The following is a 93,439-nucleotide window of genomic DNA, read 5'->3' as shown; positions in this document are numbered from 1 at the left end:
CTGCGATTATATGTTTCCTACCTGTTTAACGAGGCCTGTAGGAACCTCGGCACGCTTCTACAACTTCAAATGTCCCCGTCGAAACCGTTACGCCCCCTTCGTTTTGTTTGACTGTAATATAGACAGCTATTGTCCGTTTGTCAAAGGAAAGAACGATCGCGTCAGCGATATCCGCCTTCTTCATGTTTTTTCTTTTCTTTTTTCTTTTCCGCAAGCCTCATCTGTCTTCTTTCCCCTGCTTCCACATTGCGATGCCTGTCTTCCTCCGTCTCTAAAATCAACGGAGGCAGTTGTATCGGACGCTTATTGGCATCGAGCGCCACAAAAGTCAGATAGGCGGAACCGGTATGGCGTTTCTCTCCGGTAATCAGATTTTCCGTTTCCACACGGACACCGACTTCCATCGAGGTCCTTCCTACAAAATTCACGGACGCCTTTAAAATCAGAAAGTCGCCGATATACACGGGATGATGAAAGTCCATCCGGTCGATAGACGCGGTGACGACATGGGCCCGCGCATGGCGCGTGGCCGCGACGCCGCAGGCGGTGTCAATTAACTTCATGATGTCACCGCCGTGAACGTTTCCTGCCGGGTTGGCATTTTCCGGATTCATCACCTGACCCATAAACACTCTGCTTTCACTGATTTTTTTTCCTTCCATGATTAACCTCCGGAGAAATGGCTTTTTCGGCCTTATCGGCATAGCGAGCTATGCCGGAATTGTCATTCCGAAAAACATATGGGTCGAGGAATCCTTCATAGCAAAGAATTTCTCCCTTCGGTCGAAATGACATGATGTCATGGTGTCAGCCGGACATGTCTGTTGAAAAAAATTAAATCTTGATTTGTTTGGATTTAAAATCCCGGGCCAGTGTGCGGCGTTCTTCGCGGTTCTTGATATCCTCACGGCGGTCATATAACTTTTTCCCCTTGCCGATGCCGATTTCCACTTTCACTCTGCCGTTTTTGAAATAGAGTTTAAGCGGAACCAGAGCTAATCCCTTTTCCCGCGATTTGCCGTAGAGTTTTTTTATCTCCCGTTTATGCAGGAGCAGCTTACGGGGCCGCAAAGGCTCGTGGTTGGAGCGATTACCGTGATCGTAGTGACTGATGTGCATCTCGCGCAGATAAACTTCATCGTCTTTCACGACCGCATAGCTGTCCTTGAGATTCGCTTTGCCCGCACGTAGGGCCTTAACTTCTGTTCCCGATAAAACCATACCGGCTTCGTACGTATCGCCGATGTCATAATTGAGGCGCGCCGTTTTGTTGGACGCGATCAGTTTTTGTGCTGTGTTTTCTTTTGCCATAATTTAATTTTACCTTAAAAAATCAGGATTGCTATCTTTATTTTATTTTCAACTTTAAACGCAAGCACCAGGTTCTTTGAACCAAATTAAGATTCCCGATTTCCGCTTTCGAGACTGTACCGTAACGGAAAAGATGTCATTTCTCATCCCGATGCGTCGGGATGAGAAATCTTAATATCTTGAAATTTTAAAAACAAAATTTCCCGCTTCGTTCGAAAGCTCATCGCGTGAGAGAGCATATTCGCAACACCGGAAATCCAAGCCCTCAGGTCGATGTGCCAAATGCCATCGTGTTATTTTTTCGGCCAGGCCGGCAAATAATCCGGTTTCACGTGGCTCATGGCTTTGAAAATATTGTGGCGAATGTCAGGATTATCAAGCTGCAGATCGTTTAAAAGCTTTTTTACAAAAATCCTTTTGGATTTTTCACTGCTCGGGCAGGCGTTTTTGACCGTAGGAAACTGACGCTCGCGGCTGTATTTTTTAACCAGATCCTCACGCAAATATGACAAAGGCCGTATGATATGGAGTTTGCCGCCAAAGATGCTTTGATTGGGCATCATGGTGCTGATTTCCCTGCCGTAAAACATATTGATCAGCAGCGTTTCGATAATGTCGTCGCGATGGTGGGCAAAAGCAATCTTGTTGCAGCCTTCTTGCTCCGCGATTTCAAAAATTCTTTTCCGCCGCAGACGCGAACATAAAAAACAGGGGTTTTTCCTGTTGAAATCCGAATGCGAAAGCACTCCGATGTCCGTCTTTTCCATCACATTGGGGTATTGATGTTCCTGAAAATATTTTTCCAACTCCTGGTAGGCAATATAGTCCGGATCAAAACCCATATCTATGTTGACGGCGATGAAGGAAAATCGCGGCACAAAAATCATCTGCGAATCAAGTAAATCCAGGAGCGCGTAGCTGTCCGCACCGCCTGAAACACCGATCAGCACACGATCTCCTTCTTCAATCATGGAATAATCCAGCACCGCCTTTTCCATCCATTTTTTCAGATGAAGAAACAATTTGGTATTTTTATCTTTTTTGACAATGTCCGTCTGCAAACATGGCTCCTTATGGTTAAAAACCGGTTTCTTTCTATCCGACTTGTTGAAAGTAATCAAGCAGGTTTGAATCCCGCCGCAAGAGCATCCCGGAAAATTATCACAGCGGTAAGCGATCGCGGCATTTTAATAATACTCTTCCACCCGGATGGATGGTTCACTGTAATTCGTCGTGGAGATTCTCAATATCGCCTTGAAATCAAGCTGTCTCTCTGTTATAGGTTGTGGCAAAGCAAAAAAGGAGGTTTTTATATGCCAGAAATCATTAATATTCATGCCAGGGAAATACTGGATTCCCGCGGAAATCCTACCGTCGAAGCGGAAGTGACCACGATATCAGGATTCACAACACGGGCAGCCGTGCCTTCAGGCGCTTCCACCGGCGAGCATGAAATGCTGGAATTACGTGACGGCAACAAAAAAAGATACAACGGAAAAGGCGTTGAAACTGCCGTTAAAAACATTCTTCACAAAATCGGACCTGAAATTATCGGCATGGATTGCCGCAGACAGCGCGATATCGACTTTGCCATGATCGAACTTGATGGTACCGCCAACAAGGGAAAACTCGGCGCCAACGCCATCCTGGCCGTATCCATGGCCTGTGCCAAGGCGGGTGCGGAAATATCCGGTCTGCCGCTCTACCGTTACCTGGGGGGCGTAAACGCCAATGTTCTGCCGGTGCCCATGTGCAACATTCTTAACGGCGGCCAGCATGCCGATAATAACGTGGATATTCAGGAATTCATGATCATGCCGGTAGGCGCTCCCAATTTCAAAGAAGGCATCCGCATGAGCGCTGAAGTTTTCCATGCCTTGAAAGCCGTACTGAAAGGCAAAGGCTACAATACGAGCGTAGGCGACGAAGGCGGCTTCGCCCCGAATCTGAAATCCAACGAAGAGGCTCTGACATGCATCATGACGGCCATTGAAAAAGCCGGCTATAAGCCCGGCAAAGACATTATGATTGCTCTGGATTCTGCAGCCAGTTCTTTCTATGAAAAAGGCAAATACATTCTGGCGGCGGAAGCCAAACCCCAGAAGTCCGCTGAAGATATGGTAAAGTTCTATGCCGATCTGGTATCTAAATATCCGATTATCTCGATTGAAGACGGCCTGGCGGAAGACGACTGGGCAGGCTGGAAACTGCTTACCGATGAACTGGGAAGCAAAGTTCAGATCGTCGGAGACGACCTTTTTGTCACCAACGTCAAACGTCTGGAAAAAGGCATCGAACTGAGCATTGCCAACTCCATCCTGATTAAGCTCAATCAGATCGGTTCGCTGACTGAAACCCTGGAAACGATGAGCCGCGCGAAAGAATCCAACTATACCTGTGTCGTCTCGCACCGCTCGGGCGAGACGGAAGACACCTTTATGGCGGATATCGCCGTTGCCACCAACTGCGGCCAGATCAAGAGCGGATCCCTTTCCCGCACAGACAGGCTGGCCAAATACAACCAGCTGATGCGCATTGAAGAAGAACTGGGTGATGCGGCCTGCTATCGCGCAAAAGACGCGTTCTACAGCATTAAGAAACCAGCTAAATCCGGAAAGAAAAAATAGTCGAACATCAGATTATAAAAAAGGCCATGTCCCTGCGATAAGGACATCGCCTTTTTTATAAGTCCCGCCGGTGTTTCAATCCGGGTGATGGGAAAGTTCATTCGCATGGTCGATATAACGAGATTTTACCGGCTATACAGCACTAGAGAAACTTAAACAGGCGGCGCCGCACCACTTCCAGTTGCGCACGATTATCAGTCAGCGTGTAGGTTAGTACGGTTTTGCCGCCTTTTTCTTCTCCGGCTGACGATACAATCAGTTCGGCATCTTCCAAAAATTTAATGGCATTTTGATAGTTGACCTGGGAAAGGGCTTCGGCGCGCAGGATTTCTCCCTTGCGGAACATCCGGTCGCCCAGAGGCCTGATCTTGGCCAGCCATTCTTTTTGCGTCAGAGGTTTTTTCTTGAGATAAACCATACCACGAATGACAATCCAGCAGGATTCAAGATAGTTATGAATGAGCCCGGCAAAAGGCTTGAGCTTGGCGCCGCCCTTGCTTTTGACTTCGATCCAGACCTCGCCCTCACGCTCGGCTGTGACGATCAAGGATCTCGTATGCAGATAAGCCAGGACATCATTCACTTCATCCACGTCATCCCGGGTTTCGTCAAAAATAAATTCATTCCATAAGAGCCATTTCAGAAACTTATAGTCTCCCATAATCTTGGCTAAGGACATGGCATCTTCAGGATTTTTCACCATGGACGTTGCCACAAAACAAATGGGTGTGAAGAAATGTAAAATATTATTTTTGTAGTACTCCAAATTCAGCCTTTTAGCATCCGCGAGAGAATAAACAACCTCCTGCATTTCCTCTTCTTCTTCATCAGCTTCAATTTTGGAAATGATATCGGTCGAATTAAAGATGTTCAAAGCGTCGTCAATTGCCTTTTCCCGATGCGCAAACGTCGCGGCAAATTTAACCTGCCTAGTGGACAAATACTCATAGAACTCGTTTAGAATGTTGCTCAACTCATCGTAAGAGATTCCCCGCCGGTCATGACTCAAAAGACCGGATGCCACCATTGAAAACGGCGTAACGACTGAAACCTTGTTAATTTCCAGAACGGTTTCATACCCGATTTTCCGGTAGAGGCTCTGCCGCTCGTCCAGCGTCATCTGATCCATGGGCTTATCCTGCGCCGCCAGATAGTCTTTCATGATGATCGGCTCGCCGATGTTGATGTAAACCCGGCCGTATCGCTTGCGCAGGATTTTGGTGTTTTTGATTATTTCAACGGTGTTTTCCTGAACCTTGGGCGCCCCGGACAGTTCCTGGAGATAGGAACGTTCTTCAATGACCCGGTCATATCCGATATAGACGGGGACACAAGCCAGATTCTCGCAATATTTGTCCTGGTAGGCCTGAATAATCATGGACAAGAGTCCGTATTTGGGCATGACCATCTTTCCGGTGCGGCTTCTGCCGCCTTCGATGAAAAATTCCAGGGGAAGGCCCTCGTGCAGAAGTGTGGCCATATACTTGGAAAAGACTTCTCCATAGAGGTCGTTGCCGCGGAAACTGCGTCTCAGGAAAAATGCGCCGGAATGCCGGAAAATGTAACCTAAAGGGAAAAAAGAAAGATTGTTGCCCGCCGCAATGAACGGCATCTGAATATTATTTTTGAAAAAGACGTAAGACAGCAGCAGATAATCAAAATGACTGCGGTGACAGGAAATGATGACAAAAGGCATTTTCTTGGACAAATTGCGAATTTTGGCCAGCCCCTCGGAGTCAACGGACAAACCGTCATAAACAGTATTCCATATCCAGGTAAGGACTTTCACCCAGATTTCAATGAACATTTCCTGGTAATCAGCGGCAATTTCATAAAGATAACGGCGGGCTTCTTTTGCGATGCTTGCCCTGTCTCTTTTTGTCTTCTGCGCGTAATCATCCATAAAACGGTTCAGGTTTGGATCATGCATCACCATGCCGATATGTTCCTCGCAGGATTTCAAGGCAGGTCCGACAATCGCTGTTTTCTCTTCTTCAATCCGGTCAATCAGTTCTCCGCGCAATGACAGGATCATTTCGTCTTCGGTAATGTTTCGGTTAACGGATAAATAATCGGTCAGGTTGATCGGCTTTACGGGAACCACAAAGGCTTGCCGGGAATAGCGTATAAACGTAATCAACCGTCGAATCGTGCCGATATGCTCTGTCTGTCCGAACAGGATGTTAATCAGGCTTTCGTCTTCCTTTTCCCGGCGGCGACCGTAAGCCACAAGGACGGGCACGATAAATATGGGAAAGGGTACGTTGTTTTGAAGATTGATCAGAGTGGCCAGGGCATCCTGAGCGGACGCACTGTCAATAAACTCCGACTCACCTAAATGGATGATGATGCTTTCTTTACCGGCAACTTTTCTTGCCAGAAAATCCAGTTTGCCCTGACGGATGACCTGATTTTTACGGAAGCGGCGCAAAAAGGATGACCAGAAAAACTTCATCATCTTGGACAGAGGCTGCCAGAAGGACATGTTCATGCCATGACAGTACACCGGCCTGGGCAGATCCTTACGGCCGGCCAGTTCGGCAATGATCAGGCTGTTGAGCTTGCTTCTTTGCTTAATGGCGTAAATGATAACGCCCTGACCGGCAAGCTCCTGGAGAGTCTTGACATCCTCATCGGAAATGGAAACACGTGAAAGATATGTTTCAGCCGGTCGAAAAAGCCAGAAATTCTGTCTGTCATAAATACAGCCGGCGTAATATTCATCTTCATGATGATCGGCAACTGCTGACCCTTTTTCACTCATAATTAATCCGGTTTCTTCCTGTGGAGTTATCTGCAAAAAATCGTCTGAAGCTTATGTTTCTTTCTTTTGAAATTCATCCGGAAAACGATCGCTCATATAATCCTGAACATAAGCCCGCACATCACCCGCGTTGTTATAAGTCATGGCCTGCTTCAGGAGTTTCCTGGCTTCCGCCAGCGTAGACTGTTGTACAATTCTTTTAATGCGGGGAATCGCCAGATGATTCATGCTTAATTCATCCAGCTGCATGCCTAAAAGGATCAGACAGCAAAGAGGATCGCCCGCCATCTCTCCGCACATGGCCACGCGAATTTTTGCTTCATGAGCCTGATCCGCGATTCTCTTGATCAACCTCAAAACAGCGGGATGCAGAGGTTCGTAAAGATAGGTGACCCTTTCGTTGGAACGGTCGATCGCCAGGGAATACTGAATTAAATCGTTGGTGCCAATGCTGAAGTAATCCACTTCCTGCGCCAGCTGATCAGCAATGATGGCGGCAGCGGGCACTTCAATCATCGCCCCGATTTCCATCCGGTCGGCAATCGGCACGCCCTGGGACAAAAGCTCCTGACGGGTTTCATCCAGCAAACGTTTTGCTTCGCGGATTTCTTCGATGCAGGAAATCATCGGAAACAGAATTTTAACCTTGCCCAGAGCGCTCACGCGCCAGATGGCGCGAAGCTGTGTTTTGAAAAGATCGACCTCTTTGAGACAAAAACGTATTGCTCTTAATCCCATCTGCGGGTTGAGTTCTTTAGCCTGCTTCTGGTAGTTGGGGAATTTATCACCGCCCAGATCAAACGTGCGGATGGTTGACCACGCCAGATTTTTCTCAGTCACCACCTGACGATAATTATTAAAATGGTCTTCTTCGGTCGGCAAATCATCCCGGTAGATGTACAAAAATTCCGTCCGGTAAAGCCCGATGTATTCTGCTCCGTGAGAAATCGCGGAAGGAATCTCTTCGATAAATTCTATATTGGAACCGATCTGAACATGATGACGATCCAGCGTAACGGCCGGCAGCTTCGCATATTTAAGATACTCGTCTTTGGCGTCGTCATAATGGCGCTTCTTTTCCTCATATCGTTTGAGCATGTCGGGATATGGATTGACCACCACAAGTCCCGACGTTCCATCAACGATGATATCATCCCCGGTCCGCACAAAACGGGTCACGTTGTCCAAACCGACCACAGCGGGCAATTCCATCGATCTGGCCACAATAGCGGTATGCGATGTGCGACCACCGCTGTCGGTGGCAAACCCGACGATTTTGTCCAGTTTCATCTGAGCCGTATCGGCCGGCGACAAATCGTGTGAAACGATTACGACCCCCTCCTGACCGACTTCCCAGACAATTTCATGCTTCTCACCGGACAGATTGCGCAGGATCCGCTGAACAATATACTGTACATCGCTGATGCGGCCGCTGATATAAACGTCTTCGACACCCTCGAATATCTGTTTATAATGATCCAGCGTCATACGCAACGCCCATTCGGCGTTGACACCCAAACGTCGGATATATTTGATGGTGCGATTGACAAATTTTTTGTCCGATAGGAGTAAAACATGAACATCAATAATATAAAGAGGTTCAGTTACATTTGTTTTTTTGAGGTTTTCCTGAATTTCCAAAAGCTGTTTTGAGGATTCTTTCAGAGCTTTCTTAAAACGTTCGATTTCATGCGGGATTAAATCTTCATTATTGAGTTTATAAAAGGATACCTGAGCATCGAGCGGATCAAAGCGGTAAGCTTTTCCGATCACAACACCCGGAGAAACGCCAATCCCTTTAAGAACAAATGTTTTTTTCCCTTGGTCAGCGGTCATGTTATGGTTTATTCTTCTCCAAATTTATTTTCAATCAACGCTTCAAGCTCGGCCAGAGCCCCGGCCGCGTCGGCGCCTTCGGCCGTTACTGTTATCATACTGCCCATCGGACAGGCAAGCGTCAATATTCCCAGGATGCTTTTCCCATTAACAGTTTGACCATTGCGCTCAATGAATATTTCCGCACGATATTTCTGTGCGATCCGGACAAATGACGCAGCCGCGCGCGCATGCAGTCCTAACTTATTTTTTAATTTAAATGTCTTCATTTCCAACACATTAATAATTCTTTCGCTGAAAAAATCAAAAAAAGAACAACTGCTCCATATAGAATATAAATTTGCGATACGCCTTTTTTAATCAAAAGCCAGCAAATCAGGATGACAGCCAGTGCGGCCGCCGCTACAACAAACCGCTGCATTCCGGCAAAAGCCGAATACCCACTCTGCAAAAGCAAGGCGCCAAAACCGGCCAGAACGATCAGGGACAACCATCGCACCCGACCCGCAATGCGCGGCAAATCGATTCTACGGACAAATTCAATCCCCTGCTTTCCCTGGCGGTAACCTTCCATGAAGCCCTTCAATCTCACCCAGATATGCATAGGTTCATAGATCACGATAAAGGCTAAAGGTGCCAGCATCCAACCCATCCAGGCCAGACCAGCCGCAAATATTCCGGCGCAGGGTCTGAGCGCTCCCCAGAAAAAAGTATCGCCAATCGCTGCGTAGGGCCCCATTAAACTTTGCTTGACCATCATGATGGAAGTGACATCCTGCCTTTGCTCCTCCATCCGGACGATCGAGCCGATCAGCGGCGCCGATAAATAGGGATGCGTATTAAACATTTGCAAATGCCGTGTCAGTATCTCTGTTTCATCCTTTCCGGACATTTTCTGCTCACGGAGAAGCGGAATCATCGCATACACGAAACCAAGATTTTGCATTCGTCGGAAGTTCAATGCAGCGTGGATGAAAAAAGACCTTATAAATATTTGAATTAAAGCCTCTCTTTTCATACCGACGGCCCCAGACGCATATATCTTGATTATTTTTCTACTTTTATGTGCCGAAGGAACTAACATAAATGATAAACTAAGTCAATTTAATCACATCAAATCGATAAGCTTTAATTTTTCTTGACAGGGGTTTTTTTTGCTGTTAAGGACACGCCGGTTTTAATATCAGCGGCGACTGTGGATGCTTCCTGACTAATGCTCCTTTCCGCAACGTCTCAGAAATCGTTTATTTATTATATAAGGGGGGTCGTGTAAAATGCTTTGCCAGACAGTAAAAAATGGGGTGGAATGCGCTTTCATGAGCAAAAAAGGCTGTGGCTTCTTCGGCGGCAGTTGTGTTGTGATAATCGACAAATGCGGGGATTGCAATAAGGTTTTCGAATACGAGACAGGGAAATACTGCAAGGTCTATCCGGATCCGAAAAGCAAGTGGATGACCGGTAACTGTCCGACCGCATCACATGTTAAAATTGAAATTAAGGAAACTCAGAAGATCAACCCGCTCAAAGCTTCTAAAAGAGCAAACAAGAAGAAATAACAATTCCTGCTGTTCAAAAGCTAAAAAGCCGGCAATGATCATTGCCGGCTTTTTAGCTCATTATCTTTCTGATTTGCTGTAATTCTTTTTTAATTAAAGTTAATTTTTCATGGTGACCGGATACACTCACCGGTTCTTCATCGCCGCGCATTTTCATCAGTTGCTTTTTTGCCCCGCTGATCGTGAAACGCTGCTGATAAAGCAACTCGCGGATGATTAATAATTCCTCTACATCTTTTTTCCGGTACAGGCGCTGAGCCGTCTTTGTCCGTACCGGTTTGACCGTTTTAAATTCCGTTTCCCAGTAACGAATAACATAGGGTTCGACACTGAGAATTTTGCTCACTTCTCCAATACGGAAATAAGCCTTTTCGGGAATGATGTTATCCATACAATTCTCGAATCCTTACGGAGAAAAACAGCTGCAACCTGATAAAATAAAAAAACTCCCCGTCCAAAAATGAACGGGAATAGTTTTTTAAAATTTCAGAATAAACGGTGCAGTTGAATAAAATTATTAACCGTTTAAAGATTTACGCAAAACCTGGGAGGATTTAAAAGTCAAAACCCGGCGCGCGGTAATGGATATTTCCTGTCCGGTCTGGGGATTACGGCCGCGTCTTGCGCGTTTCTCTTTCACCATAAAATTTCCAAATCCGGATATTTTTACTCTCTCGCCCTGCGCAAGGCTGTCTTTGATGATGTCAAACACGGATTCAACAATATCCGCTGATTCTTTTTTGGAAAAACCGAGTTTTTCATAAACATTCTGAATAATATCAATTTTCGTCATTTCTTTTCCTCCGTTTTAACGTCATGTAAACTGTTAGGCTCTTATTTTTGCACTCGTTAGTCGGACAGTGTTGTGCATAATTTTGTCGTGAATAGAATTGATTTCCGTATCCGTTAAAGTCCTGTCAAGAGCACGATAGGAAAATCTCAACCCCAAACTCTTTACCCCTTCTTCAAGACCTTTGCCAGCGTATATATCAAATATCCCCACATTTTCAAGCAAATCTTCACGTTGACTCAAAACAATTTCCAGCATCTGCTGGGCTTCCATCGACACAGGAATGACAAAAGCGACATCACGGGTAACAGCCGGGAATTTAGATATTTCCTTGAAACTGATTTGCTTATATATCTGTTTTTCTAATATATCAAGATTAATTTCAAACACATACGCAGTTCCCTTAATATCTGCTTTCTGCATTACTTCCGGATGCACCTGGCCCAGGTAACCTATTTGCGTCTCATTGACATACAGGCCGCATGATTGACCGGGATGAAGAAATTGTTCCGATACGCAAGCTCGATAATGGCACTGTTCCAGTTTCAAATCATAAAAGACATTTTCCAGACAGCCTTTGAGATCATAAAAATCAACGTTCACTTTTGATCCCCAGAGGTCTTCCGATACTTTCCCCGTTAAAAGGCCGGCCAGGATATTTTTTTCCTCCGGCAGTTCTCCCGCCTTGCGATGCAGGAATATCCGCCCTATTTCAAATATTTTTAAATTGAAGGATGCATTATTAATATTTTTTTTCAGTGTTTCCAGCAATCCGTAAGCCAGAGTTGTCCGCATCACCGATTGCTCTTCCGTCAGAGGATTCTTGATGACCACAAACTTGCGGCGTTCATCGGTTGGTGACAGGCACAGATAATCGACCGAGGCAGGCGATGTAAAACTGTAATTGATGATTTCTGAATAACCGCTGCCGATTAACAACTGACGGATTCTTGCCTCCAGATCGAGGCGCGGAATGACCGCCATCTCTGTCACCGAAACGGCCGGCAGAGTTACCGGCACGCGATCATAACCATAAAGACGCACAACTTCTTCAATCAGATCAATTTCTCTCTCAATATCCACACGATACGTTGGCGGCGTTACGCAGTATTTTCCCTTGCTTTCCTGCCGTACGGTCATACCGATGCTCTTTAGAATACGAACAACGTCTTTGGCCGCAATGTCGATGCCGATCATTTCACGGATTCTGTCCAGACGCAGGGGAATGTTTTCCACAACCGCTATTTTTTCCGGATATTCATCCAGATAATTTTTACAGATAGAACCGCCGGAAAGTTCAGCAATTAATTGAGCCGCGCGATTGAGTGCCCGAATTACGCCCTCCGGGTCAATGCCTCTCTCGAAACGAAAAGCGGCATCAGTCGGCATCGCCATACGGCGCGACGAACGGCGAATGGATGAAGGATTGAAATAAGCGCTCTCCAGGAAAATGACCTGCGTGTCTTCCTTCACTTCTGAATTGAGACCGCCCATAATTCCGCCAATCGCAACAGGTTTCCGGCCATCGCAGATCAACAGGGTGTCTTCCGGCAGGATACGGCTTTTTTCATCGAGCGAAACAAATTCTTCGCCCGTTCTTGATTTTCGCACAACGATGCGCCCCTCTTCCAGAAAACGGAAATCGAAAGCGTGCAGCGGTTGACCCATTTCCAGCATGACAAAGTTCGTCACATCAACAACATTGTTGATCGCGCGCAGCCCGGCGGCTTCCAGCCGAGTTTTTATCCATACCGGAGAATCGCCGACTTTAACGTTTTTAATCATCCGGGCGGAATAACGCGGGCAGAGATCCGCATCAACGATAGATACCGCTGAAAGCGAAGAAATATCTTCGTCTGATTCTTTGATTTTAACAGCCGGCATTTTTACTTTCTTACCGGTTAAGGCGGCAACTTCACGGGCCATACCGATCATGCTCAGGCAGTCGGACCGGTTCGGTGTAACACTGACATCCAGGACCGTATCACCCAGATTCAGGGCCGTCTCCAGTGGCGTCCCGAGTGCAAGGCCTGCCGGTAATTGCATGATACCGGACGCGTCATCACCGATTTCCAGTTCCGCCTCCGAACAGAGCATGCCGTCGGATTTCTCGCCGCGCAATACCGTTGATTTGATCGTGTATCCACCGGGAATAACCGCTCCGACTTTCGCCAGAGGCACCACATCCCCGGCTTTAATATTTTTAGCGCCGCAGACAATCGGGTACGTCCCGGTTCCATCCGTCACATCGCACAAAGACAGTTTATCCGCGTCAGGATGCGGTCTGACGGATAAAATCCTGGCGACCACGACACCTGCAAATTTATGCGCCAGCGTTTTGATTTCATCGACCTCCAGACCGGCCATTGTTAAGCGGTCAGCAAGTTCCTGCGCCGTTAATTCCAGATCAATATAATCATTAAGCCACTTGAGACTGACGAGCATGAGATAAAGCTCTCCTAGAATTGTTTAAGGAATCGAATATCGTTTTCAAACAAAAGACGGATATCGGTAATGCCGTATTTCAGCATGGCGATGCGTTCCAGCCCAAGTCCGAAGGCAAACCCGGAATAAACTTCGGCATCATAACCGACATTTTTAAAAACAGCAGGATCGACCATGCCGGACCCTAAAATCTCCAGCCAGCCGCTTTGTCCGCAGACACGGCATCCTTTGCCTTTACAAATAACACAACAAATATCGACTTCCGCAGACGGCTCAGTAAAGGGGAAAAAACTGGGACGAAAACGCAAAATCGTATCGTCACCGAATACTTTTTTGAGAAAAGCGGTCAGGATGCCTTTCAGATCGGCAAAACTTACTCCCCGATCAACCAGCAGCCCTTCAATTTGATGAAACATGGGTGTGTGGGAAACATCCGAATCCGGCCGGTAAACCCGTCCCGGCGACAGAATACGCACGGGAGGCTGCACCTTTTCCATAATCCTTACCTGAACCGGTGAGGTATGGGTGCGCAGGACCATATTATCCTCGATATAGAAGGTATCCTGCATATCCCTTGCGGGATGATCCTTGGGAATGTTGAGCGCTTCAAAATTGTAATAGTCCAACTCAACTTCCGGTCCTTCGACCACAGAAAAACCGAAAGAAGCGAAGATATCGCAAATTTCACGACGGATTTGGATGACAGGGTGAACTCTACCCGGACGAATGCCTCTGCCGGGCAACGTAACATCGATTTTTTCCCTGTTCAGAATTTCTTCTTTTTTGCCCTGCATCTGACATTCGAGAGCTTCAGTAATTTTTGTTTCCAGAATCTCTTTTACTTCATTGCAGCGTTTTCCGAACAGAGGTTTCTCCTCAACCGGAACCTGGGCAATATTTCTTAACAGACCGGTGAGCAGACCTTTACGGCCCAGATATTTTGTTCTTACAGCCAGAATCGAATCTTCCGTCCGGGCATCTATAAGCTCGGCCAAAGCGTCCTTTTCCAGTTGTTGAAGATCGCCAATCATGCAGCCTGCTCGCCTTTAGCTGTGGCCACGATCTTTGCGAAACCCTGCGGGTCATTAACAGCCAGTTCAGCCAGAATCTTACGATCCAGCATGATATCTGCTTTCTTCATGCTGTCCATCAGGCGACTGTATGAGATATTGTTCAGACGTGCGGCGGCGTTGATGCGCGCTATCCATAGTTGACGAAATTCTCTTTTACGACCCCTGCGGTCGCGATAGGCATAACTCAGGGCCTTGTTGACGGCCTCTGTGGCGGTCCGAAGCAGACGGCTGCGCGCGCCAAAGAAACCCTTAGCCCTTTTTAATATTGATCTTCTTTTCTTTCGGGCGGTGACGCCTCTTTTTATCCTAGCCATTTTCTTTTACTCTCCTCAATTAATACAGCTTCTGTATTGCTTTATCGACTATAAATAAGGAATAAGCCTCTTGATTGCGCTTTCATTGGTTGAATGCACTAACGTGGATTTCCTTAAAGTTCTTTTTCTTTTGGTGGTCTTTTTTGTAAGGATGTGGCTGGCAAAAGCCTTGCTGCGTTTCACCTTACCACTGGCGGTAACCGAAAAACGCTTGGCCGCGCCTCTGTGTGTTTTCATCTTTGGCATATTCTCACCTCTTTTTCATTCCTGTTAAATTATTTTTTTGGTGAAACAATCATGACCATGTTCCGGCCTTCCAGCCTGGGTTCCTGATCCATAATACATTCATCGGCCAACGCAATTTTAATCTTGTCCATCAATTTTCGGCCGATCTCTGTAAAAGCGATTTCGCGTCCACGGAACATCATCGAGATCTTCACTTTATCATGTTGTTCTAAAAACTTCTTAATATGGTTTATTTTCGTCTGCAAATCGTGCGCTTCCGTTTTGGGTCTTAAACGGATTTCCTTCACATGAATAACCGTCTGCGCCTTTCTGGCATCATGGATTTTTTTGCTTTGTTTATAACGGTACTTGCCGTAATCCATGATTTTGCAGACAGGGGGTTCGGTGTTGGCTGATACTTCCACCAGGTCCAGACCGACTCTCTCCGCATTGGCAATTGCTTCATCCAGCGAAATAACGCCCAGTGGCTGTCCTTCCTCATTAATAACTCTTACAGTCGCTGACTTTATTTCTCGGTTGATTCTTAAATCCTTAACTATACGGCACCTCCCCAGCAATTAGTACTTGAATAAAATTCTACTTCTTTTTTTCACACATTTCCCGCACTAAATCAATAAATTGTTCAACCGGCAACGCGCCCAGATTCTGTCCGTCACGAAGACGCGGCGCAACAGCCCCGGCCTCCATTTCCTTATCGCCGATAACCAGCATGTAAGGAATTTTCTGCATCTGCGCCTGGCGGATTTTATAGCCTAATTTTTCATTGTCAAAATATTTCTCACAGCGAATGCCGGCATCGATTAATCGGTTAAAAACCGTTTGGGCGTAAGGAATGTGCTTGTCCGTCACCGTCAACAAAACACATTGCGTCGGCGCCAGCCAGACCGGAAAGGCACCCGCATACTGTTCGATGAGAACGCCCATAAACCGTTCTATTGCACCCAGAATAACCCGATGCAGCATGACGGGACGATGCTTTTCGCCGTCGGCGCCAATATAACTCAGATCAAAACGCTCCGGAAGCGTAAAATCGCACTGGATCGTCGCACACTGCCATTTTCTTTTTAAAGCATCTTTGATTTTAAAATCAATTTTCGGCCCGTAGAAAGCACCGTCGCCTTCATTCACCTCATAGCTGATATGATTGTCCTTTAAAGCATTTTCCAGCGCATGAGTAGCCAGTTCCCAATCCGCATCGGACCCGATGGAATGCTGGGGCCGCGTGCTTAATTCCACTTCATATTCAAAACCGAAAATACCCATCGCATAATTGACAAAATCAGCAATAGCGCGGATTTCAGAATTAAGCTGTTCGGGCATGCAGAGAATATGAGCGTCATCCTGCGTAAATTGACGCACGCGCATCAACCCGTGCAACACGCCCGTTTTTTCGTGACGATGAACCGTACCCAATTCAAAATAGCGCAGCGGCAGGTCGCGGTAACTGCGGATTTTCGATTTATAAATCAGCATATGAGACAGACAGTTCATCGGCTTAATGCCGTAAATCTGCTCGTCAACTTCGGTAAAATACATATTATCGCGGTAGTGATCAAAATGGCCGGATTTCTTCCACAGATCGACCTTAAGAATCTGAGGCCCCATGACCATATCGTAACCGCGCTTTAAGTGCTCTTTTCTCTCCCACTCTTCAATGATATATCTCAGCAGCATGCCTTTGGGATGAAAAATTATCAGCCCCGCGCCTGCTTCGTCATTAACCTGAAACAAATCCAGTTCTCTGCCCAAACGCCTGTGATCTCTTTTTTTGGCCTCTTCCAGCAGATTCAGATAATCAGCAAGCGCCTGCTCATCGGCAAAACCTGTACCGTAAATGCGCTGCAGCATCTTGTTTTTTTCATCGCCACGCCAATAAGCCCCCGCTACACTCAGTAGTTTAAATGCTCTGATTTTCCCTGTTGACGGAACGTGCGGCCCGCGGCATAAATCGACATAATTCCCGTCTTTATAAAGACTGACGACAGAAACATCTGACGGCAGATCACGAATAAGTTCAACTTTGTAATCTTCACCCTTTTGCGCAAACAACTCTTGAGCCTTCTCGCGAGGCATTTCCTCCCGGATAAAAGGAACATCAAGAACGACAATTTCTTTCATCCTTTTTTCAATCTTTTCAAAATCATCGAGCGTAAAGGTTTCAGCATATTCAAAATCGTAGTAAAAACCATCCTCAATCGACGGGCCGATCGTAACTTTAGCTCCCTTAAACACATCCTGGACGGCCTGCGCCATGACATGAGACGTGCTGTGACGCAATATGGAAAGACCATCTTTCGATGAAATAGCGATCGGCTCGACTTTTGAATCTTCTTTCAGGACAAAACTCAAATCAACAGAGACGCCGTTCACCCTGGCAGCGACAGCGGAATCGAGAGCATCTTTTTTCCAGCCACCGATGGCCTGGCCAACAGTCACACCCGCAGAAATCGTCTGTTCATTTTTATCCGGGAAAACAACTTTCATAATCATCAATACTCAAAAGCCACTATTTACAATTCTATCTCATTTTAAAAGGGCATCACCATTTTTGCTGATGCCCTTTTCTTTATCGGCATTTACGGCACATGCACATTCATTTAAAAATGGTAGGCAAGCAGGGATTTGAACCCTGGACATCCACCGCGTCAGGATGGCGCTCTCCCCCTGAGCTACTTGCCTGTATTAAAGATTTCCGTCGGAAATCTTTGATTCTTAAGGAACATCCTAATTGTTTATTCGCCCGCATATTCCGAAGCCAATTTCTAGGGTATACGCTTGCTGACGAATTCAATTTTCAGAGTTTGGTCAACTAGCAGTAAAACGCTGCTGTGTCAAGTAAATATCTTATTTTTTAACCTCTTCGACTTCGGATTTATTCAATATCCGGATCCCGCGCATAATGTAAACCAAACCGGAAATAACGGTAAATAAAGCCGTAGTCCAGCAAAGGGCGGTAATCCAGTAATACGCGAAGTCATGGGTAACCGATTTGTAAAGCAAAGCGAGGAAAATGGTAGCCACCTGCAAAGCTGTTGTAATTTTACCGACAACAGCCGGTTTTATCTCGTAAGAAACTGACATTAAAGCCAAAATAGCTATGCCCAATAGAATAATAAAATCACGGCTGATGACAATAACGGCCAGCCATCCCGGGATAAGACCGAAGATTGCCAGCGTCACAAAACTGGTGACCAGCAGAAATTTATCCGCGATAGGATCAAGATATGCGCCCAAGGTTGTCTGACAGTTCAGCAAACGGGCCAGTGTCCCGTCCAGAGCGTCGGTAAGTCCCGCCACCACAAAAGTTACCAGTGCCTTATCATATTCCATCTGAATCAGAAAAATGACAAATACAGGAACCAGGATAATCCGCAGTAATGATAAAAAATTTGGTATATTCATCTATCGTTCAGCGCTGTTGCATGTCTTCGGTTTTTTTATCTCTGCTCTTATTCCAGTTTACCCAACTGTCCATCTGCTCAGACGCTTCCGTAAAATCTTCAGGTTTTTGGGGTTTACCATCAGAGGCAACACGAATCTGCTGCATCGACTTAACAATGTACACCCACTGCTCCATCGACACGGGTTTGGGACCTTCAATCACACTTGGCCCGGCAACGGGCTTGGGCGGTCCGACAGCGGAAACGGCCGAGGGCTGCTTCCTGGAAGCACCTGCCACACTGACCTCGCCATCATATACTTTTACCAGCGCAGACTGGTCGACTTCAACATCCATGCGGTAAATAGTTCCACGAACGCCGGCGACGGCATTTTGACAGGAAATCTCAAATTTATCCCCCCCGCCCGGCAGAGATTTACGCACGTTCGTCCAGATTTTGCCGATTGTCACGGAAATTCCGACAGCGCGCCTGCCGTTATTTTTAATATCAGCCTGGACAAGTTTGAACTGCGTATTTTCTGAAAAACGAACAACACTTCTATCTGGAAGAACCATCTCTAACCGGCTTCCCGCACCTGTCGATACTTCGCACCCGGCAGCAACAGAATCATTGGTTTTAAGATAACGGACTGCTTTCTGCCCCGCACAAACAGCCTCTGCCTTTCCCGTCAACACAGTGATCTGCGCCTGTCCTTTTGCCATTTTGACGGTTACCGGCGGCTTAGCCTGAGCAGCGGTGAAAAAAACCAGCACCAGAATTGCTGAAGAGATAATTGTGATCAATTTTTTCATTGGGTTCTCCTTATGTATCTCCCTCATAAAGGCTTTCTTAAAGTTCCTTCGAAAATCAAGAAATTATCCTCTTAATTTCGGTCCATACGGCAATGTTTCCATGACTTTACCGACTACCTCTTCCAGTGAAGCTTCCAAATCCCCGCGGGCTTTCATTTCAAGTCTCGTACGAATCAAATCAAAACTTGTGTTTGTCGATTTGTATTGGGCGTTCCAAAGTGCCTCACCTGTCTTCGTGCTGCGTAATTCGCATCGGACAGAAACAGTTACCGGCGAATAGAAAAATCTTGTTGATATCTTACTCTGCTGCATCGAACAGTACATAGCGGCATCCGCACCCAGCAACTCGTCTATCATCTTCGGTGGGATAACATCATTATTTTTTAGTTCTTTGCCGCCAGTCAAAAGCATCAGCTTACTGTCAATCAAATCAGTTGCTATTTGAGGATAACCTTTAAAGCGGAGTTCATTCCATAATTTTGTCCGCAGCATTTTTGAAGCCCTCGTGTCTGCATCATGGTTCTCCACAGGCAACAGAGCGATAATGTTCACTGCTTTCTGATCTTGATTGTTTTTCGACACAGCAGGCGCATGCGATGAACAAGCAAACAGGCATAAGCAAAATATTATCAACAAATTAAAAATAATGTTATGGACTTTCATGGTACCTCCTCTTTGACCTGTAAAATAATCTCAGCGCCACCCTGATTTTTCTCAGGCGCTGCCAGTGAATATCTTCCCGTTTTTTCAAGTTCGGATACCAGATTTTTGACAGATCCGACAACAGCAAGATCAAACTGAACCTGTTTCCATTCCAAATGACAAGGATAGATGCTTTTTACTATTTTCGGACGATTTTGTAAAAATGTTTTTATGCGGGCAAAATCCGAATATTTGTTAACACTCGTTAAAAATAAAGTGACGGAACGGCTTTCTTTTTCTCCTTGCCTCTGAAGCAGGCCCATTTGCATCAAATCATCCCTGACCGCCGCTAACGCCACTACAACATTCACCTTGACAGAATAATCATCATGCTGTCTGTTTTCCGAAATCATCCGATAGTTTTTTACATATCGATCGGTTTTATCGATCATAACGCTTTTCACGGCCTGGGATTTCTCATCTTCAAATTTATCCGGCAGGATTTTGGCTGCCGCCTGTATAATTGCTTTTTCCAGGGCGTTTTTAACAGCCTCTTCACGGGCAGAGGCGACATCATTTTTAATGACCGGAGCGGTCCCTTCAACCTGAATACTCCAATGGGTCAATATCTGGCCGGCATAAGCCGAATCAGGGAAAGGCACTATCAGTAAAAGAAATATCAGTAAAAGGTTTTTTCTCATAACCTAATCCTGTTTGGCAGAATGATCTTTACCCATTCCCTTTATTTTTTCTATTTCTTCTCTTATCACTCGTTCGGCAATATCGGGAACAATTTCCCGCGCAATTTTTTCGATGATTTCCGACGCCCGTCTCAGGACCGCTTCGTTTATCTGATCGACTGAAGGAACATCCTCGACAACATCCGTCAGATCATGGATATGATGGCCATTCGATTTAACACGTTCATATCCTCGGCCATCAACCACAATAACGGGTTGGGATTTTTTTCCATCCGGCAGATTACGATTTTGTCCATCCCGGTCATCGACTATTTCGGTCAGTTCGTAAATTTTCTTATCCTGAACTGTCCCGGTATCTTCAACCATTTTTTTGCTCTCCACTGACCCGCGCCACGCTAATAGAATTATTAGTTTTCTATTGATTTTGCCATGGAGTTACCATAGTGCAGGCAACTCTTCAAGCAATATATGCAGGGCGCCGGACGTCAATCCCGATGGGTGGACGGGCGAATTTTGACAGCTATATCGTAAATTTTTTTCCTGGATAATCCGGTTTGCCGCACGACTTCCGCAACGGCATCACGTAACGACATGGGGCTTTCCTCCCATAGCAGCAGGAGACTTTCCCGAATTTGATCATCCGTAAGCGAAACAGGCATCCGGGAAACTCCCTGCAGAATGACTGTAAATTCTCCTTTTGCCTTGCCAAGGGGCGCCTGTAATAAGATATCTGAAATCCGCCCCCGCTTAATCTCTTCAAACACCTTGGTCAATTCGCGTGCCACAACGATTGACCTGTCGCCCAATATGTCGTAAACATCTTTCAGCGTCTCCATGATTCTGGCTGGGGATTCATAGAATATAACCGTTTTCTCTTCGTCCCCGATAGCCTCCAAGAACCGGCGGCGCTTATTTTCTTTAGGCGGCAAAAATCCGTAAAACGAAAACTGATCTGCGGGAAAACCGCAGACGGACAAGGCCGTAATTAAAGCGGAAGATCCCGGAACCGGAACCACGCTGATTTTGCTGGTGAGCGCCAAATTAACCAGATGGTGTCCCGGATCGGAAATACACGGCGTGCCGGCATCAGAAATATAAGCGACACTCATCCCCTGTTCTATTCTGGAAACAACGAGTGCGCTTCTTTCCTTCTCATTATGCTCATGCAGGCTGATCAGAGGCGTCTTGATGTTATAGGCGGAAAGCAGAATTCTGGAATGACGCGTGTCTTCCGCGGCGATCAGGTCGACTTCTTTTAATATGCGAAGCGCCCGCAGGGTAATATCCTCCAGGTTGCCGATTGGAGTAGCCACCATGTAAAGGGTCCCCTGCTTTTCACCTGCGCTTTTGTTCATACAATTATCTTCAAGCACTTTTTGTTGTTGACATCCATGACTTGTTTCGGCTTTAATAGCAAAGAAAATAATAAAATACTACCATGAATGACAGTTGGAAGTAATGAAACGAATATTAATTACCGGCGGCGCGGGATTTTTAGGTTCCCATCTTTGTGAACGGCTTTTAAAAGAAGGAAACGACATCGTCTGTCTGGATAATTTTTTTACCGGCAGTAAGAATAATATCATCCAACTGATGGGTCATCCGCACTTCGAACTGATTCGCCACGATATCATCAATCCCATTTACCTGGAAGTGGACGAAATTTACAATCTGGCCTGTCCGGCCTCACCCGTCCATTATCAGTTCAATCCCATCAAAACCATCAAGACCAATGTCATGGGCGCAATCAATGTCCTGGGCATTGCCAAAAGAACCAAAGCGAAAATCCTTCAGGCATCAACGTCGGAAGTGTATGGTGATCCGGATGTCCATCCTCAAACGGAATCCTATTGGGGACGCGTCAATCCCATCGGGATCCGCAGCTGTTACGACGAAGGCAAAAGAGCCGCTGAATGCCTGATGATGGACTACCGCCGGCAAAATGCCGTCAACACCAAAATCGTCCGCATCTTCAATACCTATGGGCCGCGCATGGCCGTTAATGACGGACGCGTCGTCAGCAATTTTATTATTCAGGCGCTCCAAGGCAAAGATATCACCATTTACGGAAACGGAAATCATACCCGTTCATTCTGTTATTGCGATGATTTGATTGACGGGTTAATCAGGATGATGAACTCCGCCGATGATTTTTATGGACCGGTTAATATCGGCAACCCCGGTGAATTCACCATCCTGCAATTAGCCCGGACGATCATCGATTTAACGGGCAGCAGCTCAAAAATCGATTTTCAACCACTCCCCGCGGATGACCCGGCCCAGCGCAGGCCCGATATTGCGCTTGCGGAAACCAAATTGGGCTGGCAACCGAAGATCGCGCTCACGCAGGGTTTGGCCACGACCATTCAATATTTTCGCGACATCTTAAAATCTTCTTAAAAAAAGTGAAGGGATAATCTGGAAACATGAAATTCAAAAAGAAAATTCTTTGTATCGGGGCAGGTTATGTCGGCGCTCCTTCGATGGCCATGATTGCCTGCAAATGTCCTGACTACAAAATCACTGTCGTAGATATTAACCATCAGCGAATCGACGCCTGGAATTCCAGTCAGCTTCCCGTCTATGAACCGGGACTCGATGAAATCGTCCGGAAAACACGCGGCAAAAATTTATTTTTTACAAAAGACATCGAACATCAGATTAAAGAAAATGATATTATCTTTGTCAGCGTTAATACACCGACTAAAACGTTCGGAACGGGCGCAGGCATGGCCGCCGACCTGCAATACTGGGAAAAAACGGCCAGACTGATTCTGGAAAATTCCCAATCTTCAAAAATCGTCATTGAGAAAAGCACCCTGCCGGTAAAAACAGCCCTGGCCATGGAGCGGATACTGGCATCCGGGAAAGGTAAGATCACCTTCGAGGTGCTTTCCAATCCTGAATTCATGGCGGAAGGAACAGCCATTGGCGACCTGGAAAATCCCGACCGCGTCCTGATCGGGTCCCGGGAAACCAGAACAGGACTCAAAGCCCGCGCGGAACTGGTGGAAATATACGCGCGCTGGATTTCCCCGGAAAGAATTATCACATCCAATATCTGGAGTTCGGAATTATCCAAACTGGTTGCCAACGCTTTTCTGGCGCAGCGAGTCTCATCAATCAATTCCATATCCGCTCTCTGCGAGAAAGCGGATGCCGACATATCCGAAGTCGCGAGAGCTGTCGGCATGGACAGCCGCATTGGCGGTAAGTTTCTCAAAGCCGGCATCGGTTTTGGCGGTTCCTGCTTCAAAAAAGACATTTTAAATCTTGTCTATCTCTGCAGTTATTACGGTCTGCCGGAAGTTGCCGCTTATTGGGAAAGCGTCGTCAAGATCAATGAATATCAGCAGGAACGGTTTATTCAGACTATCCTGAATGCCATGTTTAACACGCTGGCCGGAAAGAAAATCTGTATATTGGGTTTTGCCTTCAAGGCGGATACCGGGGACACGCGTGAAAGCCCGGCGATCAATATTGCATGCAAGCTGCTGGCGGAACATGCCGAAGTGGTTATTTCCGATCCCAAAGCGCTCACCAATGCCGCCATTGACATGGCACAGGTTGACGGGAAAATCAGCTATATTGAAGATCCCTACCGCGCAGCCGCGGGCTGTCATGCACTGGCCATCATGACCGATTGGGATCTATATCGCAAACTGGATTACCGTAAAATATACAAATCGATGATCAAACCGGCGTTTATCTTTGACGGCCGCAATATCATCGATCAGCAAAAGTGTTTTGAAATAGGTTTTAATGTGTTTCCTATCGGGAAGCCGGCCTTGAGCCGTCTTTAATCCCGATTCTAAATCAAAGCGCTATCTTTGTTGGCGTTGTCGTCGGCTTCCTCAACGTATAGCTAATACGCCTCGTCGCCTCCTCCTAGCCGCCGCGATATCATCTTTGATTTAGAACCGGGGTAATATTTTAAAATGAGATAAAATCGAAAGCGTTCCTGATCAGACGAATGTCGTTGCCGGAAGGCAGCATCAGGATGGCCACTACATCAAAACGGGCATCGGTGTCGTTTATTTTTTTTTCCTGAAGATACCAACGGGCCAGTTGTGACATTTTTTTCTGTTTTTTGATACCCACCGCCTCCTCGGGATAACCCAGCGCACTGGATTTTCTGGCTTTGACTTCCACAAAAACCATCTCTTTCTGATCCCGGGCCACAATATCGATTTCACCGATCGGGCAACGATAATTGACTTCAACGATCTTATAGCCGCTTTTTTTCAAAAAATCAGCGGCAAGGTTTTCTCCCTTTTTTCCTGTGGCTATTTTCCCTCTGTCTTTTTCTTCGTTCATCAGGACCAGTCCAGGATGGTTTGATGAATATCTTCATTTTTAAGATGAAACGACCGGCGATGGATTTTACACATACCGATTTCTCGAAGAATTTTTCGATGCTCGGCGGTGCCGTATCCCTTGTTTTGCAGAAAATTGTATTGAGGAAACTGGCGGTGATAGATCTCCATAATTCTGTCCCGCGACACCTTTGCAATGATGGACGCCGCGGCAATGGACATGCTCAGCGAATCACCTTTCACCAGCGCCTTCTGCGGCGCGTTGACTGCAATGGTGTATAAACCGTCGACCAGGAGAAAATCGGGAGAAACCGAAAGCTCGAGAACCGCTTCATACATCGCCTGAAGCGACGCCTGGAGAATATTGATCCGGTCTATCACATCGGCTTCAGCGACCCCCACCCCGACGCCGACGGCCTCACTCAGGATGACCTTGTAGAGTTCATCCCTTTTGCGGGAGGTTAGTTTTTTAGAATCATTAATTTCGGAGTTTTGATAATGGGGAGGAAAGATGACTGCCGCGGCGACAACAGGTCCGGCCAGCGGTCCTCGACCTGCTTCGTCAACGCCCGCGATGCATCGGTAGCCTTCATCATAAGCAAGCTTTTCGAATGTATTCATCGCAAAAAGATGAAGGAGCCTTTCTGCCTGATTAAGACCTGTGCGATATCATCCGCCGGGCTTCATCCATACCTGAACGAATGACCCGGCGCATAACGATCCTCAAATCAAGGCGCCCTCATGGCAAGCCACGCATGTTTGCAGCAAAGATGGAGCAGTCTTAGTTGTTGGCCGCTTCCTTGATTCTTGCTTTTTTGCCTCTGAGGTTTCTCAAATAATACAGACGTGAACGGCGCACCAAGCCCCTGGTCACGACTTCAACACGGTCAATAACCGGCGAATGCATGGGAAATGTTCTTTCTACACCAATACCATAGGAAACTTTTCTGACGGTGAAATTCGCCCGGCTGTTGCCGCGGCGTTTGCGGATCACAACACCTTCAAAAGCCTGAATTCTCTGTTTCTGACCTTCGATGATGCGCACATATACTTTAACGGTATCACCCGTTTTAAAAGCGGGAATATCCCCTCTCATCTGTTCTTTTTCAATCATTTCCAAAACATTCATTTTATATTTCCTCCCGCGACACTCGCAATATTTTTTTATGATATTTCTACAACCCTGTCCAGAATAACGGCAACGGCGGACCTTACCGCCAGATGATTATAACCGTCCTTCCCTCTGATCGGCTCAAGGCGATAATCCGCCAGATCAATTACTTCCTGTGCAATGCCGGACCCTGTACCAAAAATTAAAAGATAAGGCAATCGATTACTTTCAAGGGCTTCTTTCAGTTTAACACATGTTAAGACCTCTCCCTGAAAGTTAGCCCCCGTGACAATAATTTGCGGTTTGCATCCATTCTCTGCAGAAATTTCGGCAAGCACTTCATTCAAATCAGATTTGATGCTCACCTTTTCAAAAGCGTCTTTTCTGGACGGATTGAATCCTGCGCCATAACCTTCCCGCCAGTGGCTTGTGATGTGGCCTGCCAAGAGGCGCTGAGCCGCTATCGGATTAATCACATAAAATCTCTCCACCCCGAATGTTTTCGCCGTTCGGGCGATGTCGTGAATATCCATATTGGCAATGGCTGTGGCAACCACTTTGCCTTCTTTATTAATCACCGGATAATGTAAAAGAGCGATATAAAGCATATTCACTTTGGGGACTGATCTTTCATTAGAAACCATTTACCCCGATAAAAAAAGTTGACCTAAATACCGCAAACCCGTCTGAAAATCAAGACTTTATATCTGATCCAGCTTAATTTTTTCCAATTTCTTTTCATCCTCTCCGGATAATTCTATTTTTTCAAGTAAATCCGGCCTTCTGCGCCAGGTCCTTTTAAGCGCTTCGATCCTTCGCCACTGTTCAATCTGCGCGTGATTTCCGGAAACCAGCACATCGGGAACACACCATCCTTTATATTCGGCAGGCCTCGTATATTGCGGATATTCCAGAAGTCCTCCTGAAAAAGATTCCGTCGTTGCGGATTCATCGTTTCCCAGGACGCCGGGAATCAAGCGGGAGACCGCATCGACGACTACCAGTGAGGAAAGTTCCCCTCCCGTTAAAATATAATCACCGATGGATATTTCCCGGTCTGCCAGATGTTGTCTGATTCTCTCATCAAATCCTTCGTAACGTCCGCAAATTAAAATGAGGTGTTTTTTTTCCGAAAGCTCGGAGGCGATTTTCTGACTGAACTTTTCACCCTGAGGGGTCATCAAAATCACCAGCGACTGAACATCCGTGCGCTTCACCGCCGCCAACGCCCGCTCCACCGGTTCAACTTTCATCACCATCCCGCATCCGCCGCCATAGGGAGCATCATCGGTCATGTGATGCTTGTCTTCCGCCCAATCGCGAATATCATGCAGACCGATTTCGATCAGCCCCTTTTCCTGGGCTTTTTTCAAAAGACTGAATTGGAGGGGGGAATGCAACATTTCCGGGAAAACAGACAAAATATCAAATCGGATCACGGTTAAAGGCCTTCCAGCAGTTTTACGGTTATTCTGCGTCCTTCAAGGTCTATCCGCATGATGGCATCGGCAATTGCCGGAATGAGAATTTCTCCATCATCTCCCCGGCAAACATAAACATCATTACTCCCTGTTGGGAATATTGACTCGATCCGGCCCAGATGGCGACCTTCCATTGTATAGGCGTCAAGTCCGATGATGTCCTGCCAGTAATATTCATCATCCGGCAGAACTTCAAGCAAATCCCGTGGAAATGACAACGACGCCCCCACAAACTCCTGCGCTTTGTCCACATCCACAACATCTTTCAATTCAAGAAAGAGAAATTTCCCGGAAGGATTTATCTTTTTAACTTCATGACGGCTTTTTCGGCCGGACTTTGATTCCAGATAAATAAAATCAAGTCCGTCCAAAATATTTTGTGATTCCAGAAAAGACAGAACTTTAAGACAGCCGCGAAGACCATGCGTTTTGACGATCTTCCCAAATACAAAAAGATCCATCGCTATTCAATAATTTCCAGAACCGCCCGTTTATGCACCTTGGCAGACGTCGCACTCAAAATCGTGCGGATAGCCTTAGCGGTTCTTCCCTGCTTTCCGATAACTTTTCCTAAATCTTCCTTTGCCACACGCAACTCAATGACGGACGTTTGCTCACCGATGACTTCAGTTACTTCCACTTTGTCGGGATTATCAACTAAAGATTGAGAGATATACTTGATCAATTCCTTCATCGTCAGCACCTCCACTGGTTTTGGTTAACGCATCTGGAAAATTCGCTTCAATATTCGCACTGCCTGAATAAATTTAAACGATGTGAGGCTTTAAAACGCGTCGTCTCATACCTTTACTAATAACGCAACAGTTTGGCTATTTAACGCTGGCTTCAATGCCTTTAGTTTTCAATAAATGAGAAACGGTCAGCGTCGGTTTAGCTCCCTTGGACAACCAATCGCGAACGCGATCTTCTTTTAAAGTTATTTCTGCGGGATTTTTTTTGGGATCATAATTCCCTAATATTTCTAAAAATCTTCCATCGCGGGGATATTCCTTATCCGCTGCTACAATACGGTAAAATGGTTTGCCTTTAGCGCCCATACGAGTTAGTCTTATTTTAACTGCCATTTAGTTTTACTTAAAACCTCCTTCATAAAAAATAGTGATATGGTTTTTTTCTATCATAGTTTATTTGATTTTAAAAGGGAAAATTCCTCATCAAAGATTTTATCCCGCCTTTTTGATTTATTTTTTTCATCATTTTACGAATCTCTATGTAATTTTTCAAGAGCCGATTGACGTCCTGAACCATGGTGCCGCTGCCCAAAGCGATTCTTTTGCGCCTGCGCCCATCAATGATCAGATAGTTGCTACGTTCTTTTTTGGTCATGGAATCGATAATCGCCATCGTTTTAACCAGTTCCCTTTCATCCGGTTCAACGCCCTTGAGCGCTTTGATTTTGCTCATGCCCGGAATCATCCCCACCATATCCTTTACTGAACCCATTTTTTTGATTTGCCGGAGCTGATTGCGAAAATCCTCCAGCGTAAAATCACCTTTGCGCAGGCTTTGTTCCATCTCCCGGGCGGATTTCTCATCAATGGTGGCCTGGGCTTTTTCCACCAGTGACAGAATGTCCCCCATGCCCAGAATCCGGGAAGCCATCCTCTCCGGATGAAACACCTCCAGCGCGTCAATTTTTTCACCGATCCCGACAAATTTCAGGGGTTTGCCGACAACAGCTTTCAATGAAAGGGCTGCTCCGCCGCGTGCGTCGCCGTCCATTTTGGTCATGATCACGCCGTCAATCCCGATCAGCTCATTAAATTTTAAGCCGACATTAACCGCATCCTGGCCGGTCATGGCGTCCGCCACATAAAGAATTTCCGCCGGATTGACCTCGTTCTTAATCCGCATGAGCTCTTCCATCAACAGATCATCAATATGCAATCGCCCGGCGGTATCAATGATAACCACCTCGTAACCTTCTTTTTTGGCCTGTTCAACCGCTTCAACACATATCTTGACAGGATCGCGGAGATCACCTGCATCGAATACTCCCGCTTTAATCTGCCGTCCCAAAACAGCCAGCTGCTCTATCGCCGCCGGACGATAGACGTCAGCGGATACCAGATAGACCTTTTTTTCTCTGGACAGAAGCCGCGCCAGTTTAGCGGCCGTTGTCGTTTTTCCGCACCCCTGCAAACCGACCAGCATGATCGGAGCGGGAATCCGTGATCCGAATTTGATATTGGCGCTTGTGCTCCCCATCAGTTCGACCAGACGGTCATGGACGATCTTGACCACCTGCTGTCCCGGTGTAATGCTCTCGAGCACGTCCCTGCCGACGGCGCGCAACCGCACATCTTCTATAAAATCCTTGACGACCTTGAAGTTTACATCGGCTTCCAGAAGCGCCATCCGGATTTCCTTGAGCGCGGCATTGACATTTTCCTCATTGAGGACGCCACGACCCTTGAGTTTCTTAAAAATACCTTCGAGTTTTTCCGCTAAACTTTCAAACATAGTCCAAACCTTTTATTCATTCTTATCCGTATTCGAACCGACAGTCCGAACAATACACTTTACCTTAACTTTTTTAGAAATCCTGTCTGCGGCGGTCTGCGCCTGTGTCTTCGTTTCAAAGCCCGTGGCAAGCACGCGATACCATATTCCCTTCTCTTTAATGTCCATTTTCAAAACTTTTGATGGATAACCCATCGCGGCAACTGTTTTATGAATCTGATTGGCTTTGACCTTATCCTTGAGAGACGCCACCTGGATGAAAAATAAAGCCCGTACCGGAGGCGCAACAGCTGAAACCTCTTTATTCCTTGATTTGTTTTCTTCCAGCGATTTTTCTCTGTCCAGAATTTTTTGTCCTATAACATCTTCTTCTGATGAAACCGCTTTTTTATTTTTGGGTAATGGCACCGGTATTGTTTGCGGCGTTACTTTTTGATCCGCTACGACAGCCTGCTTGCCTGCAGGCGGCATCGACGGCGTCTTCGGACTGGTCAGGGCATTATGAAATGTCAGATCCATGCTGCTTTTATCAGGCTGAGCGTCCTTGCTCTCCACAACTTTTTGTCCGCTGGAAACTTTGGCCGGCCGCCAGAACAAAGCCAGAACCTGTTGCGGCATGGAAGAAATCTTTTCGGGATAGGTATCGATGTTTTTACCGACCCCGACGCCCAGGACAAATGAAAGGCACAACAGAGCGGTCATCCCGCCGATAACAATAATCAAACCCGTCTTTCCAAGTTTCAATTCAAATTTTTTAATATTACCGGTACCCATTTCCTGCCTCTCACATCTTCTCCGGCGCATTGACACCTAATATTTTCAGTGCGTTCGCCAGCACAATACGCACCGCATCGACCAGAACCAGCCGCGCGGCTGAAAGCGCCGCATCTTCCGTCACAACTTTATTCTTATTGTAGTAGCTGTGAAAAACACCGGCCAGTTCATTCAGATAGAAAGTAACGCGGTGAACCTCCAGCGACTTTGCCGCGCCTTCCAGCATTTCAGGATAGCACGCCATCATTTTAATCAAAGATCTTTCTTCCGGTTCGATCAGAAGCGATGGATTAATATTTTCATAAGCGGGTAATGCCATACCCCGCTCAACGGCCATCCGGATAATACTGCAGATTCGGGCATGCGCATACTGGACATAGAAGACCGGATTTTCATTGGATTGCTTTTTCGCGACTTCCAGGTCGAAATCCAGATGGCTGTCCGACCGGCGCATCAGAAAATTATAGCGGGCTGCGTCTTTTCCCACCTCGTCGAGTACTTCACGCAGCGTTACAAATTCACCGGACCTTGTGGACATTGCCACCGGCTCGCCCGCCCGCAGCAGATTCACCAGCTGCACCAGAATGATCTTCAGATCGTTTTTCTCATACCCCAGCGCCTGAATGGCGGCCCAGAGGCGGGGCATGTACCCGTGATGATCCGCGCCCCAGATATCAATCAGGATATCAAAGCCGCGGGCAAATTTATTTTGATGATAGGCGATATCAGCGGCAAAATAAGTCGGATCACCGTTTTTGCGGATAACGACGCGGTCTTTTTCATCGCCGTAGGCGGTTGTTTTAAACCATAATGTTTCGCCGTCCGAATAAATAACACCCTGTTGCTGTAAAGAGGACAAAAGATTACTCACGCCGTTATCTTTGTATAATTCCTTTTCACTGAAATAAAAATCGAAGGTCACGCCGAAATCCTTCAAATCCTGTTTGATTTCTTCCAGGATAACGCCGCCGGCAATACCGTTGAAATACGGAACCGTCTCTTCTTCGGGTCGGGTCAGATAGCGATTTCCTTCTTTTTTGATGATATCCGCCGAAACATCTTTAATATAATCGCCTCGATAGCAATTTTCGGGAAACTCGATTTTTTCTCCTAAAAGCTCCCGATATCGGTACAGCACCGATTTTCCCAGATTGTTCATCTGATTGCCGGCATCATTGATATAATATTCTTTGGTGACACAGTAACCGGAGGTTTGAAGAAGATTAGTCAGGACATCACCGACCACGGCACCGCGGGCATGGCCGATGTGCAAGGGGCCCGTGGGATTGGCGCTGACAAACTCCACCTGAACTCTCTTTCCCCGTCCGATATTCAGGCAGCCGTACCTTTCCTTCTGATCCAGAATATTTTGCAGAATTTTCCGCCACAAATCGTCTTTAATCATAAAATTCAAAAAGCCGGGACCGGCAATTTGTGCTTTTTCGATGATTCCTTCCGGATCGGTCAGGTTTTCCTGGATAGCCTGCGCAATCTTCCGGGGATTTTGTTTGGCCTGGGACGCCAGAATCATGGCTACATTGGAGGCATAGTCGCCATGCTCCGGATTGGCCGGCACTTCGATTTCAATTTGCGGCAGATTCACGTCCGGCAGCAGACCCTTTTGCGTGCAGGCTGCTACAGAATTGGCGATCAGGAGAGCAAGTTTGTTCTTCATGGACAGTGTAATAACCTTTCTTACAAAAAAAATGACAAGCGGCTTTTATCATTAGCCGCTTGTCATTGCAAACAGTATCCATCTACTGTTCTTATGTCGGTAATTTTTTTAACACATCTGTTTGCTTAGGGGCCTTTAAGAAATAACCACCCATGCGGGTGGCAAGACTGTTATATTTCTATCCATTTCGTTACGGCCCCTTATGCCGGTTATGATATCAAAATGTTACAGTTATTATTGAACAACGGCTTACTCGATACGCCTGTCCTTCCAGTAAATCATGTTCGTGCGGTTGGAGACCCCCGGCGGATCGAAATTTATTTTCTGGGTGCTGGACGAACTGGCCCCCCCGCCGCTGACCGTGACATAGAGGTCTGCGGCCGATCCGCTTACGCCGGTCGGTTTCAGAGAGAGAATGGGCGCCGAGGCGATTCCGGTACCGATATCCATCTGACGGGGATTCGTCGTGTTAAAGACTCCTGCGCCTGTCGTGAAATTGACCGCGTTGAGAGATGCGACGCCTGCCTGATTGCAGGGATCATTTGTCTGGCCGGGTGTAAAGCTCGTAAAATAGGCAACGCCGCCGAATACGGTCGGTTCCGCGAGAATCTTCTGGCCGCTCCCGGGCAAACTGATGCGGTACCCTGTAGGCTTGTTAGTTGCGTCGTACACCTGGCTGGCAGTGACGATTTGATCGATGCTGGAAACGCCGTTGATAGTCGATGTCCGATCGATATCCTTAACGGCATAAAAATACTCCTGGGCGTTGGAAGCCGTGGGATCAACTTTATCTCCCGTGCCATAGAAAACCCACATGTTTCCCAGTGCATCACGCGCAACGGCGGCGCCGGTATGGATCGGCCGGATGCTGCCGCTGGAGGAATCGACAAAGATCGTCCCTTGCCAATCGGAAGTGCCGCAGCTTCCGGCATCAAGCATCGCCCTCGTACAGAATTTAAAGCGCCACATATTGCCGCCCAGATCGCCGATATAGGCCGTATCGATAAACCCGTCATTATCCGAATCCACAATGGAAGGCGGCGCCGGAAAGCTGTATCTCATTGACGGGCTCCGGGTATTAGAAGCAGTGTCGCTTGTATGGGTAAAACTCCACAGGATCTGACCATTGCTCAAATCCACGACATAAAACCCCTTCCCCCTTTTGTCGTCACAGGTGCCGTTTGAAGGACAAGCGTTTGCATTGTAGCCGGCGCCCAGAAAGCCGACCCATTTTTCCGTCACGGTCGAGCCGGACTTCGTCAGGATGCGTCCCATGAACATCTTGCTCCAGGATTCCCCCATATAGGGCGCCTGAGTCGTCGCGTCGAAGCCATTCAAACGCCACATATACCTCGGGTTCAGCGAATCGTTCAGGTCAAGGGCATAATAGCCGCAGTAATTGGGATAGGTAGCGCTGTAGGTCGGGGATAAACCGGAAGCGCAGTCTGCAGCGGAGCTCCAGAGGCGGTCCGTGCTGCCTCTGCCTTCGCCGAAAACTAGAAGGGTCTTCCAGTCCGCAGCAGATTTGGACGTGCCGGTACCACTGCCCAGCCAGACATCGGCGCCGGAAACGGGACCATCAACGAAGTACTGGTGGAGCAAAGCAGTGGGCTCCGCCGCATGCGTGATATTTTTTAATTTTGACAGGAGATTAGGGGGAACAAAGCTCCAGGCTTCCGTCATGTCACTGGTTTTGAAAGCGTGAAACTGTCCGTCGTTTGCCCCCGAGACGATGAGGCGGTTGCCGATAGCCGAAGTCCGGCAATGGGTGCAGCGATGGGCGCCGAAGGCGTTAACCGTTTTGGTGCTGTTGTCGGGACAACAGGTGACGGAACTGGAACTGGTATCCCGAAAGTCATCAAAAAAAGCCGACGGCGTTCCCACTGTGATGGGTGTGGATCGGAAAACATCGCCCAGCTTCCAGTTGTCCGGATTGTATGTCGCATTTCCCTGAATGTAACCGACAATGGCATCCCGTTGCGAAGTGAATGTGTCGTCGGTAAGGCCAAAATAGGTCGGGACAATACTGGTTGAAAAGCCGGTCAGTGTGTAGCTGTAAGAGGCAAGAGTGGTCGGCGATGTTGTGGTACAGCCCACACAGGTGTAAATATTTCTGCTGGTATAGGACGTTGACTGGAGGACCGTTCCCGCATCCAGAAGCATGGCGCCGACGGAACCGGCAGGTGAGATAACAACGCCTGCGGCATTTTTGACATCCTCCGTGGTAATTGCATATTTCCGCAGATGCCCGAACCAGAAGGGGTCGCCGTTAATGGGCTGGAAGGATCCTTCATAGACGAAGTTCTCATCTGCCGTCCGGGAGGACTGGATCGAGGCCTGTGAGAAGGAATAAGTGGCTTCCCTGATGATGTTGATGGCAGCCTGCAGAGACGTGGACACTTGATCGGCGTCTGCGGCTAAAAAAGCATAGCCGGATAGAGCTGCATAGCCCGGATCGTTGGTATTGGCTTTGAAATTGGGCTGATTACTTCCCTCGCAGGTGGCATCCGCAACATCGGTTGCCACCGTGCAGGCTCCAGCCGTATCCGGTGTAAAGCCGGTCACGCTCCCCGTATTGGCTTGGTTCGGATTGTCCGTCCCGCCATAATACGCCATCCAGTTGAGCGTTCTTTCCTGATAGTCAGGCATGGCAGCGCCGAAACCGATGACAAATACCTTGTAGCCCGCATCGGCTAGCGCCTTAGTCCGGGCAACGACTTCCCGACGCCTCTTATATTGGTTTTCCTGGCATTCCTGTCCGTTGCCGCCGCATACGTAAGTGTCGGCGCCGTCAGTAATAAAAATCACAAATTTTTTCCGGCAGGCGGCGGCGGCGTCGGCCGCCTTATGGACATCAAGATAGGTCTTGGCCTCATGCAAAGCAACAGCAGCCGGTGTGCCGCCGCTGGCCGCGGCCCCGCCCACTGAATAGGAACCAGTACTGGAAACAGTGCAACTCGTATTGCTGTTGCAATAAATCTGGCTGTATTTGGAACCAATATACCTTCTGCTATTGCTGCTGCCGGGGATTTGATTGCAACCGGTAGTATAGCTGTAAACCCCCCGGTGTTCCTCAGAATTAGCGTCTGTAGCACCGCAAACGGAGCTTCGGCAGCAGTCATATAACCGCATATAACCCATGCGGATACCCAAACTGCCCTCGTCCTGGCTGTCAATTGTGCCGTTGCCCGTGTCATCGAGAATTTTGAAGATGGCCCGTTTGGCGATAGCTAGGCGACTGCAATCAACATTATGTCCAACACCGGAACTGGAGTGAAAAGGCCCGGAACACGATGAATTTCCCCATATATCCGATCCACCCGCCGGATTATATGCCATGCTTCCCGAGAGATCCAATACAATCAGAGCGTCCGGCTGCGTGGACGAAACAAAAAGGGCCTCTTCTCCCGATACGGGCGCCGTGGCATTCCCGGTACCGGCGAAAAGCATTAAAAGGGCAATTCCCGATATCAGGGAAATGAATCTTCGCGGTTTCATAGAACCTCCTTAACGCATCATCGTTGAAATTTCTATGGGACCGTAACCGATGCCCACTCCTATGGTGACTCTTGTGCTATATTGCGTGTTAATGCCCGTGACATCGACATTATAGCGTCGCTGTCCCCATTGCTGGCCGCCGCCGATAGCGTAGCCGGTCAGGGGCAGAAATTCCGGGCCGCCCGTAGGCATGGTGGGCGTAGAGATGGTATAGACGGAATTGGGATCATTGGCTGAATCCACCTGAACCCCGGTGACGGCCGATGCCGCCATATTCTGGGGATCGAAACTCTGCATCATCCGGTGAATTCCCGTCTCCGCGGCGGTTAAGGCCTTCTTCTGGCCCACGTTCTGGATACTGACCTGCAGATCGCTGGTTGTAATATTGATAATCATTATGGTAATGGCCAAAAGGATCATGCAGGCTAAAACCGCCGTGACCAGGATAAACCCCTTTTCCGATGATAGCACTCGTTTACTGTATTGCATGATTCCTCGGTATGACGCTTGTGGAATAGATGAGTCTTTTGCTCTGACCGGTAGTGACATCAACGCCTTCTGTTTCTACCGCCAGCACAATCTCGATCCGGCGGATGTTCGGGATAAGCCCGCCGAGGTTGGTGCCGCTTACTGCAATTTCCGCCCCCGCGCCGTTAAAATACCGGAAAACGGGAATGCCCAGAGTGCCGTTAATAACCCGGATGGTTTTCCGGCCGGCAACCGTGTCGCCCAGGAAGGGCTGTCCGCCTCCGCAACTCGTCTCCCTGGTGATATATTGATTGCCCGTATCGTAGGCATAACGGATAACTTCATTGGCATCACCCAGCATGCCGTCACCATCACCGCCGCTGCCATCACTGATATCCATTTCAACAACAAGGGAGTTGGCTGTTGCCTCCTGAATACCGCGATAGGTCTGATTAGCCGCGGTGCCCAAACAGGTGCCGGAGGGAACAACCCAGAGACCAGTGGCGATTGTCGGATTATAGGAGGCCATTCCAATCTCCAGAGCCATGATGTCCAAAGCAGGTTTCACGTCCTGCTGGGCCGTCACTTTCCGTTCGATGTTGGTGGAATGACGCTGCGTGGAATTGACCGCTACGTAGACGGCCGCGAGAATAAACATGCTTACGGCCATGGCAATCATTAACTCCACCAGCGTGAATCCTTTGTCGTTTTTCATTGGCAGGCACTCCCCCCCGTGGCGCATCCGGCAGGGAAAGTGAAGCCATCCTGCCTCGTGACGACCAGGCTTTCCGAAATCCCTGTATGGCCTGTCCAGGCTACGCGCAAGGTAACTCTCCATACATTCGTTGCCAGGCTGGTGATCGAGCCGGTGACAGTAAACTGAGCGTCGCCGGACTGAGCAACCCCTTGGCCGCTGGCGTTAACCACGACCGGTGTTAAAGTGCCTGTCGTAACGCTGCAGCAGGGATTCATGAGCCTCGCTTCCTGCCTCACCAGCTGTTCATACAATATTCCCGATGCTCTGCCCATAAAGTCTGATTTCGCAGCATTCTTCCAGGCCGGAGAAACCAGTGAGAATACGGCCAGTACGGCTACAACCGTCAGAAACATGGCCATGACCACTTCCAGCATCCCCAGACCTTTTTTATTTTGTACCAACCGTACCATAAGTATTTCCCGCAGTATTTAAAATCGTCTCTTCTAATTCTCGATTATTTCATATCAAACGTAACATAGGCTTTACCTGTAACATTGGACTTAATGGTTGCCTTTGATGCGATTGAGTTGGTCAATACGACTGTCCCCGTGGAACTCGTTCCACGGGTTTCAAACTGGATCCAGTTTACCCATGGCCCTCCGGTAAAACTGGCTGACTGTATCTGAATGCTGCTGCCGTAGTCGCTCGATAACTTTTGCGTCAACACGAGGGGATGTGAAGCCGTTGCCAGTGAATAAATCCAATATCTGCTGCTGGTTCCGGCGGAAAAGACCATATAGTAAATCCTGCTCTCTGAAACTGCCTTCGCTTTACATTTCTGATAATCGGATGCGATATCTCTTGCCATATTTTTAAGGTTGGTGTTATTGGTGTAACGTTGCAAGTTAAAAACGGCTACTGACAACAGCACCCCGACGATGCCTATCACAACCATCAATTCAACTAAGCTGAAGCCTTTTTTAGTATTTAATTGCAAAATTAACCCCTAGACCAATTAACTTTCAAGGTTGTAGGTCCCGCAAGACACATGCCATTATGTAACGTCTCTATTAATCTATTATCACGAAACGATACATATTATTTTTCATAACAGCATATTACGCTTAATCATCTCTCCTGTCAATTTTCTCTGTGTTAAAACATTATTATCCAATTTGGTGATTTAAACATATTCGCCGGTTATTTTCACCGTCCATTTTAATATTGCGGCCACAAGAGGAATCTCATAAAAACATCGCCAAAAAACAGATAGGCGACTGCCGCCGCCGACAAAAACGGCCCGAAGGGAACAGCATATTTCATATCCTGTTTTTTTATCACCATAACGGCAATGCCTACCACTGCTCCCAGCAGAGAACTGACCAGCAAAATGAAAATCAACGATTTCCATCCTAAAAATCCGCCAATCATGCCCAGCAATTTAATGTCACCGCCGCCCATTCCTTCGCGCTTGGTTATCAACTCATAAACAAAGGCAATGGTAAAAAGGACACCACCGCCGACTAGCAGACCGATTGCCGCCTCCATCCAGGGCACTTTCACAACAAACACAGCTAAAATGAAAAAGACGGGGATGCCGGGTAAGGATAAGATATCAGGAATAATCTGATGATCCAGATCGATGAAGCTGATGATAATCAAAACTGCGGTAAAAATAAAGTAAACGAGGAAAATGAGCGTGAGGCCGTATTTCATGAACAGCAACAAGGCCAGAAGGCCGGTAATCAACTCCACCATCGGGTAGCGCCATGAAATCTTTTCACCGCAGTCCCGGCATCTGGCGCGGAGAAGGATAAAACTGATGATCGGGATATTGTCATAAAAGCGAATCGGGTGGTGACAGGCGGGGCACCGGGAAAGAGGTCTGACAATGGATTCCTCAGCCGGTATGCGAAAGATGCAGACATTGAGGAAACTGCCGATGACGGCGCCGAAAATGAAGATAAGACAATAAAGAAACAAAACCATGGCAAACCTTTTTTTAATTGTAATTTCTTTATATCAATGTGATTTGTTCAGGAATACCGGACTTTTTTCGAACAGCCCCGCAGCCCTGCCGCCTTATCCTTTCAAAGACTTAGGCCAGTAACTTTGCGTCCCGCCTTTTCAGATGGTTTGCCCTTTTCAGCTTGGATGCACATCATATTTTTTTTTCGGCAGAAGTCAATAGCAATATTGTGATTCTAATCACCAAAAATGATCATTTCTTGCGAAATTCGCGGCGCCGGTACTTTAGTGACGTCTTAACATAACAGTAAGGGCATCAACAATAAATTTCTTTGCATTGGTTTGGTCAATGAGGTAATAAAATCACCATGGATGATGAACACTATATGAAACTGGCCATAAAACTGGCCGCCAAGGGCAGTGGCTACGCCAGCCCCAATCCGATGGTCGGCGCCGTTCTGGTCAAGAATGAACGAATCGTCGGCCAGGGGTATCATCAATGCTGCGGTCAGAATCACGCGGAAGTCAATGCGATTCAAAGCGCAACGGAAGATGTCGCCGGTTCCACGCTCTATGTGACGCTGGAACCCTGCTGCCACCATGGCAAAACACCCCCTTGTACGGATCTCATTATCCGGCATAAAATCGCGCGGGTTGTAATCGGCACGACTGATTCCAACCCGCTGGTCTCCTGTCAGGGCGTGAACCGCCTGAAACGCGCAGGAATTGAAATTGCAACCGGTGTAATGGAAGATGAATGCCGCAATCTTAATGAAGTCTTCTTTCATTATATGGAGACCGGAATGCCTTTTGTGACCGTCAAATACGCACAAACGCTGGATGGGCGCATCGCCACGGCAACCGGACAATCGCAATGGATCAGTTCTCCCGCATCCCTGAAATTTGCTCATCAACTGCGGGCTCAACATGACGCGATACTGGTCGGAATCGGAACCGTTCTGAAAGATAACCCGACGCTGACGGTCAGGAGAGTTCACGGTCGCAATCCGCTGAGAGTTGTCGTGGATTCCGGTTTGACCATCACCACCTCAAGCAACATCATGCAAGATCTTTCCCGGACACCGACTCTGATCGTCACGACGAAGACTGCTTCCGATCCATATTTCCAGAAGCTGACGGCGGCAGGCGCGGAATTGGTCACAGTTGATTCTGATGACAATAATCGTATCCATCTGAAAAAACTCTTGAAGATTCTTGCCGCCAGAAATATCTCTTCCGTCTTGATCGAAGGCGGCGCGCAAATCATTACAACTGCCCTTCAAGACAATCTGGTTAATCGCCTGGTCACGATCATTGCTCCGAAAATCATCGGCAAAGGCATAGAAGCAATAGGCGATCTCAACATACGCGATCTTAAAGAAGCAAAATTATTATCCGTGAAACGCGTTGCAAGAAAAGGCGCGGATGTAATCATGGACAGCCGCGTATTGATGCCATCACGTTCTTTGCAGCCTTAACACCATCCAGCGCCGAACTGATAATTCCTCCGGCGTAACCGGCACCTTCCCCGCAGGGGTATAGTCCCCGGACATTCAGGCTCTGAGAATCGGATTCGCGGCAAATCCGCAAAGGCGACGACGTTCTGGTCTCCACACCGATTAAATGAGCATCAGGCGAAATAAAACCGGGCATTTTCTTATCGAACTGTTTTATCCCAACCCGCAAAGCATCGGCAACAAATTCCGGCAGCACGTCAGCAAGTTTTGCGGCCTTGACGCCGGGCAAAAAACTGGTCCGGCCGACAACCCCGGATGATTTATTTTCGACAAACTCGGAAAGCTGCTGAGCGGGAGCGCAATAGTTGCCACCGCCTGCCTCAAAAGCCCTGCTCTCCCACAAGCTGCGAAAGGCCAGACCGCTCAAAGGCTCGTTCTCCAAAGCAAAGTCTTCAACACGGACATTGGCAACGACGGCGCTGTTGGCAAATTCTCCGTTGCGCTCGCTGTTGCTCATGCCGTTGGTAATAATAAATCCTGGAAACGCGCTGCAGCCAATCACCTGCCCTCCCGGGCACATGCAAAATGTATAAACGGAGCGATTCAATTTACTGATGGCGGCGGTGACAAAATATTCCGCCGGCGGCAAATGAGGATGCTTCGACCACCGGCCGTATTGCATGGAATTAATCAGGCTCTGCGGATGTTCGACGCGCAACCCCATCGCAAACGGTTTGGCCTCCATTTTTACGCCGCGTTCATGCAGCATCCGGTAGGTGTCATCGGCGCTCTGGCCGATCGCCAGAATCGCTTTATCCGTTTTTATTTCCTGCCGGCCGTTGACAATAATTGCCGCGATTTCGTTATGCCGGATTATGATGTCGGTGACCAGGGCTTCAAATTGAACGACACAACCCAGTTCTCTTAACTTATTTCTCAAGTGAATGATGACTTCACGGAGTTTATCCGTTCCGATATGCGCCTTGGCGTCCGTCAGAATGGCTTCGGGCGAGCCCATTTCCACCAGTACTTTCTTCACCCAGCCCGCATAAGGATTCTTCGTCCGGCTGGTTAGTTTTCCGTCGGAAAAAGTCCCGGCGCCTCCTTCACCGAAAAGAACGTTGCTTTGCGGATCAAGCACACCTTCTTTCCAGAATGCCCGCACATCCGCTACGCGTTTTTCAACAGGCCGCCCCCTCTCCAGAAGCAGAACGGATAGTCCGCTTACGGCAAGCGTGTAGGCAGCAAAAAGACCGGCGGGGCCGCTCCCGATGACCACAACGGGAAGTCTCCCTGACAATCTGCGTGGTGGACCGGCCAAGGGCGTCTCAAGGTCCGGTTCATCATTAAAAGGCTGGATCTGTATTCCGTCCGGCATCTTTTCCCGCAGAATCACCGTGTCAGCCAAACTGATTTTAACGGCGTAAACAAAATGCGGAGGCTTGTTGCGCCTGGCATCCAGCGCTTTTTTGATCACTGTCAATGAAGCAATATCGGCCGTCTGAATGCCCAACGCGTCAGCTGCTTTTCGGGCGAGGCATTCCCCGGTATCATCTAAATTCAGTTGCAAACCATTCAGACGGATTACTCGCATTTTTTCTCCATTGCAAAAACTTAATAGCTATTGTAAATGTCCTCAAACTTTACGAAACGGATTCTCAACATATTAAAGGTTGGTGCTTGGCCATGCCATGGTATGCAATTTCCACTAAAAGCCGTCACGAATATAAAGCCCTCACCGGACTCTCCCAAAAAAATCTGACAACGTTTTTACCGGAGATGGAAGTATGGAGCAAGCGAAAAGACCGAAAAAAGAAGATTAGTGTGCCGCTCTTCCCCGGCTATCTGTTTGTTGAAGCCTCTTTGGATAACGAAACCAAACTGGTCATCCTGAAAACAACCGGTGTTGTTCGAATTCTGGGAAAAAAGGAAAATGCGGAACCTCTGCCGATACCGGAAGAAAAAATTATCGCTCTCCAACGCATCGTGGATAAAAAAGTGGAAATGTTCGCCATCCAGTATCCTAAATTGGGCGAACCGGCGCGGATTATGGATGGACCCTTTGCCGGCATTGAGGGCACGGTCATTAAAAGCGATCCGGAAAAGGAACTCTTCGTTATTTCCATCGATCTGATGCAGCGCTCCGTGGCCATTAAGCTGGAAGGTTTTCAAATCGGTAAGATTTGACGATCTTTATATTAGTGACATGAATGTTAATCTAAAAATACTTGACATTCTGAACATTCTGAGCAAGATAGCTTCCGCCGAACGTGATTGAATCACAGGCAAAAACTGATTTGGGGACATGCTTTGAAAGGATATATCAAGATAAAGAAGGAACTTTGCAAGGAGTGTCACCTCTGCATTCATTTTTGTCCGAAAGGCCACATAATGGCATCCAATGAGTATAACGCTCAAGGATATCATCCTGTATGCGCCAATGAAGAAAAGGAATGCAACGGCTGCGCGATTTGCGCCACAATGTGTCCGGATGTGGCAATTGAGGTTTACCGTGAATAAAGTATTAATGTCAGGAAACAATGTTATCGCTGAAGCTGCAATTCGCGCGGGCTGCCGTTTTTATGCCGGTTACCCCATTACCCCGCAAAACGAAATCACCGAGTATATGGCTGAACATATGAGGAATGCCGAGGGGGGCGTGTTTATCCAATCGGAAAGCGAAGTCGCCGCCATCAATATGATCGCCGGGGCCGCCGCAACCGGTGCAAGAGTCATGACATCCTCCTCCAGCCCCGGCATTTCATTAAAACAGGAAGGCATTTCTTCCATGGCCGCCTGTGAACTTCCCGGGATCATCGTCAATATCATGCGCGGCGGCCCGGGATTAGGCAATATCCGCCCTTCACAGGGTGATTATTTTCAGGCCACCCGCGGCGGAGGCCACGGCGACTACCGCACCATCGTGATTGCTCCGGCAACCTGCCAGGAACTGGCGGATTTAACCATGGATGCTTTTGATCTGGCCGATAAGTATCGCACACCCGTGATGATCCTGGCGGACGGCATGATGGGACAAATGATGGAACCTGTTATTTTCAAGAAACCCAAGCCCCGTCAATACCCTGAAAAGTTCATGCTGCGCGGTGCGGGAACAGGTAAGAGCAAATTCATCCGGGGCCTTCTCCTTGATGCAATTGACAGTGAAGAACACAATTGGAAACTGGCTCGTAAATATGAAGTAATTACTAAAAATGAGCCCCTCTTTGAAGAACATAGAGTAGACGATGCGGAACTGGTCATCGTGGCTTATGGCACAGCCGCCCGTATTGCCAAGGGCGCCATTAAAAGATTACGCGAACACGGCATGAAAGTCGGCCTGTTTCGTCCGATCACCCTCTGGCCCTTCCCGGAATTGAAATTACGAACCCTGTCGTCAAAAATTAAAAATTATCTCGTTTTTGAAATGAGCACCGGCCAGATGTTGGAAGATGTTCGTCTGGCTTTGCAGGGTTATGCCAACATTGATTTTCATGGACGACCGGGCGGCGCTGTGCCGACGCCCGCGGAACTGGCCAATGTCGTCGCCAAAATTTACGACAAAAAAGATTAATAGACTATTGATCACGCTTAAGGATCACAAATATATGGCAAAGATAGTTTTTCAACACCCCAAAAGCTTAAAAGAAGCTATTTACCACTATTGCCCCGGTTGCGGTCACAGTATTGTCCATCGGTTGGTTGCCGAAGTAATTGATGAGATGGGCATAAGAGGCATTACCATCGGCGTTCCTCCCGCGGGATGCGCCGTTCTGGCTTACAACTACTTTGACGTAGATATGATCGAAGCGCCCCATGGACGCGGCCCGGCCATGGCCTCAGCCATCAAGCGTTCACTCCCCGATCGCGTCGTTTTTTCTTATCAGGGCGACGGAGACCTTGCCGCCATCGGAATTGCGGAGAGCTTTCACGCCGCCAATCGCGGCGAAAATATTACCGTCATTTTTATCAACAATGCTGTGTACGGCATGACTGGCGGGCAGATGGCCCCGACCACGTTGCTCACTCAAAAAACAACGACCAGCCCGACCGGCCGTAAAAAAGAATTGGACGGTCATCCTGTCAAAGTCAGTGAGATCTTTTCACAGCTGGGAGGATCAACCTATATTGAGAGATGTTCGGTTAGTTCTCCGGCCGGCGTTAACAAAACAAAAAAAGCCATCAAAAAAGCATTTCAGTGCCAGATCGACGGTCTTGGATTTTCAATGGTGGAAATTTTGTCTTTATGTCCGACCAACTGGAAAATGTCATCAATTGATTCCTGTAAATGGATTGATGATGTTCTGAGCAAAGAATTTCCCCCCGGTGTATTTAAAGACACCATCGCCGAAACAAAGAAAGACGCGGAGGCAGCGTCATGATCGTGAAAACCATTTTTTCCGGGTTCGGCGGCCAGGGCGTTTTAATGATGGGCATCAGTCTGGCCAACAGCGCAATGAACAAAGGCTATCACGTCACGTATCTTCCCGCCTATGGCGCGGAAATGAGAGGCGGCACGGCCAACTGCACCGTAGCGGTAGGCGACGAGGAGATTGCGTCACCTGTTGCTTCGGAACCGGATTATCTGATTGTGATGAACTCACCTTCCCTGTTTACATTTCAGAATAAAGTAAGTGCCGGCGGGAGTATTTTTATTAATTCATCCATCATTGACGCGCGTCCCAACCGCCAGGATGTCAAAACCATCTGTGTCCCTTGCGCCGACATGGCTCAGGAACTCGGCAACAGCCGCGTGGCCAACATCATCATGATGGGCGCCTTCATTAAAAAATCAGGTGTCGTTTCTTCTGAAATTTATCTTAAAAGTCTGGAAACAATTATGGGCAGCAGAAAGAAAGCCCTTGCGGAAGTAAACCGCAAAGCCTTTGCCGCCGGATTCGATTACGTTAAAGATTAAGGATACTTTATGGCTGTCAAACAAATATCTGTCTTATTAGGCAACATTCCCGGATCTTTCGCCAAACTCACCCATATTCTGGATACGGAAGATATCGGCACCATCGCCGTATCCGCCGCCAGTATCGAACATGACAGCCGCGTCCGCCTCGTCGTAAATGATCCCGACCGCGCCGCAGCGCTTTTAAGCAGTTTCAATTTTAACATTGAAGTAACACCCGTACTGGCGGCCGAAGTTCCCCTCCATGCAGGCCGGATCAACGCTATCCTGAAACCGCTGGCTAAAGCGGATATTAATATCCTTTACCTTTATACCACCATTAACCGTATCGGCAAGGAAACCATCGTCATTATCGGCGTCGATAAACTGGAAGAAGCCAGAGAAATTCTTACAGAAAACTGGATAAATCTGATAGGCGACGAGATTTATTCGATCCCTTGATTTTGAGGATCGACCATGCCGGTATCTTCAGATAAAGAAAAAGCACTTGCTGCCAGAATGCAGGAACTCGGCGTTTCAGAAAACGATTTTGAGGAATCCTTCGTCCGTTCTTCCGGCCCCGGTGGACAAAAAGTCAATAAGACATCTTCTTGTGTTCATCTTCTCCATATCCCGACAGGCCTTGCCGTCAAATGCCAGCGGGAAAGATCACAATCACTGAACCGCCATCTGGCGCGTCGTCTATTACTGGACAAAATTGAATTGCAGCAAAAGGGATTTATCGCTCAGGAACAGGATAAAATTGAAAAATTGCGCCGCCAGAAGAGAAAACGAAGCAAACGGGCAAAAGAAAAGATACTTACGGCCAAACATCAGCAAGCCCAGAAAAAAGAATTGCGCGGTAAAGTTGTAGTCGAGGAATAGTGAAGGTGTCGTTAACCCCGCCCGCTTCGCTCGGGGGTGATTGAAGCATTTGTCTGCAAGCAGACAAACCGCTTCGATACTTAGAGAAGGTTATTATTCTGATTTGCCCCTCTCACCTCCCCGCAAGCGGCTCGGTTCATGGTGGCATTGTATTCGACTTGCAAATTTCAGTGTGCTTCGCTTCGGGAATTTAAGGTGTCATTAACCCCGCTTCACTTCGTTGCGCGGGATAAGTTCACCTAAAATTTCCGCTTGTGACCTTTAGGTTATGCGCTTCACTTCGGGAATTTAAGGTGAACTAAAAAAGGGAGAAGAAGTCCTTTGTTATTTGCTTCTTCTCCCTTTATAAAATAGCTAATTATTTTTGACTAACCGATACCGGCCAACTTTACTAACGGGTTGGCGAACAGCATAACCAGAGAGATAACCAACGCGTAAATTGCGACGGATTCCGTCATAGCCATACCGACCATCATGGTTAACATAACTTTACCCTGAGCTTCGGGATTTCTACCCACTGCATTACTTGCACCGCTTGTTGCCTGCCCAAGACCAAGACCTGCGCCTACTGCGCCGAAACCAATTGCAAAACCAGCGCCAAGCAGAGCGCAACCGATAACAATGGCTTTTGTGTAATCAACACCTGCTGTGGCAGCCTGAGCCGCTTCGGGAGCTGCAAATACAAAGGGAGCGGAAACAATAACCAACGCGAACGCCAGCACGGAATAAATCAAACTCTTTTTCATTTAAAGCCTCCTGATTTTTTTGTTATGCCCGAAACCGTCAAGTATTTTATTTTTTATAACCTCCCTTCCTTAAATTTCGACGACTACCGGTCATTTGTATTCTTTTTTAACGATCAATAAAGAGATTGTCAAGAAATATTTGCAAAACAGGTGACTAAATATTTACCTGAACACCCGACTTGATTTTATAACGCAAGCAGGATAGAAACAACGGCTATGGAAACATTCAGCAAACAGAAATTAAGAGCGGCCCGAATCCTCCAATCTGACATTCCGCTTGTCATGAAACCTTTTACGCAAATTGCCGATACCTGCGGTCTCAAAAGCGATGCATTAATAGCCTGGCTTAAAGAGCTTTCCCAAAAAGGTGTTGTAAGAAAGTTCGGCGCAATTCTCAGGCATCAAAAAGCCGGATATCGCAAGAATGCCCTGGTGATGTGGTCAGTTCCGATTGATGCCGTCGAGAATGCCGGCAAGCTATTTGCCGGACTACCATTCATTTCACATTGCTACGAAAGAAAGCCGGCTTTTCAAAATAAATATAATCTCTTTACGATGCTGCATGCACAGGATGATGACATCTCGTCCATGCTCAGCACCATGTCCGAATTAATCAGCAGCAACGATTTTCTTATTCTGGAAAGCCTGCATGAATATAAAAAAACATCTCCGGAGTATTTTTAATGACCGCTAATATTGAAAATCCGTTTGCCGCAGCCAGTCAAGTGATCGCAGGCGGCGTGAATTCCCCCGTACGCGCCTGGAAATCGGTTGGCGGTGATCCGGTTTTTGTGAGCCGCGCTCAAGGCAGTAAAATTTATGATTCCACGGGCAGGGAGTATATCGATTATGTTCTCTCCTGGGGGCCGATGATTTTGGGACACGCTCATCCGGAGGTCATTGCCGCTATCTGTCAGGCAGCGCAAAAAGGAACCAGTTTCGGAGCTCCCACCGATGCTGAAACAAACATGGCCCGGCTGATCAGTGAAGCGATTCCATCCATTGAACGGGTGCGAATGACCAGTTCCGGCACAGAGGCCACCATGACGGCTATTCGCCTGGCCAGAGGCTATACAGGCAGAAACATGATCATTAAATTTGACGGCTGCTACCACGGTCATTCCGACTCTCTTTTAATTAAAGCCGGCTCCGGTGTAACAACACTCGGCATTCCGGGCTCGCCGGGGATTCCCGAAGAGCTGGCCAGGCTTACTTTGAGCCTTCCATACAATGATATTAATGCCCTGGAGAACGCGATTGAGCGTTACGCATCGCAACTGGCCGCTGTGATCATTGAACCGATCGTGGGCAACATGGGCGTTGTTCTCCCACAGGATGGTTTCTTAAATAAATTGCGGGATCTGACAGCCCGAAACGGCATCGTGCTGATTTTCGACGAAGTCATTACGGGTTTCCGATTTCACTTCGGCGGATACCAGAACCTGATCGGCATTAAACCTGATCTGACCTGTCTGGGAAAAATCATCGGTGGCGGCATGCCGGTAGGCGCATTAGGAGGCAAACAAGAAATCATGGAAAGACTCGCCCCCATCGGTGATATTTACCAGGCGGGAACCCTTTCCGGAAATCCGCTCGCCATGAGCGCCGGTATCGCTACGCTCAACATTCTCAAATCCCAAACAACTTCTTTTGCATCATTAACGTACCGGGCGGATGATCTTTGCCAGGAAGCGGAAAAAATATTCGCGAAGCAGGGCATTGCCGTCTGCATCAACAAGTTCTGTTCAATGTTCACCATTTTTTTTCAGGAAGGACCGGTGTACGATCTGAACACGGCGTTGAAATCAAAAACCAACCTCTATGCCCGTTTTTTTCACGGTATGGTCAAACACAATGTCTGGCTGGCCCCATCGCAATTTGAAGCAGGGTTCTTATCCTTTGCGCATACGGATAAAGACATCGACCAGACCCTTTCCGCTTTAGCGGAAACATTAAAAACCCTGTAACCGGTTTATTGACAATTAACAATCGATACGGTAAGACATTTCATCCGTTTGTCTTAAAATATTAGACTAATCGGGAATCCTGAACATGAAGATAATTCTGATCCTTCTCAATATGAAAACCATCTTTGAACCGGATCAGACACGGTCTCCGTGCACAAACTCTTGGAGCGATTTAAAGCTAACTCAACATTAAGGAGATTTATGAAAAAAGCATTTATTACAGGAATTACCGGACAGGATGGATCATATCTGGCTGAGTTTCTATTAAACAAAGGATATGAAGTTCACGGTTTGATTCGCCGTTCCAGCACATTTAACACGGATCGTATCGATCATCTTTACCACGATTCCCATGAACCGGATACAAAATTATTCCTGCATTATGGTGATTTGAGCGTTTCCGGTCAGCTCATGGATTTGCTCGCCTCCATCAACCCCGACGAAATTTATCATTTGGGCGCGCAAAGTCATGTACGCGTCAGTTTTGACATGCCCGAATACACCGGTGACATTACCGGATTGGGAACCTTGAGAATTCTGGAATCAATCAGAAAGACCGGCATCAAAACAAAATTTTATCAGGCTTCCTCCAGCGAAATGTTCGGCGCGGCGCCACCACCACAAAACGAGAATACTTTATTTCAGCCTCGCAGCCCCTATGCCGCAGCCAAAGTGTATGCCTATTACATTGTGCGAAACTACCGTGATGCTTACGGCATCTTTGCGACCAACGGTATCCTTTTCAATCACGAATCGCCGCGGCGCGGTGAAACATTCGTCACCCGTAAAATTACCCGCGCGGCAACACAAATCAAGCTGGGGCTTAGAGACAAGCTTTACCTGGGCAATCTGGAAGCCAAAAGAGACTGGGGCTTTGCCGGCGACTTTGTGGAAGCAATGTGGCTGATGCTCCAGCAGGATAAACCCGATGATTATGCAATCGCTACCGGTGAAACTCACTCGGTGCGCGAGTTTGCTGAAAAAGTATTCAGCAAACTCGGGTTGGATTATCATCAGCATGTGGCAGTTGATCCCCGTTATTTCCGTCCCACGGAGGTTGACGTTTTACTGGGAGACGCATCCAAAGCGAAAAAAGCTCTGAACTGGCAGCCCAAAACTTCCTTTGACGAGCTCGTAGATATGATGATCGCAACCGATCTGGAATTAGCTAAAAAGGAAAAAACTCTGATGGATGCGGGTTTTACCTGTGCAAACTCTGAAAGAATAAGTTAACATCAAATGTTAAAGGTGAAATACGTGCTTGAAAATAAACGCATTACTGTTACGGGCGGCAAAGGATTTCTGGGACATCACCTGATCAACAGGCTTAATGAATACGGTTGCCTGAGCATCAACATTGCCGATCTGCCCGAATACAACCTGACTAATCCGGTTGATATACGCCGCATGTTCGACACCACAAAACCTGATATTGTGATTCATCTGGCCGCAAAAGTCGGCGGCATCGGTTTTAATCAGGAAAAACCGGCTGAACTTCTGTACGATAACCTGATGATGGGCACGCAATTGATTCATGAAGCCTGGTTGCACAAGATAGAGAAATTTGTCGCCTTGGGTACCATCTGTGCTTATCCCAAATTTACGCCAGTGCCCTTTAAGGAAGAAGATATCTGGAACGGTTACCCGGAAGAGACCAATGCTCCTTACGGATTAGCCAAAAAAATGATGCTGGTTCAATCGCAGGCGTATCGGCAACAGTACGGTTTTAATTCAATCTTTTTACTGCCTGTCAATCTTTACGGGCCAGGCGATAATTTTAATCCCCGTTCATCCCACGTCATCCCGGCGTTAATTAAAAAATGTTTTGACGCGATGGACAGCCATTCGGACACCCTGGAGGTATGGGGAACGGGCCAGGCAACCCGTGAATTTTTCTATGTTGAAGACGCAGCAGACGCTATTTGTCTGGCGGCTGATTCTTACGAAAAAAGTGAACCCGTTAATATCGGAGCAGGTTTTGAAATTTCTATCAAAGATTTAACAGAACTGATTGCCGGTCTGGTAGGGTTTCCGGGAAAAATTGTTTGGGATACAAGCAAGCCGGACGGTCAGCCCCGTCGTCTGCTCGATACATCCAAAGCGATGAAAGAATTCGGTTTTAAAGCAGCAACAGATTTAAGCACTGGCCTGAATAAGACCATCGACTGGTATAGAAAAAACCGTCACTTTTTAAATAAATAATGAACGCCGGTCATGTTTTTGTTTGACTTTGTTTATCGCACATGTTAAGGAGCTCATCACTAAATGGATAGCGAAACCAAAAAATTGGGCATCCAGATGGCCTATGCCAGCAGTATTGGAATCGCAATGGTTCTGGCAATTTTTGGTTGCCTCCTTTTAGGAAGTTATTTAGATCGGAAATTTGATTCCGGCCATGTATTCACCGTCGTTTTTCTATTGATCGGAATTTCGGCCGGATTTCGTAACATATATGTTTTAGTGCAAAGAAATTTCAGAGATGAAGAATCCATCATAAAGAGTTTAAAAAGTGAACCTCATCGCCAAAGACCCGCTCCAAAGAAAACTTGAAATTGCCAACTGGATCATTTTGGCAGTCTTGGTCATCCCCTCTTTCATTTTTGCACCGACAAAATTCTACCTGGGCGTTCTCCTGGGCGGTTTTATCAGCATTCTCAACTTTTACGGAATGGAACTTGGTTTGCGCGGTCTTTTCAGAAATCCTTCCGGAAATGTCAAACGACCGACCATGGTCAAATATTACATTCGCCTGGCCTTGACCGCTGTTGTTTTGTATTTTCTAATCGCCACTGATACCGTAAATATCATCGGCCTGCTTATTGGACTTTCCGTGGTGGTAATCAATATCGTTTTCACGGTGATTACCACCCTGGCAAAAAAAAACTTTATTGAGGAGGTTAGTTAGAAACAAATGGAACCCCTAATATTCTTCCACACGACCTGGCTGAAAGATGTGGGCATTAACATGACCATTGTTTTCAATACTTTGTTTATAGTTCTTCTGCTGTCCGTGCTTTCCTTCCTGGCAACACGGCGTTTGCAGGTTTACCCGGGACGTCTGCAAAATGTTATGGAAGTCATCGTGGACGGCCTTCACACATTGTTGCTCGACACGATGGGAACCCATGGAAAAAAGTTTTTTCCGTTAATCGCCACGATCGGGCTTTTCATCTTTACGTCAAACATGATCGGAATCATTCCCGGATTTGAATCACCTACTGCCAACATCAACACAAATCTGGCCATGGCACTGGTTGTATTCTTCTCAACACATGTCATCGGCATCATCACCCACGGCTTCAAGTATATCAAACAGTTTCTGGGACCTGTCTGGTGGCTGATTCCACTCATGCTACCTATTGAGCTCATCAGTCATCTGTCGCGGCCTTTGTCTCTGACCTTCCGGTTATTCGGCAATATCGCAGGTGAAGACATTGTTCTCCTGGTTGTTCTGCTTCTGGTGCCGCTGATTGTTCCGCTGCCCATTATGTTCTTGATGATCTTTACCTCAGTCGTTCAGACACTGGTTTTCATGCTGCTGTCCATGATGTATATCGGCGGCGCGATGGAGGAAGCTCATTAACATTGCGGTGAGTTGGCATTAAACAAAGATAGTATCCTGACCAACAAACATATAATATAGTAACAACAAAAAAAGCAGCTGACGGCAATCGCTATCAGCTGCTTTTTTCTTCTTTTACCGAGGCTGTCTAACTCTTTGTCTTATGAAGATTTTTTAAATTTATCTCATCTGATGCTTGACGATATGATTCAATAGTAATATTGACCTTTGGGATTATTTATTTAAGGGAGTTTTTATGCACAGTCTGGGAATTAATATCGGCTCCTCGAATGTTAAGGTAGCCATGCTGGAAGGAGATGATATTGCATGGAGCGCCGTAGAACCTCATGAAGGAAACTTTCTCGATACCCTCAAAAAGATTCTTTCAAGCCGTCATTTACCACTGGACATCAAAACACTGGCCACCGGTACCGAAGGCCGGCATCTTTTAAATATCAATAGTGTCATTGAACCTCTCTGCATCGAAAGAGCTCTGCAAAAGCTCAATCATCAAATTGATGCGCTTGTTTCTCTCGGAGGAGAAGATCTTGTCGTCTATACCATCGACAAGAATAATAAAATCATTACCAGTTTTTCCGGCAACAAATGTGCGTCCGGCACCGGCGAATTTTTCAAACAGCAGCTCGCACGGATGAACATGAAGCTCAGCGATATTAACAACATCCCTAAAGACTGCCGGGTGCTGAAGCTTTCTTCGCGCTGTTCGGTCTTCATGAAAAGCGATTGCACACACCGTTTGAACAAGGGCGAAGCCAAAACCGGCGATATTGTCTTATCGCTCTCCGATGTCATGGCCATCAAAGTCGTCGACTTTCTGAAAAGAGCCAGAATCGAAAAAGGAAAAGTCCTGCTCGTTGGCGGCGTAACGCAAAATCCGTACATTCTGCGCTTCATCCGTGAGCGTATGCCGGACATCGAATTCATTGTCCCCGAAGAGGCGGCCTATTTCGAAGCGTACGGAGCGGCGCTGATGGCCGCAATCTCCGGAAGCAGCCTGCCTTCTTTAAATTCATTGTTTAAAAAGAGCCACATTCAGTTTAAAAGATTTAAAAGCCTGCAAACCGCTCAGGGGAGAGTGACCTACCTGCCTTCACAAAAAGGCAAAGTCAAAGCCGGCCATGAATATATCCTCGGCGTCGATGGCGGTTCCACCACTACAAAAGCCTGCCTCATCGACATCGAAACCAGTGAAGTTACCGCATCTTTTTATGGCCGCACGCACGGCGATCCGGTCAACTCACTTAAAAACTGTCTCATCGAAATAAAAAAACAAATTCGGGAAGATATCGGCGACGGGAAAATCAACATCACGCTGGCTTCCACAACCGGCTCTTCGCGGGAAATTCTCGGCGTGTTTCTGGAAACACCTGCCGTTTATAATGAGATCATTGCACATGCCGTCGGCACTTCCTTTTACCGGGACAATATCGACACCATCTTCGAAATCGGCGGACAGGACGCCAAGTATGTGTCTCTGAAAAACAAAGTCCCGATTGATTACGCCATGAATGAAGCCTGTTCCGCGGGAACCGGATCATTCCTGGAAGAATCGGCGCAGGGCGATCTGAATATTTCCGACGCCGCTCTGATCGGCGACATCGCGCTTGCCGCCAGAGAGCCACTGAAGTTCGGCGAACACTGCTCCGCCTTTATCAATTCCGATATACGCAACGCCATTCAGCAGGGCGCAACGCGCGAAGATATTACCGCGGGCATTGTCACCTCTATCGTGTCCAATTACCTCAATCGCGTCGTGGGTAATCGGACCATCGGCAAAAATATTGTACTGCAGGGCGGCGTCGCCAAGAACAAAGCCGTCCCGCTGGCCTTTGCGATGCTTCTGGATAAGGACATTCTGGTGCCGCCTGATCCCGAACTGATGGGTTGCTTCGGCGTGGGCATTCTGGCCAAGCAAAAAGTCACCGAAGGATTTCTGACCAAAGGCGCCTATGACATTGATCAAATCCTCGCCACCAGCATTATCTATGAAAAGGAATTTCAGTGTAAAGCCTGCGACAATTTCTGTCCGATCCGCATTCTCAATGTCAATGGCCACAAATACATGTTCGGCGGCCGCTGTAATAAATACGCCAATATGCGGAAGAAAAAAGTTTTCAATGAAGCCTGCGTGATCGACTACATTGAAAAACGCAATGACATCCTTTTTAAGGAATGCGCCCCCGATCCGGCCACGCTGATCAGAAAAAAAGATTATATCGTCGGCATCCCCCGCTGTTTTTCCATTTATACGCTCTGGCCCCTCTATTCCTGGTTTTTCCATACGCTGGGAGTGGAAACATTTGTCTCCGAAGAGATTTCTCACGAAGGAACGGCGCGTGTGGAAAGCAGTTACTGTTTCCCGGCGGAAATCGCGCATGGCGCCGTTCAGGATATCTTTAACCGCAAAATCGATTATATCTTCCTGCCGCATTTCCGCGATATGGAAAGTTATGAAAAAATTGCTCCGGCCAATTTCTGCCCGATCACACAGAGCCTGCCCTATTATATCCAGAAGGCTTTTCCGGAGATTCCAGACGAAAAATATTTAGCGCCGGTGGTCAGCTTTATGTATGGACTTGAAAAAGCCGCCGAACCGTTTGTCACGATGGCCGCCAAACTGGGCTTCGGCGAAAGCGAGGCGAAAAATGCTTTTGCCGTCGCCTATGAAAAACAAATGGAATGTTTTTCCCAATTTTCCAGATTGGGAAAACAAGCGCTTGAAGAGGCCCGTCTGGCCAGGCGTGCGGTAATCGCCGTTCTGGGACGTCCTTATAACTCCTTTACCGCCGATGCCAATATGGGCATCCCCCGGAAATACACCTCCCGCGGTTATTCGATCATTCCGTTTGATATTCTTCCCTTCGAAGATCAGACTATCTATCCTAACATGTACTGGTATTACGGCCAGCAGGATATGAAAGCCGGCGCACTCCTGAAGGATGAAGACAACATTTTTGTCACCTACATTTCCAATTTTTCCTGCGCCCCTGATTCCTTCATGCTGCATTATTTAAAATGGATCATGGGCACCAAACCATTTCTGATTCTGGAGTTGGATTCCCACACGGCGGATGCCGGCGTCGATACCCGCATTGAGGCGTTTCTGGATATCATCGAAGGTTACCGTTCCAAACTCACCGATATTCGTGAGGAACGATACGACAATGGCCTGCGGTTCATCAACAATCCCGGTGAGGAAATCCACATTAAAAATATCATCACCGGCGAAAAAATCCCGATTAAAGGAAACCCGCGTGTCAAACTGCTCCTATCCAATATGGGCAGACTCTCGGCGGAATTGATCGGCGCAACAATCCGGGGGTTGGGCGTCAACGCGGAAGCCATGCCGGTGCCGGACATCTATACGCTGCAGATGGCTCGCAATCACGCCTCCGGCAAAGAGTGCCTGCCGTCGCACCTTGTCTTAGGCAGCGCTCTCAAGTATTTATCCTCCGACCAATATCGCAAGGATGAAATCTATATTCTGTTTGTGCCCACAACAACCGGCCCTTGCCGAACCGGTCAGTATTTTGTTTTCTATGAAAACCTATTCAAGGATTTGCGTCTGGAAAATGTCCTTGTCTTCACCCTGGAGGCAGATAATTCCTACACCGAACTGGGTCCGGAATTCACCAAGTACGCCTGGTGGGCGACGGTCATCGGCGACTATATGAAAGATGTCGAAACATCTTTGCGGACATGCGCGGCCGATCCTGTCGAGGCTATGAGGATCTATGATCAGATCTGGCAAAAAATGCTCAGCGTAGCCGAGCAGGATATTACCAAAGTTCTGCCGGTTCTCAAGGATATCGCCTCGACAATTTCTCAAATACCGCTGGCCAGAAAAATGGAAGACTGCCCGAAAGTGCTGATTGTGGGTGAAATCTACGTCCGGCGCGACGATTTCGCCGTTGATGAACTGATTCAACAGTTCAGCCGTCACGGCATCGTCGGCAAGGTATCGAATGTCGCCGAATGGTTTTACTATTGCGACTTCGTCCGGCACTACGAGCTCAAAAAGAAATTGAACCTGACGCCGTGGTACAGGCGTTTATTCGCCCGGGAGTTTCGCGACATCATCGATTGGAAAATTGAACATACCTATAAAAAAAATGTGGAAAAAAACATTCGCGACACGCTGCGCGTAACCGGACTGGTGCCCAGTACGCCTCATGATATGAAAGCCATCATGAAAAACACGGAAAAGCATTTTGTCAGCCATGAACTGCATTCGGAAATCAGCATCTCCAGCGGCGTGGCCGCTACCGCCATGATGGACGGCTATTCGGGCATCGTCAACATTTCCCCGTTTGCCTGCCTGATCGGCCGCGTCATCGAAGGATTATTCACGCCATGGGCCAGAGAAAGAAAATATCCGGCGATTTCCATTGAAATCGACGGGAACCTTTTACCGCCCAATGTTTTAAGCAAACTGGAAATTTTCATGCTTAACGTCAAGCGATTCCGCGGCAAAGGAGACAGCCATTCCATGGTAGAGCGGGAAGGCGCAAAACCGGCGGCGATAGACAGAAAGATTATCCGGTAAAAAAAGCGGGCACAAGGCCCGCTTTTTTTATCTGCGCATTCGGAAGATCATCTCTAAGCTTTTTTCGGCTGTTTAAGCAATGCAAACGCCAGAACGATTCCTGCAGCCGCGAGAACGGCTGTGGGATAGAATGCATAGGTGTATGTCCCGAACACATCTTTGGCCTGACCGGAGATAATACCACCGACGATAGCGCCCACGCCGTATGCAAAAAAAACCACGCCATAGTTGCGCGCATAATTTTTCATCCCGAAGAATGCCGCTGTTGCAGTCGGAGCAATGGCCAGCCACCCCCCCAGGCAAAGCCAGAATCCGATAAAGCTGAATGTATAGAGTCCCGTATCACCTTCTTTGGCCGCAATCATAATAATTGACACAACAAGGATCACGATCAAATTAAGGATGCTGGCATTGCGGGGATTAATCTTGTCCGTCAAAAATCCGAATAGCGGACGACCCAGCGCGTTGAAAATAGCGAATACACCGACGAGCGTCGCAGCCGTCTCACCTGTAATTTTGATGATCTCGTTGCCCACCGGTTTGGATATACCAATAGCCATCAGTCCGGCAATCGACCCGATAAGAAAGCAGAAAAACAATCCCCAAAATGTCGATGTTTTCGCCATTTCTCCGGGGGTAAAATCCGTTGCGGCGACTGCTCCCGCGGCCGGCTTCCAACCCGCCGGCACCCAACCGGCGGCGGGAAAATGGAAAGGCAGACTTAAGACAACCAGAATAATACCGAATGCAACACCGAAATACAGGAAGGTGTTCGACAATCCAACAGAAGGAATCAGCAAGGAAGCAAGCTTGCCCGTGCCGCCGAAACCTGCCAGCGTCAATCCGACAGCCAATCCTTTTTTATCCGGGAACCATTTGGCCCCCATGGCCACGGGGCAGCCATAGACGAGGCCGACACCCGAGCCGGCAATCACCCCATAGGTCAGGGTCAAAACCCAGATATTCGATGCGAAACTGGATAAAAACCAGCCCAACCCGACAATAATACCGCCAATGATTCCCAGTTTGCGCGGACCCAATTTCTCCATCATGCGCCCACCGAAAAACATGGTAACGGCAAAAAACGCCAGGAAAACCATAAAAGGCAGGTTCGCCATGGACGCGGAAACGTCAAAGGCTTTTCTGACCGGTGCCAGAAAAATACTGTAAGCATAAACCGCCCCCAGACACACACACATAATCAATCCCAAAACCACATAAACCCACCTGCCACTTTCCGCAGGCAGTCCAAACAGCTTGACATCGTTACTCATTAAATACCCCCTCATAAAATTAGTAAATATTTCGATTTTCGGTTTTTATAGTTTAATATTTCAAGAGTCAATAAAAATGTCTAAAATTTGGTTATAAAATTCCGCATCAACTATTTATTGTTTTATGGTAAATGAAGTTTCGATCTGGAAGGAGCATGGAAATTGACGGATAAGAAAAACGGCACCACAGGGATAATTCTCGCAGGCGGCAAAAATTCCCGCATGGGGACTAACAAAGCGTTTCTGGAAATCGACGGAATTCGCCTGATTGATAAGACAATCAATATTTATCATGAGCTATTTTCCGAAATCATTATCGTCACGAACGATCCCCTGTCCTATGTCGAATTCACAAACGCGATTATTGTCACCGATATTTACAAAGGAAAGGGACCGCTCGGGGGTATCTACACAGGGCTTTTTTACGCGAAAAATAATTACGCATTTGCCTGCCCCTGTGACATGCCGTTTCTCAATCAGGATTTCATCGAATATCTGACCGGTCAATCAGGAAAGCACGATGTCATCGTCCCGGAACTTGCCGAAGGGTATCAGCCCCTGCACGCCATTTACTCGCGCAATTGTCTGCCTTCCATTAAACGTCTGCTGCTGATGGATAAACTCAAGATCACCGGTTTTTACAGGGACATGCGCGTGCTACCGATTAATGAACATCAGATTTCCCCGTTTAACAAAAACGGACGTCTCTTTCAAAATTTGAACACACCGGAAGATCTGGAGCAGTTGATCGAAAAATAATGAGCTGTTTTTCACCTGTATAAACATCTTGACAGCATTTTCCTTCTGATATAGATATTTTTCATAACAAGAATGAACGTTCATTCATAGCTATGGAGCACAAATACTTTGCTGACTTCCGATAAACGCACCGATATTATGCAAGCGGCCCTGGAACTTATTGCCGAACGGGGTTTTCACGACGCTCCGATGTCTGAAATAGCCGATCATGCGCAAGTGGCCGCCGGAACGATCTACCGGTACTTCGAAAACAAGGACGTGCTCATTAATGAGTTGTTTCAGGAAATTGAAGACAGGTTAATGGAGGTTCTCCTGTCCAATTATCCTGAAAGAAAGCCCGTAAAAGAACAATTTTTTTATGTATTCGGTGAACTTTGCCGATATTTATTAACAAATCCGCTTCATTTCCGTTATATGGAACAGTTTTTCAACTCCCCCTACGGAATCTCCAAACGCCGCGACAAACTTTCGGGCAAAAATATCAATCAGGATAGACGTGACGCACTCAAAGAAATCTTCGACGTGGGGATCTCTCAGCAGATATTGAAAGATTTACCGGTGAGTGTGCTTTCTTCACTGGCCATCGGTCCCATGCTCTATGTGATACGTGACCATACCCTCGGTTTTGTTGTATTGGAGGAACCTCTGATCCGGCAAATTACCGAAGCCTGCTGGGATGCAATTAAGAGGTGAAACGCTTTTTTATGCTAAAATACCGGATTTTTTATTTTGAATTATGAATACCCATTTGTATTCACATTAAATTGTTCCACTTTGTTTCGACCATGATCACGATGCCGTCACACGGACATCATCGGTGATGGCCGCAAAATCTCGAATAGTAGGGGTATCCAATGAAAAAAGATTACAGAGTCGGGCTGATGACTGCTACAGTCTTTATTACCGTGGGTTTGCTTCTGGGCGGATGCGGTGACAAGAAGGGCGGTCCTCCTCCGGTTCCCGAAGTTGCAGTTGTCACCATCCAGTCGAAGCCGGTGGCTACCACAACCGAACTGACCGGCCGGACATCCGCCAATTTAGTTGCCGAAGTGCGTCCCCAAGTGGGCGGTATCATCCAAAAGCGCCTGTTCACGGAAGGCGCTGATGTGAGGGCCGGTCAGGTACTCTTTCAAATCGATCCCGCCCTCTATCAGTCGGCACTCGAAAATGCCAAAGCCGCGCTGGCCCGTTCCGAGGCTCAGCTTACAGCCATTCAATTGAAAACGAATCGATTGCGGGAATTGCTTGCTGAAAAGGCTGTCAGTCAACAGGATTATGACGATGCATCCGCGGCATTGAAACAAACGCAGGCAGACATACAATATGCAAAAGCAACGCTTGAAACAGCCCGCATTAACCTGAAATACACCACCATTAGCGCGCCTATTTCGGGCCGTATTGGAAGATCCAGCGTCACGGAGGGCGCCCTGGTGACAACTCAGCAGCCCGTGGCATTAGCCACCATACAGCAGCTGGATCCCATGTATGTGGATGTTACCCAGTCCACCACTGAGATTCTTCGTTTGCGAACCCAGATACAGGAAGGTCAACTGGATCAGAACAGCAAAAATCAGCAAAAGGTGCGACTCGTTTTAGTTGATGGCAAAGAGTATCCATTGAAAGGGGACCTTAAATTTCGCGACGTCACCGTCGATCCGACCACGGGATCCGTCATTCTACGTATTGTGTTTCCCAATCCGAATGGTGTTCTGCTGCCGGGCATGTTTGTCCGGGCCATCGTCCAGGAAGGTATTCGTAAAAATGCCATTCTGATTCCCCAACAGGCCGTATCGCGTGATCCCAAAGGGAATCCTCTGACATTAATTGTGGACGACAAGGGAATGGTCCAACAGCGGCAGATTACGCTTGACCGTGCCATCGGTGATGCCTGGCTTGTTTCATCCGGCATTGAGCAAGGCGAACGGGTTATTATCGAGGGGACAATGAAGGTGAAACCCGGTGTTTCCGTAAAAGCTGTTCCTTTTGAAAACGGCGGGAAAACGAAGCATACCGCCCCGCCCGCCAAAACAAATTAACGGGGAGCACCCAAATGCTATCAAAATTCTTTTTGGATCGTCCGGTTTTCGCATGGGTCATTGCCATCATCATCATGGCGGTAGGCTGTATCGCCATCTATAACCTGCCCATTTCCCAATATCCGCAGATGGCTCCGCCCACTATTGCGATTTCAGCCTCATACCCCGGCTCGTCAGCCGAAACGGTGGAAAACAGCGTCACCCAGGTCATCGAGCAGAAGATGACCGGTCTGGATAATCTTATCTACATGTCCGCCTCCAGCGATTCTGCCGGCGGCTCCCGTCTGGAGCTGACCTTCAAGCCGGGGACCGATCCGGATATCGCCTGGGCCAAGGTGCAAAACAAAGTTCAATCCGCCATGACGAACCTCCCCGATGTGGTGGAGAGTCAGGGCGTTCAGGTCTCCAAGTCCACCCGGAACTATCTTTTGTTTGTCGGCCTGGTTTCGGAAGACGGCTCCATGGACGGTACGGATCTGAGAGACTATGCCAAATCCAATCTGGAAAAAATTCTGGCGCGCGTCCCCGGCGTTGGTGAGGTGGAAGTTTTCGGAGGCGGCTATGCCATGCGCGTCTGGCTTAACCCGGAACGCCTGACGGTTTACAACATGACCATGGAGGATGTGCTGGCCGCACTCAAAGCCTATAATGTGGAGGTTTCCGCAGGCCAGTTCGGCGGGGCGCCCGCCGTTCCCGGCCAGCGTTTAAATGCCTCCATCATCGTTCAGAATATGCTTTCCACGCCGGAAGAATTCGCGGCCATTCCTCTTCGCACCAATCCGGACGGCTCCATTGTGCGAATCAGCGATGTCGGACGAACCGAACTGGGCACTGAGATTTACGATATCCAGGTTTCCAACAACGGCAGACCTGCCGCGGGCATCGCTATCCGGCAGTCTCCGGACGCCAACGCCCTGGATACGGCTGATGCGGTAAAAGCAAAAATGGCGGAGATGAGCCGGTTTTTCCCCGCCGGATTAAAAGTCGTCTATCCCAGTGACTCGACCAAATTCATCAAAGTCTCCATCGATGAAGTGATCAAGACTCTGTTCATCGCCATCGTGCTGGTCTTCCTGGTGATGTGGCTTTTCCTGGGCAACATGCGGGCCACCCTGATTCCCACGATCGCCGTGCCGGTGGTGCTTCTGGGAACTTTCGCTATTTTGGGCCTCTTTGGATTCTCGATCAACATGCTGACGATGTTTGCCATGGTGCTGGCCATCGGACTTCTGGTGGATGACGCCATCGTAGTGGTGGAAAACGTGGAACGGATCATGGCCGAAGAAGGACTTCCACCCAAAGAAGCCACCGCAAAGTCCATGGAACAGATCACAAGCGCGCTCATCGGCATCGGACTGGTGCTCTCCGCCGTTTTCGGCCCTATGGCCTTCTTCCCGGGTTCAACCGGCGTCATCTACCGCCAGTTTTCCATTACGATTATTTCAGCAATGCTTCTTTCAGTGGTTGTGGCCTTGATCCTGACGCCGGTTTTGTGCGCCGCGCTCCTCAAACCGGTGAAAGCCGGACATCAACCGGCGGAAAATGCCATTTTTTTCATGAAGCCTTTTTTCCGGTGGTTTGATCGCGCTTTTTTCGGTTTTCGGGACCGTTACGTGCAACTGATCGGCCATTCCCTCTCCAGGAAGAAACGCTATCTGGTCGTCTTTCTCGTAATTGTCGTGATCATGGGCGTCCTGTTTCTGCGCATGCCCACCGCTTATCTTCCGGATGAAGACCAGGGAATCCTGCTGGCCCAGGTCATCATGCCCACCGGTACGACCCTGGAACAGACCGGAGAGCTCACGAAACAAATTGAAAAGTATTTTAATGAAAACGAAAAAGAAGCAGTGGAAATGGTGATGGCCATTACCGGTATCGGATTTTCGGGGCGGGCGCAGAACAACGGAATGGTCTGGATCAGGCTCAAGGACTGGCATTTGCGGGGCCGGGCTGATTTGAAAGCCAAGGCCATCGTGGGAAGAGCCATGAAAACCTTTTCCGGTTACCGCAACGCCATGGTGTTCGCTTTCCAGCCGCCGCCTGTTCCTGAACTGGGCATGTCCATGGGATTCGACTTTCAGCTGCTGGACCGCGGGGGTCTGGGTCATCAGGCCCTGATGGACGGACAATATCAGCTGCTCGGACTCATGGCCAGGGATGAGAGGGTCATCAAAGTCCGGCCCAACAGCATGGCGGATGTCCCCCAGTACCGCATCGATGTGGACTGGGCGAAAGCCGGCGCCCTCGGAATTCCCATTACCTCTATCCATAACACGCTTTCAGCGGCCTTCGGCAGCGCCTATGCCAACGACTTCGTTCAGGGCGGCCGCATCAAAAGGGTATACATACAGGCGGATGCCCGCTTCCGTATGCTGCCCAAGGATCTGGAAAAACTTTACGTTCGCAATAAATCGGGCACGATGGTCCCCTTTTCTTCGTTTGCCGCGGGTCGCTGGACGTCCGGATCTCCCAGACTGACGCGCTTTAACGGATTTCCCTCCATCAACATCTGGGGAGAACCCGCGCCCGGCAAAAGTTCAGGCGAAGCCATGCAGGCCATGGAAGAAGCGATGGGAAAGCTTCCCAGCGGTTTCGGTTTTGACTGGAGCGGACTTTCCTACCAGGAGCGGATGGCCAGCTCCCAGGCGCCGCTTTTGTATGCCTTTTCCATTTTCGTGATCTTTTTGTGTCTGGCCGCGCTTTACGAGAGCTGGACCATCCCCATCGCCATCCTGCTTATGCTGCCACTGGGGGTCATCGGCGGTGTCATCTCTTCAAGTATGAGAGGACTGGCCAATGACGTCTATTTCCAGATCGGCCTGCTCACCACGCTGGGGCTCGCCACCAAGAACGCCATTCTGATCGCCCAGTTCGCCAAGAGCGGCGTTGAGGAAAGGGGCATGGAGCTTATCGAAGCCACAATTGAGGGAGCAAAACTCAGATTCCGACCGATTCTCATGACATCGCTCGCCTTCGGTTTCGGGGTTCTGCCCCTGGCACTCACTACGGGTGCAGGCGCCGGGGCCCAGAATGCCATCGGAACGAGCGTGCTGGGAGGCATGATAAGCGCCACGGTCCTGGTGGTTATTTTTTCACCCTTATTCTTTGTCCTGATTGAAAAGCTCTTCGGAAAAAGGCAAAAACAGAAACCGGACGGCACGAAAGATCAAAGCTCCTTTTTTACTATGTTCGAAAAGTTTTTTGCTAAAAGGAACCCGAAATCGACCGGTGAAAGTCATGTGAATCCACCAGAGGTTAAATGATATGAACAGAACCTTCCTCAAAACCTTCGAATTTTGTCATTTCGAGGAGATCAACGACGAGAAATCTAAACGTTTCCAAACTTTCAAGATTTCTCCCTGCGGTCGAAATGACACGGATCCAAAGTTCTTCCTTCTTCTAGTTGTCATCGTCTTCTTACTGGGCGGCTGTACCCTCGCCCCCAGATATGAACGCCCGGATGCTCCGGTGCCGTCCCAATGGCCGACCGGCGCAGCCTATAATACGGCATCCGCAGCACCGGCTCCTGCCGTATCAGAGCTGGCATGGCGTGAGTTCATCATCGACGAGACGTTGCAAAAAATTATTGAAGCCGCCTTGAAAAACAACCGCGATTTGCGTGTGGCGGCGCTGAATGCAGAGAGGGCGGAAGCGCTTTACGGCATCGGAAAGGTATCCATCCTGCCTTCGGTCAACGCCACAGGGAGTTGGACTAAAGCACGTGTTCCGGCTGACCTTTCATCCTCCGGCAGCGCCATGACTTCTGAACGATACGATGTCAACCTCGGCATCACATCCTGGGAAATAGACTTCTTCGGCCGTATCCGCAGTCTGAAAGACCAGGCACTGGAACAATATCTGGCCACGGACGAGGCCCGCCGCAGCGCGCAGATGGTGTTGATATCCACAGTGACACAGGCATATCTGGCCCTGGCTGCAAACCGGGAAGCGCTCCAACTGGTGACGAAAACACTGGAGACCCAGGAATCTACCTACAAAATAATCAGGAAACGCCATGATGTCGGCATGACATCCGAGTTGGATCTAATGCGCGCCCAAAGCCAGGTGGATATAGCGCGGGGCGATGTCGCCCGTTACACGCAGCTTACGGCGCAGGCTGAAAACGCTCTGCATCTTCTGGTTGGAACTCCGGTATTGCCGGAACTCCTGCCGTCCCAATTAGCCGGCATTCGCCCGCCCCGGGAGATATCCGCCGGTCTATCCTCAGAACTGCTCTTGCGCCGGCCCGATGTCCTGGCGGCGGAACATCAGCTCAAGGCGGCCAACGCCAATATCGGCGCCGCACGTGCGGCTTTCTTTCCCCGCATCTCACTGACGGCTGTTCTCGGAACCGCCAGTGCCGATCTCTCAGGACTCTTCAAATCCGGTTCGGGTGCATGGAGCTTCACTCCGCAGATTGTTATGCCGATCTTCGACGCCCGAACATGGTTTGCATACGATGTCACCAAAATAGACAAGGAAATATACGTGGCTCAGTATGAGAAGGCCATCCAGACGGCTTTTCGGGAAGTTGCCGATGCACTGGCCGTGAAGGGCACGGTGAATCAGCAGATCGAGGCGCAGCAATCTCTGGTTGACGCTCTTGCCGTGGCTTACCGCCTCTCCGGGTCCCGTTATGCAAAGGGCATTGACAGTTACCTCTCCGTTCTTGACGCGCAGCGCTCTCTCTACGGCGCACAACAGGGTTTGATCATGTTGCAGCTTGCCCGTCTCAACAATGCCGTTGCGCTCTATAAGGCGCTGGGCGGCGGCGAAAAATAAATGCAAGAGCCTTTTTTGAAAGACGCGGTTCTTGCAGATTTTGCTGTAAAGCCTGACTGAGTTGAATTGCATTCCGGGATCACATGGCGAAGGAACACCTTTTCCAGGTGACAGAATGAATATAGAATTTGCTTAAAAGATATTTCATTCAGCCTTCAGATTATTTCTTCACCGGCACCGGCTGAACCCATTTTTTGTTGTCGCCGTCATAATACCATTTGTCGGAAAAGCCGCGGCGCCTGATGAATGTCGGATGTTCGGCCCAGAGCAGCAGTTCTTTATAGGCTTCATGGATCTTGCGGAAAGTGGCGGCCTTGCCGCCCGCATCAGGATGATGAATTTTAACCTGCCGCCGGTAAGCGTTTTTGATCATTTTAATCAGTTCGCGGGAGCTCAGGTCAGCCTTGGCCATATCCAGCAGCACTAAATTTTCCGGTTTGGCTGTGGCAACCTTGATTAATCGCGGCCGCATCAGCCCTTCTGAAATCACATGTCTTTCCGCCAGTTCCAGAACCCGACGGGAAGCCAGATAGTTTTTCTTGGTCTTCTTTTCTTCCGCCCACCAGGCATCACCCAGCCTGTTGGTCAGAACTCCGAAATCCTCGGCCGGTTTCAAGTCATCCGTGCGTAAAGCCGTATAACGGAATATTTCCCGGATACCATGAGGGACAACATCCAGAATGATCATTTCGTCGGTAAAATAAAAGGATGCGTAGCGCGTGTTCAAGGCCTGCAGCAGACCGCTCCGGGTGTTGAGTTTTTGCCGCAGATGCTGACGGCATTTTACAGAACAATAGCGGCGATTTTTAATATCTTTAGTCGTGCCGCAGGAAAGACAGGCATTTTTCTTTTCATTTTTAACGGAAGGGCTTTTGATTAACATGACTTAATGAAAAACAACCGGTTCCAGATCATGACAGGAACCGGCTGTTTTGCCTGTCCTCCAAATAACTATTTTGCTGCTGCCAGATAGCCCTTGGCCAGCGCCTTATTCACGTGCAGCACGCCTTTATTCATATCCTTGAGCGGATAGTCGGCGGTGATCACGGGCAGCGCATCCGCTTCGGCCTGGGTTTTGATGACCGATCCGACCGGCACGTAGCGGCCGTCGGCCACTTTGACGCCCATTAAAATTACGCCGGGTTCAATGACACAGTTTTTCCCGACAAACGATTTAAACACCAGAACTTTCATGCCGACAAACGTATCGTCCATGACGACTGCCGGCCCGTGAATCTGCACCTGATGGGCCAACGACACACGGTTTCCCACATAAACCGCATATTTTTTCCCATCGACTTCCATCAGATTCTTTTCCACCGGCTTGCCATTCAGTTCCGTCTCTAATGCGTGAATAACCACGCCGTCCTGGACATTGGTATCGTTGCCGACATAAAGCGGCTGGCCTTCGTCGCCGCGCACTGAGGCCGTCGGCGCGACCATCACATTACTTCCCAGAATCACATTGCCGATTACAGCTGCAAGCGGATGAACAAACGTGCCTTCTCCGATCACCGGTGAGGATACGGTTGCGCTGAAGTCCGTTTTGACGTTTTTTTCAATCATTTTTTACCTCCGATTTTTATTATATGCCATGGGAATTCATACCCAGGGATTGAACCATTCAGTTTCTTTTATTCTTTTCCCGTTCCAGCAAATCCCGCCATACGTCAGCCACTTTCTTCTCCGTTTCGAAAACGTCGCAGGAATTATCAATCACAATATCGGCAAGACCGACTTTTTCTCCAATCGGCATCTGAGAATTCAAGCGAAGCTCAGCATCATCCCGGCAAACGGCATTTCGCGTCATGAGGCGCTCAATTTGCTGTACAGGCGCAATCATCACTAAAATCGTCAATTCAAACAAATGCTGCATTCCTCCTTCAAATAAAAGAGGGACATCCGAAAAGACGATAGCGTGAGGCGCCTGCGTTTGAATTTCTTCCAGTCGTCGGCACCACTCTTCAAAAACGCGCGGATGAACGATGGTGTTGAGCCTTTTGAGCTTTGCCGGATAGTTGAAAACAACCGCCCCCAGTTTGTTGCGGTCGATTCTCCGGTCCGGCTGCAAAATCTCCGAGCCGAAACAGTTGACAACATCCTGCCAAGCGGGCTTTCCCGGTTCCTGCACTTCGTGAGCCAGCTTATCAAAATCAATCAGATGCCCGCCCAGACGCACAAACATTTCCGCCACAGTGGATTTCCCGCAGGCGATACCGCCTGTTAAGCCAACGTTTAGCATGGTTTATTATTAAGATCATAAATGAGACGCAAACCCTCCAGCGTCAGCATCTCTTCGATTTTATCGATGCTCTTTGCTTCCTGCGCTACAACCCGCGCCAGTCCTCCCGTCGCAATCACCATCGGTTTTGTTTTGACCTCCGCTTTCATGCGCGCTACGATGCCATCCACCAGTCCCGCATAACCGAACATGATACCTGCCTGAATAGCGCTGACCGTGTCTTTCGTGATAACCGTTTTGGGTTTGCTGAATTCAACGCGCGGCAGCTTGGAGGCGCGCGCAAACAGCGCATCGCTGGAAATCACGATACCCGGCGCGATGCAGCCGCCCATGTATTCGCCTTTGGGCGAGACATAATCAAAGGTGGTCGCTGTGCCGAAATCCACAATAATGGATTCCTGACGATACTTGTGAAAAGCGGCGACCGCGTTGACAATCCGGTCCGCGCCCACTTCCTTGGGATTATCATAAAAAATAGGCATGCCCGTTTTGATGCCCGGCCCTACAATCATCGGTTTGATGTTAAAATACTTGACGCAGAGAGGCTCCAGGATATTGAGCATCGGGGGAACAACGCAGGAAATAATAATCGCCGTAACAGCCTTGATCTCTTTTTCTTTCATCCGGCTGGAATGATAAAGATTGGAGATCAGAACGCCGTACTCATCAATGGTGTGATCAATCTCCGTCCGGATCCGCCAGTCGTGGACTAAATGTTCGCCGTCATAGAGACCTAAGACGGTATTGGTGTTACCGACATCAATGACTAACAGCATATGATTCACCTCTTTAGAATTGTCGCGTCTCCTGCCGAGACCTGAATTGTTTTATTTGTATCCGTCAGAAGAATTAATGAACCGTCTTCTCCAAGTCCAGTGGCTTTGCCGCTCACCGCTTCTTCCCGAAACAGCACCGAAACCGTCTGACCGATCATCGGCGACAGGCAAAGCCACTTTTCCCTGATCGGGGCAAACCCGCTTTGCAGAAGCTCTCTATACCATTTTGACAAATTTTCATACAGGCTAATTATCAATTCCTCGCGTGAAATTTCCCGCCCCGCCTCCATGGCCAGAGAGGTGGCAATAGATTGAATATCCTGCGGAAATTGTTCACGGTTCAGATTGACGTTAATACCGATTCCCGCCACAATAAAGTCAATGGCGTTTCCCGACATTTTCATTTGAGACAGAATTCCACAGACTTTTTTACCGTCGATCAGGACATCATTGGGCCACTTGAGCAGTACTTTGCTCCTGCAATACGGGCCAAGGGTTTCGGCCACTGCAACACCGGCAGCAATGGAAATTTGCGTCGCGTGCGCCGGTTCGAAATGAGGGCGCAAAATAACGGACGTGTAAATATTAGCACCCGCCGGGGAATGCCAGACGCGCTGCATCCTGCCTTTTCCCCCGCTCTGGCTTTCGGCAACCAGCACCGTACCTTCCGGCGCGCCTTGAATACCGAAACGAAACGCCTCATCGTTGGTCGAACCGATTTCTTCATAATAATGAAGCTGATGGCCGATAAATTTTCCGGCCAGATTTTGTTTCAGGGATTCTTGATTCAGGTTCATAGCGCAAGACATGCTTTTCACGCTTCACGAGATTCCACCCATTCGGGTGGCGCAGCGGGATACGAACGACGCCTCACCTGCCGCCTCTGATCTTCAGGGAAATATCCGCTGCCCGAACGGAGTGAGTGAGTTCACCCACGGATATAAAATCGACGCCGGTCGCCGCAATTTCTCGAACACGTTTAAGATTGACGTTGCCCGATGCTTCCAGAAGGGCGCGGCCGGAAACCCAGGCGACGGCTTTCTTCATGGCGGCAGTGGTCATATTATCCAGCATGATGATATCCACGCCGCAGTTCAGGGCTTCTTTGACTTCCTCCAGATTTTTTGTTTCCACTTCGATTTTCAGCCTGCGCGTCAGATGCTTTCTTTGGGCGGCAACCGCTTTGGTGATGCCCCCTGCGGCTTCAATATGGTTGTCCTTGATGAGTACGCCATCATAAAGTCCGATGCGGTGATTAGTCCCGCCGCCCAAGCATACAGCCATTTTATCCAGAACACGCAGGCCGGGCATGGTCTTGCGGGTGTCGAGAATTTTTACTTTTGTACCGTGCACGGCTTCCACATACCTGGAGGTCAGCGTAGCGATCCCGCACATGCGCTGAAACAGATTCAGGGCAACACGTTCCGCCTGCAGAATATCAGACAGACCGCCCGCAACTTCAGCGATGACATCGCCTTTCGAGGCAAGGCGTCCGTCTTCAATCAATCTTGTAACTTTGATCTTCTTATCCAGGCATTTAAAGGTTCCCTCAAATACATCCAGTCCGGCGACGACAAAATCGTCTTTGGCAATGGCCTGCGCCCTGCCCTTCGACTCCGGACTGACGGTGGCCTGCGTCGTGATGTCGCCGGCGCCGATATCCTCCGCCAGTGCGGCTTTAATGATGTTTTGAATTTGTGGAGAAACCATCACTTGTCTCATGTTGTTCTGTCATAGTCTTATAGACTGGAAAGCGCTTCTTCAGTCATTGCGACGCTGCCTCGCGATGACACCAAATCATTACACGGCAATTTCCTTTAATTTCTTGAGCGCCCCCTCCAGAGCGGCAAATTTTTCCTGAAAACTTTTTAATTTGCCTTCTTCCTTCTGAATAATTTCCGGTGCGGCTTTGTCACGGAAATCGCTGTTGGAAAGCTTCCGGGAACTCTGCTCCAGATCTTTGGAGACTTTCGCCAGTTCCTTCTCCAGGCGCGCTTTCTCTCCGGCAATATCCACAATGCCGGACAGTGGAACGAATATTTTTGTCGCGCCGACCACGCCGGTGGCCACACCCCTGGGCTCTACCAGATTCACTTCCACAGCCAGGGATTCCAGATTGGATAAATTCAGAATGTACCCTCTGCCTGTTTCAATCGTCTTTTTAGTTTGCTCATCTGCAACAGAAATCAAAACCTTTAATTTCTGTGAAGGCGGAATCCGCATTTCGCCGCGGATGTTGCGGATCGACGTAATGATCTCCATGAGCATTTCCATTTCTTTTTCCGCCGCCTGATTTTCCCCGGCTTCGGCCGCCACAGGAAATTTACTGACCATGATGGAGTTTTCATCGCTTCCATGCAGGGTCTGCCAGAGCTCCTCCGTCACAAACGGCATGAAGGGATGGAGCAGTTGCAGCATGACGCCGAATACCTCTTTCATCGTGGCTTGGGTCACCTGTTTCTGCTCGGGGCTGATCTTGCCATAGAGCGCGGGTTTGCTGATTTCCAGATACCAGTCGCAGTACTCATGCCAGATAAAATTATAAATGGCGGCCGTGGCATCGTTGAAACGGTATTCATCAAGACTGCGTGTAACGGCTTCAATCGCTTCGTTTAATTTCGCCTTGATCCATTTGTCCGGCAATGAATCGGAAGCGGTGACCGGCGCGGATTCATCGAAATCCGCCAGGTTATTCATGGTCAGCTTGGCCGCATTCCAGATTTTATTGACGAAAAATTTATAGCCTTCGATGCGTTCCGGCGACATGCGCACGTCGCGTCCCTGCGCGGTGTAAGCGGCCAGCGTAAAGCGGAACGCGTCCGTACCATACTGATCGATCATGAGCAGCGGGTCAATGCTGTTGCCCTTGGACTTGCTCATCTTCTCGCCTTTTTCGTCACGCACCAGCGCATGGAGATAAACATCTTTAAAGGGCACGTCCTTCATGACGTAAATGCCCATCATCATCATACGGGCCACCCAGAAAAAGAGAATGTCGAATCCGGTTATAAGCAGCGACGTCGGATAAAACGTTTTGAGCGCCGGGGTCCTCTTGGGCCAGCCCAACGTGGAAAAAGGCCAGAGCGAAGAGCTGAACCATGTATCCAGCACATCTTCATCCTGACGGAGCTCCGTGCTTTCACAAATGGGGCATGAATCGGCATCGACCGTGGAGACAATCACTTTGCCGCAATTGCCGCAATACCACACGGGAATGCGGTGTCCCCACCACAACTGACGCGAAATGCACCAGTCGCGGATATTATTCATCCAGTCAAAATACGTTGCTTCCCAGGATGCGGGTACGATCTTTGTCTTTTTCTTGGTTACAGCGGCGATCGCCTGTTTGGCCAGAGGCTTGATTTTAACAAACCATTGTTTGGACACCATCGGCTCAATATCCGTTTTGCACCGGTAACACTGGCCGACATTGTGCGCGTAAGGTTCGGTGCCGACCATATAACCGCCCTTTTCCAGATCGGCAACCACATTGGCGCGCGCCTCATAACGATCCTGTCCTTTATACTTTCCGCCGTGCTCGTTGATGATGCCGTGCCCGTCCATGACAGAGATGATCTCCAGGTTATGCCGCTGGGCCATGGCAAAATCGTTGGGATCGGAACCGGGGGTAATCTTCACGGCGCCGGAGCCGAAATCCATCGTCACATAGTCGTCGGCAATGACCGGTATCTGCTTGTTCATGAGCGGCAGAATAACAAATTTGCCGATTTTGTCCTTATAACGCGGATCGTCCGGATGAACAGCCACAGCCGTGTCTCCCAGCATCGTCTCCGGCCTCGTCGTGGCCACGACAATGTCTCCGCTGCCGTCGGCGTAAGGATAACGGATATTCCACAGGAAGCTCTGGTCCTGTTTGAACTCCACTTCCAGATCGGAAATGGCGGTGTGGCACCGCGGGCACCAGTTGACAATATAGTCGCCCTGGTAAATCATGTCTTCATTATAGAGCCTTACAAATACTTCCCGGACCGCCTGAGAAAGGCCTTCGTCCATGGTGAAGCGTTCGCGGTCCCAATCGCAGGAACAGCCCAGACGTTTCAGTTGATTGATAATCACGCCGCCGTATTTTTCTTTCCATTCCCAGACACGGGCAATAAATTTCTCTCGTCCCAGATCATGGCGGGATAATCCTTCCTTCCTTAATTGCTGCTCCACCACATTCTGCGTGGCAATACCCGCATGATCCATGCCCGGCATCCACAGCGTGTTATACCCCTGCATCCTTTTGAAACGGATGATGACATCCTGCAGGGTATTGTTGAGCGCATGCCCCATGTGCAGTATCCCGGTTACATTCGGCGGCGGGATAACGATGGAAAAAGCCGGCGCTTCGCTTTTATCCTGAGCATGAAAATACTTATTTTTAATCCAGTATTCGTATAACCTTTTTTCGGCTTCGGCCGGTTCAAATGCTTTACCCAACTCTTTGATTGCCATGAAATATTACTCTCCCATCTATAAATACATAAAAGGGCTTGCGCCCTTTTCGACTACGATTTTTTTTATCGCCTGTCCGCGTTCAAAATTGAGGCGGAACAAACCTGTTCCGCCTCTTGAAGAACTCTGCAAAACCGCCGCTAGTTAAAGTTTAACTCATCCTTAACTTTACGGATAATCAAAAGAGCGTCCACACCGGCCACGGGCTTAAGCGGTGCGAATTCACCACTGGTCATATCCGCGGCTTGCATGATGCCGCGGGATGTCACAACCATCACGGAATTGAAATAAGGCAAGTCCGGACGCAGGTCGGGAAAAGGCGAGATTGAACCGATAAACTTGGTAGCCAATGCGTTATCGCCTGACACCTTGATTAAAACATCTTCCAGCATCATGGCATACTCGGCACGGTTCAGAACTTCGGCAGGCTGGAAGTTGCCCTGCGGATTATTTTCCAAACCCCGCACGCCGATTTCCAATATTCCCTCAATATCAACCCTTAAAGGGTGGTTGGCAATGTCATTGGCCGTCGCTGTAACCTGCTTGGCCATCCGGGCGGCTTTTTCCGGGTCCTTGAAAGAGGTATCAAACGTCTTCGGTGTCCTCTTTTTATACAGAATATCAATTTTCAATTCTTCCATAAACAGGGCCGCGGCGTCCGCACGGGTAATCCGTTCCACCAGAGCAATCTGTTTGCCCGTCACGGAACCGGGCATCGCCCGCTGAACCTTCTGGATAAAATTCCACTCGTTGTCGGCCTTGCCCACATAATCCGTCTTAATCTCCAGAACTTTGGTAAACATCTGGCCCGCCGCATTAAAGTCATAGCCTTGTTTGTAAGCCAGACCCATAAAATAATAGGCGGCGGAATACTTCGGATCGATTTTTACCGCATCATCAAATTCATCCCTGGAAAGAGCCAGCCATTTCTTTTCCAGTTTGCCCTGCGTAAAATACCGGATATGACCGACTTTGCTGAAAAGTTTTTCATCATCGGCCCTGGCATACTTGGCGCCCTTTGCTAGATTATCCCATGCACCCTTAAAATCAGCCGTATAAGTTTTAACCAGTCCGAGACCGGTATAAGCCTTGGAATATTTATTGTCCAATTGTAAGGCCAGATCAAATTCTCTCTGAGCATCAACATACTTTTCCTGATCGAGCAGCTTCATCCCTGTGTAGACATGATGTTCAGGAGTATCCAGCTGGCTCACCGGCACCCGGGCCGCAGGTGAGCAGGCGACCATCAGTAAAACAGCTGCAAACAGCATGATCAGCGACAGAGCTTTGTTCATTCTATAGCCGCGAAACATATTTTGCTCCTTTCCTTAACTTAAAAGGTTTGCCACTTAATATTTTTTTCAAAATTTCGTTAAAACGCAGTCCATAACTAGCTTTAGTGCGGTTTTAAGTCAAGTCAATATTGATGACCGGATAAATAGATTGCAGAGTGTTTCCTGCGGGTTCATCAGGGTTAGTTTTAAAATGAATGCTTGATATCTCTGAATGTTTCTATGGTTTTTCTGATATCATCAACCTGATCCGGAGCAAACCAGTTAATGGCTTTGTCTGCCGAAAACCATGTCATCTGTCTTTTGGAATATTGCCAGGTATCCCGGTTAATTAAATCGAGCGTCCGATCCCATGCGGACCTGCCCCGGATGAATTCCACCGTCTGCTTATATCCCAGGGATTGCAGCGGTTTGAGTTTTTCACTGTAACCCCGCGCCAGAAGACCCCGCACTTCTTCAACCAGCCCGGTTTCCACCATCATTTCCGTCCTTACGGCAATTCTCTTTTTCAATTCGGTCCGTTCAACGCGGAGGCCGATTTTGCATACATCATAGGGACAATCGGCAAATGCATGTTTTTGCTGTAAAGCGATGATGGACTGACCGCTTTGCTCCAGAACTTCCAGCGCCCGGATTACCCTTACCGCGTCATTAGGATTGATGCTTCCGGCCGCCAGCGGGTCCCGCAGGCTCAGGAGTCCGAACAGATATTCGCGGCCGTGACGATCACGGAGCTGCCGATAATAATTGCGGATATTTTCATCGACCGGCGGTGTTTCAATGATACCCTGTAAAAGGGTCCGGATATACAAGCCCGTTCCGCCGACTACAAAAACCGGTTTATTTTCTTTTGCCAGTGTTTCAATGATCGCTCTCGCCTGCTCAACATAAATCGCTGCGTTGAATTCTTCATCCGGTTCTACAACATCGATCAGATGATGCGGCACCCCTTCTCTCTCGGCGAGGGTCGGTTTGGCCGTCCCGATATCCAGATAGCGGTAAACCTGCAAGGAGTCGGCATTGAGGATTTCTCCGCCGTGGGCCTTCGCCAGTTCAACAGCAAGGCGGGTTTTTCCTGTCGCCGTGGGTGAGCAGATGACAACGAGTGGAATTTTAGGCATCTTGATTATTTCCGTTTAAACATTCGTTCAATTTCATAGAGAGAAAATTGCACGCTGATCGGGCGTCCGTGCGGACAGGTGGCGTTGAAAGGTGTCGCTTCCAGGTCACGGCACAGGGCGGCAACCTCTTCGGGGGAAAGAACCGAATTGGCCTTGATCGCGGCACGGCAGGCAAGCGACGCCAGGATCTTTTCTTTGCGTTCCACAAGCGACGGCGATGCCTGGCCGTCGCCCAGCTGATCGGCCAGATCGGAAATAATGTCGCCGGGCGGAACATGCGGTAAGCACGCAGGCATGGCCTTCACCACGATGGCGTCGCGGCCGAATATTTCCAGTTCCAGACCGATGCCGGAAAGCAAAGGGAGCGCACCCTCAAAGAGACTGATTTGCGCGGGGGTGACGCTTACGACCTCCGGCATCAATAAGGGCTGACTCACGGCGATGCCGGCGGATGATGCCTTTAAACGCTCCAGAATAATCCGTTCATGCGCCGCATGCTGATCCACCAGCACCACACCGTCGGCAGCGCCAAAAACCAGATAGGTATCGGCAAACTGGCCCAGATATTTTCGATTGGCAAAGGTGATCCTTTCTCCGGACGAACCCTCTTTAACCATCAAGGGAGCATCGGAAATATTTCCCGCGCGCATCAATAAATCATCATCAATCGCCTGCTGCAGATTCTGCCGCGAATAAATTTCACGGGGCCGGTCCGAAGATGAATAAGAATCTTTAGGCCTCCAGAATCCGGAAGACGCGGATGTTGTTTCGCGCGGTGTTAAACGATAAGCAAACGCGGCAGGCGACGTCTGCGCACCGGCAAGGCTTTGCGCTACTGTCTTGGAAACCAGATCGTAAACCCCGCGGGCATTTTTGAAACGGACCTCCAGTTTGGCCGGATGAACATTAATATCGACTTCCTCACCCGGGAGATCAATAAACAGAACCGCTGCGGGATAGCGGCGCGGCGGAGTAACCTGCCGGTAGGCCGCAAGCACCGCATGCGTCATGCTGTTGTCCCGGATGAAACGGGAATTGACAAACAAATAAATGCTTTTGGAGTTGGATTTTGTATATTCCGGCGTGGAAATAAAACCTTTGATCCGGACATTTTCTTTCTGCTCGTTTACTGCCATGCAATGACCTGTAAAGTCATCTCCCATGATCATGGCAATTCGCTCGGAGACCCCGGCAACAACAGGCGCGGCAAACACCTCCCTTCCGTCGGCCTTGACATGAAACCGGACTTCGGGATGCGCCAGCGCCAGACGCGTAATCGCATCAAGACAGACACTCTGCTCGGTGGCCTCGGTCTTGAGAAACTTCCGGCGCGCCGGCACATTGGCAAAGAGTTCCGTCACGGTTATTTGTGTTCCGGGTGGCAAACCGGCGGGAGACAGATCGGAAATACAGCCGGCCTGGACCACGGCTTTTGTTCCGGCCAGATCAGCAAGACGGCGGGTCAGCATCTCCACGCGCGCAACGGAGGCAATACTGGCCATCGCTTCTCCCCGGAAGCCGAATGATCCGACACTGTATATATCATCCAGCCGGGATATTTTACTGGTGGCATGACGTTCAAAAACCAGCGCGACATCTTCGCGTTCAATGCCCGATCCGTTATCCACGACTTTAATGAACTGGCAGCCGCCTCTTGTGAGTTCCACGTGAATATCCCTGGCGCCCGCGTCGATGGCATTTTCGACCAGTTCCTTGACAATCGAGGCCGGTCTTTCCACCACTTCTCCGGCGGCAATCTGGTTGGCTACTTCTTCGGAGAGAACAATAATTCGCCTGGACAATTTTTATTCCTTTTCAATCCCGGTTTTATGGCTTCACAGAAAAAAGCCGCAGGCACAAAAGCGTTCGTGACTGCGGCCTCATTTTTTCAAATGTTCATACCATGTTGCATTCAAAGTATCAGCTGCGGCAAGGAGGAGGCTCCGCAGGCGTATTATTTATACGTTGAGGAAGCCGACGACACAGCCAACAAAGTCAGCCGAAGACCGGAAGCGCATCCCGCAGGGGAGCACGTAACAAATAAATTCTTCCTTGTCGGCAATTACCACCTGCAAGGTGGTAACTTACATGCGACCTGGCATCCCGGTTTAATCCAGAACAATCATCACCCGGCATTTTTTCATAAACGACGCATTGTCCGCCGAGGCGCGAATCTGCTGCGCGTCGGCATTGCTGATCACAACGTCGGATCTGCCGGCGCCGGCGTTTTTCAACCCTTTAACCGTTATCGGATTGGCCGTAACACGCTGATTGCTCTGAGCCGCCGTAAGATCGCGCGCATAACCGCTCATGCCCTGCTGGACGGCATATTCACGTTCCACATTGGCCGAACCATAAACTTCTTTGCCGTCTTCATCATAAATGCGCGGAGACATGGCCGGGCGTGCGGAAATTCCGCGGGCATCAACCACCAGTCCGGAATAGGCCGCGGGCGCCGGGGCTGCCGGGGCTGCAACTACAGGCGCCGGGGCTGCCGGCGCGGGAGGTGCGGGCGCGACGGGTTCGGGAGGCGCAATCGTTTTTTGTTTAGGAACCACAATTCTGGGTAAATCGCCATATAACGGCATTCTCAACTTAACTTCCACCGTGCCATCCGACATGTATTCCTGATTCACCGTTACGGCACCCTTCACCAGTCCATTGACTTGCGTATTAATCACATCGCTTTCCACCATAAAATCTTTCACAGTGGTCGCCGAGTCAACCTGAACGCCTTTTGTTATTTCCAATAAATTGCGGTAGGCATCAACTTTCGCCGCGCGTAAAGCCATTGGACGGCCGGCTGGTTTGCCCATATATTTGTCAGGCGGCGCACCGATACCGGTCGCCTCAATATAACCTGCCGACCAATTTATCGAACCCATCTGACCAACTTTTTCCACCCATTCAGACATGCTCACCGCATTCTGACAAAAACCGGCTGATGTAAATAAAAGTAATATCCCCGCCAGAACCGTCATCGAAACGAATCTTAACTTCATATCATCCTCCTTTGGTTATCGTCTTTAAAAATAGAATTTCTAATATCCATTTCAAAAATAACAAAATATTCTCCAGGTTGCAATAAATATAATGAATTATCACCGGTAAATTCAACCGGAAACAGCATCGTCAATATCATCCAAGTATATGATTTATTATGGAAATAATAATTAACAACCCTATGTGGCCGGAACTCATCGTCTTTCGAGAAGCTCACCGACCAGCATTGCCGTCTCACCGACAATACGGATACAGTCTTTTACTTTTTCGCCGTTGTAAAATGCTTTCACCTGCTCGCGGTTTTTCCAGTCCACACAACTGATATCCCGGCAGAGAATACTGCCGTTTTGCTTCACAATCTCATCACGGAATCGCCGGACAAGTTCTTCAGCAGCGCCCCACATCTGCGGATTTTCCTTTTCCTCCTGATGAGCACGGCTGTAACGCAAACCTAAAACAGCAAGGCCTCCCGCCAACGCGCCGCAGACTTCGCCGTTGCCGCCCAGACCACCCCCGAAAGCACCCATGGCCCGAATCAAATCGTCATTATCCTTTTCCAGTTTCTCCTGCCCGACGATTGCGATAGCCTGACTGCAGTGAAACTTCTGAACGGCCATCATCACGACAGCTTTTTTCCTCATGTCTTTGGGTGTCATTTCATTTTCTCCTTCGGTTGATGGGATCGGTGTCGGAAAACACGACGAACCTTTTTTGTGATAGCACAGCAATGATATTTATCAAGGAATTTATCGGTATCACTGGAAAAGAGTTATGCTTGAAAGTCCTATGTTTATGTGATAGTTGGTCACAATTGCCAAGCGACATAAGCAGGGAGCCTTCCCCGCATTAGTCACAAATCGCGGTTTAACCGCTATTTTTTTAAGAAGACAGGAGTAACAGGAAATGGATTACAAACAGACATTAAATCTTCCTCAAACCGATTTCCCGATGAAAGCCAATCTGGCGGCGCGGGAACCGGAAATGCTGAAAAAATGGGAAGAGATGGACATTTACCAGAAGATCCGGGAAACAGCCAAAGGCAGGAAGCCTTATATTCTGCATGACGGCCCCCCCTATGCCAACGGCAATATTCATCTGGGCACGGCGCTCAACAAAATCATCAAGGATATCGTCATCAAAGCCAAGAATATGACGGGTTTTGACGGCGTGTATGTGCCGGGCTGGGATTGCCACGGGCTGCCGATTGAACATCAGGTCGATAAAGAACTGGGGGGAAAGAAATCCGGAATGTCGCAGGTGGAAAAACGCCGCGCCTGTCGTGTCTATGCGGAAAAATTCGTGGATATTCAGCGCACGCAGTTCAAACGCCTGGGCGTTTTCGGCGAATGGGAAAATCCCTATCTGACTATGGCCTACCCTTATGAAGCAACGACCGTTGCCGAATTCGGCAAACTCTACCTCAATGGCAGTGTTTATAAAGGAAAGAAACCCGTTTACTGGTGCGCCACCTGCAAAACCGCTTTGGCGGAAGCCGAAGTGGAATACGCAGACCATCATACCCCATCCATCTATGTGAAGTTTGCTTTCACCTCCGACATCAGCCAGATTCTGCCAAAGCTTGCCGGTGAGAAAGTACACATGGTCATCTGGACGACCACCCCCTGGACGATTCCCGCCAACCTGGCCATCGCGGTCAAGGACGATTTCATCTACGTGGCGGTAAAAATCAATGACGACGTGCTGATTGTCGCCAAGGACATGCTCGATTATTGTCTGGATGCTTTCGGTTATCGCGATAAAAAATATGAGATTCTCGATGAGTTCAAGGGCGAAGTTCTGGAAGGCCAGAAATGCGTCCATCCGCTGATTAAGAGACACAGTCTCCTGATCCTGGCGCCCTTTGTAACGCTGGACGCCGGAACCGGCGCCGTGCATATCGCTCCCGGCCATGGCCAGGAAGACTATGAAATCGGTCTGGAGTATGGTCTGGACAACTACGCACCGGTAGACGATGCGGGGAAATTCACCGAAGATGTCGAACATTTTGCCGGCCAGTTTGTTTTTGACGCCAACGATAACGTCATCAAAAAGCTAGAAGAAGCGGGCGCGCTGATGGGACATGTTCCCATGCAGCATTCCTACCCGCATTGCTGGCGCTGCAAAAAACCCATCATTTTCCGTTCCACCGAACAGTGGTTCATCTCGATGGAGAAAAACGATCTGCGCAAAAAAGCACTGGCGGCCATCGATGATGTGCAGTGGATTCCTTCCTGGGGACACGACCGCATCTACGGCATGGTGGAAAACCGTCCCGACTGGTGCATCTCCCGCCAGAGGCTCTGGGGCGTACCCATTACCGTTTTTTATTGCGCCAAGTGCAAAAACGAACTGTTGACTCAGGAAATTCTGGATCATCTGGTGGCCCTTGTGGAAAAAAGCGGCGCGGATGTCTGGTTTGAAAAAGAACCGAAAGATCTGATGCCTCATCACACCACCTGCCCGCATTGTCACAGCACGGAGTTTACCAAGGAAGTCAACATCCTCGATGTGTGGTTTGACTCCGGCGTCAGCCATGCGGCGGTTCTGGAAAAAAGAGCGTATCTGGGTTCGCCGTGCGACATGTATCTGGAAGGAAACGATCAGCATCGCGGCTGGTTCCATTCTTCACTTTTGGAATCCGTGGGAACCCGCGGACGGGCGCCTTACAAAAGCGTTCTGACGCACGGCTTTGTTGTTGATGGTGAAGGCAAGAAGATGTCCAAGTCCGTCGGTAACGTGATCGGGGCGGAAGAAGGCATTGCCAAATATGGCGCGGAAATCCTCAGGCTCTGGGTCGCGGCGGAGGACTACACCGATGATATCCGCATCTCCGAAGAAATTCTCAAACGTCTGATGGAAGCCTATCGGCGCATCCGCAACACCAGCCGCTTCATCCTGGGCAACCTCTATGATTTTAAAGCGGACACCGACAGCGTCCCCTACGACCGGATGATGGAAATGGATCAGTGGGCGCTCCACCGCCTTCAGGAAGTCATCAAACGCGTAACGGAAGCCTACGAGCGCCATCAGTTTCATGTGGTTTTTTACACGCTGTATAATTACTGCACCGTGGATTTAAGCGCGCAGTATCTGGACATTCTGAAAGACCGGCTCTACACGAATAAGGCCGCCTCCGTGGCGCGCCGCTCCGGTCAGACAACCATGTTGACTATTTTAAACGCCATGACCAGGCTGCTCGCACCGATCCTGACCTTCACGGCCGAAGAAGTCTGGGCATCCCTGCCCGAATGGCGGCAAAAAGAAACAAGCGTCCATCTGGCGCAATTCCCGCAGGTCAACGAGCAGTATTTCAACGCGGCCTTAGGCGAACGCTGGAAGACCATGATTGACGCAAAGAGTGAAATTGCCAAAGCCATTGAACTGGCGCGCAAGGAAAAAGTCATCGGTCATTCCCTCGATGCGCGGGTCAGCATTGCCGCACCCGAAAAAATGCGGGCCTTGTTTGCCGCGCATCTGGAAGACTTGCGCGCGCTCCTGATTGTTTCGCAGTTGCAGCTGGCCGATGAAAAAGACATCGCCAAACCCTACGCCAGTGAGGAAATCAAAGGTTTGACAGTCGGTGTGGAAAAAGCCCGCGGCGCCAAATGCGAGCGGTGCTGGATTTATGAAGAATCGGTGGGGGCAAGCACGGAACATCCGACGGTATGCAGCCGTTGTCTGCCGAATCTGTAACATTGCCAGTCCCCCTTTAAAAAAAGGGGGACTCAGGGGGATTTTATTATTTTAAATCCTCCCTAACCCTCCTCGCGCCACCTTCAGGTGGTTTAAAAGGGAGGGGATAATAATACATTCTATGCGAATCTCTATGAATATTGTCCTATCGTATTTACAAAAGGCGATTTAAGGAGCACTTCTTTGAAAAAAAATTTACTGATATTCTTTCTGGGCGCTGCGGTTATTATTGTTCTGGATCAGATAACAAAATCGGCAATTACCGCAAGATTCATCCTGCACGAATCCTATCCGGTCATTAACGGTTTATTTAATCTTGTTTATGTCATGAATCCCGGCGCAGCATTCGGATTTCTGGCCGATGCTTCCGAAACATTCCGCTATGTTTTCTTTACCGGCGTCACCGTTGCGGCCGTGATCTTAATCGTCTATTATCTCATCAAAAGCAATCCGCGGAATTTAATGCTGGTGGGTTCCCTGACCCTGATTTTCGGCGGAGCGGTCGGCAACCTGATCGACCGGCTGCGTTTCGGCGCGGTTGTGGATTTTCTGGATGTGTTCATCGGCTCCGCGCACTGGCCGGCTTTTAATGTGGCGGATTCCGCCATCACCGTCGGCGCGGTACTCATGATCTGGGAGATGATTTTAAACCGGAAGAACAAAGACGCCGCATCAACTTAACTGTTCATCTTATTACTGAGAGTCTTTTCCGGGAGCACAAGCCAGCATATCTTTGAGTGATATGTCCGGGTGGTGATAGCGTTTTTTGGTTATGGTGTTTTTGCCATACTGAATCGCTTCCTCCGGGCACCATTGAATGCAGGCAAAACACTGTTCGCAGCGGTGCTGCCACACAGGCTTGCCGCTGACGATGCGAATGTTCCGGGCCGGGCAGATCTTTTCGCAAATCCCGCAGCTGTTGCATTTTTCATCAGCCAGAAATGATTTATCCATTCTGGCGACATACGGTAGAGATTTTCGGTAAATCATCGAGAATATCAGATTCTGCCAGAGAGGCCCCTTCTCCGGCGGCCGGTCTTCCTGATTGCGGACTGCCTCGGCAATCTTTTCAATTTTCTCAAGCGCGACGAAAAATTTTTTCTGCTGTTTGTCCTGTGAAACAGCCCCGCCCCAGGGAATATAATTGCTGGGCAGATCGATGGAAAATCCGCAGGAAAGATGAAGATTTCTGGCGTGCAAAAGTTTCCGCAACTGAATCAGTGTTGCGGCAACCTGTCCGGCGTTGACGGCAACGGCAAAAACATATTGCGTGCGGTCGGCTTTCAGGCGACGAAGAAATTCAATAACGGGCGGCGGCACCCCCCAGATGTGAACGGGAAAAACCAGACCGATGCGTTCCGAATCACAAGTGAGAGATGTTTTTTTATTGCGGCTGAGGGAAATCAGCTCCGACAGATCCAGACGACCGGCTATCTTCTTAGCCGTCCACAGAGAGTTGCCTGTTCCCGTATAAAAATAAATAGTTGTTTTCATCAGGGTGATTACTTCAGCACCCGGTTGTAACCGGCTTCCGTGAAACCATACACTTGATTATTGTTGATAATGGCGAACGGAACGTCTGTACTGTCATCTATTCCTTTTCTTTTTTCCGCCGCAGTCTGATCCTGATCCAAATTATATTCCGTAAATTCCAGATTCTTGGAATTTAAAAAATTCCTGGCTTTGTCGCAATCGGGACAATCGTTTTTTGTATAAAGGACAATATCCGGTTTTTTTTCTTTTTGAGCCGTCAGTTTTTCATCCGCCTTTTTACTCTCCTCAAATACTTTTACTTTCTGTTTTTTTAAACTTTTGGGCGGGAGATAATCGGTGATATGCGCCACACCGGATTCATCTTCCCAGGTGTATAAATCGGCACTCGCCGGTCCCGCCATCATAACGATCACTGCCAATGAAAATAACAAGTATTTTTTCATAAAGACCTCACTCCCCGCGCCTCAGGCGCGCATCCGGCAGATGAAGATCAACGCGCTGCCGTTCTATGGTGTTGGCTCAAATAAAAAGTAAACGGATACAGCATAATTTTAACTCTGCTGATTTTAGCCGGAATATTATTAAAAATCAATGACATTGTTACAGATCGTTATCAACCGTCCGTCAGGAACAGGTAAATATCCATTCATGTAAAGAGGGTTCCCTGACGGCAAAAGAAGCGGTTCGGAAATACATTCTTGACAGGAGAGGCCGGTCGCTATACTGATGAACGTCATCAAAACGGTTTCGCAATTTCCAAACGGTTAAAAACAGTCAAACTGTTGTTCAGCCGTTTTATATAAAGCTGGTATTGACGCATCAAATATAGCTATCCGGATATTTTCGCCATGGAGAAACAACCATGAGCTTGATCGAATACGATGTCATTGTAATCGGCGCAGGAGTGGCAGGTCTGACAGCCGGCGCCTGCCTTGCCGAACAAGGCATGAAAGTCGCTCTGGTCACCAGCGGTGAACCGACCGCCTGTCTTTCCACCGGCTGCATCGATGTTTGTTCGAACAAGCAAAATCCTCTTATCGGCATTGCGGAACTTCCTCCGGAGCATCCCTATCACCTGGTTTCCGTTAAAACCATCAGAGAGGCATTGAAAAATTTTCAGACGGTCATGGCGGAGGCGGATCTGCAATACACGGGAAATCCGGAAAATAATCGTCCGGTTCTTTCGGCTATCGGAACATTCAAAACCACCTGCCTGACACCTTTGACCATGCAGTCCTCCCCCCAAAGCGATGATGAAAGAATACACATTGTCACGTTTTCCGGTCTTAAGGATTTTTATCCCGGCTATATCATTTCCCGGCTTTCAAACGCGTCTTATTCAACATACGACGCGGGTGTTTCCACAACCATGGGCATTGCATCCAAATTTGAAGATGATTCATTTCTGGAAGCATTCATCCTGTGGCTGGAAAAACAAAATATCCGTGAAGATAAAATTGCCGTTCCGGCTGTACTGGGTTTGGAGTCGGCGGCAGCCATTCTGCAGAAGATCGAACACCGTCTGGAACGTCCCGTTTTTGAAATTCCCACGATTCCGCCTTCCATGCCCGGCCGAAGGCTGTTTAACGGACTGAAAGACCATTTTCGCCGCAAGGGGGGCGTTATCTACTGGAATTGGCCGGTTGTCGGCGTGGAAAAATCCGGAAGACAAATTGAAGCAGTCATGGCCGAATCACACGGCAGACCCAACAGCCTCAATGCCAGAGCGTTTATTCTGGCCACCGGATCCTTTGTCGGCGGCGGGCTTTGGGCAAAACATGATAAGATTACAGAAAAGATATTTAATCTGCCAGTCTTTGTGCCGGGTGAACGGGATGTCTGGTTTGATCAGGATTACTTTTCCATGAATCATGGCATCGGTCAGGCAGGCATTGAGGTTGATTCAACCTTCCGGCCCGCGAACTGCTCCTGGGATAATCTTTTTGTCTGCGGTGCCATCCTGGCCCACACGGAAGCATTGAAAAACGGCTGTGGAAACGGTTTTGCGATAGCCACGGGCCATGCCGCGGCTCAGTCCTGCCTGGAACACATGCGCTGAAGGTTAAAGGCTGCATCCGCCGGGCAAGCTAACGGAACGCTGCGAATTGATTTTTGTGCTAGCTTTGATTTGATATCAGAGGTTTCTACATCTGTTGCCAAGCATGAACCAGACGGCAAAATTACGCCGGAAATTTGAAATGCAGAAAAAAATTTTCATAAGACAATATTGTCTCTACTCTATAATAAAAACACGTTCCAGATTGATTAAGATGCGGTCGTCTCTTTTGAGTTGATAGACACCTCGCCAGATGCCTTTGGCAAGCGGATGATCCTGCGTGTTACGTCTCCCCGCATAACTCACCCAGCTTCGATTACTTTTTGTCAGATATTTTCCCTGATCAATCATGACACGCTGATCAGGATTAATTAAAGTGAAGTGTTCTCTATCCCCCTGCAATACACCAAATACGTGAACCCAGAAGATCAGCGCAGGCATCTCGGATGAATGTGATTTTGCCGCCCGGAATTCTCCCTGCCACAGTTCGATCTGTGCTGGAGGCTTTGGTGAAAAGCCGGCGCGAATCAAACCGGTGGGGACATAATCGGGTGCATTCTCCCAGAGCGCGTGACGTGAAACCTGACATCCAGCAACCGATGATCGACCGACAAAAGGATCAACGACCTTGTCCTGATAACGAACCGTGAAATGGACATGCGGGAAAGAAGCGAGCCCCGACGAACCGACCATGCCCAGAGGCGTCCCTTTCCTGACCGTGTTGCCTTTTTTAACGGCAATGGAACCATTGAGCAGATGACAGTATTGCGTTTGCCAGCCATGGCCATGATCGATAACTAAGCCATTGCCGCATTCGATATTACTTACAGCTTTTTTCTGTGCCTGGTCAGCAATTAACCGGTCGGCCATACCATCCCGCGCTCTGTGGACAATACCATCGGCAGCGGCAAGCACGGCAACCCCCTGTTTCATTGTTGCCAAATCCGATATCCCAAAATCAGTCCCGTTATGCTCGTTGTAAGTCTGGCTGCCACAGCCAAAGTCCAGCACCTTATCACCAGGATCCAGGTCCACATAATGCATAATATAACAGTTGCTGCCTAACGTGCATTTGATGGGCAGTGCCAATACCGGCTGTGCTGTTGTTTCCGTGCTTCCAGCAAAAGAAGGCCGAATAACAATAAGCAGCACAATGATGACGGCATGAAACAAATGCTTCTGCATAGATGAGATCATAAGTTATTTGGGCAATATATCTAATAAATAAACATTTCCACGCCCCTTTATCCTCTTTCCCATGAGAATGTATCATGATTCCGAATCCCGAAAAATCGGGATTCGGAATGACAATTGTTGCGACACAGTCCCTGGTGCGAGATGATAAAGAGACAGTCACTCAGAAGGCTTCGCCCTTTTGAGACAGAATGACGCCATCCGATGATAACATATCTACTGCATCTTTGGCTTCTCTTCCGTGGCGGCCTGCGGTGCGGAGATATCAATGACGCCATTAGCTGCTTCATAGCGGCGAAGCAGATTACCCAGTGTCACAGCGAAACGTTTTGCGTTCTTGAGTGAAACAGCCATTTTTGATTCTATCATGACAATGCCTGGATCAACGGACTGATTGCCAAACATGAAAATGACTTCATCTGCGCCGAAACCAATATTGAAAATGCTGGAATACTGGGTCTTAACACCCTCCTCCGTAAAACGTATTTTCCTGGTCTGAATGTTTTGAGTTTCCTGACCCGCTTCATTCTGATTTACATTATCCTGTTCATTTTTTGCCATCGTAAATACCTCCTTTTATTTTCATTTATCTTACTTTCAAACCCTCATCCAGATATCGAATAATCGGAAAAAGGAAAAACTCTATAATACGGCGCTTGCCGACATTGACTTCCGCAGCCACTGTCATGCCCGGTTTGACTTTATAAACATCACCGTTCTTTGTTTTGAGGCTTTCCGCCAGCATCTTAACCCTTACCGGATAACCGCCTGTTTCATTTTGCTCGTCCTGTGATCTTTCTTTTTGAGCTTTTTCCTCTATACTGTAGGGATTGACAACCTCGATGCTGCCTTCAATAGTTCCGTATTTTTGGAAATCGAAAGTATCCACTTTGATGATGCAGGTCTGCCCTTCCCTGATATAACCGATATCCTTGTTCATTACAACGGCATTAACCTCCAGAGGTGTACCTTCCGGAACGATGCCGACAACAGGCTGCGCTGTGGTTACCACCCCACCAATCGTTTTTACCGGCAAAAGGTGTACATAGCCGGTAACGGGCGCAATGATGAACCGCTTGCCCTGCTTGAACCTTAAGCTGCTGACATCCGCCTCCAGTGTGTTTCGCCCCTGTATATTTGTGGAATAATCGGCAAGAAGCTTTTCCCGAAGCTGCTCTACCTGGCCTGACTTTGCATCACGCTCGCGCTCCAGATTCATTCTTTCTTTCATTTTGTCGCGATAGCGGTTATCGGCCACAGCGCCGATTTCCACCAGAGCCTTCTGCCTTTGTTCGTCTTCAATCGCAATAACCAGCAACTTATCCAAAGTGGATATTTCTTCTTTTAAAGACTTTAATGCATTTCTTTGCACCTGAAAATGTGATTTCTGTGCCTGCATGACATCTGAAGATTGTCCTCTATTCCCCGGGGTAAATTCTTTATCAGCCAGAACAGAATTAATGCGCTCCATGGATAACCGGGAATATTTCAGATTCCGTTCTTTGCCTTCCAAATCAGCCGTATCAACGGAAGGGTCGATTTCCAGCAAAACATCTCCCTTCTTCACATAGTCCCCTTCTTTGACGTGAATTCCGGTAATGACGCCTGTCTCCAGGGGCTGCACCACTTTCACATCGCCTGCGGGAATAACCTTTCCCCGTGCCGTGACCACAACATCAATTTTCAGAAATATTAAGCCCAGGATGGTAACAACCAGCAGGGCAATGATCGTCCATAAGAAAAGCAACCCCAACGGATTGACCGGCCGATCTTCAATTTCCGCAATGATTGGTCTAAATTCATTTTGATCCGAATGATTCATCGCAGCCGATTTTCCTCCTGTTGTTTGTAGAGATAGGTGTAGAGACCGTCTTTTTGCATCAGAGAAACGTGATTGCCGGTTTCGACAATCTTGCCCCGATCAATGACAATGATCATGTCACAGTCGCGCATAACCGAAAGACGATGCGCGATGAAGATCACGGTTCTCCCTTTGCGAATCAGGTGCAGGTTCTGCTGAATCATCCTTTCGGATTCGTAATCCAGGGCGCTGGTCGCTTCGTCAAAGATCAAAATATTCGGATTCATGATCAATGCCCTTGCGATGGCAATACGCTGTTTCTGCCCACCGGACAAAGACGAACCGCGTTCTTCTACGCATGTGTCATAGCCCAGCGGCATTTCGGAAATAAAATCATGGGCGCCTGCAATGCGTGATACCTCTATAATGCGTTCCATAGCGGCATCGGGGGCTGCCATGGCAATATTTTCTTTGATCGTGCCGCTGAAGAGAAAACATTCCTGTAAAACAATCCCGGTGCGGTACCGCAGAAAAAGCGGATCCATATGACGGATATCCACGCCATCAATCATGATCGTGCCTTCAATGGGCAGATAGAGCCGCTGCACCATCTTGGCAATTGTGCTTTTCCCCGACCCACTGCGCCCGACGATTCCCACCATCATCCCGGCGTTGATCTTGAAATCGACTTTGTCCAGAACCAGAGGGCCATCCGGCGCATAGCGGAAGGATACCTCTTTGGCAGTAATCTCACCCTGAATCTGCGAGATGGCAATGGCTCCTCCGACAACTTCCGGAGGTGTATTGATAATATCGCCGATGCGATCCAGCGAAAGTCTGGCCTGCTGAAAATCCTGCCACATATTCACCAGCCGCAGAATCGGCCCGCTCAGTTGCGACGCAAACATCTGAAAGGCGATCAACTGGCCGACGCTCATACTTTTATCGAATACCAGACTCACGCCGAAATAGATCACCGCCAGCGTCATCACCTTCTGAAGCGCCTGTGAAGCAGTCACCGCCACATTACCCAGATTGGATAATTTAAAAGCCGACATAATATAGTCGCCCAAGCTTTTCTCCCAATCCTTGATCATTTTGCCTTCAATCGCCAGGGATTTGACCGTTTGAATGCCCGTGATGGATTCCACCAGAAAGGATTGATTGGCCGCGCCCTTCTGGAACTTTTCCTCCAGCCTTTTTTTGATCATCGGCGTAGCCACAAAGGAGATAACCGCGATAGCCAGAACAAATGCCAGAACAATTAATGTCAGATAGCCGCTGTACAGAACCATGATCGCAATAAAGACCACAGAAAATATCGTATCGAGCAACACCGTCAATGATATATTGGTCATGAATTGCCGGAGATTTTCCAGCTCGCGGACCCGGGCGATGATATTGCCCACTTTGCGGGTTTCAAAATACCGGAACGGCAACGACAAGAGATGACGATAAACTTTCGCGCCCAGGCTGGCATCCACCTTGTTGGCTGTATGGTACAGCAGGTAATTACGCATCAGATTCATAATTGTATCGAAAAGCAGGACAGCCATGAAGGCCCCTGCGACAACCTGAAGCGTTGTCAGGGCGTGATGCGCCAATACCTTGTCAATGATGACTTGAATGAACAGCGGCGTAACCAGACCGAATAACTGAATGAAAAAAGATGCCGTGATAATGGCGGTAAAAACAGGCCGGTGCTTGTAGAATTCCTTGAACAGCCATTTCATATTGAGGAAGAATTCCGTTTTGGTAAAGCGCGGATACAGAGCAATGGCCTCACCGCTCCAGAATTGCAGAAATTCTTCCACTGCCATTTCTCGTGGTTTTCTTTCCTGACAGTTGAAGACGAATATTTTTTCTTCCTTTTTCCCGATCAGAATATGAAACTCATTACTCTTTGAAAGAAAGATCAGCGGCATGGGATATTTCAAAAGCTCTTCAACAGCTTTGAATGCCTTCAACCTTGAACGGATGCCATGATCCCGTAAAATACGAAGAATTTCGGCCTTGCTCAACTCGTCTTCAATGAAATAGCGTCGTTTCACCGCTGCCAAATCGATGCTGACGGAATGAATTTTTGAGACAACCTCAATAGCTACAAGCCCGGTCTCCATCGTATTTCCTTAGAAATTTATTGTAATCAAGCTCCAGCTCCAGCTGTGTTTCATAAACCGCAAGTGTTTGTTCCGATATTTTCAAATCCCTTTCCACGGAAAGCGCGTCTTTTTCCAGTTCCAGCATATCCAGATTACTTCGTTCACCCAGCGCCTGCGCCTTTTTACCGATCGAAATCATTTTTGCATATTGATCGCCAAGTTTTTTAAAATGCCGGTAAGATCGGGTCAGATTTTGATAGCCGTCGGAAATCGTTTTTATGTCTTTATATCTTTCTTCCAGTGCCGCGCGGATGCCTTCCTCCTGCTTGCGGATTTCATAGAGATTCTTCTTCCATTCCCATAACCTTGCCCCGCCGTCGAAAAGTGGCAGGCTGACCAGAACTCCCGCGCTGTATGATGACGGCCTTGTATCCCTTAATGAAGCATCCAGAGTATCCGGTGAACTGTTGAATAAATCATACCGGGTATAAACTGAAATATCAGGCAGCAGATTATTTCTGGCGGATGTTGTTTTAGAACGGATCGCCTCCATTTCCTTTTGCCGCATCTTGTATTCCGGCGCACCGGCAGCCGCACGTTTTTTATCAATTGCCCCTATTTCACCTTGAAATACGATCGGATCAATTACTGTGTTCTCCGAGTAACTGCCACCCGTATAGACGCTTAATCGATGAAGAAGGTCCGTCTTATCTTTTTGAATCCCGGTAATTTCTTTTTCTGTTGATATCACGTCCGTTTCGGCTTTGAGAATATCTTCAAAAGAAAAATGTCCGACGGCACGTGCCTCTTTCTTTATTCTCATAATATCTTTAAGGTGCATCAGAATCCTGCTTGAGTAATCCAGCTTGATTTTAGATTCAATCAATGACCCGTAAATATCCGTAACCTCACGAATGATTTTTTTTGCTTCTGTTTCGCATTGATGAACACTGTAATCTTTCAAGTGTTCATAATATTTCGCTTCATATCTTTTTTTATACCAGTGCGAAAAATAGTACTGACCGGTGAGATTAACGGATGACCTCCATGCGGACTGGTTACCGCCAACCACTTCATTACCGATGGTTTCAATGTTGGTTGTATTTCGCGTGTCGATATTTTCGTAACGCTCACCCCGGCCACTTACATTAACGGTCGGAAACAATCCTGCAATACTCGTGCGGTGTTGCGCATCGGAAATACGAATATCTTCAATGCGCATTCGCAGATTAGGAGAATGCCGCAAAGCGTCAACAACAGTATCCCGATGGTTTAGCGCCTCGGCCATACATAAATCGCATAGATTAAAGATGATGAAGATACTGATCAGAAAGATTAACTTATAGCCCGGCAAAGATACATCCTTCCTTGATAATATTTTCCCCTATATTTGAAACGCAGGAAACGTTCATAACCATTCCCCACGTGTCAAGTTTCGCCGTAATTGTTTTATCTTAAATATTGGAGGCTTCTATATCTGTTGCCAGGTCTGCGCCAGAGTGCTGATATAGCTGTGGTCCGCCATCATGGCATTGAATTTCTGCATCACATCCATGCCGCTGTTGTTAATCTCGCTCATCGTATTAACGATGATTTCTATATCCTGCCTTGTAACATAATGACCATCCGACACTTCCAGGCGCTCTATGCCATAATTATTGCTGCTAAACTGACTGGCAATCTTCACGTAGTTGCCGGTATCGACAAAAATGTACAGATCGCCGTCCTGCTTAACAATCACCGGCTCGGTGGAGGAAATTCCATCCGTCATTTTGAGGGTATCCACATCGGTTGTGATGGTACTATAATCATTTATAGTGTCTTCTCCATCGGTTCGGCGGAAGGTGTATGCATCATTCCCTGTCCCACCAACCAAAACATCATTCCCTTGTCCACCATCAAAGATATCGTTTCCAGCATTACCGGTAAGTGTATTGGCAACACTATTTCCTTTTAGATAGTTATTTAGTTCATTCCCGGCACCATCAACGGCACCTATCCCCGTTAAAGTCATATTTTCAACATTCGCACTGAGCGCGTATGTCATTGAGCTCTTGACTGTGTCTATACCAGCCCCAACATTTTCAGTTACCACATCACTGGCATCATCAACAACGTATGTGTCATTACCAGAACCACCTAACATTCCATCTGCACCTGTTCCGCCATCCAGGTAATCATTGCCATAAGCACCGGTTATCATGTCGTTGCCTTCATATCCATAAATCGTATCCATTCCGTTATTGCCATTCAGGGTATCAGCATCCGATGTCCCCAAAACCTGGTAACCATCCGCATCCAGCTGTGCC

General features: G+C 48.3%; 89 protein-coding genes, 1 tRNA gene, 1 other RNA gene and 1 riboswitch (1 of these 92 cut by a window edge). Of the genes, 29 read left to right on the top strand and 62 right to left on the bottom strand.

What is annotated here, in order from left to right; genetic code table 11:
- The 4 genes from ssrA to CVU71_17800 form a co-directional block, all read right to left on the bottom strand.
- Window positions 1-97, bottom strand: a transfer-messenger RNA (tmRNA) gene (gene ssrA, locus CVU71_17815) (it extends 110 nt beyond the left edge of the window).
- Window positions 98-161: 64 nt separating this feature from the next.
- A complete protein-coding gene (locus CVU71_17810) occupies window positions 162-662 on the bottom strand; it encodes an acyl-CoA thioesterase (GenBank protein PKN17149.1) in 501 nt (166 codons plus the stop codon).
- 172 nt (window positions 663-834) lie between these two features.
- Window positions 835-1,311 carry an SsrA-binding protein gene (locus CVU71_17805; GenBank protein PKN17148.1) on the bottom strand — a complete coding sequence of 159 codons (477 nt, stop codon included), beginning with the start codon at window positions 1,309-1,311 and terminating at the stop codon, window positions 835-837.
- 293 nt (window positions 1,312-1,604) lie between these two features.
- A complete protein-coding gene (locus tag CVU71_17800; GenBank protein PKN17147.1) occupies window positions 1,605-2,372 on the bottom strand; it encodes a tRNA 2-thiocytidine(32) synthetase TtcA in 768 nt (255 codons plus the stop codon).
- Window positions 2,373-2,624: 252 nt separating this feature from the next.
- On the opposite strand from CVU71_17800, the gene CVU71_17795 reads away from it, so the two are divergent.
- Entirely contained in the window at window positions 2,625-3,938 is a 1,314-nt protein-coding gene (locus CVU71_17795; GenBank protein ID PKN17146.1) for a phosphopyruvate hydratase, read from the top strand.
- Window positions 3,939-4,080: 142 nt separating this feature from the next.
- On the opposite strand, the gene CVU71_17790 is transcribed toward CVU71_17795, so the two are convergent.
- From CVU71_17790 to CVU71_17775, 4 genes are read right to left on the bottom strand one after another with little or no spacing between them, the layout of a single operon-like run.
- On the bottom strand, window positions 4,081-6,702 hold the full coding sequence (locus CVU71_17790; protein PKN17145.1) for a hypothetical protein: 2,622 nt from the start codon (window positions 6,700-6,702) through the stop codon (window positions 4,081-4,083).
- Window positions 6,703-6,753: 51 nt separating this feature from the next.
- Window positions 6,754-8,538 carry a phosphoenolpyruvate--protein phosphotransferase gene (gene ptsP / locus CVU71_17785; protein PKN17144.1) on the bottom strand — a complete coding sequence of 595 codons (1,785 nt, stop codon included), beginning with the start codon at window positions 8,536-8,538 and terminating at the stop codon, window positions 6,754-6,756.
- Between the two features lie 8 nt (window positions 8,539-8,546).
- Entirely contained in the window at window positions 8,547-8,807 is a 261-nt protein-coding gene (locus CVU71_17780) for an HPr family phosphocarrier protein (GenBank protein ID PKN17143.1), read from the bottom strand.
- Window positions 8,804-9,622 (bottom strand): hypothetical protein, encoded by an 819-nt coding sequence (locus CVU71_17775; GenBank protein PKN17142.1) that lies wholly within the window; start codon window positions 9,620-9,622, stop codon window positions 8,804-8,806. The genes CVU71_17780 and CVU71_17775 overlap by 4 nt, the downstream gene beginning before the upstream one ends.
- A gap of 190 nt (window positions 9,623-9,812) precedes the next feature.
- On the opposite strand from CVU71_17775, the gene CVU71_17770 reads away from it, so the two are divergent.
- Window positions 9,813-10,094, top strand: coding sequence for a hypothetical protein (locus CVU71_17770; protein ID PKN17141.1), 282 nt, complete (start codon window positions 9,813-9,815; stop codon window positions 10,092-10,094).
- Window positions 10,095-10,146: 52 nt separating this feature from the next.
- Here CVU71_17770 and CVU71_17765 read toward each other — a convergent pair whose 3' ends face one another.
- The 15 genes from CVU71_17765 to rsmI form a co-directional block, all read right to left on the bottom strand.
- On the bottom strand, window positions 10,147-10,485 hold the full coding sequence (locus CVU71_17765) for a MerR family transcriptional regulator (GenBank protein ID PKN17140.1): 339 nt from the start codon (window positions 10,483-10,485) through the stop codon (window positions 10,147-10,149).
- Between the two features lie 126 nt (window positions 10,486-10,611).
- Complete coding sequence (locus CVU71_17760) at window positions 10,612-10,887, bottom strand: integration host factor subunit alpha (protein PKN17139.1); 276 nt, start codon at window positions 10,885-10,887, stop codon at window positions 10,612-10,614.
- Between the two features lie 33 nt (window positions 10,888-10,920).
- Window positions 10,921-13,329, bottom strand: coding sequence for a phenylalanine--tRNA ligase subunit beta (locus CVU71_17755; GenBank protein PKN17138.1), 2,409 nt, complete (start codon window positions 13,327-13,329; stop codon window positions 10,921-10,923).
- Between the two features lie 14 nt (window positions 13,330-13,343).
- Entirely contained in the window at window positions 13,344-14,360 is a 1,017-nt protein-coding gene (locus CVU71_17750) for a phenylalanine--tRNA ligase subunit alpha (protein PKN17137.1), read from the bottom strand.
- Window positions 14,357-14,716: a 50S ribosomal protein L20 gene (locus CVU71_17745; protein ID PKN17136.1), complete on the bottom strand. Its 360-nt coding sequence runs from the start codon at window positions 14,714-14,716 to the stop codon at window positions 14,357-14,359. Before CVU71_17745 ends, CVU71_17750 begins: the two co-directional genes overlap by 4 nt.
- 48 nt (window positions 14,717-14,764) lie before the next feature.
- A complete protein-coding gene (locus CVU71_17740; GenBank protein ID PKN17135.1) occupies window positions 14,765-14,962 on the bottom strand; it encodes a 50S ribosomal protein L35 in 198 nt (65 codons plus the stop codon).
- A 29-nt stretch (window positions 14,963-14,991) separates the two neighbouring features.
- The gene (locus CVU71_17735; GenBank protein ID PKN17159.1) at window positions 14,992-15,501 is read right to left on the bottom strand and encodes a translation initiation factor IF-3; all 510 of its coding nucleotides are present in this window, start codon (window positions 15,499-15,501) and stop codon (window positions 14,992-14,994) included.
- Window positions 15,502-15,538: 37 nt separating this feature from the next.
- Window positions 15,539-17,452, bottom strand: a complete 1,914-nt coding sequence (locus CVU71_17730) for a threonine--tRNA ligase (GenBank protein ID PKN17134.1) — start codon at window positions 17,450-17,452, stop codon at window positions 15,539-15,541.
- Window positions 17,453-17,566: 114 nt separating this feature from the next.
- Window positions 17,567-17,641: transfer RNA gene (locus CVU71_17725), tRNA-Val, on the bottom strand.
- A gap of 165 nt (window positions 17,642-17,806) precedes the next feature.
- Complete coding sequence (locus tag CVU71_17720) at window positions 17,807-18,364, bottom strand: CDP-diacylglycerol--glycerol-3-phosphate 3-phosphatidyltransferase (protein PKN17133.1); 558 nt, start codon at window positions 18,362-18,364, stop codon at window positions 17,807-17,809.
- A gap of 7 nt (window positions 18,365-18,371) precedes the next feature.
- Window positions 18,372-19,181 (bottom strand): hypothetical protein, encoded by an 810-nt coding sequence (locus CVU71_17715; GenBank protein ID PKN17132.1) that lies wholly within the window; start codon window positions 19,179-19,181, stop codon window positions 18,372-18,374.
- Window positions 19,182-19,217: 36 nt separating this feature from the next.
- Window positions 19,218-19,817: a hypothetical protein gene (locus CVU71_17710; protein ID PKN17131.1), complete on the bottom strand. Its 600-nt coding sequence runs from the start codon at window positions 19,815-19,817 to the stop codon at window positions 19,218-19,220.
- On the bottom strand, window positions 19,814-20,497 hold the full coding sequence (locus tag CVU71_17705) for a hypothetical protein (GenBank protein PKN17130.1): 684 nt from the start codon (window positions 20,495-20,497) through the stop codon (window positions 19,814-19,816). The genes CVU71_17710 and CVU71_17705 overlap by 4 nt, the downstream gene beginning before the upstream one ends.
- Before the next feature lie 3 nt (window positions 20,498-20,500).
- Window positions 20,501-20,863 (bottom strand): hypothetical protein, encoded by a 363-nt coding sequence (locus CVU71_17700; protein ID PKN17129.1) that lies wholly within the window; start codon window positions 20,861-20,863, stop codon window positions 20,501-20,503.
- Between the two features lie 119 nt (window positions 20,864-20,982).
- Complete coding sequence (gene rsmI / locus CVU71_17695; GenBank protein PKN17128.1) at window positions 20,983-21,852, bottom strand: 16S rRNA (cytidine(1402)-2'-O)-methyltransferase; 870 nt, start codon at window positions 21,850-21,852, stop codon at window positions 20,983-20,985.
- 103 nt (window positions 21,853-21,955) lie between these two features.
- Here rsmI and CVU71_17690 point away from each other — a divergent pair, with 103 nt between their 5' ends.
- Together CVU71_17690 and CVU71_17685 are read left to right on the top strand one after the other, a co-directional pair.
- Window positions 21,956-22,897, top strand: coding sequence for an NAD-dependent dehydratase (locus CVU71_17690; GenBank protein PKN17127.1), 942 nt, complete (start codon window positions 21,956-21,958; stop codon window positions 22,895-22,897).
- A gap of 26 nt (window positions 22,898-22,923) precedes the next feature.
- Entirely contained in the window at window positions 22,924-24,300 is a 1,377-nt protein-coding gene (locus tag CVU71_17685; GenBank protein ID PKN17126.1) for a nucleotide sugar dehydrogenase, read from the top strand.
- A 130-nt stretch (window positions 24,301-24,430) separates the two neighbouring features.
- Here CVU71_17685 and CVU71_17680 read toward each other — a convergent pair whose 3' ends face one another.
- The 14 genes from CVU71_17680 to CVU71_17615 form a co-directional block, all read right to left on the bottom strand.
- Entirely contained in the window at window positions 24,431-24,814 is a 384-nt protein-coding gene (locus CVU71_17680; protein ID PKN17125.1) for a YraN family protein, read from the bottom strand.
- Entirely contained in the window at window positions 24,814-25,434 is a 621-nt protein-coding gene (locus tag CVU71_17675) for a ribonuclease HII (GenBank protein PKN17124.1), read from the bottom strand. Before CVU71_17675 ends, CVU71_17680 begins: the two co-directional genes overlap by 1 nt.
- 160 nt (window positions 25,435-25,594) lie before the next feature.
- A complete protein-coding gene (locus CVU71_17670; GenBank protein ID PKN17123.1) occupies window positions 25,595-25,942 on the bottom strand; it encodes a 50S ribosomal protein L19 in 348 nt (115 codons plus the stop codon).
- A 35-nt stretch (window positions 25,943-25,977) separates the two neighbouring features.
- Window positions 25,978-26,538: a hypothetical protein gene (locus CVU71_17665; GenBank protein PKN17122.1), complete on the bottom strand. Its 561-nt coding sequence runs from the start codon at window positions 26,536-26,538 to the stop codon at window positions 25,978-25,980.
- Between the two features lie 87 nt (window positions 26,539-26,625).
- Window positions 26,626-27,360 (bottom strand): tRNA (guanosine(37)-N1)-methyltransferase TrmD, encoded by a 735-nt coding sequence (locus tag CVU71_17660; protein PKN17158.1) that lies wholly within the window; start codon window positions 27,358-27,360, stop codon window positions 26,626-26,628.
- A 5-nt stretch (window positions 27,361-27,365) separates the two neighbouring features.
- Window positions 27,366-27,866 carry a 16S rRNA processing protein RimM gene (gene rimM / locus CVU71_17655; GenBank protein ID PKN17121.1) on the bottom strand — a complete coding sequence of 167 codons (501 nt, stop codon included), beginning with the start codon at window positions 27,864-27,866 and terminating at the stop codon, window positions 27,366-27,368.
- Between the two features lie 2 nt (window positions 27,867-27,868).
- Window positions 27,869-28,099, bottom strand: coding sequence for an RNA-binding protein (locus CVU71_17650; protein ID PKN17120.1), 231 nt, complete (start codon window positions 28,097-28,099; stop codon window positions 27,869-27,871).
- A 136-nt stretch (window positions 28,100-28,235) separates the two neighbouring features.
- Window positions 28,236-28,490, bottom strand: a complete 255-nt coding sequence (locus CVU71_17645) for a 30S ribosomal protein S16 (protein PKN17119.1) — start codon at window positions 28,488-28,490, stop codon at window positions 28,236-28,238.
- A 70-nt stretch (window positions 28,491-28,560) separates the two neighbouring features.
- The gene (locus CVU71_17640; protein PKN17118.1) at window positions 28,561-29,889 is read right to left on the bottom strand and encodes a signal recognition particle protein; all 1,329 of its coding nucleotides are present in this window, start codon (window positions 29,887-29,889) and stop codon (window positions 28,561-28,563) included.
- Window positions 29,890-29,901: 12 nt separating this feature from the next.
- Window positions 29,902-30,693, bottom strand: coding sequence for a hypothetical protein (locus CVU71_17635; GenBank protein ID PKN17117.1), 792 nt, complete (start codon window positions 30,691-30,693; stop codon window positions 29,902-29,904).
- Window positions 30,674-32,338, bottom strand: a complete 1,665-nt coding sequence (locus CVU71_17630; protein PKN17116.1) for an arginine--tRNA ligase — start codon at window positions 32,336-32,338, stop codon at window positions 30,674-30,676. The genes CVU71_17635 and CVU71_17630 overlap by 20 nt, the downstream gene beginning before the upstream one ends.
- Before the next feature lie 249 nt (window positions 32,339-32,587).
- Entirely contained in the window at window positions 32,588-35,836 is a 3,249-nt protein-coding gene (locus CVU71_17625) for a hypothetical protein (GenBank protein ID PKN17115.1), read from the bottom strand.
- 9 nt (window positions 35,837-35,845) lie between these two features.
- Complete coding sequence (locus CVU71_17620) at window positions 35,846-36,325, bottom strand: hypothetical protein (protein ID PKN17114.1); 480 nt, start codon at window positions 36,323-36,325, stop codon at window positions 35,846-35,848.
- On the bottom strand, window positions 36,312-37,142 hold the full coding sequence (locus CVU71_17615) for a hypothetical protein (GenBank protein ID PKN17113.1): 831 nt from the start codon (window positions 37,140-37,142) through the stop codon (window positions 36,312-36,314). Before CVU71_17615 ends, CVU71_17620 begins: the two co-directional genes overlap by 14 nt.
- Before the next feature lie 102 nt (window positions 37,143-37,244).
- Here CVU71_17615 and CVU71_17610 point away from each other — a divergent pair, with 102 nt between their 5' ends.
- Complete coding sequence (locus CVU71_17610) at window positions 37,245-37,493, top strand: hypothetical protein (protein PKN17112.1); 249 nt, start codon at window positions 37,245-37,247, stop codon at window positions 37,491-37,493.
- Between the two features lie 22 nt (window positions 37,494-37,515).
- On the opposite strand, the gene CVU71_17605 is transcribed toward CVU71_17610, so the two are convergent.
- Together CVU71_17605 and CVU71_17600 are read right to left on the bottom strand one after the other, a co-directional pair.
- Complete coding sequence (locus tag CVU71_17605; GenBank protein PKN17111.1) at window positions 37,516-37,956, bottom strand: hypothetical protein; 441 nt, start codon at window positions 37,954-37,956, stop codon at window positions 37,516-37,518.
- 263 nt (window positions 37,957-38,219) lie between these two features.
- Entirely contained in the window at window positions 38,220-38,990 is a 771-nt protein-coding gene (locus CVU71_17600) for a prepilin peptidase (protein ID PKN17110.1), read from the bottom strand.
- 75 nt (window positions 38,991-39,065) lie between these two features.
- Window positions 39,066-39,152, bottom strand: a riboswitch (cyclic di-GMP riboswitch).
- 185 nt (window positions 39,153-39,337) lie between these two features.
- Between CVU71_17600 and ribD the strand changes: the two genes are divergently transcribed.
- Window positions 39,338-40,447: a riboflavin biosynthesis protein RibD gene (gene ribD, locus CVU71_17595; protein ID PKN17109.1), complete on the top strand. Its 1,110-nt coding sequence runs from the start codon at window positions 39,338-39,340 to the stop codon at window positions 40,445-40,447.
- On the opposite strand, the gene CVU71_17590 is transcribed toward ribD, so the two are convergent.
- Window positions 40,401-41,909: a hypothetical protein gene (locus tag CVU71_17590; GenBank protein ID PKN17108.1), complete on the bottom strand. Its 1,509-nt coding sequence runs from the start codon at window positions 41,907-41,909 to the stop codon at window positions 40,401-40,403. The two genes, ribD and CVU71_17590, sit on opposite strands and share 47 nt — an antisense overlap.
- Here CVU71_17590 and CVU71_17585 point away from each other — a divergent pair.
- From CVU71_17585 to CVU71_17555, 7 genes are all read left to right on the top strand, one after another.
- The gene (locus CVU71_17585) at window positions 41,909-42,613 is read left to right on the top strand and encodes a hypothetical protein (GenBank protein PKN17107.1); all 705 of its coding nucleotides are present in this window, start codon (window positions 41,909-41,911) and stop codon (window positions 42,611-42,613) included. The two genes, CVU71_17590 and CVU71_17585, sit on opposite strands and share 1 nt — an antisense overlap.
- A 123-nt stretch (window positions 42,614-42,736) precedes the next feature.
- Window positions 42,737-42,946, top strand: a complete 210-nt coding sequence (locus tag CVU71_17580) for a tungsten formylmethanofuran dehydrogenase (protein PKN17157.1) — start codon at window positions 42,737-42,739, stop codon at window positions 42,944-42,946.
- Window positions 42,947-42,953: 7 nt separating this feature from the next.
- Window positions 42,954-43,997: a 3-methyl-2-oxobutanoate dehydrogenase subunit VorB gene (locus tag CVU71_17575; GenBank protein PKN17106.1), complete on the top strand. Its 1,044-nt coding sequence runs from the start codon at window positions 42,954-42,956 to the stop codon at window positions 43,995-43,997.
- A 34-nt stretch (window positions 43,998-44,031) separates the two neighbouring features.
- Window positions 44,032-44,805 carry a 2-oxoglutarate oxidoreductase gene (locus tag CVU71_17570; GenBank protein PKN17105.1) on the top strand — a complete coding sequence of 258 codons (774 nt, stop codon included), beginning with the start codon at window positions 44,032-44,034 and terminating at the stop codon, window positions 44,803-44,805.
- Window positions 44,802-45,341 carry a 2-oxoacid:ferredoxin oxidoreductase subunit gamma gene (locus tag CVU71_17565; protein ID PKN17104.1) on the top strand — a complete coding sequence of 180 codons (540 nt, stop codon included), beginning with the start codon at window positions 44,802-44,804 and terminating at the stop codon, window positions 45,339-45,341. The genes CVU71_17570 and CVU71_17565 overlap by 4 nt, the downstream gene beginning before the upstream one ends.
- A gap of 9 nt (window positions 45,342-45,350) precedes the next feature.
- Window positions 45,351-45,782 carry a hypothetical protein gene (locus CVU71_17560; protein PKN17103.1) on the top strand — a complete coding sequence of 144 codons (432 nt, stop codon included), beginning with the start codon at window positions 45,351-45,353 and terminating at the stop codon, window positions 45,780-45,782.
- Between the two features lie 15 nt (window positions 45,783-45,797).
- Entirely contained in the window at window positions 45,798-46,205 is a 408-nt protein-coding gene (locus CVU71_17555) for a peptide chain release factor-like protein (protein PKN17102.1), read from the top strand.
- 368 nt (window positions 46,206-46,573) lie between these two features.
- On the opposite strand, the gene atpE is transcribed toward CVU71_17555, so the two are convergent.
- The gene (gene atpE / locus CVU71_17550) at window positions 46,574-46,951 is read right to left on the bottom strand and encodes an ATP synthase F0 subunit C (GenBank protein ID PKN17101.1); all 378 of its coding nucleotides are present in this window, start codon (window positions 46,949-46,951) and stop codon (window positions 46,574-46,576) included.
- A gap of 216 nt (window positions 46,952-47,167) precedes the next feature.
- Here atpE and CVU71_17545 point away from each other — a divergent pair, with 216 nt between their 5' ends.
- From CVU71_17545 to CVU71_17510, 8 genes are all read left to right on the top strand, one after another.
- The gene (locus CVU71_17545) at window positions 47,168-47,635 is read left to right on the top strand and encodes an Lrp/AsnC family transcriptional regulator (GenBank protein PKN17100.1); all 468 of its coding nucleotides are present in this window, start codon (window positions 47,168-47,170) and stop codon (window positions 47,633-47,635) included.
- Window positions 47,635-48,918, top strand: coding sequence for a glutamate-1-semialdehyde-2,1-aminomutase (gene hemL, locus CVU71_17540; GenBank protein ID PKN17099.1), 1,284 nt, complete (start codon window positions 47,635-47,637; stop codon window positions 48,916-48,918). Before CVU71_17545 ends, hemL begins: the two co-directional genes overlap by 1 nt.
- 201 nt (window positions 48,919-49,119) lie before the next feature.
- A complete protein-coding gene (gene gmd, locus CVU71_17535) occupies window positions 49,120-50,151 on the top strand; it encodes a GDP-mannose 4,6-dehydratase (protein ID PKN17098.1) in 1,032 nt (343 codons plus the stop codon).
- A gap of 6 nt (window positions 50,152-50,157) precedes the next feature.
- Entirely contained in the window at window positions 50,158-51,120 is a 963-nt protein-coding gene (locus tag CVU71_17530) for a GDP-fucose synthetase (GenBank protein PKN17097.1), read from the top strand.
- Window positions 51,121-51,183: 63 nt separating this feature from the next.
- Window positions 51,184-51,468, top strand: coding sequence for a F0F1 ATP synthase subunit (locus CVU71_17525; GenBank protein PKN17096.1), 285 nt, complete (start codon window positions 51,184-51,186; stop codon window positions 51,466-51,468).
- On the top strand, window positions 51,428-51,823 hold the full coding sequence (locus CVU71_17520) for a hypothetical protein (protein ID PKN17095.1): 396 nt from the start codon (window positions 51,428-51,430) through the stop codon (window positions 51,821-51,823). Before CVU71_17525 ends, CVU71_17520 begins: the two co-directional genes overlap by 41 nt.
- 6 nt (window positions 51,824-51,829) lie before the next feature.
- Entirely contained in the window at window positions 51,830-52,501 is a 672-nt protein-coding gene (gene atpB, locus CVU71_17515) for an ATP synthase F0 subunit A (protein ID PKN17094.1), read from the top strand.
- A 235-nt stretch (window positions 52,502-52,736) separates the two neighbouring features.
- Window positions 52,737-57,047 (top strand): activase, encoded by a 4,311-nt coding sequence (locus CVU71_17510; protein ID PKN17093.1) that lies wholly within the window; start codon window positions 52,737-52,739, stop codon window positions 57,045-57,047.
- A gap of 53 nt (window positions 57,048-57,100) precedes the next feature.
- On the opposite strand, the gene CVU71_17505 is transcribed toward CVU71_17510, so the two are convergent.
- On the bottom strand, window positions 57,101-58,321 hold the full coding sequence (locus tag CVU71_17505; protein PKN17092.1) for an MFS transporter: 1,221 nt from the start codon (window positions 58,319-58,321) through the stop codon (window positions 57,101-57,103).
- 162 nt (window positions 58,322-58,483) lie between these two features.
- Between CVU71_17505 and CVU71_17500 the strand changes: the two genes are divergently transcribed.
- The 5 genes from CVU71_17500 (at window position 58,484) to CVU71_17480 (ending at window position 65,898) form a co-directional block, all read left to right on the top strand.
- On the top strand, window positions 58,484-59,080 hold the full coding sequence (locus tag CVU71_17500) for a molybdenum cofactor guanylyltransferase (GenBank protein PKN17091.1): 597 nt from the start codon (window positions 58,484-58,486) through the stop codon (window positions 59,078-59,080).
- 108 nt (window positions 59,081-59,188) lie between these two features.
- A complete protein-coding gene (locus CVU71_17495) occupies window positions 59,189-59,773 on the top strand; it encodes a TetR family transcriptional regulator (protein ID PKN17090.1) in 585 nt (194 codons plus the stop codon).
- 161 nt (window positions 59,774-59,934) lie between these two features.
- On the top strand, window positions 59,935-61,116 hold the full coding sequence (locus tag CVU71_17490) for an efflux transporter periplasmic adaptor subunit (GenBank protein PKN17089.1): 1,182 nt from the start codon (window positions 59,935-59,937) through the stop codon (window positions 61,114-61,116).
- Between the two features lie 14 nt (window positions 61,117-61,130).
- Window positions 61,131-64,379: a hydrophobe/amphiphile efflux-1 family RND transporter gene (locus tag CVU71_17485; GenBank protein ID PKN17088.1), complete on the top strand. Its 3,249-nt coding sequence runs from the start codon at window positions 61,131-61,133 to the stop codon at window positions 64,377-64,379.
- A gap of 1 nt (window position 64,380) precedes the next feature.
- Window positions 64,381-65,898 (top strand): multidrug transporter, encoded by a 1,518-nt coding sequence (locus tag CVU71_17480; GenBank protein ID PKN17087.1) that lies wholly within the window; start codon window positions 64,381-64,383, stop codon window positions 65,896-65,898.
- 160 nt (window positions 65,899-66,058) lie between these two features.
- Here CVU71_17480 and CVU71_17475 read toward each other — a convergent pair whose 3' ends face one another.
- The 12 genes from CVU71_17475 to CVU71_17420 form a co-directional block, all read right to left on the bottom strand.
- Window positions 66,059-66,781 carry a molecular chaperone DnaJ gene (locus CVU71_17475; protein ID PKN17086.1) on the bottom strand — a complete coding sequence of 241 codons (723 nt, stop codon included), beginning with the start codon at window positions 66,779-66,781 and terminating at the stop codon, window positions 66,059-66,061.
- Window positions 66,782-66,849: 68 nt separating this feature from the next.
- Window positions 66,850-67,464, bottom strand: coding sequence for a carbonic anhydrase (locus tag CVU71_17470; protein PKN17085.1), 615 nt, complete (start codon window positions 67,462-67,464; stop codon window positions 66,850-66,852).
- Between the two features lie 58 nt (window positions 67,465-67,522).
- Window positions 67,523-68,140, bottom strand: a complete 618-nt coding sequence (locus CVU71_17465; protein PKN17084.1) for a dephospho-CoA kinase — start codon at window positions 68,138-68,140, stop codon at window positions 67,523-67,525.
- A complete protein-coding gene (locus CVU71_17460; protein ID PKN17083.1) occupies window positions 68,134-68,916 on the bottom strand; it encodes a pantothenate kinase in 783 nt (260 codons plus the stop codon). The genes CVU71_17465 and CVU71_17460 overlap by 7 nt, the downstream gene beginning before the upstream one ends.
- A gap of 5 nt (window positions 68,917-68,921) precedes the next feature.
- Window positions 68,922-69,725, bottom strand: a complete 804-nt coding sequence (locus CVU71_17455; protein ID PKN17082.1) for a biotin--[acetyl-CoA-carboxylase] ligase — start codon at window positions 69,723-69,725, stop codon at window positions 68,922-68,924.
- A 61-nt stretch (window positions 69,726-69,786) separates the two neighbouring features.
- Window positions 69,787-70,626, bottom strand: a complete 840-nt coding sequence (gene nadC / locus CVU71_17450; protein ID PKN17081.1) for a nicotinate-nucleotide diphosphorylase (carboxylating) — start codon at window positions 70,624-70,626, stop codon at window positions 69,787-69,789.
- A 90-nt stretch (window positions 70,627-70,716) separates the two neighbouring features.
- A complete protein-coding gene (locus CVU71_17445) occupies window positions 70,717-73,374 on the bottom strand; it encodes a valine--tRNA ligase (GenBank protein PKN17080.1) in 2,658 nt (885 codons plus the stop codon).
- A gap of 140 nt (window positions 73,375-73,514) precedes the next feature.
- On the bottom strand, window positions 73,515-74,687 hold the full coding sequence (locus CVU71_17440) for a hypothetical protein (GenBank protein PKN17079.1): 1,173 nt from the start codon (window positions 74,685-74,687) through the stop codon (window positions 73,515-73,517).
- Window positions 74,688-74,854: 167 nt separating this feature from the next.
- Entirely contained in the window at window positions 74,855-75,787 is a 933-nt protein-coding gene (locus tag CVU71_17435) for a tRNA (adenosine(37)-N6)-dimethylallyltransferase MiaA (protein ID PKN17078.1), read from the bottom strand.
- A 5-nt stretch (window positions 75,788-75,792) separates the two neighbouring features.
- Window positions 75,793-77,589: a hypothetical protein gene (locus tag CVU71_17430; GenBank protein PKN17077.1), complete on the bottom strand. Its 1,797-nt coding sequence runs from the start codon at window positions 77,587-77,589 to the stop codon at window positions 75,793-75,795.
- A gap of 306 nt (window positions 77,590-77,895) precedes the next feature.
- Window positions 77,896-78,789 carry a hypothetical protein gene (locus tag CVU71_17425; GenBank protein ID PKN17076.1) on the bottom strand — a complete coding sequence of 298 codons (894 nt, stop codon included), beginning with the start codon at window positions 78,787-78,789 and terminating at the stop codon, window positions 77,896-77,898.
- A gap of 195 nt (window positions 78,790-78,984) precedes the next feature.
- Entirely contained in the window at window positions 78,985-79,446 is a 462-nt protein-coding gene (locus tag CVU71_17420) for a hypothetical protein (GenBank protein ID PKN17075.1), read from the bottom strand.
- A gap of 247 nt (window positions 79,447-79,693) precedes the next feature.
- Between CVU71_17420 and CVU71_17415 the strand changes: the two genes are divergently transcribed.
- Entirely contained in the window at window positions 79,694-82,483 is a 2,790-nt protein-coding gene (locus CVU71_17415) for an isoleucine--tRNA ligase (GenBank protein PKN17074.1), read from the top strand.
- A gap of 183 nt (window positions 82,484-82,666) precedes the next feature.
- Window positions 82,667-83,164, top strand: coding sequence for a signal peptidase II (gene lspA / locus CVU71_17410; GenBank protein ID PKN17073.1), 498 nt, complete (start codon window positions 82,667-82,669; stop codon window positions 83,162-83,164).
- A gap of 12 nt (window positions 83,165-83,176) precedes the next feature.
- Here the strand turns inward: lspA and CVU71_17405 are convergent, their stop codons facing one another.
- Complete coding sequence (locus CVU71_17405) at window positions 83,177-83,977, bottom strand: 4Fe-4S ferredoxin (GenBank protein ID PKN17072.1); 801 nt, start codon at window positions 83,975-83,977, stop codon at window positions 83,177-83,179.
- A gap of 8 nt (window positions 83,978-83,985) precedes the next feature.
- The gene (locus CVU71_17400; protein PKN17071.1) at window positions 83,986-84,420 is read right to left on the bottom strand and encodes a hypothetical protein; all 435 of its coding nucleotides are present in this window, start codon (window positions 84,418-84,420) and stop codon (window positions 83,986-83,988) included.
- Between the two features lie 419 nt (window positions 84,421-84,839).
- On the opposite strand from CVU71_17400, the gene glpB reads away from it, so the two are divergent.
- Window positions 84,840-86,036 (top strand): anaerobic glycerol-3-phosphate dehydrogenase subunit B, encoded by a 1,197-nt coding sequence (gene glpB, locus CVU71_17395; protein PKN17070.1) that lies wholly within the window; start codon window positions 84,840-84,842, stop codon window positions 86,034-86,036.
- 174 nt (window positions 86,037-86,210) lie between these two features.
- Here the strand turns inward: glpB and CVU71_17390 are convergent, their stop codons facing one another.
- The 6 genes from CVU71_17390 to CVU71_17365 all read right to left on the bottom strand — a co-directional run.
- Window positions 86,211-87,230, bottom strand: coding sequence for a peptidase M23 (locus CVU71_17390; GenBank protein PKN17069.1), 1,020 nt, complete (start codon window positions 87,228-87,230; stop codon window positions 86,211-86,213).
- A gap of 213 nt (window positions 87,231-87,443) precedes the next feature.
- Window positions 87,444-87,788: a hypothetical protein gene (locus tag CVU71_17385; protein PKN17068.1), complete on the bottom strand. Its 345-nt coding sequence runs from the start codon at window positions 87,786-87,788 to the stop codon at window positions 87,444-87,446.
- Between the two features lie 25 nt (window positions 87,789-87,813).
- Window positions 87,814-89,049 carry a hypothetical protein gene (locus CVU71_17380; protein ID PKN17067.1) on the bottom strand — a complete coding sequence of 412 codons (1,236 nt, stop codon included), beginning with the start codon at window positions 89,047-89,049 and terminating at the stop codon, window positions 87,814-87,816.
- Window positions 89,046-91,148 (bottom strand): type I secretion system permease/ATPase, encoded by a 2,103-nt coding sequence (locus CVU71_17375; protein PKN17066.1) that lies wholly within the window; start codon window positions 91,146-91,148, stop codon window positions 89,046-89,048. Before CVU71_17375 ends, CVU71_17380 begins: the two co-directional genes overlap by 4 nt.
- Window positions 91,123-92,484, bottom strand: coding sequence for a hypothetical protein (locus CVU71_17370; protein PKN17065.1), 1,362 nt, complete (start codon window positions 92,482-92,484; stop codon window positions 91,123-91,125). The genes CVU71_17375 and CVU71_17370 overlap by 26 nt, the downstream gene beginning before the upstream one ends.
- A gap of 117 nt (window positions 92,485-92,601) precedes the next feature.
- Window positions 92,602-93,439: hypothetical protein (locus CVU71_17365; protein PKN17064.1), on the bottom strand; the 838-nt coding region annotated here is incomplete at its 5' end.

It is taken from the genome of Deltaproteobacteria bacterium HGW-Deltaproteobacteria-6 (assembly GCA_002840435.1).
GTDB lineage: Bacteria > Desulfobacterota > Syntrophia > Syntrophales > Smithellaceae > UBA8904.
The sequence above is the reverse complement of the archived record's forward strand: the minus strand, read 5'-3'. Positions and strand labels throughout refer to the sequence as shown.

Coding starts and splice junctions, on each gene's coding strand:
- CVU71_17420 (PKN17075.1), bottom strand. CDS start 79,446: ATGACACCCAAAGACATGAGGAAAAAAGCTGTCGTGATGATGGCCGTT.
- CVU71_17375 (PKN17066.1), bottom strand. CDS start 91,148: ATGGAGACCGGGCTTGTAGCTATTGAGGTTGTCTCAAAAATTCATTCC.
- CVU71_17675 (PKN17124.1), bottom strand. CDS start 25,434: ATGAATACATTCGAAAAGCTTGCTTATGATGAAGGCTACCGATGCATC.
- atpE (PKN17101.1), bottom strand. CDS start 46,951: ATGAAAAAGAGTTTGATTTATTCCGTGCTGGCGTTCGCGTTGGTTATT.
- CVU71_17440 (PKN17079.1), bottom strand. CDS start 74,687: ATGTTTCGCGGCTATAGAATGAACAAAGCTCTGTCGCTGATCATGCTG.
- CVU71_17415 (PKN17074.1), top strand. CDS start 79,694: ATGGATTACAAACAGACATTAAATCTTCCTCAAACCGATTTCCCGATG.
- CVU71_17645 (PKN17119.1), bottom strand. CDS start 28,490: ATGGCAGTTAAAATAAGACTAACTCGTATGGGCGCTAAAGGCAAACCA.
- glpB (PKN17070.1), top strand. CDS start 84,840: ATGAGCTTGATCGAATACGATGTCATTGTAATCGGCGCAGGAGTGGCA.
- CVU71_17435 (PKN17078.1), bottom strand. CDS start 75,787: ATGCCTAAAATTCCACTCGTTGTCATCTGCTCACCCACGGCGACAGGA.
- atpB (PKN17094.1), top strand. CDS start 51,830: ATGGAACCCCTAATATTCTTCCACACGACCTGGCTGAAAGATGTGGGC.
- CVU71_17810 (PKN17149.1), bottom strand. CDS start 662: ATGGAAGGAAAAAAAATCAGTGAAAGCAGAGTGTTTATGGGTCAGGTG.
- CVU71_17560 (PKN17103.1), top strand. CDS start 45,351: ATGGCTGTCAAACAAATATCTGTCTTATTAGGCAACATTCCCGGATCT.
- CVU71_17605 (PKN17111.1), bottom strand. CDS start 37,956: ATGGTTGTGATAGGCATCGTCGGGGTGCTGTTGTCAGTAGCCGTTTTT.
- CVU71_17700 (PKN17129.1), bottom strand. CDS start 20,863: ATGGTTGAAGATACCGGGACAGTTCAGGATAAGAAAATTTACGAACTG.
- CVU71_17745 (PKN17136.1), bottom strand. CDS start 14,716: ATGGCTAGGATAAAAAGAGGCGTCACCGCCCGAAAGAAAAGAAGATCA.
- CVU71_17650 (PKN17120.1), bottom strand. CDS start 28,099: ATGAAGGAATTGATCAAGTATATCTCTCAATCTTTAGTTGATAATCCC.
- CVU71_17780 (PKN17143.1), bottom strand. CDS start 8,807: ATGAAGACATTTAAATTAAAAAATAAGTTAGGACTGCATGCGCGCGCG.
- CVU71_17615 (PKN17113.1), bottom strand. CDS start 37,142: ATGGAGAGTTACCTTGCGCGTAGCCTGGACAGGCCATACAGGGATTTC.
- CVU71_17710 (PKN17131.1), bottom strand. CDS start 19,817: ATGAAAGTCCATAACATTATTTTTAATTTGTTGATAATATTTTGCTTA.
- CVU71_17760 (PKN17139.1), bottom strand. CDS start 10,887: ATGACGAAAATTGATATTATTCAGAATGTTTATGAAAAACTCGGTTTT.
- CVU71_17625 (PKN17115.1), bottom strand. CDS start 35,836: ATGAAACCGCGAAGATTCATTTCCCTGATATCGGGAATTGCCCTTTTA.
- CVU71_17480 (PKN17087.1), top strand. CDS start 64,381: ATGAACAGAACCTTCCTCAAAACCTTCGAATTTTGTCATTTCGAGGAG.
- CVU71_17445 (PKN17080.1), bottom strand. CDS start 73,374: ATGGCAATCAAAGAGTTGGGTAAAGCATTTGAACCGGCCGAAGCCGAA.
- CVU71_17565 (PKN17104.1), top strand. CDS start 44,802: ATGATCGTGAAAACCATTTTTTCCGGGTTCGGCGGCCAGGGCGTTTTA.
- CVU71_17775 (PKN17142.1), bottom strand. CDS start 9,622: ATGTTAGTTCCTTCGGCACATAAAAGTAGAAAAATAATCAAGATATAT.
- CVU71_17585 (PKN17107.1), top strand. CDS start 41,909: ATGAAGCAATATCGGCCGTCTGAATGCCCAACGCGTCAGCTGCTTTTC.
- ptsP (PKN17144.1), bottom strand. CDS start 8,538: ATGACCGCTGACCAAGGGAAAAAAACATTTGTTCTTAAAGGGATTGGC.
- CVU71_17790 (PKN17145.1), bottom strand. CDS start 6,702: ATGAGTGAAAAAGGGTCAGCAGTTGCCGATCATCATGAAGATGAATAT.
- rimM (PKN17121.1), bottom strand. CDS start 27,866: ATGGATCTTTTTGTATTTGGGAAGATCGTCAAAACGCATGGTCTTCGC.
- nadC (PKN17081.1), bottom strand. CDS start 70,626: ATGGTTTCTCCACAAATTCAAAACATCATTAAAGCCGCACTGGCGGAG.
- CVU71_17755 (PKN17138.1), bottom strand. CDS start 13,329: ATGCTCGTCAGTCTCAAGTGGCTTAATGATTATATTGATCTGGAATTA.
- CVU71_17640 (PKN17118.1), bottom strand. CDS start 29,889: ATGTTTGAAAGTTTAGCGGAAAAACTCGAAGGTATTTTTAAGAAACTC.
- CVU71_17470 (PKN17085.1), bottom strand. CDS start 67,464: ATGATTGAAAAAAACGTCAAAACGGACTTCAGCGCAACCGTATCCTCA.
- CVU71_17620 (PKN17114.1), bottom strand. CDS start 36,325: ATGCAATACAGTAAACGAGTGCTATCATCGGAAAAGGGGTTTATCCTG.
- CVU71_17380 (PKN17067.1), bottom strand. CDS start 89,049: ATGAATCATTCGGATCAAAATGAATTTAGACCAATCATTGCGGAAATT.
- CVU71_17770 (PKN17141.1), top strand. CDS start 9,813: ATGCTTTGCCAGACAGTAAAAAATGGGGTGGAATGCGCTTTCATGAGC.
- CVU71_17805 (PKN17148.1), bottom strand. CDS start 1,311: ATGGCAAAAGAAAACACAGCACAAAAACTGATCGCGTCCAACAAAACG.
- CVU71_17670 (PKN17123.1), bottom strand. CDS start 25,942: ATGAATGTTTTGGAAATGATTGAAAAAGAACAGATGAGAGGGGATATT.
- CVU71_17390 (PKN17069.1), bottom strand. CDS start 87,230: ATGATCTCATCTATGCAGAAGCATTTGTTTCATGCCGTCATCATTGTG.
- CVU71_17505 (PKN17092.1), bottom strand. CDS start 58,321: ATGAGTAACGATGTCAAGCTGTTTGGACTGCCTGCGGAAAGTGGCAGG.
- CVU71_17685 (PKN17126.1), top strand. CDS start 22,924: ATGAAATTCAAAAAGAAAATTCTTTGTATCGGGGCAGGTTATGTCGGC.
- hemL (PKN17099.1), top strand. CDS start 47,635: ATGACCGCTAATATTGAAAATCCGTTTGCCGCAGCCAGTCAAGTGATC.
- CVU71_17530 (PKN17097.1), top strand. CDS start 50,158: ATGTTAAAGGTGAAATACGTGCTTGAAAATAAACGCATTACTGTTACG.
- CVU71_17455 (PKN17082.1), bottom strand. CDS start 69,725: ATGTCTTGCGCTATGAACCTGAATCAAGAATCCCTGAAACAAAATCTG.
- CVU71_17680 (PKN17125.1), bottom strand. CDS start 24,814: ATGAACGAAGAAAAAGACAGAGGGAAAATAGCCACAGGAAAAAAGGGA.
- CVU71_17525 (PKN17096.1), top strand. CDS start 51,184: ATGGATAGCGAAACCAAAAAATTGGGCATCCAGATGGCCTATGCCAGC.
- rsmI (PKN17128.1), bottom strand. CDS start 21,852: ATGAACAAAAGCGCAGGTGAAAAGCAGGGGACCCTTTACATGGTGGCT.
- CVU71_17730 (PKN17134.1), bottom strand. CDS start 17,452: ATGATTATGAAAGTTGTTTTCCCGGATAAAAATGAACAGACGATTTCT.
- CVU71_17630 (PKN17116.1), bottom strand. CDS start 32,338: ATGAAGAACAAACTTGCTCTCCTGATCGCCAATTCTGTAGCAGCCTGC.
- CVU71_17460 (PKN17083.1), bottom strand. CDS start 68,916: ATGCTGTTAGTCATTGATGTCGGTAACACCAATACCGTCTTAGGTCTC.
- CVU71_17465 (PKN17084.1), bottom strand. CDS start 68,140: ATGCTAAACGTTGGCTTAACAGGCGGTATCGCCTGCGGGAAATCCACT.
- CVU71_17720 (PKN17133.1), bottom strand. CDS start 18,364: ATGAATATACCAAATTTTTTATCATTACTGCGGATTATCCTGGTTCCT.
- CVU71_17635 (PKN17117.1), bottom strand. CDS start 30,693: ATGCGCCGGAGAAGATGTGAGAGGCAGGAAATGGGTACCGGTAATATT.
- CVU71_17405 (PKN17072.1), bottom strand. CDS start 83,977: ATGAAAACAACTATTTATTTTTATACGGGAACAGGCAACTCTCTGTGG.
- CVU71_17740 (PKN17135.1), bottom strand. CDS start 14,962: ATGCCAAAGATGAAAACACACAGAGGCGCGGCCAAGCGTTTTTCGGTT.
- CVU71_17545 (PKN17100.1), top strand. CDS start 47,168: ATGGAAACATTCAGCAAACAGAAATTAAGAGCGGCCCGAATCCTCCAA.
- CVU71_17485 (PKN17088.1), top strand. CDS start 61,131: ATGCTATCAAAATTCTTTTTGGATCGTCCGGTTTTCGCATGGGTCATT.
- CVU71_17570 (PKN17105.1), top strand. CDS start 44,032: ATGGCAAAGATAGTTTTTCAACACCCCAAAAGCTTAAAAGAAGCTATT.
- CVU71_17765 (PKN17140.1), bottom strand. CDS start 10,485: ATGGATAACATCATTCCCGAAAAGGCTTATTTCCGTATTGGAGAAGTG.
- CVU71_17490 (PKN17089.1), top strand. CDS start 59,935: ATGAAAAAAGATTACAGAGTCGGGCTGATGACTGCTACAGTCTTTATT.
- CVU71_17600 (PKN17110.1), bottom strand. CDS start 38,990: ATGGTTTTGTTTCTTTATTGTCTTATCTTCATTTTCGGCGCCGTCATC.
- CVU71_17575 (PKN17106.1), top strand. CDS start 42,954: ATGTCAGGAAACAATGTTATCGCTGAAGCTGCAATTCGCGCGGGCTGC.
- CVU71_17475 (PKN17086.1), bottom strand. CDS start 66,781: ATGTTAATCAAAAGCCCTTCCGTTAAAAATGAAAAGAAAAATGCCTGT.
- CVU71_17555 (PKN17102.1), top strand. CDS start 45,798: ATGCCGGTATCTTCAGATAAAGAAAAAGCACTTGCTGCCAGAATGCAG.
- ribD (PKN17109.1), top strand. CDS start 39,338: ATGGATGATGAACACTATATGAAACTGGCCATAAAACTGGCCGCCAAG.
- CVU71_17750 (PKN17137.1), bottom strand. CDS start 14,360: ATGATTGGCGATCTTCAACAACTGGAAAAGGACGCTTTGGCCGAGCTT.
- CVU71_17400 (PKN17071.1), bottom strand. CDS start 84,420: ATGAAAAAATACTTGTTATTTTCATTGGCAGTGATCGTTATGATGGCG.
- CVU71_17385 (PKN17068.1), bottom strand. CDS start 87,788: ATGGCAAAAAATGAACAGGATAATGTAAATCAGAATGAAGCGGGTCAG.
- CVU71_17795 (PKN17146.1), top strand. CDS start 2,625: ATGCCAGAAATCATTAATATTCATGCCAGGGAAATACTGGATTCCCGC.
- CVU71_17425 (PKN17076.1), bottom strand. CDS start 78,789: ATGAAGTTAAGATTCGTTTCGATGACGGTTCTGGCGGGGATATTACTT.
- CVU71_17715 (PKN17132.1), bottom strand. CDS start 19,181: ATGAGGGAGATACATAAGGAGAACCCAATGAAAAAATTGATCACAATT.
- CVU71_17690 (PKN17127.1), top strand. CDS start 21,956: ATGAAACGAATATTAATTACCGGCGGCGCGGGATTTTTAGGTTCCCAT.
- gmd (PKN17098.1), top strand. CDS start 49,120: ATGAAAAAAGCATTTATTACAGGAATTACCGGACAGGATGGATCATAT.
- CVU71_17705 (PKN17130.1), bottom strand. CDS start 20,497: ATGAGAAAAAACCTTTTACTGATATTTCTTTTACTGATAGTGCCTTTC.
- CVU71_17510 (PKN17093.1), top strand. CDS start 52,737: ATGCACAGTCTGGGAATTAATATCGGCTCCTCGAATGTTAAGGTAGCC.